The following is a 115,343-nucleotide window of genomic DNA, read 5'->3' on the forward strand; positions in this document are numbered from 1 at the left end:
GTAACTGCTCGTGAAAAATGTCTGGAAATTATAACACATAAATACTTGAATAAATATGAAATACCTTATGATGGTGTTTACGTTCTTGGTTCTACTCATAAAGTAGATACAGCTAAAAGTTTAAACTGTGACATATTTATAGAAGATAGTTATGAAAATGCCATTGAATTATCTAAAAGTAACTTTAAAGTACTACTAGTAGACACAAACTACAACCGCCTTCCTTTAAATCAAAACATCACCAGGATATTAAATTGGAATGAAATATATACTACTATAAAAAAAATGCTGTTACAAGAAAAAGCCATGTAACAGCATTTTCAATTCATCAATTATCCTCTTTTGTGATAGCTATAATCACTGCTATTACTATAAGTGTCCCACCTATAAAAAAGCCAAATGTAAGCTGCTCGTGGAGGTAGAGCCATCCAAAAATTGAACCCGTAACAGGCTGAAAAAATAAAAATAGTGATCCAATTCCTACATCCATAAGTCCAATACCTTTATTCCACAAAAAAAATGCTCCTGCTGTAGATACAACTCCAAGATAGATAATCCCAAGTATAAGATTTCTGTTATTTAATATTAAGGTAAAATTGTTATGCTGTGTGAGCATAAGTGGAGTGGTAAAGATTAAAGCAAATAGCATTGCATATGTAGTTATAATCAGTGAATTAAATCGTTTAGATACTATTTTTAAATAAACAGACGCTAGCGCCCAAGTCACAGCAGCTCCAACAAGAATTATATTTCCTAAAAGATGTTTCATAAACATGGAATCCAATCCAATAACTATGATGACACCAAAGGTAGCAAGTATAAGAGAAATCATTTTTTTCTTTGTAAATAACTCCTTAAGTATGAATCTAGCAAATATAATCACAAATACAGGTGTAGATGCTGTAATTAATGATCCCATATGAGCATCTGATAATTTTGTTCCCATAAACTGGAGACATATAGAAATAAAATACCCTATAAATCCTATCCATGCAATGAGAAGCCAATCCTTCTTCTTTATAACTACCTTACGTCCTTTTTTATAATTAAAAAACATAAGTATTAAAAATAAAACTACAAAAGCAATTGCATATCTAATCCACACAAGTGTAATTGGAGAAATAAATTCCAATATATATTTACTAACTACATACATTCCACCCCATATACAAGCTGCTAAGAATAAGCACATTGATCCAATCAATCTTTTTTTCATTCTTAAATACCTCCATCTTCTTATAATTATATAAGTTAACGCCTATGAGAAGGTATTTTAAACAAACACTCAACCTTCATCCTGGATTATAAAAATACAACTGGTTGGTCATTTTCAAATAAATCTGAAAAATACATATATATTTTTTCCACCTTTCATAACATCATGATGCAAATAAACTAAACATCCATAAGCTTCTCACTAGAACTTATTTGATGTATATTTATGTTTTAGTATATCACAGCAAAATGTGATATACTATTCTATTTAATCCTGATCTATATTTATACAAGCTCCTTAAAATTTTTAACTGACACTACATATTAATTCAAAAAAATTTAAGCATAGCAAAAGGCCCCCAAAATCAATCAGAGGTCTTATATACACTTGGATTATCGGATGGGCGGTGTATCCATCATCTCAGGTACTCTTTCGAGTGTGTCGGGAACCATTTCCGACCTCAATAATCCTATAATTATCATATTCACTTGTCACAATTATTATACATTCTTTACTTATTTTTGTCAATAATAAATTTCTTAACTCTTCCACTATGTAACCTTCGACGAAGCTTTGATTCTTGAATGTCATACATTGTAGATACATATAAATAATTTTCATCAACATCTAACTTTATTCCAACTAGGATATTTTTATCAAGTACTTTAATTAATTCTACAGTATCTCCTTTTTCATTTGGATTTATCCCGACATAATCAGGATTTTTTATGATATTTGATATATCATCTATATGTTTTAAACAATTAAAATGTTTTTCCTTTATTAAATGGGCTGGAAGTCCTTTGGAGCGATATATTTTTTGTAATGGTAAATTTGAACCAATTATATCATTTAATTTTTGATAAAACCTTCCAACTTGAATTAATTTATCATCCGTACCTTCCATTTTCCCATCTCCTCTACAAAATATCTGCTCCTATAATCTTATAACTTTTGGGACAAGTAGTAAATATTTTGTAGAAAATTAGTTATTTTTGTACCCCATAGCTTTTACATATCAACATCCTCTGCTACTTCAAAGTTCTATTATAAGACAAAAATACACCAGTCACTCAAATAATTCTTTAAGTTCTAGTGTATAAAATTTTTATATTAAAATTTAATTAATACTGTTAACCATTGACTTTGGTGCGGATAACAGGACTTGAACCTGCATGAAGTTTCCCTCACTAGAACCTGAATCTAGCGCGTCTGCCAGTTCCGCCATATCCGCACAAATTACTTATCTATTATAGCATACTTTTTTAATTAAGTTAATACGTAACTTCTATTTTGATACTGAAGAATTGGAATATAAATTAAATACTATGTTACCACCTGAAGTATAACCTTGTATGTATATAGGATATTTAAAATCATTTCTAAATTTATAATCTATGTTTCCGTAATCTACCGTAGCATCCATTCCTTCAGGGACATAATGAACAGGCATAGTATGATGAGTCCTTTCCGTAGATGTAAGTCCTGCTTTAGCAACTGCATTATAAAGCGTGGTAGATACCTGGCATATTCCACCGCCAAGTCCTGACTCCACTTTATCTCCAATAATAACAGGAGCTGCCTCATATCCTTTGGCTGCAGTTCTCTGACCTACAACATCATTGAAGCTAAAAGTATCTCCTGGCATTACTACATGTCCATTTATGCTGCTAGTAGCAAGTGATATATTATTTGCTCTTTCACCAGAAGATATGCCGCCATAGGCTGTACTAAAACTAGATATTAATGTGTCCACAGGTTTAAGATCATCTTCCTTTATTTTAGCTTTAGTAGTTTTGAGTACCGCTTTTACAGTTAAATCCTGATCTGAATTATTATCTATTTTAGATTCAATATCTTTTTTCAAAGCTTCTTTATCTAATTTAATCCCATCTTTCTGTGGTATTACTGAAAACTTCACTCCTCCCATCTCAAGAGATGCATTCACAGGTTCTGTATCAACTTCACTTGCAATTTTATCTACCATATTATCTATAACTTTGGTATTATAAGAAAATTTCAAATTATAGTTTACATTTTTAGGATTCTTTAATAATTCATATTTTTTAAATATATTGCTGCTTTTTCCATAAGAATAGGCCAACTTTATCGTATCATCCAAGTTGTACGTAAAACTTAAACTCGAATAAGGTAATTCATAACTTTTATTTCCTGCAGTTATAGTGATTTGTTTCTGTTGAAATTTGTTTAAATATTCGCTGCTCATTATACTTTTAGCCTGATCTTTAGTTTTTTCAGAAAGATCCGTATTATTTATAGAAACTCTAGGATAAATTAAGTTATCCCAGTATTTTACATCATTATAATGGTAAACTATAAATCCGCAGCTTATACTCAAAAAAATAGTTAAAGCAGCTAAACCTAGTATTTTTAATGTTCCGCCTGACTTTCTCTTTGACTTCCTAGTCTTTCTTTTTCCACTCATCATTATCACCTCTTCACTTTCACATAGTTATTATACTATAGAGTAATAGCTTTTATATATAAAAATTATTAATTTAATTATTACTAATTTGTAACAAACAAACATAACTTTTATGCTATCATGAAAGTATGTTTGTTTTTTAAATATACTTAAATATGGAGGAGTACATAAATGAAAGCTGAGATATTATGCGTTGGTACAGAGATTTTACTTGGAGATATAGTAAATACAAATGCACAATTTATTTCCAAAGGATTAGCTGATCTTGGTATAGAAGTGTATCACCAATCTGTTGTGGGAGATAATCCTCAGAGACTTTTAGATGAGTTTAGGAAATCTTTTGAAAGAACTGACATCATAATTACAACTGGAGGACTTGGACCTACACAAGATGATCTAACTAAAGAAACTGGTGCTGAATACTTTAACAGGGAAATGATTTTAGATAAAAATTCACTTACCCAATTAGAATCTTATTTTAAGAAGATGGGGAAATCAAATTTGGAAGGCAATAATATAAAGCAAGCTTACTTTCCTGAAGGTGCTTCTATATTTCCTAATCCACATGGTACGGCTCCTGGATGTTGTATGGAGCAAAATGGCAAAATTTTAATAATACTTCCCGGTCCTCCAAAAGAGGCAAAGCCTATGTTTGAAAATTATGTAGTACCATTTTTAAAAAAGTACAGTAATGGAGTAATAAAATCTAAAACACTGAGAGTTTGTGGTATAGGCGAAAGTTCTATGGCTGAGAGTGTCTCAGATCTTATAAACAATAGTGTAAATCCCACTGTAGCTCCTTATGCAAAAGAAAATGATACAATACTTAGAATTACTGCAAGGGCAAATACAGAAGAAGAAGCTGTAGAGCTTATAAAACCTATAGAATCTAAAATTAGAGAAAAACTAGGGATAAATATATATGGTGAAAATGATGACACTATGGAAGAGGTTATAGGGAAATTATTGATAAATAAAGAATTAACTATATCTTCTGCAGAATCATGTACTGGTGGGCTAATAGCAGCAAGACTTGTAAATTATCCTGGCATATCTGCTGTATTTAAAGAAGGTGCTGTCACTTATACCAACGAGGCCAAAATGAAAAGACTAGGAGTAAAAAAGGATACCCTGGACAAATTTACTGCTGTTAGTTCTGAAACTGCAAAAGAAATGGCAGAAGGTATAGCTAAAACAGCAAATACCGATATAGGCATAGCTACTACAGGCGTTGCAGGTCCTGGCGGCGGTACTTACGAAAATCCTGTAGGTCTAGTATATATAGGACTTTATATAAATGGAAAGACTTATGTTAAGAAGTGCCAATACTCTGGCAGCAGAGATGTAGTAAGACAAAGAGCAACTATGACTGCTCTCGATTTGATAAGAAGACACATTATAAACTCATAGAGTTTCTAAACGAAAAATCAACTTATGCTCCGAATATTTTTACAACCACAAGTACGTTAAATATTTTGATAAGTCTAAGCAGAAAATTTACAAAAATCTAAGACCTTTTGAAAACTCGTACCTCAAACAATTCAAAAGGTCTAAGTTTTTTTGTGAATTTTCCACTAAGACTTATATACAAAATATTTAAATGTACTTGCTTATTGTAAAGATATGCCTACACATAAGCTGATTTTTTAGTTAGAACCACTATAGATTGTAAATCTTGGTTGTATTTATAACTTTAGCATTTAAATCAAACTGGCAATTTGGATAAGTTTAATTGTAGAGTTAACTATCTATATGTACAAATTCTAACTAAAAGTTAAAATATACTTGACGATATTCTGACAAAATTGAAATCACACTTAAAAACTTTTCTTATAAGTCTTAGATTCGTATTTTTTGAAAATCTTAGAAGCTTAGATATGTCTGAGGTACGAGTTTATCTAAGCTTCTTTAGATTTTCAAAATACGAACTATAGACTTATCAAAAGTTTTTATGGTGATGAAATTTGTCAGCATATCCTCTGTATATTCAACTTTTACTTAGAAACTCTATGTAAATTCTAAACTTCAAGACTTAGTTTCCTCTGGATGATTGAAGTATTCACAATAAGGGGCTAGAGGGCAATGCTCACAATCAGGTTTTCTTGACTTACATATGCGCCTTCCATGCCATATTAAATAATGATGTGAATCACTCCACATACTTTTAGGTATATTTTTCATAAGTTCCATTTCTACTTTGTGAGGAGTAGTCCCTTTTGCAATTCCAAGTCTATTTGATACTCTAAATACATGAGTATCCACTGCAATTGCTGGAACTCCAAAGGCGTTTGATAAAACAACATCCGCAGTTTTTCTGCCTACTCCTGGAAGTTCTATCAATTGTTCCATAGTATGTGGTACCTCTCCATCATACTTTTCAACAAGTTCTCTGCTAGTTGCAAGTATATTCTTGCTTTTATTTCTAAAAAAGCCACAGCTTTTTATCTTTTCTCCTAATTCTTCCTCTGTTAGAGATATCATTTTTTCAGGGGTATTATATTGTTTATACAATTCTGATGTAACTTTATTCACTCTTACATCGGTGCATTGAGCTGAAAGCATAGTGGACACTAGCAATTCATAAGGAGATCCAAAATTCAATGCACATTTAGCTTCTGGATAGGTTTCTTTCAGTACTTTCAATATATTATCTATATTTTGTTTATCCAATTTTTATCACCTTCGTTAAGACTTGTATACTCCTCTATATTGTTCAGGCAAAAGTTCTGCTATTTTTTTCATAAATAAATCTGATATTCTGTCTTCATATACATGTTTGTTTTCACCTTTATCTTGGGGCGGTATATCTATCTGCTTTCCTATGTTTACATTTACCTCTGCATTATGAAAACTTTCTAGAGCCATATCCTTGTCACTTATAGGTAAAAGTTTTTCAGTACCAGAGATACCAATAGGAAGAATTGCAGCCTTAGTTAGTTTCTGTATTAAAACTACCCCTCTTTTTCCTTTTGCTAAGCTCGCTGTTCTACTTCTCGTTCCCTCAGGAAACATAAGTATATTATTACCACTTTTTACGGTCTTTATAACTTTAGATATAGCATCCTTGTCCGCACTATTTGGTTTTATATTGATGGTCTTTGTAATACACATACCAAGCTGAGTTAAAGAATTTTGATTCAATTTTTTACCTGCTACAAAAGTCAGGTTTTCCGATTTAAGTACTCTACTTAATACAAGAGCATCAGAATTACTTAAATGATTGCAGATAAATATTACAGGTCTTTCCACTTCATTTAGATTTTCAATGCCTTTTACTTTTATATCTGCACATCTATTTAAGTAACCACCTAATATTTTTTTTGAAATATACGCTAGAAGTCCTTTAGGGAGATGTCCCATTAGCTTGACCATCCATGGAGAAATCATAAATAAATCCACCTTTCCTTTTATATATGGTATACTTTTTTAAATGTACCTCTCTAATATAAATTATAATTTTAAAACCTGTAAAAGTCTATCATAATAATCTCTTACATAGGTAGATCTTATGTTTTTATATTCCAAATTAATACTTTTATTTAATGTAAGCATATTTATAAGCGCATTTCTCTGAATAATATTTTTACCTCTCCATCCACAGGATGTGTTTTTGTATTTCTCTGTAAATTCTTTTTTATCCATATCTACAATTTCATTTAAATCAACTCTATTCATAAAATCAAAAGGTTTAAAATCCTGTATATTAGAAAAAGCAACCTTACTATTATACGGACATACTTTTTGGCAAGTGTCGCATCCAAATAATCTTCCTTGAAATTGTAAAAACCATTTATTATCTATATGTTTTTTTTGAGTTATATATGACATACATATATTAGAATTTTTATCTCCAAGCAAAGCGCCTGTAGGACACGATGTTTGGCATAAACTACAGCTGCCACACTTACTATCTAGTGGGATATCAGCTTCTACTTTTATATCAGTTATTATTTCTCCTAAAAAAACATAAGATCCATATTTCTCTGTAATAATCATATTGTTTTTTCCTATAAACCCTATTCCACACTGAAAAGCTATATATCTCTCAGGCAAGGAATTGCTATCTACAAAGTATACGGCTTTTCCCCCTAAACCTTTTATAAAATTACACACTTTTTGTAAATAATAACGTGCTACTATATGGTAATCTTTTCCTCTAGTATATAGAGAAAAGCTTACATTTTCCTCATCTTGCTTTTCAAATAAATAGGGAAAGGCAATGGATACTATTGTCTTTCCCCCATCCATATACACATATGGATTAACTCTATTTTCAATATTCTTTTCTTCGAATTCATTTTCAAGCAAATTTTCTTTTCTATATTTGAAACTATCTTTTAATTCGGTGAATATTCTGCATTTTGTAAATCCTACAGTATTCAATCCAATCTTATTACAGTAACTCAATATATCTTCCTTATAGTTCAAACCTTTCACCTGCTTATTATAGAAATTATATTATCATTTCATTATATATCTTTTTTCTTCTTCCTGCATAGTCTTTTATTTCTATAACAGTATTACTCTCAGCCTTAACTACTTTAGCTGGTATACCTACTACAGTGCAATTTGCTGGTATATCTTTCAAAACTACTGAATTTGCACCTACTTTTACATTATCGCCTACAACTATTGGCCCTAAAAGTTTTGCTCCACTTCCTATAAATACGTTATTCCCTACTGTAGGATGCCTTTTTCCTGTATCCTTTCCTGTTCCTCCTAAAGTCACTCCATGGTAAAGCGTTACATTATCTCCAACCTCTGCAGTTTCACCTATAACAACACCCATGCCATGATCTATAAATAATCCCTTTCCTATTTTAGCCCCTGGGTGTATTTCTATTCCAGTTAAACCCCTAGCAATTTGTGATATTAACCTAGCAATAAAGAAACATTTCTTATTATAAAAAAAATGTGCTATTCTATACTGTATCAAAGCATGAATAAAAGGATATAATATAAAAACCTCTAACGGATTCCTAGCCGCTGGATCATTTTTCATAGCATTTTTAATATCATAAGCTAATAGCTTAAATGGGTTTCTCATTGTTTTCTCCTTTCAAATTTATTGCTCAAATTTTGACTTAACATAAAAATAATGCTAAGTAATCCATTCATAATGCACAATCCACAATTAAGATGATTTTTATGTTACCATAGAAAGTTTAAAAATTTAACGTCCATCCTACTTAGTTTTTAGATTCTTCATAACCCTAGCAAATAAAAATCCACCAAAATTGTGAACTGTGAATTTATTGAATTACATACTAATCATATAATCCCATGGATAGATATTTCTCTCCTCCATCTGGTGCTACAGTTACTACTTTTTTACCTTTTCCAAGTTTTTTTGCCACTTGAATTGCTGCAGCTATATTAGCTCCTGAGGATATACCAACTAGTATTCCCTCTTCTTTTCCCATAAGTTTAGCATATTTAAAAGCATCTTCATCTGTTACAGTTATGATCTCATCTACAATTTCTGATTTGTAGATATCAGGTACAAACCCTGCTCCTATACCTTGTATTTTGTGAGCACCAGTTTTACCTCCTGATAGAACTGGTGAACCTGCTGGCTCTACTGCAACTACCTTTACATCTTTATTGTGCTTTTTCAAGTTTTCTCCTACTCCTATTGCTGTTCCACCAGTACCAACACCAGCTACGAAAGCATCTACATCTTTTAAATCCTTTAAAATTTCCTCTGCTGTAGTTTCATAATGTTTTTTAGGATTAGCAGTATTTATAAATTGTTGTGGTATATAGTACCCCTCTTTATCTTTACCAATTTCATAGGATTTCTCTATAGCTCCTTTCATGCCTTTAGCTCCATCTGTCAAAACTAATTCTGCACCATAAGCCTTTATCATATTTCTTCTCTCTACACTCATAGTTTCTGGCATTACAATTGTAACTTTATATCCTTTTAATTTTCCTATCATTGCAAGAGCTATACCCATATTACCACTAGTTGGCTCCACTATTGTGTCACCCTTTTTTAAAAGTCCTTCTCTTTCAGCTCTTTCAACCATACCAAGGGCAGCTCTGTCTTTAATACTTCCACCAGGATTAAATTTTTCAAGTTTAACATATATATCAGCTGCGTCCTCATTTTTAAAATTATCAAGTTTAAACAAAGGTGTATTACCTATCATATCTATAGCATTAGTAAATATCATTTTAATACCTCCCAAAATTTTATATAAAAATTAATATTTTAAGCATGAAATTTTACTTTGAAATTAAAAAAACTTCATCTCTATATGTTATATAGAGACGAAGTTTATACTCCGTGGTTCCACTCTAATTAGATTTTTAAAAAAATCCAACTCTTAATCGAACACAGCGCTATGTTCTATCACTATAACGGGTGAATCCGATGTAATCTACTATTAATTCGACCACATAACTCCAAAGGGCACTTCACTTAAACTTAATTTAGAAACTTTCACCAACTGTTTCTTCTCTGCAAAATTTAATTTAAGTTACTTTTCTTTTTCAAAGTATTCTTGAGTGTTTTACTATGATTTATATTTATATTATACAACTACCTAAATTTTTGTCAATAATATTTTTAATTTTATATAAAACTTTTTTGTCCTATGGTTACCATTACTGACACCACCATCTTCTATAAGGTTCAGCTGGAGAAAGTCATAACTATAAGAACTCCATCTAAACCTAAGAATCACTTGATACAGCTTTAGAAAATTTATACAAGCAAGTGTGCTGATACACGAAAAACACAGCTAAAATCTATTTTTTTCTCTTTTAAATAATACTGAGTTAAATTCTCCTCCTAAAATAGTTATTGTAGATAGAATAAAAAGCCACGTTAAAAGGATTATTACAGCTCCTATACTTCCATAAATTTTAGAATAATTTCCAAAATTATTTACATAAAAGGCAAAACCCATAGAAGCTATTACGATACCTATAGTTGAAAAAACAGCACCAGGTAATACCTTTCTCCAAGTAAGCCTTACATTTGGGGTAAAAATATACACTGCTGCAAATATTAATATAGTTCCAAAAAATATAATCACATATCGTAATATATTCCATAAAAATCCAAATCCTTCGGAAAGCCCTAACCTAAAAGCTAAAAAACTTCCAATCATTTGACCAAATACTAAAAACAATAAAGTGCATAATATTATCAACGTTACTCCTAGTGTGCATAGTATAGATATAATATATATCTTAAATATGGATCTAGTTTCTCTTTGATCATATGCTTTATTCAATCCTTTTATAACAGCATGGAATCCTCCTGATAGCGCCCATAATGTAAGAATTAAACTTAAACATAAAAGTTCAATATTTTTGCTATTAGCAGTTTTAATTACCGTATTTTCTATTAATTCCAGTGCATTTTTAGGCAATACATTACTTAAAATTAGCAATATATCATTACTACTTATATCACTATACCCTATAAGGCTTATAAAAAATACCAAAAAAGGGAAAATAGAAAATAATAAGCTATATGCAAGTTGTGAAGCCAGCGCTAATACATCATCTTGTATAAATCTAAAAATAAATTCCTTTAATTTACTAACTGCTCTTTCCTTCAAAGAAAATTCTCCTCTTTTAGGCATTTAAAAGAAAATAGACTAGTATACTGACTGGATGGCTATTTCTTTAAAAATGCCTTAAATTTAATCGTCTATACGCCTTCAGAATATTGTATATTATCCGCTATATAGACTATATATTAATATTATGCTATACTCTTATTTGTTATTATAATTTTGCCCTTTTATATAAAAAATTATAAGCAAATATGCCTAAATCTATTGAACTTATCTAGAGACACAACTATTCTTTACCCCACCTTGAAAAAAGCAGAGAACTAAAGTCTATGATTTTGCATAAATTACTTTTACAAGGTTCGGTGGAGTAATAGGATAAAATTTAACTTAATAGATATGGCATATTTTTTACATAAATTAAAATTAAAATAGAAAGAAGCGATTAAAAAGTGAAGAAACTTATTAAAAACTTCGTATTATTTTGCGGAATTTATGCAATTGCTCAAGGCTCTCACTGTACAATTGCATTAGCTGCAAATAATATGGACAAGTCTTCTAACGTATCAACTGTTACCGCTTCAACTAGTTTAGATACTAATAAAGATATTTCTAATTCAAAAACTATTGATGGTAACACTAATAGCAGCAATGATAAAAGCGCCAGTGAAAACAATACTCCAGAAAAGGCTAATTCAAATGTCAATCAAAGCACAAATTACGATACCATTGTAAAAGTTAGTATTCCTGTAAGTAAAAAGTGGAAAATAAGCTTTAACCAACCAGTAGATGTAAATTCCTTAAGTGGTAAAATAAGACTAGTTGACAATAATAATACTGAAGTTCCACTAACTTTTTCTTCAACAGATTTCGGAATGTCCGTTATTGTATCACCTACGAATGTTTGTAATCCAGACACAGACTATACTTTAACTATAAGTGGAAATATAGTATCCAGATACAACAAAACACTTAAAAATCCTACTGTAGTAGAATTTAAAACCGCACCAGTTATATCTTCTATAGATAACATAAGCGTAACTATAAATCAGCAAGATGATTACACCTTACCTACACAGGTAACTGCTAAAATGTCAAATAATACTACTACTTCTGTAAATGTATCTTGGGACAAGTCCGTAGACACGACAAGCATACCAGGTGTATATGCTTATACAGGTACTGTTGATGGATATAGTAAACCAGTGACATTAAGTTTAACTATAAAGGCATTTGAACCCGTGCCATCTATTATGAACGACTATAGAATTCAATCTCAAATTGGGACAAACCTTTATAATTATCTTATGAATTATGATAATAGACAATCTGTACTAGACAGAGCTATCGAACTTCACGGCGGAGATACAAGTAATAACTGTGTATATTATGCAAGCGAAGCTCTTAGAAGAGCTGGAATGACTGATCTTCCAGAATCTGTAGCAAATACTAATCAACTTACATCTCAGCTTCAAAGCAGAGGATGGCAAACTTCTACAGATTTATCTAAGCTTTTACCAGGAGATATATGCTTTACCATTTCTTATGGGAATGGCCCTACTCATACATATACATTCATGAAGTGGGTAGATCCAAAAAGTTTTGATTATGCGTATATTTGTGATAATCAAGGTTATGACTACAACGGTGATGCTTACCATAAGAGAAATATAGATTTTCAAACTCCAACAAAAGATGCTATATCTTATTTTATGTATTTAGCATAGAGTACAAAAAGGGACTGATACACTAATTAATTAGTGTATCAGTCCCTTGCATTTATCCGAGACTACTGTTTATTTAAAGTATCTATTCAACAATCCCTGGAAAGCAGCTCCATGTCTTGCTTCATCTTTACACATTTCATGTACTGTATCATGAATTGCATCATAGTTTAATTTTTTAGCTAAAGTAGCTAAATCCTTTTTACCTTTACAAGCACCTGTCTCCGCATCTACTCTCATCTGCAAATTTTTCTTTGTATCAGGTAATACTACTTCTCCCAATAATTCTGCAAATTTAGCTGCATGCTCTGCTTCTTCAAAAGCTATTCTCTTATATGCTTCTGCAACTTCTGGATAACCTTCTCTATCAGCTTGACGACTCATAGCAAGATACATTCCTACTTCCGAACATTCTCCAGTAAAGTTAGCTCTCAATTCTTCTAATACTTTTTCATCTACACCTTTAGCGACGCCTACTTTATGTTCATCTGCCCAACTAATTTCGCCTTCTGCCTTTTCAACAAATTTATCTGATGGTGCACCACATACAGGACATTTTTCTGGTGGATTTTCACCTTCATAAACATATCCACAAACAGCACAAACAAATTTTTTCATTTAAAATTCCTCCTTAAAGTTATTTCATATAATTTTCATTTCCCTTGACATAAATTATTATATAATATTAATTATTGTTTTGCAATAGTTTTTATAAAATAATTTTCATTTTATATGAAATAAATACATCATAGGTACACTATAATGTATTTATTCTTACTTGATTAAAAGGTTAAATTTTAAAACCTTTAAACAAATACTTCATATATATTTTTATCCTAAATAACTCAAAAAATTTATCGGTTCTATTAATTTTTACTATCTATTTAAAAATTGTTCTAAATTAACTATTTGTTGTTCGTATATTCCAAAACCTACTTTACAATTTTTTTCATTGAAAGCTTCTACATTATAACGCAGTTTTTTACCTTCAATGGATATTAATGTTACTTTTACAACAACCTTCATATTTGCAGGTATTGGCTTTATATGTTCAACATCAATTTTAGTTCCAACAGGTCTATAATTTTTAGGTATAACATTGTCTACTATATGTAAAGTTGTATATTCCATATACTTTATCATAGCAGGCGTAGATAACATAACAACACCGTTATTTCCAATAAAATTAGCTGTATCTTCAGGTTTTACTATATACTCACTAACATATGTACTTCCAACTTTAAATAACTTGCTAAAATCCATTTGCTCAACAACTCCTTATGTAAAAATTTTATCATTTACTGCTATCTTTAGGCTGCTGCTTATTTTTCTTAAAGTAAATAGCTTTAAGCATCGGACAAAATTTTAGACTTCATCCGATGCTTATTAACAAATTTCTTAAATACTTTTCTATCCTTTAGATGAAATCATTATCAAAATAAATATTTCTAGGATAAACCTACTTTCTTTCAGCTATAGGTACAATAGGACGAACTGTACTTGTAAGTAATATAATAGCACCAAGTATAGATATTCCTGCACCTAAGTAAAGTGCACTTGTATATCCGTGAGCGTCAACCATAATTCCAGTAAGAAGTGGAGCTAATATACCTCCAATTGTAGCAAAAGTTGCATAAAGTCCAGTAATTTTACCTGCATTAGTTGAAGAGAAAATCATTGGCATTGAATAATATCCACCCATAGTAAGACATAATACTCCATTTGATATAGATATTAATGCTACTGCCGAAATAGCGCTAGAAGCCTTAGATCCTAGTATAAGCAGAACACCTGCTCCAACCATACCAAGAAGAGGAAATAACTTTCGTCCCATATTATCTCCAAACTTTTTAGCTGCTTTATCAGCTAACCATCCACCAAATGGATATGTAAAAGTTGCAACAATATAAGGCATCATTGTATAAATAGCACTTGTACCCATTGCAAATCCTCTGCCCTTAACAAAGTACGTAGGAAGCCATGTCATAAATAAGTAAAATAAATAGTTAGTACAGAAAAATGAAAGTGCACCCGTCCATACAGATGGAGTAGAAAATATATCTTTTGAACTTAAAATAGTTCTTTTTCCTGAATTTTCTGATATATTATCGTCTACTCTTATATATTGTAATTCCTCTTTACTTACACTAGGATGATCTTCTGGTTTATCTTTTCCAAACTTCCACCAAATAATTACCCAAATAGGTGCAAGAAAAGCGAAGGAGTGAAATACCATCTGCCAACTCCAAGTTTTTATAATCCATGCAGAGATAGGCATAGCAAGAGCAATTCCCATAGAAACACCCATTATACTTATTCCCCATGCTAGTCCTGATTCTTTCTTTGGTACCCATTTTGCAATAATTGTAGACATGGCCGGTAAAGAAACTCCTTCTCCCATTCCCATAACAATACGAATTACTATCATAAGACCTAAGGTTGCTCCAAATGGGGTTAAAAAAACAAATACTGACCACCATATCGCACCAAACATTACAACTTTGCCTCCACCAAATTTATCAGCTAACCATCCACCTAAAATTTGAGTACAAGCATAACCAATGAAGAAAGCTGTAGAAACCAATCCAAACTGACTTGCATTCCAATGAAAATAATTCATCATAGAGGGGCCTGCCATTGACATACATGATCTGTCCATATATAAAATCAAGTAGCATAGAGTTAAAAGTAAAACAATCTCCCACCTCTTCTTACCAACGCTTTTACCAACGCTTTCAACTTCTGAAATCATATTCATTTCTCCCTTCTATTTAATCTATTAATTAGTTTTATTTTTTCCTGTTAAACTATACCATAATTGTGGAATATTTTATCGAAATATGCTAAAATATTAACAAATACGAGTATAAATTTACAGGGAGGTACACTATGAACTTAAATCAATTATATTATTTTAAAAAATTATCTGAAATACAGCATTTTACTCAAGCTGCTAAAGAATTATATATAACCCAACCAAGTCTAAGTGAAGCCATTTCATCTTTAGAAGAAGAAATTGGTCTAGAATTATTTCATAGACAAGGTCGAAAAATCAAACTTACAAAATACGGAAAAGTTTTTTATCACTACGTGTGCAATTCTTTAAGTGAATTAGAAAAAGGGATTGAATGCTTAAAAGAATCATCTGGTATTGTTGGAGGAATTATTGATATAGGATGTATTCCTACCTTATGTGGAAATTTTTTGCCAAATATAATAAATAAGTATTTAAATACTGTAAATTCAAAAACCAAATTTAACATTTTCACTGGCATGACTTTAGATGTTATAGCTGGAATCAAGTCAGAAAAATACGATATCGGCTTCTGTTCCATTTTGGAAAATGAACCTAGCATTGAATTTATTCCAATTCTTGATCAAGAACTTGTCCTTGTTGTAAACGATAAACATCCATTGGCAAAAGAAAAAATCATTAATTTGCAAGATATTAGCGACTATCCATTGATCACATATCGACAAAGTTTGCCTATTGGTAAAACTATAATGGAACTCTTAAAACCTTATGACCTTCATGTAAGTTATGATTTTGACGATGAAATAACTATTGGTGGAATGGTATGTTCAACAAATGTGGCTGCTATTACTGCACGTACCTCTTTTTTACTCCAATTTCATAAGTTAAAAATTATAAAACTAAATACACCAAACAATACACGTACAGTATATATGGCCTATAATAAAAATAATTACCATTCTATAGCTGTGAAAATGTTTTCAGACTATATGATAAAAAAAAGCAAAAGCCATAAAATTAGGACTGCCAATTAGCATGCATTCTCTCTAAAGGGATTTTAACAATTGCTTTATCTTTTATATATGCATAAATTTCAAATCCCCTTTTACATCTAAAAGTGCATTCAAGGCATGGATCTTCATCACAGTAAACATACGCATCTTCATCTGCTAAAGCAAATACAAAAGATGTCTTTTTAGGATTTGTCACATACTTTAACTGTCCACCTGTAAATGTCCTAAGATAAATCCATTCAACACAAATAGCTTCATTCCTTATTTTCCAAAAGACCTCTACCACATTTTCATTGTACCCACCTGTAATTTTGTAATCAATAATTATATCATCTGAAACTTCTGAAGGATTTTTGGTAGAAAGTATCTCCATTTTTTCATCACAACACATTGGAGATATTCCCTTTCCCATGCTTGTTAACTGAAATACATTTCCACAATGTTTACAATGATAAAATATTAACTTGGGGCACACAACCCTTGGTTTTGTTGTTTCTCTTGATCTTCTTGGACCGAATTCTCGCCCTTCCAACTTGACTCCTCCTGTCTACTCATTCGAACTTTTAAATCCTTTGCCAATAAATTTTTTTTCACCTTTCCACTGTCAGTTCTGGGAATTTTATCTATAATCTCCAGGTGTTCCGGCCAATACCTTTTAGGGATTTTTTCCTTTTCCATGTACTCTAAAAGTTCTTCTAATTTCAGAGAATTAACTTCTTTTTTCAATACGACATAAGCACAAATTCGTTCACCAAGACGCTTATCAGGCATTCCAATAACTGCCTCATCTTTAATTAGTGGAAATTTTGAAATATACTGACTTATATGATTCGAGTTGAGATTTTCACCGCCTCTAACAATTATGTCTTTTTTTCTCCCAATGATATTAATATTGCCACTTATATCACTTACACATAAATCGCCACTATAAAACCATCCTTCATCATCCAGTACCTTATTTGTAGCTGATTTATCACCTATATATCCTACAAATACATTTGGACCTCTCGATACTTCTTCCCCTAGATTTCCAGGTAGTATCTCTTTTCTATTTTCATCTACAATTTTAACTTCTACGCCTTCCATAGCCCTTCCTGCAGTGCCAAATGTTAACTCAATATTTTCATCTGGTCTTACAAATACATGTGGAACACTTTCTGTAGATCCATAAACTTCACATAATTTTATTCCATATTCATAGGCTTGCCTTACCATTTCTTCTGGTACTACAGCTCCACCACAAAGATAAAATTTTAACGAACTAAGGTAAACTTCATCCTCTCTAATGTTTTTCAAAATATCATATATAAATGGTGTAGCTCCCATTGACCAGGTGCATTTTTCTCTATTCATAAGTTCTATTGCCTTTTTACTTTTAAACTTCTGCTGTAAAACCACTTTTGATCCAATAAGCATAGGTGCAATAATTCCATGATGAAAGCCAGTTGCATGATTTAAAGGTGCCGGCATAAACATAATATCATCTTTTGTAATGCCAAGTTCCTTATTAAAGTATTTTTCACTAAATATTATGTTATTATGAGTCAGCATGGCTCCCTTTGCACATCCAGTAGTACCGGATGTGCAAAGGATAGCTGCTACATCATTACTGTCAACCATTACCTCATCTTTTATGTTCAAGGAAAAGTATGATGATAATATATGTTTTAAAGTAATACTGTTACTTTCTTTTTCTTTAAGATTGTCAAGTAATACAATGTGTTTTAAACTTTTTACATCCTTTTTGACTGATAGAATCAATTTTTCATAATTTGTCTTATTGTACCATGTAGGGCAGAGAAAAACTTTACTTTTACATAAATTCAAAAGATATGAAACTTCCCGACCACTATAGCACATGCCAATTGGGTTAACAACAGCTCCCACCTTCATGCATGCAATACTAACAATTACAAATTCACTCCATATTGGTATTTGAAAAGAAATAACATCTAGAGGCTTTACTCCAATACTAAGAAAATAGGAAGCAACAATACCTGCTTTTTCATCCAATTGTCCATAGGTGTAACGATATCCTCTATCATCTACTACAAATTCCTTATCTCTATACTTTTTTACCGACGTATGCCAGTAATCTAAGAGTGTTTTTTTACCCCAATAGCCCATTTTTTCATACAATCTTTTTTGGCTATCATTTATTTTAATTTCATCCATCACGTCATATCTCCTTATAAAAAGAACACAATTAAAGATTTTTTACTGAACTAATTTCCTTTATAAGTGCTGGAACGACTTCAAATAGGTCTCCTACTATACAATAATCTGCTACTTCAAATATTGGTGCAGTTTCATCTCTATTAATTGCAATAATTGTATCTGAAGAGCTCATTCCAGCTAAATGCTGTACAGCACCTGAAATTCCACATGCAATATATACTTTTGGAGAAACTGTTTTACCTGTCTGCCCTACCTGCTTTGTCTGTGGAATCCATCCAGAATCTACAGCAGCTCTTGATGCTCCAATTGTTCCACCAAGTAAATCTGCAAGTTGTTGTAACATCTTAAAGTTTTCTCCATTTTTCATTCCTCTGCCGCCAGATACTATATACTCTGCCTCTTCAAGTTTGACTCCAGAATCTTCTTGGGCTTTAATAAAATCAACTACTTTTGTTAAAATAGAATCTTTGTCTATATTAATAGTCTCTTTAATAATTTCTGGACGGTTATTTTCATTTTCTTGTGGTTTCTTAAAGGCACCAGGCCTTACAGTTCCCATCTGTGGTCTAGTATCACTGCAAAGTATCTGTGCATAGAGATTGCCTCCAAAAGCAGGTCTTTCCCATACAACATTTCCAGTATCCTCTTCTACACTTAAAGCAGTACAGTCTGCAGTAAGACCTGTTCTTAAGCTAACTGCAATTTTAGAACCAAGTTCTCTGCCCCTTATAGTGGCACCTATTAAAATGGTATTTGGGTTATACTTGTGACAGAGTTTTAAAAATGCATCTCCATATACATCTGAAGAATAATTTTTATATTCTTCTCCCTGCACAACATAAACTTTATCTGCTCCATGACTGCCTGCACCCTTAACTGCATCTTCTACGTCACTGCCTATTACTACGGCACATAATTTCTGCTTTAGGCTATCTGCTAAAATTCTACCTTGTCCCAGCAGTTCAAAACCAACGTTCTTTGGTTGTCCCTGAAAGCATTCTATAAATACCCATACGTCTTTATATTCATCGAAATTCATAACCAAAGCCTCCCCTTAAACTAATTTTGCTTCTAATAGCTTGCCAACTAACTCTTTTGCTGTTTTTTCAGGATTTACAACTTTCATTACCTCACCACTTGCCTGACGTTTTGGTGTAAAAGTTGCTTTTACTCTTGTTGGTGAACCTTTAAGACCTATTTTGGTAGTATCTATATCCTTAATATCATCTAAGTGAATTTCTCCTATTTCTGCTTTTAAAGAGTCAATTTTTCCCTTAATAGTTGCATATCTTGGTTTATTGCTTTCTTTTGTCAAAGTACATAAAACAGGAAGTTTTGTTTCAACTATTTCAGCCCCTTCTTCTACTTGACGCTTTACTACACACTTTTGACCTTCCATTTTAATATCAAGCACATAACTTAATCTGGAAATCTTCAAATGTTCTGCAATACTTGAACCTGTCTGTCCTGTATCTCCATCAATTGCCTGTTTACCTACAAGTACAAAATCAAATGTCCCTAGTTTTTCAATTGCTTTTGATAAAATATAACTAGTTGCATAGGTATCAGATCCTCCAAAAGCTCTGTCTGTAACTAAGTACGCTTTATCTGCACCCATGGAAAGAGCTTCCCTTAAAACTTCTTTTGCGTTATCAGGTCCCATGGAAATTGCAGTTACAGTAGCTCCATATTGATCTTTTAAACGAAGTGCCTGCTCTAATGCATTTTTGTCAAATGGATTTAGAATACTTGGAACGCCTTTTCGAATTAATGTATTTTTAACTGGATCAATTTTAATTTCTGTTGTATCAGGAACCTGTTTTATACAAACAACGATGTTCATTTCTCTTCCCCCCTACTTATATTCCTTTTCTAATGCACCGGCTATTGTCATTCTTTGAATCTGATTAGCTCCTTCAAAAATCTGGAACACCTTGCAATCTCTCATAAGCTTCTCAACTGGATATTCTTTGCTGTATCCATATCCACCGAAAATTTGAACTGCATTTGACGTAACTTCCTGTGCACAATCAGATACGAATGCTTTAGTAATGGCACCTTCTTTACGAACAAGATTTCCATTATCCATTAACTTCATAGTATTGTTTACAAGTGCTCTGGAAGCTTCTATCTTTATTGCCATATCTGCAAGCATCTGTTGTACCATTTGAAATTTAATTATAGGCTTGCCAAACTGCTTTCTTTCTTTTGCATACTTTACAGATTCATCCAAAGCCCTCTGCATAATACCTACTGCTAACGTAGCAACAAAGGCTCTAGATAAGTTAAGAGAATTTAATGCAAGTTTAAATCCTGATCCTTCCTCTCCAAGCATATTAGAAGCTGGAACTCTTACATTTTCAAAAGTAACATCTGTAGTATTTGATAAACGAAGACCCATTTTGTCTTCATGTTTTCCAATAGTAATTCCTAGTGTATTTGCATCTACTATAAAAGCTGAAATACCTTTATTGCCTGCTTCAGGGTTTGTTTTAAAAATTCCTACAAACACAGAAGCAAGTGCACCATTAGTGATAAACGTTTTTGTTGCGTTCAATATATATTCATCACCATCTTTTACAGCTGTTCCTCTCATTCCTGCAGGATCAGAACCTGCATTTGGCTCTGTAAGAGCGAAACCCGCAAAATTTCCTTTTCCAATTATATCTGCAAAATATTTGCCCTGCTCTTTGGTACCAGAAAGAATTACATTTCTCAAAGCAACAAATGTAGTAACAAGTGTAATTGCATATCCTGCATCTATCTTTGCAAGCTCTTCAAAAATCATGGCTGTAGTTTCGTAGCTCAGTCCTGTTCCACCATATTCTTCTGGAATCTCAAGCATATGAAGTCCCATATCAAAAGCATACTTAAACAATTCTCTTGGACATTCGCCTTTTTCATCCAGCTCCTGAACATGTGGTTTGATTTCATTTTCTGCCATTTCTTTTACAAGAGCAATTAATTCTTTTTGTTCCTTTGTATATAATAAGCTCATTAATTTTAACCCTCCCCATTATTTTTTAAGCAGTTTCAATCCAGCTACAGCTCCTTCGTTTATGTATTCTTCAACCTCACTGCTGCTGTAACCTAATTCTTTCATGATTTGCTCTGTATGTGCACCTTGAGGTTTACAAGTTTTTATTATAGGTTCTGACATAGAACCAAATAAAATTGGATTAGTAGGAACCATTCTTTTTCCTGAAGGGTAATCTACTTTAGTTAAAATATTGTTTGCCCAAACCTGCTCATCTTTATAAACATCCAAAGGCTCATTTGCTGCTTCACACGGCAGTTCATTGTCTTCAAGTATTTTAAGCAAATCATCCCTATTAATCTTGGAAATAGCCTCATCAAGTATATCTACTACTTCATGATTTAGCTTATCTGAATTTATCTTTGCACAATTATTGTATTTTTTATTTCCTACCATATGTTTAACATCTAATAAATTCATAATTTTATCGTAATCTCTATCATATTCAGGACAGCACATTACAACCCACTTATTATCTTTAGTGCGATAACAATTATTAAATGGATTTGGAACTTCTTTTCGACTCTTTGGATATTCATTTCCATATTGTGCTGAAATCATAGCAACACTTAACATAAATGATGCAGCATGCTGAAGACTTACAGTTATCTTATCTCCTTTTCCTGTCCTTTCTCTGTTAAACAAAGCTCCGCATATACCAGATAAAAGACATATTGAAACCTGAAAATCTCCATATCCATTAGGTGGATTCATTGGCGAACCACCTTTATCTACTGTTGTACCTAGGACACCTCCCCTTGCCATATAGCAAGTAGCATCAAAACCCGGCCTATCCTTTGCAGGTCCTTTTTCTCCATATCCTAAAACCTGTGCAAAAATAAGTTTTGGGAATTTTTCTTTCAAGGTATCATAATCCATACCTAATTTTACAAGTGATTTTGTTCTTGTATTTGTAATAAATACATCTGCCTCTTCTAATAATTTATAAGCAACTTCCCGTCCATGTTCTGTCTTCAAATTTATAGTGATAAATCTCTTATCCATATTTGCTACATCAAACGGCAAATTTTCTTCATCACTAAAAGGCATATTAAATACTGAACCCTGTCCTCTTGCTGGATCTCCTTTGGGGGCTTCGATTTTAATTAAGTCAGCGCCCCATTCTCCCATAATCCTAGCAGTAGTAGGAGCTGCTAAATATGTGGTTAAATCTACCACCTTAATCCCTTTTAAAGGTTCCATTTTTATCCTCCTGTTTCTATATTTTATTTATAGCCTTTTGAAAACTTCAAAAGGCTATAATATAAAATAGTAAATATTTCAAGTAAAAAATTATTCTTCTTCAGTATTGCCTCCATTAGCAATAAGTTTTCTTGAAGCTGTTAATCTTTGAACAGTTCTAGGGCCTTCCTCTAACCACATTGCACGACAATCACGATATAATCTTTCAACTGGACCATATTCGCATTCTTCAAAGTATCCAATTCCTCCAAATATCTCTAACATATAATCAGATACTAACTTAACAGTATTGATACTATGAAGTTTACACATAGCTGCTTTCATCTCAATTTCCTTACCAGCTTCATAATCTTTTGCAAAATCGTAAACCATTAATCTAAGTGCATGTATTTCAGTTCCCATATCAGCAATTGTCTGTTGAATTGCTTGTCTCTTAACAAGTGGTTTTCCAAATGTTACTCTGTCTTTTGCTCTCTTAATTGTCATCTCTAACATTCTCTGAGACATACCAAGATTACTTACTGCAATATGAGCTCTAGATACGGATAAAGAATGCATTGCAATCTTTAAGCCTTCGCCTTCTTTACCAAGTAAGTATTTCTTGTCAAGCTTCATGTTAGTGAATTTTAATCCTGCATGTCCAGCTCCACGGCAACCCATCATATGAGGCATTGGAACGATTTCATAACCAGGTGTATTAACTGGTACAAAGAATGCAGATAATCTCTTATCCTTTGGAGCATCTGGGTCAGTGACAGCGATTACATATGCAAACTCACAGCAGTCAGTATGGGAAATTAATGTTTTTTCACCATTCATGATGTAATAGTCTCCATCTTTCACAGCTCTTGTATGTAAATCTGCTCCTGTACCACCTGTTTCTTCAGTTAATGCAAAGCATGTGAAGATTGTTTTATCCTGAAATTTATCCATATATTCATCTTTTAATTCTTTACTTCCAAAGTCATCAAGAATTCTCCAGTTTAAATCCATTGCATAATGAAGATGCATACGCATTCCGCCTGGTCCTCTACTGAACTCTTCTTGTACCTGTAAAATCTGTGTCTCACTTAATCCCCATCCACCATATTGTTCTGGCAATGCGCATCTGTATAAATTGTTTTCAATTGATAAGTCAAAAAACTTCTGAGGAAATTTATTAGTAACCTCAACTTCTTTTTGTATTTCTTCAAAAGGTCCTTCAGCTAAAGCCCTAATTTGTTTCAGATAATCCTGAAATTCTTTTTCATTTAATTTTGACATTTTATTTCCCCCTTGTGTATTTTATAACAATCTTTATGTTTTCATTATACTTAAATCTAAAATATATTACCAATAGTTACCACCAATGTTATCGTTATCTTTTATAGTTATTGCCTATACATAATACAGTAATTCTATAGATAAAATTTAAGGGAATTGTCTTATACAAAGGGTTGAGATACAATAATAAGGATTTGAATGAAATGCTTTACTAAAATATTTAGCTAGAAATTTAAAATTTTTTGAAAATAAGATATTTTCAATTTTTATGTATAAAAAAGAAGAAAGCTATTGTTAATAAAAAGATTTTTATTAACAATAGCTTAGTGAAAATTCTTAAAATTTTCTTATTTCATCTAATATACTATTTTCTACTTTATTACAATCTGGAACATAGCTTTTAAGCAACTTCATGTTACCTTTTAATCTATATTCTCCAAGAGAAGCTGGAATAAGCACACTGTCTCCTTTAAATATATCTTCAAAACCGCCGCTATAAACTATCTTGCCCTTGCCATCAACACAGGTAAATATATAAAACCTTTCTCTATCACTTTTTTCTACTGCTTCAATTTGAATATCATATAATTCCAGAGAAATTTCTGTTGATAAACAAAGATAAGTTTTTTTATAGCCATCCTTTTTTATACTAATACCTCTGCTCCTATTTCCTTTTAATTTTAGATTTACTACGTCTAAGGCTTTATTAATATGTAACTTCCTTCCCCTTCCATAGTCATATACTCTGTAAGTTATATCACTATTTTGTTGAATTTCTGCCAATATAACTCCTTCACATATTGCATGTACAAGACCGCTTTTTATAAAATACACATCACCTTTTTTAACAGGAATTCTGTTCATATACTTTTCCAAGTTTCCATTGTTTATAGCCTTTTTAAATTCGTCTATGCTGCATCCATCTTTAGTTCCAACTATCAAACTTGCCCCCTCAAATGCTTCAATAACATACCATACCTCTGTTTTTCCTGAATCATTTTCTACTTCTTTCGCATAGATATCATCTGGATGAACTTGTATTGAAAGTTTCTCCCTAGCATTTATTAGCTTTACAAGAAGGGGAAATCTATTACCTTTAATTTTTGTTCCCAATAGCTTATCTCCTTGAGCCTTAACAAGATCATCAAATCTAGTTCCTTTGAATTCCCCATTCTTTACTATGCCCATACCATTTTTATGACAGGCTATATCCCAGCTTTCTCCTATCTTACCTTCTGGAAGGTTACTCCTGAAAAGTTCTAAATCTCTACCTCCCCAAATTTTATCATAGTATAAGTTTTCAAATTTTATTGGATACACACCAAACATCTCCTTATATTCCAAACTTATACTTATATTATAAATCAATTTTAGATAAAATTTACATAAATGAAAAAAGTTTAATTCTAGATTAATAAATTACTTTTTTACAATATGGTAGTTTAATATATCAGTATATTGCATTAAAGTAACTTATTTATCCCCATTCACTTTTTATAACTTCTATCATAAAATACTACTATAATTTATATTTTGGAGAGTTGAAAATGAAACATTATATGTGTCCCTTTACTCGCTGTGGTATGAACTTTCCTAACAATGTTTCTCAGATGGACTTGAATTTAGATGAATACACTTATCCAGACAACTTCAATTCTGCACTAAAGTTAATAGAAGAAGCTATCTCTGGAGAAAGAGAAGATGAACTTTTTTACGACTATTTAATAAAAAATGCTCCTGAAAATGAATCTAAAAAAATTATATCTGGTATCAGGGACAATGAAAAAAAGCATAACAAAATGTTTAGATTTATTTACTATGAATTAACGGGAAATATGATTCCTTCTCCTGAAAATGTAGAGTTTAATACTCCCGATTCTTTCTGCAGCGGCATTAAACGTGCCTTAAATGGAGAACTAAATGCAGTTGTAAAATATAGAAAAATATTATTTGCACTTAATAACAGAAAACACATAAACATGCTTATTGAAATAATAACAGATGAATTAAGACATGCTAGTCTATATAACTTTATATATACATCAAACTGTTCTAAGGAACAATTCTAACTTAACTACTATGTATATGTAAATTTTTTTCATTGATTTGTAACTATATAACTCACAATAACATACTATTTAATTAAGAGTAAAAAATAGGAGTTGTATACATGTACGATTATGATTACTTCAGATTTGATGATGAAGCTAGAGAAGATGATGAACCCGAAGAATTAGATTATTTAGATGATGATTTCGTATGTCCTTACCTACGATTTTCCTCAAACCATACCCCTATGTGTATGAGCAGACAGCGAGATAACTTTCCACCAGGTCCTCCTCCATCCAATATTCCTCAAGCACCTCAAAACTTAGCACCTGGTTCAAGTACAAAATTTGTAGATCCAGGTTCTATAAGACGATGCTTATTTAAGTTCGTTTATATTTGGCCAAATAGAGGCAATGGATTCTGGGCATGGTTAACTCATGTAGGAAGAAGATCTATTTCAGGTTATAGATGGCATAGAAATAGATGGGTTTATTTTGGAATGGATTTACGTCAAATAAGAAGTTTTATGTGCCGTTAATATTTATCCTAAAAATATAACTGACATAGTTACCAATTAAAAATAAGCTTATACTCAGAATATTTTTTATAACCTTCAGCTCGTTAAATATTTAAAAGAGCTTCATTATTGTAAAAATATACCTGTGTATAAGCTGACTTTTAAGTTAAAGAAACTATATAGTGATTCTAATTGAAATTCTATATAAAATATAATAACAAAATTGAAATCACACTTAGAAATTCTATACCATAAGAAACTTTTTAAACATTATGTGAAATAGTATTAGGAATATGAGAAAAAACGCTAATATCCTATGATCCATAAGCCATTTTCCCTTCATATTCCTACTTTTAAGTCCATATATTCCTAAACATGCTGTTACAATCATAACTACAGCTGCAGCAAGTCCCGGTATAGAAATTCCCTTATATTTATACATAAAATAACCATGACACACTACAGCTATAACTCCTATAATTCCAACCAACTTGTGATATTTTACAATGTACTTCATAAAGACTTTATATACACGCTCATACTGTTTTTTATCTTTGGGTAACTTCTTCATATACTTCCTATTTATGTACTTTATAAAGAAATTAAGGAGTAATATAAAATACGCCCAAAATCCAACCCAACCTAAAAGTTTCCCAAATTCTTTCATAATCTTACCCTCCCAACTATAATGTATTTTTAAAGCAATAACTAGTCAGCACGCTAGCCTATTTTCTTTCAAATGCCTAAATAATTTAGTGTGTCATTTATATTAATTTCATATAATATATATTAGAGGTGTGAATAAAATGTCTTGTTTAAACACAATATCCCCTACACAGCTTGCAGTACTTAGTACTTTTATAGCTATTGTTATAACTAAAGATAAAAGTGCAGATGAAATAAATGTTCTTGGAAACGTAATTGCATCAACTGGAGCTACTGTGCTTTCTATCGCAGCCCAGATGCAGTACCTCGAGTCAATTCAGAGTAAAAAAGATCAAATTCATGACTTAAAAAAGCAACTTAATGACCTAAAATAGCTGCATCAAGACATAATTTCCTAGGTCAAATTATCTTAGTTAAAGTGCAGTTTAGCAATATACAGCTTGTACATAAAACATTTATGCATAAGCTGTATATTATTAATTTTAGCATCTCAAATTCAATTCTAACTCGCCTTTACTTACTTAACAATTTAGCTATAACATCTCCCATTTCCCTAGTTCCAACAAGTTTCATTCCATCAGTCATCATATCTCTAGTTCTATAACCATTTTCAAGTGTCTCTGATACAGCTTTCTCAATAGCAGAAGCTTCTTCATTTAAATTAAATGAGTATCTAAGCATCATGGCAGAAGACATTATTACAGCTATAGGATTTGCCGTGTTTTTCCCAGCAATATCCTGCACGGAAGAATGTATTTGATTTGGCTCAAACATTCCCAAGCTTTTCTCCCCAAGGCTTGCAGCTGGCAAGGTTCCAATAGATCCAACTATTTGGCTAGCTTCGTCTGCTATAATATCCCCAAATGCATTTGATGCCAATACTACATCAAATGCACCAGGATTTTTTAAGATTTTCATTGAGGCACTATCTACATATATCTGTTCTAACTCAACTTCAGGGTAATTTTTTGCTACTTCATTTACAGTATTTCTCCAAAGCATGGAACTTTCTAAAACATTAGCTTTATCAATACTAGTTACCTTTTTTCTTCTTTTAAGTGCAATTTCAAAAGCCTTTGAAGCTATTCTTCTAACTGTATTTTCACTATAGCACTCAACATCATAAGCTTCTTTTCCATCTTTGCCCTGCCTTACTCCTTTCTCACCAGAATACATTCCTCCAGTTAATTCTCTTATTATAATCATATCAATACCATCTTTTACAAGTTCAGACTTTAAAGGGCAATCATTTTTTAATGATCTTTGCAGTACTGCAGGACGCAAGTTTGCATAAAGTCCTAATTCTTTTCTCAAAGTCAAAAGTGCTTTTTCTGGTTTTTTATTTAAAGGAAGATTGCTCCACTTATCTCCTCCTATTGCCCCAAGTAAAACTGCATCGCTTTTTTTACAAATATCTAAAGTTTCTTCTGGAAGGGGCTTATCATATTTATCAACAGCTGATCCTCCTGCATAAACTTTTGTGTATTTAAACTCATGTGAAAATATTTCTCCAACTTTATCTAATACTTTAACAGCTTGTTCAATAGCTTCAGGTCCAATTCCGTCTCCTGGTATTAGTGCTACATTGAATTTCATCTCATTTTCCTCCAAATGTTTATTAAAAATTTATACATAATTCATTTATACTACTCATCTGCAAGCCTGTAGCCTACTCCAACTTCTGTGTATATATACTCAGGCTGTGCAGGATCTTTTTCTATCTTTCGTCTTAAATTTGCCATAAACACCCTTAATGATTTAGTTTCACTTCCCAAGGATGAACCCCATATTTCACGAATAATAAAATTATGAGTCAGCACTTTTCCTGAATACTTACATAAAAGTGCCATTATTTTATATTCTATAGGAGTTAAATGTATCTCTTTACCTTCTACAGTTACACGTCTTTTATCGAAATCTATAGATAGCCTTTTTACCTTAAAATTATTCAATATTTCATGTTGATCTTTGTTTACAATAAGATGCCTTAAAGACACACGAATTCTAGCAAGCAATTCACTTATACTAAAAGGTTTAGTTAAATAGTCATCTGCGCCCTTATCAAGTGCTTCAACTTTCTGTCTTTCATTTCCTCTTGCAGATACAACTATAATGGGAATATTGGACCATCCTCTTACTTTTTCTATAACTTCAATTCCATCAATATCTGGAAGACCCAAATCTAATATTATAAGATCAGGATTGTGTGACATTACAAGAGAAATGCCTTCATTTCCCTTATCTGTTTCAATATATTTATATCCCTGGGAAGATAAAGCTGCTGTAATAAAATTTCTTATTGGTCTGTCGTCTTCAATTACAAGAATATAAGGCTTACTATCCATCAATCTTCCTCCTTACATTAACTCATTACTAGTACTTTCCCCTTTAGGAATGTTAAACCTAAAAATAGCCCCTCCTTCTTTTTTGTTTTCAGCTTCAATTGTACCACAATGGGCCTCGACTATGGACTTACAAATGGTAAGTCCAAGTCCCACACCACGTCTTGAATCTGCTATACTGCTGCCATTGGTAAAAAATCTATCAAATATATGTGGCAATATTTTATCTGATATTCCTATTCCATCATCTATGACTTCAAAAAATACATCGTCTACACTTTCATAAACTTTTATTTGTATAAACGATTGTTTTTTAGAAAATTTTGCAGCATTCTGAATTAAATTTATAAGTACTTGCTCAATTAAATTTCCATCCATAGGAACCATTATAAGTTTCTTTGGAACTTCTACCTTTATTTTATGGTCTTTAAAATATTTAGAACTTCTTTGAACTGCCTCTGATACTACTTCCTCCACCAATTCTAGGTTTTTATTGATTTTCATATTCCCCTCATCAAATTTAGTCATACTAAGAAGATTCTCTACAAGGCTTATAAGCCATTCTGTATCGTCATAAATCCCATTCAGCAAGTCTTCCTTAGTCTTTTCTGGTATAAATTTACCATTTTCTATAATAGTACTTACTGCTCCCTTAATTCCTGCAAGTGGACTTCTTAAATCATGAGAAATGGATCTTAAAAGATTGCTTCTAAGTCTTTCACGTTCAATCTCCACCTTAGATTTCTCCTGCTGTCCTACAAGTATTTCTCTGTCAAGTGCAATAGCCATTTGGCCCGTTACAGTTTCTACAATAAATTTCTGATCATGGCTTAAAAAGTCTTTTTCACAGGAAACTCCAATAACTCCTAATATCTTATTTTGCACTTTTACTGGAATATAGTATCCCCTTGCCCCATAAAATGTATCTGTACCAGAACCAGCTTCCCTTCCTTTCAAAAAACTCCAGTAAGCCACAGCAGCCTCATCTTTATTTAAAATTAAGTCGTCCTTTTTTAATTCATCCAAATAATATACAAAAGGAGTTGAAAGTTTGTTATCTATAGACAGGTAACATACCACAGTTCTGTCCACAAGTCTTGATAGATATTTTATAGCTATGGAAACTACATCAGAATTTCCAACTGCACTTAAAAGTTTACTTGTGACCCTATACAATGTCTGTGTTCTTTTTTCCCTAGTATAGGACTCATCCGCATCCTGCTGAATCTTATTTGTCAAATTTCCTATTACAAATGCCTCAATAAGTATCATTATAAATGTAATCAAATAATTTTTATCATAAAAATGAAAAGACCTCTTGGGCGGAACAAATAAATAATTAAATATAGATACACCCACTAAGGAAGATATTATACCCATTAAGTAACCCGTAGTCTGCATGTATACAATTATAACACCTAAAATAAAAATCATAATAACATTGGCTTCTGAAAAACCCACATAGTCAAAAATTATAGCAGCACAAGTTACTATTGATAAAATTAAAGCAGCTTTAATAGCTTCCTTTAAGGATAAATTAAATTCTTTACTAAATTTCTTAGTAATCTTGTTACTTTTCCTATCATATAGTGAATTTGGTATTACATAAACGTCAATATAAGAATTGGAATCCATAAGTTTATCTACTACATCTTTTGCATAAAAGTGAAATACTTTACTTGTTTTTTTATTGTTCTTACCTATTATTATTTTAGTTATATTTCTAAATTTTGCATATTGTATAACCTGATCTGCTATGTCATCCCCATATATTGTAACTACTTCTCCACCTAATTGCTCTCCTAAATTAAAATATGAATTAAGTCTTTTTCTATCTTCTTTACTTAATTTCTGAGATTTAGTAGTTTCTACATATACTACTATCCATTTTGAATGATAAACTTCTGCCATTCTCGCAGCTGTTCGTATAACCCGAAGAGATGAAGGTGATGAACTTATACATGCAAGTATTTGATCGGAAGCAGGTACTACAGTAATCTGACCTTTTGAAAGCCTTGCAGTTTCAATTTCATAGTTTACCCTGTCAGCCGTTTTCCTAAGGGCAATTTCCCTTAAAGCATATAAATTGCTTTTAGTAAAGAAATTATGAAAGGCACTCTTTACTTGATCTCTCGCATATACTTTACCATCGCTAAACCGCTTTAAAAGTTCATCTGGTTCTATATCTATAATTTCAACTTTATCTGCATTATCAAATACTTTATCTGGAATAGTTTCTCTTACGGAAATATGAGTTATACTTTCAACTACATCATTTAAACTTTCAATGTGCTGAACATTTAACGTGGTATATACATCAATTCCAGCTTCAAGAAGCTCCTCTATATCCTGCCATCTTTTTCTATGTCTTTTTCCCTTGGCATTGGTGTGGGCAAGTTCATCTACAAGTATTATCTCAGGCTTTCTTAAAAGAGCTGCATCCAAATCAAATTCTTTTAAAATTACCCCCCTGTAGTCGATAACTTTAGTATTTATACTCTCAATCCCTTTAGTCAAATCCATAGTTTCTAATCTTTCATGGGATTCAATATAACCTATCACTATATCTTTTCCCAAGTTTTTAATGTCATGTGCTTCTCTAAGCATGGAATAGGTTTTTCCAACTCCTGCAGCATATCCAAAAAATATTTTTAGTTTTCCCCGTTCACTTTCACTATCTTCTTTTTCCACTTTGTTTAAAATACGATATGGATCAGGTCTTTCATTATAATCTATAATAATCACCTCCATATAGAACTTATATCACATATTTATTTTCTCATTTTTCTAGATAAAATGTAACATGTTTTTCATAAAATTTATTGAATTCAATTCTATCCCCCTTAATTTTTCCTTCAATATATTCTTTTGGATAGGAAACCGTCTCGCCTTTCTTTAACATTAATTTCATATTGTTATTTTCTATGCTATACTTGCCTTTAGTATAAACAGCTTCTCTGTATAAATTATTTATTATTGTATAATTATTATTTTTATCAAGTATTAAAATTGTATTATTCTGGGGACACTGATATTTACCTATATAGGGATATTTATTATTATCTTTCTTTACAAAAACCACTATAAATACAACAATAATTATACATAATATTATAACACCCATCTTTTTCATGATACTATCACCTACTTCTCCAATTAAAATAAAACTTATTTATTTAAAATCGAGGCTATTTCAAGATTAACTTTTAGTACATTTACTCTAGGCTCGCCTAAAATTCCAAAAGTTTTATCTTCTGTATATTTACGGACTATCTTACGAATATTTTCTTCACTTATTCCTGTTGCTTTAGATACATCAGGTATCTGTACCTCTGCAGCTTTAGGACTTATATCCGGATCAAGGCCAGATCCAGAACTTGTAAGAAGATCTGTAGGTACATCTTCTTTCTTTACCCCTGGATGGGTTTTTAAGAAACCATCTAAATCCTTTTTAACCCTATCCTGCAGCATCTTATTTGATGGTGCCAAATTTTGAGATCCAGATGATACACCAGTGTAAACTACTTTTCCACTCTTATCTGGCTTCAAATCTTCCTTTGTATAAGTGTTATAGTTCACAGCCGAAACCCTTCCTCTAAAAAACCTTGGATCTGTAAAATTCTGTCCTATTAGTTCAGAACCTACCTCTTTGCCATTTACCGTTATAATACTTCCATTTGCCTGTTTATGAAAAAATACCTGACCTACACCTGTTATAAAAAGCGGATATATAATACCGCAAATTATCATAAAAACAATAGTTAATCGAATAGATTTTTGGAGCATTTTCATATTAAAACCTTCCTTTCTCAAAATACCTAACCTAAATTAAGAATTCTAACTAATGGAGTTATTAGTAAATCTATAATTTTTATTCCTATAAATGGAGTAATAATTCCTCCAAATCCAAAAACAAGCATATTCCTCAAAAGCATTGTCTCTGATCTCATAGGTCTATATTTTACGCCTCTCATAGCAATAGGTATTAAAAGAGGTATTATTATGGCATTGAATATTAACGCAGATAGTATAGCACTATAAGGTGTTGCCAATTTCATAACATTCATCACCTGCATTCTAGGTATAGCTACTGCAAACATAGCAGGTATTACAGCAAAATATTTAGCTACATCATTAGCTATGCTAAAAGTAGTAAGTGCTCCTCTTGTTATTAAAAGCTGCTTTCCTATTTCAACTACTTCTAGTATCTTGGTTGGATCTGAATCTAAGTCCACCATGTTGGCAGCCTCTTTAGCTGAAGTGGTACCACTATTCATAGCAAGTCCCACATCTGCCTGCGCTAGTGCCGGAGCATCATTTGTTCCATCTCCTGTCATTGCTACAATTTTACCTTCTGATTGTTCTTTTTTTATAGCTTCTATTTTATCCTCTGGCTTGCATTCAGCAATAAAACTATCCACTCCTGCCTCTTTAGCAATAGTTGCTGCCGTAAGTGGGTTGTCTCCGGTACACATTATAGTTTTGATTCCAATTTCACGAAGCCTTTGAAATCTTTCCACAAGACCTGGCTTTACGGTATCTTTAAGATATATAACTCCATAAATTTTATTATCCACACATACTACAAGTGGTGTTCCTCCCAAGCTTGCTACTTTGTTTACAATATCATCTAGTCCATATGGAATAGCTCCTTTTAATTTCCCCACTCTATCTTTTATAGCATCATAGGCCCCTTTTCTTATAGAAGTACCATCCTTTAAATTAACCCCACTCATTCTAGTCTGTGCTGTAAATTCTTCAAATTCCATGTCCTCATATTTGGATTTTTCCACTTTTGAACCCAATTTATATCCAAGTTCTACTGTGGATTTGCCCTCTGGCGTATCATCCTTTAAAGAACATAAAACAGCATAATCTATAAGCTCTTCTTTAGATACATGTTCTACAGGAATAAAATCTGAAGCTAGCCTGTTTCCAAAAGTTATGGTACCAGTCTTGTCAAGTATCATGGTATCCACATCTCCACAGGATTCTACTGCTTTTCCAGACATAGCTATAACATTAAATCTTGTAACTCTATCCATTCCAGCTATACCTATTGCAGATAAAAGTCCTCCTATTGTTGTTGGTATAAGGCAAACTAAAAGAGCTATAAGAGTAGATATTGAAAGCTTTACCCCTGTATAAGAAGCCATAGGATAAAGTGCTGCAAGTACTATAAGAAAAATAAGTGTTAAACTTACAAGCACAGTATTAAGAGCAATTTCATTAGGTGTTTTCTGCCTTGAAGCCCCTTCTACCAGACTTATCATTTTATCTAAAAAAGATTCTCCTGGAGTTGCTGTTATTTTTACTTTCAACCAATCACTTACAACTTTAGTTCCTCCTGTAACTGAAGCAAAATCCCCTCCTGATTCTTTTACAACAGGTGCTGATTCACCAGTTATTGCAGATTCATCTACAGATGCTATACCGCAAACAACTTCTCCATCATTTGGAATTATATCTCCATTTTCCACTAAAACTATGTCACCTTTTTTTAATTCACTTGCATTTATAACAGTTATATTGCCATTTAAATCAAGTAATTTTGCAGAAGTATCCTTACGGGTTTTCTTAAGCGTTTCTGCTTGAGCTTTTCCTCTTCCTTCAGCTATTGCTTCTGCAAAGTTTGCAAACAATATTGTTATAAATAAAATTAGAGCTACTATAAAATCATAACTTCTTAAATTACTTCCTTTGTCCCCAAATATATTAGGGAAAATTGTGCTAAGCAAAGATATAAAGAATCCAATTTCAACTACAAACATAACAGGATTTTTAATCATATATTTAGGATTTAATTTTTTTAGAGCTTCTACAATTGCATCTTTCATTATGCTCTTTGTAATAAACTTAGATTTTTTAATTTTATTTTTCATAATCACACCATCCCCTTTTTATATTCATAATGTAAGCTGTTCTGCAATAGGTCCAAGAGACAATGCTGGAAAAAACGTAAGTGCGCCAATTATCAAGACAATAAATACTAAAGTTATAGTAAATACCCCATTGTCTGTTTTAAATGTGCCTGCAGTTACAGGTATTGCCTTCTTTGAAGCTAAAGATGTTGATACAGCAAGCAGTATTATCATAGACAAATATCTTCCGAAAAACATTACTATGCCTGCAGTTGTATTCCAAAACATGGTGTTATCTGAAAGTCCTTCAAATCCAGATCCATTGTTTGCAGCTGAACTTGAAAATTGATATAATATCTGTGTAAGTCCATGAAATCCTGGATTTGATATGCCTGCAATTCCCTGAGGTACAACAAGTGCTAAAGCTGAAACCATTAATATCAAAAATGGATGTATAATAATAGCAAGTGCTATTAATTTAATTTCTTTTCCCTCAATTTTTTTTGAAAGAAATTCAGGAGTTCTTCCTACCATAAGTCCACACAGAAAAACAGTAAGTATCGCATACATGATCATATTCATAAACCCTACACCTTTTCCACCAAATATTACATTGAGCATCATGTTTACAAGTGCCACAAGTCCACCTATAGGTGTCAGTGAATCATGCATGTTATTAACAGCACCACAGGATGTAGCCGTAGTAGCTGTAGTAAAAAGTGCAGACATAGGTATTCCAAATCTAACTTCCTTGCCTTCCATATTACCCATAATTTGATTAAGCCCTAAATGTCCAAGTATAGGATTACCTGCTTTTTCAGCTGCATAACATATTACAACGCCAATTATAAATAACACACTCATAGCTGAGAATATACATATAGCCTGTTTTTTCTTTTTAATCATATGTCCAAAACATACCACAGTTGCTCCTGCAAAAAGAAGAAATGAAATTATCTCAAAAGCATTTGTAAGTGGTGTTGGATTTTCAAATGGATGAGCTGAATTAGCCCCAAAGAATCCTCCTCCATTGGTTCCAAATAGTTTTACTGATTCTAAGCTTGCTACAGGCCCCATTGGAATGTCCTGGAGCTTTCCCTCTATAGTAGTAATTGTTTTATTAGCTGATAATGTCTGTGGGACACCCTGTTGAATATAAAATATAGATATTACAATACACACAGGAAGAAGTATTCTTGTTATAATCCTTACATAATCTACATAAAAATTTCCAAGTGTTTTTTTCTTTCCTGCAAGTCCCCTCATAAATGCCAGTGCTATAGAAAGCCCTGTTGATGCTGCAAGAAACATAAAAAATGTAATTACTATCATCTGGCTAAAGTAAGAAAGCCCTGATTCACCGCTGTAACCTTGAAGATTAGTATTTGTTAAAAAACTTATTACAGTGTTAAATGTAAGTCCTTGCTCCATGCCCCCTATATGGTTAGGATTGAAAACAGGCATAAACTGTATTCTCAAAATTATATATGCTAAAATAGCTGGAACAAGATTACATAAAAGTAAAGCTCCAATGTATTGTTTCCATGTCATTTCTTCCTTTGTTATTCCTGAAATTTTATAAATAAAATTATCAACTTTATCAAGTACAGGATCTAAAAATGTTTTTTCATGTTCTGCAACTTTATAAATGTATTTACCTGTTGGAATACAGAGTAGAACAAAAATAACAAGTATAATTCCAATTTGCAATATTTCCATATTATTAACCTCCACATCCTATAGTTAAAACTTCTCTGGATTAAATAATGCATAGCACAGATATCCAAACAATAAAATAATCACAATTACTAAAAAGATCATAAACATTCCTCCAACTTATTGTTTTTTACTTATTTGATTTTCACACCACTTTGTAAAATATTTTAGTAGAAAAAACCCTAATAAAATCAAAATTATAAATATAATATCCAGCATCTTTATCCCTCCTCCATATTTCTTAGCCATAATACTATCACCTAATGTATAAAATTAGAGTTAAGATAAACCCTACCTATGTAAAAATTCCATAAATGTTTTATTTCCAAAAAAAAAGAAATTCACAAAATGTGAATTTCTTTTTTTAACATTATTTAATTTTCATCTATTATATAAGGCACTGTAACTATTGCTATATTTCTTCTTTTAAGAAGAATAGTTTTAATCAACAATGCAGTTTGATTGTGCAAAATATTTCCCCACCATTTAGTAACTACAAATTGCGGAAGAACAACAGTTATTGTATCATTAGGCCCTGCAGCATACTCTTCAGAATCTATAAACTTTGCAAGAGGCTTTATAATGCTTCTATAAGGAGATTTTTTCACTATTATAGGTATACCTATATTATATTCATTCCATTTCTTTAAAAGTTTATTAGTGACCTCATCATCTACAGAAACATGAAATATTATTATATTCTCAGATATAGTTCTAGCATAATTTAAAGCTTTCAGAAAAGATTTATTTAAGGTATCTATAGGTACTATTACGTATCTCTTTTGCCCCTCAAAGCTTACCTTCTCATATTTTCTCAGTTCATCCATGGAAAGCCGCAGCTGCTGTGCAACTTTTAAATAATGTCTTTTTATCTTTTCCATGGTATATACAATTATAGGTATAAGTATGAGAACTACCCATGCACCACGAGTAAACCTGGTAACTCCTATAATAATAGTTGTAACAAAAGTTAATAATCCGCCTAATCCATTTATAAATGCCTTGTGTTTCCATCCGTTTATTTTAATTTTAGTCCACCTTTTGAACATACCGCACTGAGATAAAGTAAATGATATAAACACTCCTACAGCATAAAGTCCTAGCAAGTAGTGAGTATCTCCTTTAAATATTATAACTAATATGGCAGCCAGTAAACCAAGCATTATTATACCATTAGAATAATTAAGCCTTTTACCACGTTTTGCAAACTGTCTTGGGGCATATCCATCTTTAGCCATAAGAGCAAGCAGGAGCGGCAGTCCTGCAAAAGCAGTATTACATGCCATAACAAGTATAATGGCTGTAGCTGCCTGAATTATATAAAATAAAATTCCTCCATTAAATACCTGCCATGAAATCTGAGCGACTACAGTTACATTAGAATTTGGAACAGCATGATAAAGTGTAGCCAAATAGGAAATTCCTCCAAACATTAAAAGTACTATAAAAGCTAAAAGCATTAACACAATCTTAGCATTTTTCTGTGATGGTTCCCTAAAGTTTGGAACTCCATTACTTACAGCTTCCACACCTGTTAAAGCCGTACACCCTGCTGCAAAGGCCTTTAAAAATAGAAATATAGTTATGGTTCCAGAAACATCAGGTATCTTGTAATTAGATTTAGGTACATATCCCATAAAATTTATTTTTATTATTCCCCATATAAGCATAACTAATATTAAAAATATAAATACATAGGTTGGAACTCCAAATACCTTTGAAGATTCTCTTATTCCTTTTAAATTTCCAATTACTAAAATTGTTATAAGTACTAAAGTTATAGTAACTGTATGCGGAAGCAAGGATGGTATCGCTGAAGTTATAGCAGCAGTTCCTGCTGAAGCACTTACTGCTACAGTCAATATATAATCAATAATTAAAGAAGCACCTGCTACAAGACCAGCGGTTGTCCCTAAATTATCCGTTGCTACAATATAAGAACCTCCTCCACCTGGATAGGCATCTATAGTTTGTCTATATGAAAATATAAGCATAAACAGCAAAAATATAATGCATAGTGAAGCATAGAGCATATATCTATAGGATAAAAGACCCATAACCGGCATAAGTATCAATAATATTTCTTCTCCAGCATAAGCTACAGAGGAGATAGCATCACTTGACATTATTGGCAGTCCCCAAAATACATTGAACTTTTCACCTTTTAATTCCTCGGTTTTTAAACTTCTACCTATAAGAGCATTCGATACATTTCCTAAATTTAAATTCATTTTTAACACCTCTAAAAGTAATTTCATATGATTTCCAAAATACGGTATTTCCCCTCAGTGTTATTATTACTATATTAAACCCCATGCCAAGTTGATTTCCTAATTTTGATTTTACTATATTACCACCTTGAGCATAAATTTTGAGTTAAGATTGTACTTGCCTGTATAAAGATTCTATAAAGATTTTATTTTAAAATGTACCGTTACATTTTGCAAATACTCAATTATGAATATAATATATAAATAATAAAGCTTTATTTCATTCATTTATTATAGACTCCATTAATACTAGTTCATGGAGATTTTATAGCTTAATCAATAAGTCTTTAGATAATATAGGAGGATAATAATATGGGACAATATGAAATAAATAAAAACTTAGCCCAGATGTTAAAAGGTGGAGTAATAATGGACGTAGTAAATAAAGAACAAGCCATTATTGCTGAAAAAGCTGGAGCCTGTGCGGTTATGGCTTTAGAAAGAGTTCCCTCTGATATAAGAAAAGAGGGAGGGGTAGCCAGAATGTCTGATCCTAAAATAATAAAAGAAATACAAGAATCTGTATCCATACCTGTTATGGCAAAAGTTAGAATAGGTCATTTTGTTGAAGCTCAGGTGCTTCAGCAGTTGAATATAGACTTTATAGATGAAAGTGAAGTTTTAACTCCTGCAGATAACTCTTACCATATAAATAAATGGGACTTCAAAGTACCTTTTGTATGCGGAGCTACAAATTTAGGTGAAGCCCTAAGAAGAATCGGTGAAGGAGCTGCAATGATAAGAACAAAAGGTGAAGCTGGAACTGGAAATGTTATTGAAGCTGTAACTCATATGAGAACTATGGTAGATGGTATATCAAAAGTTAAAAGTGCAAAAAAAGAAGAGCTTATGACACTTGCAAAAGAATTTGAAGCACCTTATGATTTAATAAAATATGTATGGGAAAACGGAAAGCTACCAGTAGTAAACTTTGCAGCAGGTGGCATCGCAACCCCAGCAGATGCTGCACTTATGATGCAGCTTGGAGCTGAGGGGGTATTTGTAGGTTCTGGAATATTTAAATCTGAAAATCCGCAAAAAAGAGCCACTGCTATAGTACTTGCTACAACTTATTACAATGATCCTAAAAAAATTGAAGAAGTTTCAGAAGACCTAGGGGAAGCAATGCCTGGACTTGAAATTAATAATTTAGATCAAAAATATGCACAGCGAGGATGGTAAATCATGAAAATCGGAGTATTGTCATTTCAAGGTGGAGTAGCAGAACATATTCACCATGTTAAAATGCTTAAATCTGCTGCTGTAGAAATAAAAAACTCATATCAGCTGGATGACATTGATGGTATCATACTTCCCGGCGGAGAAAGTACCACAATAGGGAAACTTTTAATAGACACAAATATGATGGAGCCCTTGCGAGAAAAAATATTAAATGGATTGCCTACTTGGGGAACCTGTGCAGGGATGATATTGCTTGCAAATTCTATAGAAAATTCAAATGAAGGTTATCTAAAAGTTATGGATATTAAGGTGAAAAGAAATGCATATGGAAGTCAAATCAATAGTTTTAGTACAGAAGCTTTAATTCCCCAGGTATCTTCTTCTAAAATACCTTTAGTTTTTATAAGAGCTCCTTTTATTACTGCCATAGGCAGTACTGTTAAAAACTTATGTAGTATAGGTAAGCATGTAGTGGCAGCAAAATATAAGAACATTTTAGTAACCTCATTTCATCCCGAACTTACAGAAGACTTAAACTTCCACAAATATTTTCTATCGATGTGCAGATAAAATAGAAACTTAGGATTCCAATTTAAATCCTAAGTTTTTACCATTTTAAATAATTATCTTTCTTCTCTTGAATATGAAATACCCAAAGCTTTAGGCATAGCTGAAGGTCTACTTTTAGTTTCTCTAGTTGTAAAAATTAGAACTACAAAAGTAAACATATAAGGAAGCATTTGTAGTATATATGTAGGAATAACAAAACCAAAAGCCTGCAGGTGAAGACCCAGTGAACTTATAATTCCAAAAATATAAGCTCCTACTACAGCACGAATTGGATCCCACAACGCAAATATCACAAGAGCTATGGCAATCCATCCCCTCCCTGCTGTCATATTTTCACTCCATGAAGGAGAATAAGCAAGAGATATATAGGCACCCCCTGCCCCAGACAGCATACCACCTAAAATTACGCATGCATACCTTACTAAAAAAACATTTATTCCTGCAGCATCTGCAGCAGCAGGATTTTCTCCAACAGCTCTCAGTATAAGTCCAGATTTAGTTTTATAAAGTACAAACCAGATTACAAAAACCAGTATGAAGCTCAAATACACCAATAGATCATTTTTGAAAAGTATTGTCCCTATTACTGGTATTTTACTTAAGATCGGAATATCTATAGCTTTAAATGAAGCAGCTGGAAGAGCCCCTATGTAGGATTTTCCAAGGTAGGCACTAAGTCCCGTTCCAAATATAGTAAGTGCCACACCACTGGCCACCTGATTGGCTTTTAATTTTATAGTGAGGACAGCATGAAAAAATGCTAAGGCCGCACCAGCAGCAATTCCTGCTATAAATCCCAACCATTGATTCTTAGTATGAATGCTAACTATAAATCCTGTTACAGCACCTACAAGCATCATGCCTTCTACACCTAAATTCATTACTCCTGCTCTCTCTGTCAAAAGTTCTCCAAGACAAGCATATAATAAGGGCGTTCCTGCAACAACTCCCGCTGCAAACACTGAAATTATAAAAGTACTATTCATATTGTCAAGCTTCCTTTCTCACTAATTTATACTTGAGTAATATTTCGCTCCCCAGTACGAAAAGTAATATGGCACCTTGAAACATTAAAACCATACTTAATGAAAAGCCTGATGTTTGCAAATTATATCCACCTACAAAAAGGCCTCCCATAAAGAAAGAAACTATAACTATACCCAACGGACTAAGTCTTGCCAGAAGTGCAATTATAACTGCTGTATATCCATATCCAGGTGATATATTCTGTTGAAGTTTATGAATAGCTCCTGATACCTCTACCATTCCTGCAATCCCTGCAATTCCTCCACTTATAAACATAACAATTAAAATATTTCTGACATAATTCATACCTGCATAGATTGCTGTGCTTTTATTTCCACCGCTTACCCGTATCTCATATCCCCATCTAGAATACTTCAAAACAATAAACATAAGCACTGCTATCCCTATTCCAATAAATAGACCTATATTTATATCTGTATTACCAAAGGAAGTTAAAGTTGCACTTTTAGAAAATGCAGCACTTACTGGAAAATTTTTGCCCTTTGGATCTTTCCAAGGGCCAAATACCAGATATTGAACCCATAATATAGCTATATAATTGAGAAGTAATGTAGTTATAGTTTCATTTATATTTAAAAATGCCTTTGGAATCGCTGCAACCATTGACCATAATCCACCTGCTATAAAACCTGCTATCATCATAAGTGGCAGCAATTCATAAGCGGGCATATTTGGAAAAGATAGTGCAGCCCAAGAAGCCCCAAAAGCTCCCATGAAAAACTGACCTTCAGCACCTATATTCCAGAGCTGCATACGAAAAGCCAGTGATACTCCAAGAGAAGTAAGCATAAGTGGTATAGATTTCGCTACAGTTTCTGAAAGTCCATAGGTTGAACCAAAAGCACCAGAAAATATTTGGGAACATACATCTATAGGATCATTTCCAGTAATAGCAATGATAATAGCTGAAAATACAATTCCACCAATTACAGATATAATAGAAACCATTACCTTTTTCATCATAGAACAGGAGTCCGTTTTTTTTAGTTTCCACCCTTTAAACACGTCAATCACTGTAATTCTCCTTTCTACTTCCAGACATCATTAGTCCAATAGATTCCATAGTAACCTCAGATGAATCTACTATTCCCATAATAGAGCCTTCATGCAAAACACATATTCTATCTGAAAGCTGTATTAAATCTTCCAGTTCTTCAGAAATAAGAAGAATTGCTCTACCTTTATTTCTTTCATCTATTAAAAGTTTTTTTATATATTCTGAGGCACCTATATCAAGTCCTCTGAAAGGATATGCCAAAACAATAAGATTTGGATCTGACTGTATTTCTCTAGCTAAAAGAAGCTTTTGCATATTTCCCCCTGACATAGTTTTCACAGGGGTATTCAAAGAAGCTATCTTGATATGAAACTTTTCTATTATATTAACTGTGTTATCATACACTTTTCTCCAGTTAATATGATATCCTGGCATCCTTCGATAATTTTCAAGTATCATATTCTCGCAAGCATTCATATCGGCTACAAGACCTACCGTCATCCTGTCTTCGGGTACATAACTTATTCCCCTATCTATAAATTTTCTTCTACTTTCATTTATACAATTTGCTTCATTTAAAAATATATTTCCTTTTTTTATTGGTGTCAAACCTGAAATAACTTCTGCCAGTTCCTTCTGTCCATTGTCATCAATACCTGCAACTCCAAATATTTCTCCTTCATGTACGCTAAATGATATATTTCTTAATTTTACAGATCCACTTTTATCTTCTGAACACACATCTTTCAATTCTAAAATTTTCTTTCCATTTAATACTGCTTTTTTACTGGAAACATGTGCTATATTTCCGCCCACCATCATTTTCGCCATATCTTTTTCTTCAACGTCTTTTGTGTTAAAAGTACCCATGGATTTTCCATCACGCAGCACTGTAATTTTATTGGTATTTTTCATTACTTCTCTCATCTTATGTGATATTACTATAATGGATTTTCCCTTTTTAGCTAAAATGCCCAGTGTTTTATAAAGTGATTCCCCTTCCTTAGGTGTAAGTACTGCTGTAGGTTCATCCATTATAAGTATTTTTGCACCATGCATAAGTGCTTTTATAATTTCAACCTTTTGTTGTTCTCCTACTGTAAGCTGCCATATTTTAGCTTTAGGGTTTACATAAAGTCCATATTCTTGAGCACTTTTTTCAATTTCATCTTCAATATATTTCTTATTGTAAATTTCTTTTAAATTTCTAAGTCCTAACATTATGTTTTCCGCCACAGTAAAAGCTCTTACTAACTTAAAATGCTGATGCACCATACCTATGCCACAAGCTATGGCATCTTTAGGAGAGTTGAATTCAACATTTTTCCCATTTATCTTTATTTCACCGCTATCTGATTTATATAGACCTGTTAATATATTCATAAGTGTACTTTTACCTGCTCCATTCTCACCTAAAAGAGCATGGATTTCTCCAGCATTTAATGAGAATGAAATTTTATCATTAACTGCTATTCCTGAAAATTCTTTTGAAATATTAGTCATTTCAACTATAGGTTGTTTCTCCATATTATCACTCCCAACCTTTAAAGTTTACATACCGACCCATTTAGAAGCCGGTATGTAAAAATAATATATTCTATTTAGAGATTGTTCCTTCAACGCCTTTTACAAACCAATTAATAGAAAGCATTTGTTCATCCGTAAGTTTTTGTCCTTTAGCAACCTTTAAGTTACCAGCTTGATCATATATTGGCCCTTCAAATACATTTAACTTATTATCTATAATGTTCTGCCTCTGTTTTGAAATAAGTGTTTTTACATCATTTGTTACCATTGGACCAAAAGGACCTATATCAACTATTGAATCATCTTTAATTCCACCCCAGTATTGTCCAGATTTCCAGGTACCATTAGCTACAGCTTTAACAGTCTTGACATAATAAGGTCCCCAATTCCATATTGATCCTCCAAGCACTGCCTTTGGAGCTTTTGACCTCATATCAGAACTAAAACCAATTCCATATACCCCTCTTTCCTGGGCAGCCTGCATTACAGTAGTAGAATCAAGATGCATTGCAAGTACATCAGCCCCCGCATCTATTAAACTATTAGTTGCAGTTTTTTCAGTAGCAGGATCACTCCATGAATTAGTATAAACTACTTTAACTTTTACATTTGGATTTACTGATTGTGCTCCCAAAGTAAAGGCATCAATATTTCTTACAATTTCAGGTATTGAAAACGGAGCCACAAATCCAATTATATTACTCTTTGTATTCTTACCTGCCAAAATACCTGAAAGATATCTTCCTTCATAATCACGTCCAGCATATGTTCCTAGATTGTTTGACGTTTTGTATCCAGTACAATGCATGAAAATTACATTTGGAAATTTTTTTGCTACATTAACCATATAATCCATGTACCCATAAGTTGTTCCAAATATAACCTTATTGCCTTTTTGAGCAAGCTGTGTGAATACTTTCTCCGAGTCTGCTGTTTCAGGGACATTGTCCACATATGTTACTTCTGCATTTGGCATATTAGCAGCTAAATACTTTCGTCCTTGATCCTGGGCATAATTCCATCCCGTATCTCCTATAGGCCCCTCATAAACAAAAGCTACTTTGATTTTTTTATTGTCAGAAGTTGTTTTTTTCTGGTCCTGACATCCTACAATCAAGGTAGATAGTACAAGAATAGCACATAATAAAATTAAACTTCCCTTTCTTATTTTCTTCATAACACTTTCCCCCTATTTTAATTTGTTAGTGTAAATGTTTTTACACTATTTAACCTCTATATTTTTCATACCCTTAAAAATATAGATTATAACCTTTATTTAATATGAAAATAAGGCCAAGCTTTATTTAATTTAATAAAGATTGACCTTATTTTCATATACTCAGTCAATTAGTATCTTCTTTTTTATAAAAAGTGGATACATTTACATGACTTTATAATATTCTTTTTTAGCTTTTTCGTCAATATATAGACAGAAGGTCAACTTCAAAAGTTGAATTAATTAATAAAGTAGCTAAGAATTTTAGAAAGAAAATATGATCAATTTGTGGTAAAATAATTGTGTAAATCATAATTTTATATAAATATAATAGGAGGTAATAAGTATGAAATTATTTATAGATACCGCTAATGTAGAAGAAATAAGAAAAGCTAATGAAATGGGAGTAATTTGTGGAGTTACTACTAATCCTTCTTTAATCGCAAAAGAAGGCAGAGATTTTAAGGAAGTAGTAAAAGAAATAACTACTATTGTAGACGGGCCAATAAGCGCTGAAGTAATAAGCTTAGAATCTGAAGGAATGGTAAAAGAAGCCAAAGAACTTGCAAAAATACATAAAAATATAATAATAAAAATTCCTATGACTGTAGAAGGATTAAAAGCTGTAAAAATTCTTTCAAAAGAAAATATAAAAACCAATGTAACATTAATATTTTCTCCAGCACAAGCACTTTTAGCTGCAAGAGCTGGTGCAACTTATGTAAGTCCTTTCTTAGGAAGACTAGATGATATTGGAATGAACGGAATTGAATTAGTTGAACAAATATCTGATATTTTTAAAATTCATGACATAAAAACAGAAATTATAGCAGCCAGCATTAGAAATCCTCTTCACGTTATAAATGCTGCTAAAGCAGGATCAGACATTGCCACTGTTCCATATAAAATATTAATACAAATGACTAAACACCCACTAACAGATATAGGAATACAGAGATTTTTAGATGACTGGAAAACAGTACCTAATAAATAAGATAGATTATATAATTTGACATCAACAAAAATGTATATATTATAATTATTAATGTAATTTACAAATATTTAGAATTTATATAAAACAAGGGGTGAAAATTATGAATGATGCGTCACAATTTCATAAAGAGGGATTTAATTGTGCAGAATCTATAATTAAAGCTTTTAACAGAGACAACAATTTAAATATTCCTGTCTCAATTGCAAGTCCATTTGGTCTTGGTATGGCCGTACAAAGTACTTGCGGTGCTGTTACTGGAGCACTTATGGCTATGGGCTCCGTAAAAGGAAGAAACGAGGCTTCTGTACAAAATAAATCTAGAAAAATTGCAAAAGAAATAATGAACAAAGTAACAGAAAAGTATGGCACTTTTGAATGCTCTAAATTAAAACAAAAAGGTATATCTTGTGATGAGATAATAGATTATACTTATGAGATTCTTAAAGATTATGCAAAATAATAGTAATCGATAACCACTATAATATATTATGACCTATTAAAGCTTGTACTATCAGTAAAATGTACACTGATAGTACAAACTTTTAGTTATGCTTAATAACTGCTTTAACTCATATTAATAAATTTTCACTTTATTAATGAACGCTTTATATTCACAAAAAACCACTATATTTCTACTTTGATTTTGATCTTATTTTCTACTCTTATGTACAGGGTTCTCAGCAATATGTTATTTACTAACAATTCTTTACCATATCAGCAATGGAGTAACTTGGCGAGCTTGTGATTGCCTTCACATTTCTTTGAAATCGTTCATATCTAAAACAGCAATAATCAAGAAAATCATCTCCACTGTAATGTCTAATCATAGCCCATACCATCCAAAGTAAATCTTGTGCTACCATATAACTTTTTATCTTTACTATTTCTTCAGGTGTCGGAAGTTGTCCATAGTAGTCAACAAGAAGATATTGAATTGCTTCCTCGGTTAATTTAGATTCAAGAATATATGAAGCTACGTCCCAGCTTGGATCATTCATTCCGGAATATTCCCAATCTATAAGGTAGGTCTTTCCATTACTATCAACAATAAAATTTTCAGGAACCGTGTCATTATGGCACGGAACAGAAATTGTTTTTTTAATATTCTTTTCCATAAAATCAAGCAATTGTTTTTTTAATGTAGCGTAGTCAAAGAAAAAATCACCATTAAGCTTTTGAATTATATGTTCATATTTATTTAACTCCATCCGCCAATTAAATGAATTAGAAAAACACTTTTTGCTAGAGTGAGTTTTTTTCATGAGATCAGAAACAGATCTAAGAGTTATAGGAGAACATGGATCAACTTGAGCAATATTTTTGCTGTTTTCAATATATACGCTAATTTTTATTCCACTATCCTCATCAAAATAAATACACTCAGAATTCAAACCAAGCTCTGCTGCTATTTTATCATTAAAACTTTCAATTTTACGATCAATCATCAGATTGGTCATGGCACCCGGTTGTCGGACAACATACTGTTTTCCATTGATATTCATAATATAGTTATAATTGGTAAGTCCACCTGCAAAACGAGATTTATCAAACATTATACTGTCATCGTTAAAAGCAAGACACAGTTTTTTTTGTACTAATTCTTCCATTTTCATAAATAATCCACCACACATATTTCAATCTTTTGTTTTGTCAATAAAAAACACAAGTAACCACCTAACACCGGTTTGTAACTTTCTGATCATACCCATTATTAATTTAATTATAACAATAATAGTCCCAAAAATCAACATATCGCTTTCTATTAGAGCCTTTATTAAATATTTCATACCTTTTTTATAGATTATATATATTCTAATAGCAGTATTAATTGTAACTTCAAAAAAATGCAATAACAAATCATGTTTTGAAGTAGATATTGTTCAATAAAAGCAATATTGTACCATATAAATTTCTAACTAGATACAATAGTGCTAAAACTATATATTCTATTTACAATAAACTAGCCACTTTGTATGCTACCATGTAAAGTGATAATTGCGAAAGCATTTATTAAAAAAATAACAAAGTTTATTAAAAATCTGTAAAAAGTAACTGTAGAAAGAATAGGAGGGAAAATCATGGAAGACAAGTTTGAAAATTTTAATTTGAAATCCAAGATTTATTTTAATAGGGAATCTATTCAACTTTTAGAGCAAGTCACTGGTTCTCGAGCATTTATTGTTGCAGATGCTATTATGGGAAAACTTGGATATCTTCAAAAAGTAATAGATTACCTAAGCAAAGCTGGAATAAGTTCCGTTGTTTTTACGGGGGTACACCCTGATCCAGACGTCAATGTAATTGCAGATGCAATGAAATTGTACAAAAAAAGCGACGCAGATGTTCTCGTAGCACTAGGTGGAGGATCCAGTATTGATACCGCTAAGGGAATAATGTATTTTGCATGTAATTTAGGAAAAGCAATGGGCCAAGAAATGAAAAAACCTCTATTTATTGCAATTCCATCAACAAGTGGTACAGGCTCTGAAGTAACAAACTTTACTGTTATTACTTCTCAGAAAGAAAAGGTATGCATTATAGATGATTTTATTGCACCAGATGTTGCAATACTTGACTCAAGTTGTATTGATGGTCTGCCTCAGCGTATTGTAGCAGATACTGGTATAGATGTTCTAGTTCATTCTATTGAAGCCTATGTTTCCAAAAAAGCAACTGACTTTACAGACGCTCTTGCTGAAAAAGCAGTTAAATTAATTTTTGAGAATCTTCCAAAAATTTATAACGATAGTAAGGATTCCGAAGCTCGAGATCATGTTCAAAACGCTTCCTGTATAGCAGGAATAGCATTTACAAATGCTGGTCTTGGAATTAATCACAGCTTGGCTCATGCTATGGGTGGATCTTTCCACATTCCTCACGGCCGATCCAATGCACTTCTACTTAATGCAGTAATGGAATACAACGCTAGCTTGGTTGGAAATGCAAGCGAACATGCTATGGAAAAATACGCAAAACTAGCATCAATTCTACACCTTCCAGCTCGAACAACTCGCGAAGGCGCTGTAAGTTTTATTGAAGCTGTAGATAAATTAATAAAATCCCTAGGTGTTGAAGATAATATTCGATCTCTTGGGATTAAAGAAGATGAGTTTCAAAGTGCTCTAAATCATATGGCAGAAACAGCAATGCAAGATAGATGCACTCCAACTAATCCTAGAAAACCTTCTAAAGAAGAACTTATACATATTTATCAAAAATGTTATTAATAAGTATCTCAACTTTCTCAATTTAGTTGAAAGTTGATAATTGATAGTGGACAGTGAAGGTGGATTTTTTGTGATAACTAGAAATCATCCTTCACTATTAATTTTTCATTATTAATTCTTAACTTGCGAAGCTTTGCTTTGCATTATTTTTAAATTATGTCTTAGTGCTTATAGTAAAAATTAATTTATTACTTAAAACTAGGAAAAATTAGAATCTAAATGTTTTATATTTACCCTCTTTTTTTGACAATATATGACAAGAAACTGTGGGAAAGTATAAAATATTGTTTACTTTTATATTTTTATATAATATAATATAAAAAAAGAACGTACTAGAATCTAATTAATTTCTTTTTTTGAGTATAAACTATAGGTCAGGAGACGGGTGTTATAAGGATGAATAAAACTGATAATCCACTTAAAAAATTTATAACCTCAAAGTTATATAGCCGCTATAGTGGTATTTTATCCCTATCAGATGTACCTTTATTTTTGGTAGATACAAATGGGGATATTTTACTTGAATTTATTCCCTCCCCAGATTTTTGTACTCATGTATGTCAGGAAAGAGAGTCTCATGTATGTCCTGACTATCAATGTCGATTACAATCTGGCAAGGAAGGTAGATTTGTATGCCGATATGGTCTTGAAAATATGATTTTTCCGATCATAGTAGACAATAAAACTGTAGGTTATATGGCTGGTATACAAGTATATTTGAAAGATAACGAATACAAAAAGTATATGATTGATGTCCAATCTCACAAAGATACTAAGACTGAGGAGCTAGAGTTTATCGCTAAATCGATTTTCTCACTAAAATCCGTAGAATCAAATAAAATTAAAGTATACGAGCGATTATGTTGCGAAATTGCTAAAAATATTTCTCTTGATTTATCAGAAAGCACTAAGCTGTCCCATCAGGATGTGAAAAGGTTGTCAATTGAAAAGGAAATACTGGAAAAGAAGATCATTGATCTAGAATCAAAAAATATGTCTCTAGTCGTTAATCCTCATTTTTTGTTTAACACTTTAAATTGTATTGCCCGTGTGGCTTATTTTGAACATTCTCACGAAACAGAAGAGCTTATTTATTGCCTTTCTGATTTGCTGCGGTATAATTTAAAGCAGGGTAACCAGCTTCACACCATTGGTGCTGAAATTAACAATATTGAGAAGTATTTATATATTCAAAAAGTAAGATTTAAAACTCGTCTGGAATATGATATCAACATTTCGGAAGATCTTAAGTCTTATAGAATTCTCAATATGATTATCCAACCTATTGTTGAAAACTCTGTAATTCATGGAATAACCCCAAGGCGAGATGGAGGCAAAATAAGTATCTATGCAGAAAAATATAAAGATGAAATTGTTATTTCCATTATGGATAATGGAAATGGTTTCCCAAAGGATGTTTTGCTTGACATACAACAATGTAAAAATAAATCTGGCCTAGGTTTTCAAAGTACAGACAAACGTTTAAAACGATATTACGGAGAACAATATGGATTGAAAATTTTAAAATCTGATTACAGTGGAAGCACCGTTACCATCACAATTCCTGCAGAACCTATTGTGAGGTGATAATAATGAGTATAGTATTGATTGTAGAAGATGAAATACTTGAACAAGAATTTCTCAAATCAATTGTACTTGAAGAACTTTTTCCAGAAGATGTATTACTGACCTGTGAAAGTGGAGTTCAGGCTATTAAACTAGCCAAACAATACAAGCCAAATATTATCATGATGGATGTAATGATTCCCGAATTGGACGGTCTTAGTACTATTGAAGAAATCAGAAAATTTCTCCCCAACGTGCTTATTACAATTTTATCTGCTCACTCGGACTTTTCCTATGCACAGAAAGCAATTAGTCTCCGGGTTTTTGAATACCTATTAAAACCTGTAAAGCCTAACATTATCAAACAAGTTTTTCGGAAGATGTTAGACTCCGCAGCTGATTGTAATATAGTACTAGATAAGAGCTCTGAAGAAAAGAACCCCGAATCCAAAGAATCTCAGCAATACTTTATTGAAAAGTCTATAAAATATATTAAAGAGCATTTTAGGGAAAAAATAACTTTACAAATAGTTGCCTCTACAGTATTTTTGAATCCAAAATATTTTAGTCGTGTCTTTAAAAAGGAACTAGGTGTCTCATTTTCAAAGTATGTAATTAATCTGAGAATTCAATATGCCTGCAGATTATTAAAAACAACTAATTATCGTGCTTATCGAATTTCATCAGAATGTGGCTTTTCAGATCCATCTTATTTTAACAGGGTATTTTGTGCGGAGATGAATATGACTCCTCAAGCCTATAGAAAACATGCGCTTATGTCAATGGAAGATGACTAAATTGTGTGTAGTTAATTTCATAGGAAAGATTGATATTTGAACTGTTCCCTGTTAAATGCACAGTTATATATAATTAAAGCGCCAATTATACAATTGGCGCTTTAATTATATTTTCTGATAACATTTTTCTAAAGATCAAATAAGGAACGTATCTTGATTTAATTTACACAATCTAGATACGTTCCCTATACAAACTATTACTTTTAACTATCTACCATGTCACATCATATCTGACTTATTTCAAAGTCATCTCTGCATATGCATTTAAACGGTAAACTGTAATCTACTTTTCATCTTCCTTTAAATTAGTTTTAGGAAGGATAGTTTCAACTTCAACGTGTGGACGAGGAATAACATGAACAGAAACTAATTCTCCAACACGTTGTGCTGCTGCAGCACCAGCATCAGTAGCTGCCTTTACAGCTCCTACATCTCCTCTTACCATTACTGTTACAAGACCGCCACCAACATGTTCTTTTCCTATTAGATAAACATTAGCTGCCTTTACCATTGCATCTGCAGCTTCAATTGAACCTACTAAACCTTTTGTTTCAATCATTCCTAATGCATCATATTTCATTTTTATTTCCTCCTAGTTTATAATTTATTTTTTTTATTTTTTACTTTGTATCTTATATCCTATATCTTCTAATATTAGTCTTCCTTTAAACCAGTTTTAGGAAGGATAGTTTCAACTTCAACGTGTGGACGAGGAATAACATGAACAGAAACTAATTCTCCAACACGTTGTGCTGCTGCAGCACCAGCATCAGTAGCTGCCTTTACTGCTCCTACATCTCCTCTTACCATTACTGTTACAAGACCGCCGCCAACATGTTCTTTACCTATTAAGTTAACGTTAGCTGCCTTAACCATTGCATCTGCAGCCTCTATAGAACCTACTAACCCCTTTGTTTCAATCATTCCTAATGCATCAGATTTCATTTTTATTTCTCCTCTCCAAATACTGTTATTTTATAATTTATAATTTTACTATTTTACTATTGTAATTTTTGATGAGTTGCCAACACACATTGCATTTGCTTCCTCTGTGTCAATATGGCATTCTAAAGCTGAAGTATCATTTGCTCTAATTGCAACATTATTATAAATTCCACCACGTGGTCCATCAACTTTAATGCTTACTGTCTGTCCATCATGCACCCCAAAATGTTGTGCATCTGCAGGAGTCATGTGAATATGTCTTTGTGCAACAATCACACCTTCCTTTATTTGAACAGATCCCTTTGGTCCTATTATGGCAATTCCAGGTGTTCCGTGTAAATCACCGGACATCCTTACTTCTGGAGCTACTCCCAATTTGAAAGAATCTCCTCTTAGGATTTCTACCTGTGTCTTACTACGTAATGGTCCAAGAATTCTAATCTTCTCAATAGCTCCCTTTGGTCCACATACTGTTACTGTTTCTTTACAAGCATACTGTCCTGGTTGTGCTAAATCCTTTATCTTTGTTACCTGGTATCCTTCTCCAAATAATATGTTAAAATCTGCTTGTGAAAGATGAATGTGACGGTTTGAAACTCCAACCGGGATTTCATTTGTATCTTGCTTTGTCTCTGTAGAAGACTGACTACCTTGAACAGCTTCCAATAAAAGCTTTATAACAGCTTCGTACTTGTCCATTTTAGTTAGCTCCCTTCATTGCAGCTACTAATTCACTTACGAGTCTAGCAAGTTTATCATTATCAGTAGTATCTGCAGCAGTGCTATCACAATTGCTCTTTGCTGCAAATTCTGCAGGGCTTGTAGCACAGAATCCTAAGTCATTTTTGCTTCCGCAAAGTTCAGGATGATTGAAAGTTGTATCGTCTGCAGCTAATGTAGTACAATCTTTAAGACCATATGCTACTCTCTTTATATTGATTAAATGTAATGGAGTAACATTTTCAGAAACAGAGCTTCCTCCCCATGTACCACAACCTAATGTAAATGCAGGTGCTAATCCTGTGCTTGCACCAGTACCTCCCTGGCTTCCACCAGTATTAACTAAGATACGGGATGCTGGTTTTTTAGCAAACTTCATTACTAAGTCTCTATCATTTGTATGAATGTTCATTGTATGTCCAAGACCATTTTGAAGTAATCTTATACTAAGCTCACATGCTTCATGCCAATCTTTAACTGTATAGAAAGCAAGTACTGTTGTAAGTTTCTCATAAGATAGAGGGTAACCATTACCAACTCCGCCTTGTTCTCCTATTAATACTTTTGTTCCTTCTGGAACTGTGAAACCTGCAGCTTCTGCTATAACCTGAGGAGCTCTTCCTACAAACTTAGCACTCATGCTGTGTGTACCAGGTTTAAAAAGTACGCTGCAAACTTTTGCAGTTTCTTCAGCTGTCATGAAATATCCGCCTTGTTTCTTAAATTCAGCTACTATTTCATCATGGTTGCATTCTTCTGCAATTACAGACTGCTCGGATGCACAAATAGTACCATAGTCAAAACTCTTACTAGCTATTATATCTTTAACTGATTGATGAACATCAGCAGTTCTTTCAATATAGGATGGAGAGTTACCAGCACCAACGCCTATTGCAGGTGTTCCTGAACTATATGCAGCCTTTACCATTCCAGGGCCTCCAGTTGCAATTATCATAGCAACTTCTTTAGCTTTCATAAGTTCATTTGTAGCTTGTATAGATGGTGTAACAATACCACCAATTACATTTGCAGGAGCTCCTGCTGCTACTGCTGCATCACGCATAAGTTCTATTGCTTTTGTTGAACATTTTAATGCAGCTGGGTGTGGTGAGAATACAATTGCATTTCTTGATTTAATTGCAATGATTGATTTATAAATAACAGTAGATGTTGGATTTGTAGATGGTACAATACCCATTAATAAACCAACTGGTTCTGCAAATTCAATTACACCTTCACTTTTATCTTCTTTTATAACACCAATAGTCTTCATATCCTTGATGTAATTATATACTGTAGTAGCAGCCATATGGTTCTTATAAGCCTTATCTTCAGCTTTTCCAAAACCAGTTTCTTCTGCAGCCATTTTACCAAGGCAAACTGCATTTTCTTCTGCTACCCTAACCATATTACATAGGATTTTATCAATTTGTTCTTCAGTATAATCAGCAATTTGGTCTGCTGCAATTTTTCCTAAACGTGCAAGATCTCTTGCTTCTTGTATAGAACGTAAGTCTTTATCAAAATTTTCCAATTGTGTTCCCTCCATTGTTTATTATTTATATATTTTAATTTTTATAGCTGGCTAATTATGCCCATAATATTTTTTGAACTCTATAAGCAGTAACTTCTTGTCTGCTTTAGAAATGGATCTTCCTTTGATACCAAAGTTCTTATATTTACGAGCGAGATTTCGAAGCTCTATTACCTTAAACTTACTCAAAATCTCAATAGCTTTTTCTAAACCATAGTCAAGTACCATCTTATCTACGGCTTTCCTATTTAGTTTAGTTAAATCCATTTTCAAAGGATCAGTTATTTTTTCTGGCAAAAGCTCCTCATTCTCTGAATTTTCTACTGTTGAATTCTCTTCTTTAGAGTCTTCCACTGCTGGATCTTCCACTGTTGAATTCTCTTCTATTGAGTCCTCTACTATTGAATCTTCTATTTTAACAGGAACCTCTACAGTATCTTCTTCAATTACTTCAACTGTTGTTTCATCTTCTGGTTGGTTTTTCGCTGGAGCGACAGTTGGAATATTTCTATCTTTCAGTGGTACTGCTGATACAATTATATTATCTAATTCCTCATGTGGACGGGGAATCACATGTTGTGAAACAAGCAATGTGTCATTTATGTTTCTAACTGCCGCTCCACCAGCGTCTACAGCTGCCTTCACAGCACCCACATCACCAGTTACAGCAATCGAAACAAGTCCCCCTCCTACATATGTCTTTTCTAAGAGATTCACATCTGCTGCCTTGAGCATAGCATCTGCGCTCTCAATAGCTGCAATAAGTCCTATTGTTTCGATTAACCCAAGTGCCTGCATTGTTTAACCCTCCTAAACTTTGGTCAAGCATTCCAAATTCTAATATGTAGCATAGAATGCTTTCATCTTGTCAGGTGAACCAAATGCTATCTTAGCTCCCTTAGGGAAGAATACTGAATCACCAGGATGTGCAGTATAAACTTTATTATCCACTGTTACTGTCAATGTACCCTCTATAACATAGTAAAGTTCTTGACATTCTGTTTCCCAATCAAATTTGCAATCTTCAATTGTAATAAATCCCGCATTCATTGAGGAACCATCATCTGCATTGATTATTTCCTGATAAAATACTTTATCATCAGGATTTCCTGTATCTAGTGCTTCATACTTTACTGAACTACCACGAACGATCTTCAAACCGATAGCGTCAGTCTCAGCAAGATAAGGCTTCTTATTGGTAATCAAATCAATCACTCCATTCAAAAGTCCTTTCTCCATCATTACCTTGAATACTTTATAAATTACTTCACTATCAATTCCATTTTCAAAAACTTTTTCAAGTTCAGAAGCTTTTGTTTCACAAGAACCTTTTACTTCACAAGGAACTTCTACTTCACAAGATTTCTTTACTTCAGGAACTGGAGTTTCGGTAGAAAATTCTATTCCACTATTTCTAGCCGCATCTTTAGCTGAAGGAGTAACAATTGTATCGCAATTAATATACACTACTTTTTGACCCTGCTTTTCTGCAGTTTCAACATCTTTTACACAAATTAACTTTTTCATTCCTTCACATCCTTTCATTTATAAAAGTTCTTATATATTAGAACAATGATGCCAATAATCTTTCAGACGGTGAAGGTATAACCTCTGCATTTACTAATAACCCTTTTTCTTCTGCAATAGCTTTTCCTGTTTCAACACCAGTTTCAACAGCAGCTACATCTCCGGTAAAAGTAAAGAATGACTTACCTCCCAATCCATTTCCCAAACGAAGTTCAATTGGCTGCAATTCAGCAGATTTCAAAATTGCATCAGCAGCAATGACCATTGTTGACAGGGAGAAAGACTCCATAATTCCTAAAGCCTGAACTTCATCTGGCATCGTTGCACCTGTGATTGCAGGGAATACTGCCGGGTTGACATTTGGTATAACAATAGAATCAACTAAAAATTCTTCTGCAAATCTTACACCAACACTCACTGAATCTTCAACTGCTGCAACATCACCTTGAACAATGGCAATATACTTTCCTGGGCAAGAAGAACCTGCTGTAACTATTTCCACTTCAGAAGTCTTTACCATCTGGTCTGCTGCATATATACCACGAGCAATGCTTGTAAACTCAACCATTCCTATTGCTTGTGACATATTATCCCCTCCTTATCACAATAAAATCATTTCCACATTCCACAACTGTTCCCGAAATACTTGCATGAATAGCAGCACTTAAACTACCTTCAGGAATTTTTCCAATTTGTTGTCCAAGTTCTACATGATCACCAACATTAACAATTGGTACTGCAGGTGCTCCTACATGCTGTCTTGTTGCAATATGAACTTCTTCAGGATTTACCTGAACTTCAGTCATAGGAGCTGGCCTGTCAAAGTCATGCAAACCTAATCTGGCAATAAGACGCTTACTTGGAACTAACCTATATTCACGGCTTTTGCGGGTAGTAAATTCCGACTTCATTGGTTTATATTTTATGTTCTGTTCTGCTAATTTTCCTTTAAAATAGAGATTTGCAGATTTCGGATAAAGCCCTGCTGGACATGAGAACAATTCACATAAATTACATTGACAGCAAAGCTGTGCAATCTTCTGCTCTTCAACATTCTTCAATGCATAATTCAAAGCTCTCATCATCTTGTGGGGTTGTGTACTATGTCCAAGAAGATAACGAGGGCACATATCTGTACACATGCGGCACTGTTCACAGGAAGATCTATTTACTCTTTTCGCCTGTTCTATGCTAACAGATTTTTTACGAATCAGAGGATGATCTTTTTTCAAAATTACGAACCCTTTATTTTTCTTCGTAACATATCCATCTACATCACTCTTTACAGGTCCCATCATAGGGCCACCATCAATAACTGTATAATCATCAAAATTTTCTATGCCACTCAGCTTCAGTACATCTATAACAGGTGTACCCACTGGTACCTTTACAGTCAAACGTTTAGGGATATCTCCTGCAACTGTGATATATTTTTCTGTAACCGGCACTCCCATAGAAGCGTGATAAATATTTAATGCCGTTTCTGCATTAACTACTACACAACCAACGCTAATTGGAATACCCATTTCAGGAACAACTCTTCCAGTCAATTCATGAACTAGAACTTGCTCATCACCTGCAGGGTAAATATCAGGAATTTCTTTTACTTCAATAAAATCTCCTACTTGAAGTTCTTCAATTCTATTACGAAGTATAGAAATAACTTCCTTATGCTTTCCTTTAATGCCTATAAGTGCTTTATTTGCACCTACTAACTTTCCTGCTGATTCAAATCCTTTAATTATCTCATCTGGAAACATCCTCATCAGCTGCTGATCCACACGAAGCAGCGGCTCACATTCAGCTCCATTAAGAAGTATATATTCTGCCTTTGATGCTAGCTTTGCGTGGGTAGGAAATCCTGCCCCACCGGCACCAATAACACCAGCTTCTCGCACCATATCAAGAATACTCATTCCCGTACCTCCTGAGTTTATTCTACATTGCAGTCTTCATCAATAATTCCAACAACAACTGCGTCAACCGGGATATCTTCACATTCATCTAACATTTTTCGAGCTGACGACCCTGTTGAAACAAGAACTCTATCTCCAATTCCGGCACTGATTATATCTGCTACAACTAAATGCTGACCAGCACCAGTTCCACCAATTACTTCCGCTAACATAAACTTCAATCCATTAAGTGATTCTGCTTTTCTTGTTGCCCATACATTGTCAATTAATCTTGCTATTAACATATATCTTTCTCCTTTTTAACATTGCGCTTAATCTCCTGAATTGCTGATTCAACAGATGACGTATCGCCAAAAATCGCAATCATTATCATGTTCTGTGGACAACTTCCTTTAATATCTTCTACTGTGACACCAACTGCCTTTTCAGCAATATCTGCGGCATAAATCATGTCCAGCATTTTGCCTTGTACAAGACCAACCGCATCAACACAAATTGAATCTTTATTAACATTAGCACCCATACGCCTCATAAGCATATCTATAGTACCCTTTGAAGGTGATTTAATAGTTCGAAATTCCATATTGAATCATCTCCAACTATATACTTTCCTGCGTACAGCTAAGTGCTATGCCTAAAGGGGTTACAAACATCGGATTCTTTGGCTTATGAGTAAATATTCCTGTCTTTTTTTCTATAATTGTCTCAATACCTGTCAGACAGCAAGTTCCTCCTACCAGAGATATTTCCTGAACATCGTACCCTTTAATATGCTGGTTAATAATAGATGCAATTTTTTCAACTACTGGCTTTAGTACAGGTAAAAGATCCTTATGATTTTCTGGATTACGTTTATACAATTCTGCTTCTGCAAAAGGCATTTTATATGCACCAGAAACTACTAATGAAAATTGAGTACCTCCTGTTGGTTCATCTGCAATATAAACAACTTTTCCATCTTTTAAAATTGAAATTCCAGTTGTTCCACCACCGATATCTACAACTGCACCATTCTTAATTCTAAGAACTTTATTAGCAGCCGTTGGTTCATCAAGCACACTTGTAAGTTCAAATCCAGCTGCCTGAACTACATTTTTAACTGCCCCTGAATCCAAATCATCTGTTCCTGGTGGAATAGCTGCAGCTCCATAAATCAACTCTGTACCTAACTTTTCTTCAATTTCATGCTTCATCTCTCTAACAATATTGATTGCACCAATATAATCAACAACCATACCATCTCGAACTACATCTGCATATTTATAAGCACCTGCTACTGGTTTATAGTTTTCATCTACAACTGCTAGGACAACACATGCTGTACCTAAGTCAACTCCTGTATAATAAACAGATGACTTGCCAACAATCGGATGCTTTACTACATGTTCAAAATCTTTCACAAGTTGGTCGCAGAACTTAAAAGTCAAATTTTTCTCTGACATTTTGTACCTCCAAAAATAGAACAAATCATTTGGGACAAAGCATTAATAATTTGATTGATCTTTCCAATAGTATCACTGCACAATGCATCCTCATCTTCACTATCTTCATATGCTTCTAAAATGAATGGTTCGATTTCTCTAAGAGCACATCGCAGTCTATGCAAAATTATGATATCTCTTCCCTTTTTAAGCTGCATATGAAATTCTGTAATTTCAAAGCAATCATCTAAATCAAGTGAATAATTGCTAAAATTTATTGCTGTACATTCCTTAATACAAAGATTTTCAACGGACCCTTTACCCTGAATGGCGTTTTTAATTTTAGTAAACTGCTTACCTAAACTAATAACATTCTGTGCCCAAAGGATATCCTTATTCAAAAGTTCTTCTTCTGTAATAAGGAACAATGCTTCCGTTGATTTCATCTTACTGTAAAGTTTTTTCTTCTTCCAATTATTCTTCTTTTTGGGCTGTGCAGGTGTTTGATTTTCATTTATGCTCTGCACCTTTTCCACAGTTTCCTTTTTCTCTACAGCTTGTTTTTTCTCCACAGTCTGCTTTTTCTCTACAGTCTGCTTTTTATTTGCAGTATTTCTCTTTGTGTAAGGACCATCGTCAAACATATTTATACCTTTATCTGATAGAAATTGACGTGCTCCAGGCGTAAGTCTTGTTCCCGGTTCTAATTCATAATCTGTAAAAGGTTCTTTTCTATATAAATCCCGCAAATCAATTTCGGTAATAAATTTCATTTTGGCCCCCCTTTACTTTTATTTTAAAAATAAACATTTTTTAGGGCTCCGCCGGCTAATCCGCTAGGAACACTAATCTTATAATAAGGCTCTGAAGCTTTTACTTGCCTCAACTGTCGGAAACATAAACTCTAATGTTCCGCCATCAAATCAATTTTATTTACTACACCAATTACAGGTCATATAATAAATCTTTATAAAACCAGGGAAATTACACATTAACACATATTGACTAATTAACTACTTATTAATGCTTAATAACCGAAACCGGGAAATCATATTCTTTAATCCAGCCTTCAATTCTATCCAAATCATCACTGCTTAAGCTTGGATCTCCCTCTATTGGATACTCTATTCCTAGCTGTGTATATTTATTTACGCCTAATTTATGATAAGGAAGTAAATCTATACCTTTAAAGTTTTTGTAATCACGGAAAGGCATCAAAAAGTTAATTACACCATCAAACTCTTCTTTGCTATCATTCAGGCCTTTTAACAGGGGCATCCTAATCTTCACGTTATATCTGTGATTAAGAAGTTCCTTCAAGTTCTTCAAAATTTGTTCATTATGCACTCCTGTCAGTTGATAGTGTCGTTCAGGATCAATATGCTTTATATCAAAAAGGAACAAATCTGTGAACTCAGCAACCTTAAGTATTGCTTCTAATTTTGCATGACCACAAGTTTCAATGGCTGTATTGATTCCTTCCTGCTTACATACCATAAGCAAATTTGCTGCAAATTCCCACTGCATCAATACCTCGCCGCCACCTAGTGTGACACCACCACCTGAAATTTCATAAAACTGTCTGTCCTCTTCTATAATTTCCATAATTTCAGAAACAGTTTTTTCTTGTCCCATAATGGATATTGCTGACTCGGTACAAGCATTCTCACACTTACGGCAACCTAAACAATCAATACTATGATCTACCTCATGTTCCATTCCTTTTGACATTGTATGTATTCCAACCGGACAAACAGAGACACAAGCACCGCAATTAATGCATGAATTTTTTTTGAACATAACTTCATATTTTCGTAATTGTCCTTCAGGATTGGCACACCACTTGCAACGCAATGGGCATCCTTTAAAGAATACCAGTGTCCTTACTCCCGGTCCATCATACATATTGTATTTTTGCACATTAAAAATGACTGCTTTTCTTTCAATCATTGCTGCCTTCGCATTACTCATACTAACCAATCTCCTGTTTGATTCATTTTGGTGTTCAGATAAACTTTTAACCGAGCCTGTCCTCTTGCATACCTTGCAGTATGCAAGATACAGACATCAGATAAATTAATTTAAAATCAATGGAATGCTATGTTTAAAAATGTGTCAACATAGTTCTACTAATAATTTCATCCTGAACATCCTTACACAATTCAACAAAGAATGCACTGTAACCTGCTACACGAACAATAAGATCTCTGTACTGTTCTGGATGCTTCTGTGCTTCAATCAAAGTCTTGTTATCCAAGTAATTGAACTGCATTTGTCCATTACCAAATAAGCAAGCAGTACGTAACAATGTGATAATACCTTCTTCTCCTTCTGGAGTTTCAAGCAATCCTGCCATAAGTTTAAAGTTATGAACCATACCTATGTTCATATTGTCACAAGACATCTTGGAAACAGATTTAATAATAGCAGTAGGTCCTTTAAAATCTGCACCCTGAGTTGGACTAATACCATCAGATAATGGTGTCCAAGCTTTACGTCCGTTAGCAGACGCACCTGTCAACTGACCAAATGGAGTATTATTTGAGATGGATAAAGTACCATGACTCAAAACAGAGTACAGAGTCTTATATTTACGATGTTCCATCTCTGTAAAGTTGATTAAATCTGCAGCAATTAAATCTGCATAATCATCATCATTACCATACTTAGGAGCTTTTAAGCAATCATTTCTAAGTTCTTCATATCCAACAAAATCAGCTTTCAATGCTTGATTTAATTGCTCTAAAGTACATTTCTTGTCATCAAATACTACCTTCTTAATAGCAGCCATGGAATCTGCATATGTAGCCAATCCAGTCCATACAACACCAGGTCCGAAATTGTACATAGCACCACCGGCAGAAACATCTTTACCGTGTTCCATACAGCCTTCATACATGATGGACATCAAAGGTTTTGGAGCTAAATCTCTGTGAACACGCTGAGAAATAACTGTAGCAACGTCAGTCCATTTTGTAATATATTTGATTTCTTCCTTAACAGCAGCATCAAACTCTTCATAAGTCTTAAATCTATTTAAATCTCCCATATCAGGACAAACTTGTTTTCCATACCATAAAGGAACACCATGGTTTAGAACTAATTCTATACATATAGGCCATTGAGTATAAGCTGTAGAAGTCCACTGATATAAACGTCCAGCTTTCTGAGGCTCAACACAACCCATTATACAATAATCTCTAGCATCTTCTATGGAAACACCTTTTGCAAGCATCATCTTAATATGTGCATCATCAAAATGGCAAGCTGGGAATCCCATACCAGCACGAACAACATCAACAATCTTCTTCAAGTACTTCTTAGGTGATTTGTTGTGAATACGACAAGCTAAAGATGGCTGATAAATCTTAACGTGACGAACAGCATCCATCAAAAGATAAGTCAAGTCATTTGTTGCATCAAGACCGTCACGAGTAACACCACCAACACACATATTTACGAATGGTTGGTAACCTGCAAAGAACTTAGAAGCACCTTCGCTTGTAACCCACATCATTTCAGACATTTTGATTAACATACAACCAGCTAATTCAAATGCTTCATAATTATTCATACGTCCTGATTCTATATCTGCCTTATAGAATGGATACATATATTGGTCAACACGGCCGATTGACATACCAGTTTGGTTTTCTTCAACTACGAGTAATGACTCAATAGTCCAAACTGATTGAATTGCTTCCCAGAAATTGCTAGGCTTATGTGCAGGAACATGAGCATTAACTTCTGAAATCTTTTGTAATTCTGCCTTACGTTTAGGGTTTGTCTCCTTTGCAGCTAATTCAGCAGCATATTCAGACATACGTTTAGCGTAAATCATAACTCCTTCAGTAGTATCAATAACGGATTTATAGAAATAAATCTTTTCGATATCTTCAGGATTTTCATAATCTAATTTTGCTAAATGATCCTTTGCTTCCTGCTGAATATCTGCCATACCTTTTTTCATTAAGATAACATCATATCCAGGGTTTGAATCTCCACCACCATTAGTTGCATGGTAAGAGCAATCTGAAACAAATGATTCACCAGAAAGTTCCCAAACACCTGCTTCACGGTACTGGTCTTCACAGTATTCATCAACAGATTTTCCTTGCCAGAAAGGGAAAAGCTCTTCACGCATAACCTTTTTATCTTCTTCAGATACATAAAATGGATCTTGAGGACGTGTTCCAATTGTATCTATTTCATCTTGCATCCATCTCCATGCTATATCAGGAGAAAAAGCTCCAGCACGAGGTGCACCACAAGGAGCTCCTACAATTAGCTCATCATCTTGAATTACTAAAGGTGCAGTTTCACAGCAATAACGGAAACATTTAGCACGTAATAAAATCTTAGGCATACCAGGATTTTCTTTAGCAATCTTTGTAATAGCCTTAGCACGATATGTTGTTATTGAAGGCTTTTGCTTTAAATAATTTTCCTTTATTCTCTTTAAACGTTCTGTCATTCCATTTGGAACTTCTCCATTGTTAGTGCAAGGTTCTGCACTAACTGCAGGTGCTCCATTATCTTCTTTTGTAATCTCTTGGGAAACTCCTTGAAATATCTTCATTAAAGCTGCTTGTTCTTCTGCAGACATATTTTTAGTTGCCTCTGCAAACTTATTTGAAAATTCACGAATATCCAAAACACTTACCTCTTTTCTTTCATAATTATTTTAGATTTAAATATTTTACTTTTAACTTATTGTTTACCATGTTCTAAACACATCTGTACACTATTTAATTTTTTCCATAGCTTTTTTTAAAATATGCTGTAACATTTGTATATCCTCTGGATTATAGTCTGACTTTTTTGTCATTCCATTCAAATCACTTTTTTCTTCTGTAAACAATCCATTAGTATTGACAATCTCTTCTACATTCCGTACGCCATATCCGACTTTGCGGACGTAAATAAGATTCATTGGTGAAACATTATCGGAGGTAATACCTTTACCTGCCGATCCACTACCTAAAGTTAAAGCAGGAAATAAATTACTTGTAGCACCCATACTACCAAAGGAAGCAGGCGTATTAACAAGTATCCTACCTACAGGTTTTTTTAATGCAAACTGGCGAATTACATCTTCGTCTTTTGAATGTATAACAAGAGTGTGACCATGTCTCTCACTTAACAGCAGTTCAATACACTTTTCACATGCATGCATCCAATCATCTTCAATGTAGTAAGCTAGTACCGGACAAAGTTTCTCCTTGGAATAAGGATTATCTTGAGAAACATATTTCTGCTCTGAAATTAGCACTGTGCTACTTTCAGGAATGCTGAAACCTGCTTTTTTAGCCAATCTTTGTGCGGATTTGCCAACCATTTCTGAATCCATACTGCCATCAGAACGGAAAAAGAGAGAACCTAGTTTTTGTGCTTCCTCCTCTGTCATGAAATATGCACCATTATTTTGCAACTCACGTTTAACATCAGATGCAACACAGCTATCTACAACAATAGATTGTTCAGCTGATGGTACTATTCCGTTATCAAAGGTCTTACTAGCAATAATATCTTTTACCGCCTGTTTGATGTCAGCTGTACGTTCAATAAATGCTGGTCCATTACCAGTTCCTCCATATATAACAGGTTTCCCAGAATTATATGCTGCTTTAAGCATCCCGGGAACACCTGTATTCATAATCAAAGAAGTCGCAATATGGTTCATCAATTCGATTGTTCCACTAGGCGTCACAGTATGTAAGTATGCAAGAGCTCCTTCTGGAAGCCCATATCCTTCAGCTGCACGAATCATGATGTCAAGCGCCTTACAAATTGTCTCCTTTGCTCTAGGATGTGGAGAAAAGATAATTGCATTACCAGACTTAATTGCAATCAATGCCTTATATATGGTAGTAGAAACCGGACTAGTTGCAGGACATAATGCAATAATTACACCCATAGGTACACCTACATCCATGGTCTTATCCTGACCATTTTCATTAATAATACCTACACATCGCATTCCTCTAAGCTTAGCTGGCAAATACTCACAGGCAAATCGGTTTTTGATGCATTTATCCTGCCATTTTCCATAACCAGTTTCATCCTGTGACATTACAGCAAGCTCTCGGGTATGTTTTCCGATTTCTTCCGCCATACGTTCAACAATCTCATCTAGCTTTTCTTGTGGAAAGGTTGCTAACATTTTTTGTGCTCGTGCAGCATTTTCCACAAGGATTCGGGATTCTTGGATGGAGAGCAAATCATTATCAATAATATTCATTTCTAACTCTCCCTTTCATTTTTACTAACTAAGTACTCAATTTCTGTACTTTTCTATTTTATGTGGTAGATCATAACATCCACATATTAAGGAAGTAAATTTTCAATTGTATAACGTTTGGTGATTTTCTGAAGATCTGGATGTGGACTTGCAATAACAACTGAACTATAAACTTCAGTTCCCATATCTTTTACAGCTTTTACTCCAGCTTCTACAGCTGCTTTGCAAGCTCCTACATCCCCGGCAACCAATACAGAAATATAACCGGAAGCTACATTTTCATAGCCAATTAATTCAACATCTGCAGCTTTACACATTGCATCTGCAGCCTCTAAAACAAAAACCAAACCAAATGTTTCTACTAAACCTAAAGCTACATATTTGCTCATCTGTTTTCCCTTTCCTTTATCATATTTTTTACTATATTTTTATGCATCGATGTCATGTACTGAAACAATGTCCCCAACACCTTTAATTGGTCTTGGCATAACATTGTGTGCTGTCAATTTTCCTATTGCTGCAGCAGCAGCAGCTCCTGCTTCCACAGATGCTCTAACAGCAGCAACATCACCTTTTACCATAATTGTAACAAGAGTGGAACCTATATTTTCATATGATATAAGTTCAACGTCAGCAGCCTTCAGCATTTTGTCTGCTGCTTCAATTGCAGGAACCATCCCTAATGTTTCAATAAGGCCTAATGCCTCTTCGCCATAATACCTCATTTCATTACCCTCCTCCTCTATACGCAATTACGCAGTATGGATCTTTTTCAATTAAATGCAATTTTGATTCAATTACCTTTGCTTGAAAATGTTTATTTATTATTTGAACTAATAATTTGAACTTATGGAATCCAAGTTATTAGTCTTTAATATATTTATTAATTGTAGCTGCTCCTTCTTCATTTGCGTGATAATAAACTCTCAAATTACCTGATTTATCCTCATCAAATCTTGTTTCTTCAAGGAGACCATTAGCTTCAGCTGTCATTAAAGCTTCAATTACAGCATCTTTATTAAGTGCTCTAAAATTACCATAGTCACCTTTTAAAGCTTCAATAACGTCTTCTGCACAAGCTTCTTTAACTGTTGTAAAGTGTTTTAAAATAGCATAATTAAGTGGTTTCATACAATTAATCCTCCTTTTTTCTGAATAAATCCAGTGGATTCATGGAAATTACTAAAATACCTAATACCATGAGTACTGCAGCAATCCAACCAATAGCAGGTATTGACCAACCTGATTTGCCAAAGATTACACCAAGTACTATCCAGCAACAGAATGGACCCCAGAATGAATAAGTACCATTACAAGCCATACCAAGAGCTGCACCACACATACTATTACCCTTATACCAACTCATATATGAAACAAATGCACAAAGACCACTCATGGAAAACCAAATCATAGCAGATCCACTTGTAAATGCCTGAAATACAAGACCAGTTGAAAGCTTAACACTACCTGCAAGCATACCCATAATAGGTATTAATATAATTAAGTTTGAAATACCTGATGTTGCCTGACGAATAGTAATACCAATCTCAGAGTCAATCATAGATGTACCAAAACCAGCTACACAGCCTTCAAAACCCCAACCAAGAGCTGCTATGAAAGCAATAGCAATACCTAAAAGAGCACCTTTAGGAGCACTTCCTGTAATGCTTGTACTACCAATCATAAAACTAGCAGCAACACAAATAACTATACCTAACATCATACGTTTATTTAATTCTTGTTTGAATAATATTCTACCTAATATAGCACCAATAGCCGGACAAAGAGCTGTAATAGGAATAACTATTGAACCAGCCATTTGAAGACCGATAACATAAGCTGTACTGGAAATTGGTCCTCCTATAAGGGCTGCCAAAATCATTACACGGCCTGGGGTGGTATTAATACATCTCAAGAAATCTCCAAACTTACCTTTAATACCTGCATAAAGCATTGCCCATATAGCACTACAAGAATCATTTACTGCACTACCAAGGGCACCCAATACGTATGTAATAACAAAAGCGGATAATCCTGCTTTATTAGCTCCATACCAGTCACCCCAAACTCCCTTAGTCATACCTAATGACAAAAATGCTGAATAAAATCCATACATAATACCTGAAAATATAGCAATTGATATACCTTTTTTAAAAAATTGTGATGATAACTTTTTTTTAGCAGCAATTGCAGATGCACTAACCGCTCCTGTCATTTCACTCATAAACAAAATTCCTCCTCATATTAAAAAACTAGATTGATGAAAACGTTTTTTGCAATCTAATGATATATTAACTCATTAGAGCATTTTTTCATGGTACAAAATGCCATATTTTAATGCATAATATCTGCTAGTTTTTTGGAGTTCTTGTACTATAGTTATTTTCTTGCACTAATAGTATTGACTTTAATCAATGTATTTATTAATTGTAGCTGCTCCCTCTTCATTTGCATGATAGTAAACAACTAAATCACCTGACTTGTCCAATATAGATCTTGTTTCTTCAAGAAGTCCATTAGCTTCAGCTGTCATTAATGCTTCAATTACAGCACCTTTTTTAAGTCCTTTAAAATCGCCGTAGTCACCTTTTAAAGCTTCAATAACATCATCTGCACAGGCTTCTTTAGTTTTTGTAAAATGTTTTAAAATAGCATAATTTAGTGGTTTCATACAATTAATCCTCCTGTTTTCTAAATAAATCTATTGGATTTACAGCAATTACGAAAATACCAACTGCCATTAATATAGCAGAGAACCATACTATAGGAGCCATTGACCAACCTGATATTCCGAAAATTACGCCAAGTATAATCCAGCAGAAGAATGGTCCGAAAAATGAATATGTTCCATTAGTTGCCATACCAAGAGCTGTACCAGTCATACTATTACCTTTGTACCAAGTCATAAATGACAGATAAGCGCAAAGGCCACTTATAGCAAGCCAAATCATAGCAGGACCACTTGTAAATGCTTTAGCAGTAAGATGAAATGCAAGACCTGCATTATTACCTACAATTACAGATATAATAGGAATAAATATAATTAAATTTGAAAGACCTGATGTTGTCTGACGAATAGCAATACCAATTTCTGAATCTACCATACATGAACCATAACCAGCTATACAACCTTCTAGTCCCCATCCAAGTGCAGCAATAAGAGCGATAACCATACCTAATCCTGCTCCTGCAGGTGCATTTCCAGTAACACTTTGAAGACCAATCAAACCACTTGCACAAACACAGATAAGAATACCTACAATCATATGCTTGTTTAATTCTTGTTTATATAAAACTCTACCTAATATAGCACCAATAGCTGGGCAAAGAGCAGAAATTGGAACAGCAAGTGAACCTGCCATCTTTAGAGCTACAACATAAGCTGTAGTAGCAACTGGTCCTCCCATAAGAGCAGCTACCATAATCAATCGTCCTGGTTTACTATTGAGACATCTAAAGAAATCACCCAATTTACCTCTACCAGCTGCAGCAATTAATGCCCAAACTGCACTAGCAGTATCATTTATTCCACTACTAAGTGCACCAAGTACATATGCAATAGTAAGTGCTGTTAAACCTGCTGTATTTGCACCATACCAGTCACTCCAAACTCCCTTTGTTGTAGCTAATGTCAAAAATGCTGAATATAGTCCATATGAAATTCCTGAAAATAAACCAATTGCAATACCTTTTTTAAAGAAACTTGATTTTACCTTTTTTTTAGCAGCCGCCAAAGCTGCATCCATTGACAATTCCATAAATAAACCTCCAATTATTTTATTATATTGTTATTTGATGAGAGGCCTCATCTTAATGCGAATTTCAGATTAAGACGCTTTTGTAATATTAATATATTAATACATTACTTATTGTAAACGAATAGAAGATCTTTTCATGGCATAAAGCGACATATGTTATTTGGACAATATCCGCTTATTTTTTTATTTTTTTGTACTATCGTTACCTTATTGTATTAATAGTATTAATTTTTTTCAATAAAATATTAAAGGAATTATCTTACTTTGTGAATAATTTAGAATAAAGAGGTGCATTTTGCGATAAGACAGAAGATTATGCCTACCACTTCTAGAATTGTTAAAAATTATACAAAATGTTATGTAATCTGCTTGCAGTACATATCTAGACGCGCAGCAGTGCTTATACCCCACTTTCATAGTCGCTTTCACTATGTCCATGGGAGTGTTAGCAATAGCAGCTATCAGATAAACTTCTGATTATTTGCGAAAGCTTTTTGAGTCCTAGCTCCAAGTCATAAAGAGAAGCATAGGAATAGGATATCCTTATATTATAATTTTTAGTAAAATCGTATATATATCCTGGATTTATTAATATTCCATTTTTACAACATTTATAAAAAAGTTTTTTCATGTCTATTTTATTTTTAAGCTTTAACCATATATAAAATCCTCCTTTTGGCACATTCCAACTAGCCATGTTAAAAAAATATTTTTCAAGAACATTTAATGCAATTTCTCTCCTTATTTTAAGTTTCTCTCTCAGTTCTTTTAAATATATTTCATAAAATCCACTTTCTATCCATTCCGCAGTTACATACTGTGAAATGGAACTTGCACCATAATCCGTTTGCATTTTAACATCTCCAAGTCGCTCAACAACAGTTTCCGGCGCAACAACCCACCCTATTCTTATTCCTGCTGCCATTGATTTCGATGTAGTACCCATATAAAGTACTATTCCATTTTCATCTTTTGCTTTTATTGGATAAGGTGGTATTTCATCCAACCATAATTCCCTATAAGCATCATCTTCAATAATTGGAATTCTCTCTTTATTACATAAATCCAATAGCTTGTTTCTTCTATACTGCGGCATTAATATACCTGTAGGATTATGGAATGTTGGAATAGTATATAGAAGAGATGTATTTCTATCTATATTTTTTAAAATTTCATTTAACTTAATTCCATCTGCATCCATAGATATTCCACTAAAACTAACTCCGGAAAAGTCAAATACATGAAGTGATTTTATATATGATGGTTTTTCCACAAGTATCTTGGAACCAGGCTTTAGTATGCTCATTGAAATCAACTGAAGAGCTTGAAGTGAACCTGAAACAATTAGTATTGAATCCGGTGACACATTTATATGAAACTTTTTTAAATACTTACTTATAACCTTTCTCAATTTAAGTGAACCCTTAGCCATTTCATAGCTTAAAGAAGTTATATTATTGGACACAGTTTTAAATACCTTCTTCATCATATCTTTTGGAAATAATTCAGGAGAAAGTTCACCTGTACCAAGCCTTATTATATTATCCTTATACTCCATCTTATTTATAATTTGGATTGTATGGAGGTTAGGTTTGTGTATTCCACTTTTTATATAAGGTTCCCAACTACCTGGCAGCATAGAAGCCATCAAGGACCAAGTATTATTTATAATTCTGGTACCTTTTTTACTTTTTCCCTCAATTAAACCATCAGCTTTTAACTCGTCTAAGGCTTCTACAATAGTGCTTCTATTTACTTCAAATTTTTCTGCCAATTCTCTCTGTGATGGTAACTTTTCTCCTACAGTCCACTCTCCATTTCCTATTTTCTCCTTTATATAATTTACAATTTGCCTGTACATAGAAATACAAGATTTTTTATCCGGTTTCCAATCAATGTTTAACATACATATTCAAATCCTTTTATTTTGATAATATAAAATTAAAACCAAGTCTTACCCCGTAATAAATTATTATTATACCACATATTCTATTAATTACCTTAATTGATTTTTCATTAAAACTGTGCTTAAAAATTGACATAATAGCTGCAAGAGAAGTAAACCAAAAAATTGATGCCATGCATGATCCCAGTATAAAGTACCAGGAGCTTTGATAAGAAAGAGATGCCCTAAATCCTCCAAGGAGAAGTGAACCATCAATAATAGCCTGTGGATTCATCCAGGTCACAACAAAGCAAGATATAATTACTTTAACTAAGTTTTTTTCTATATTAGTTTTTTCATCAATATCTGGTTTACTTCTTATAAGGCTTATTCCAATGTATATAACAACTATGCATCCAACCAATAGCACAACCGATCTCAAAACCTTTGATTTTTGGATTATGGTTCCTACACCCCAAAAGCAGGTTAGTGCAAGGGAAATATCAAAAAATATAGTTATAAAAGCTGTCCTAAATGCCTCTGCTCTTTTACTAGCAGTTATAGCTGAATTAATTACATATAAGTTCTGCATACCAATTGGAGCCACATAAGAAATTCCAAGTAAAAATCCTTGTAAAAAATATCTAATCATTTTTCCACCTCTAAAAATTCATATTATAGAATTTCCAAGTAAAAAACAAAAACCCTATAAAATCAATTATATTTATTAAAATGCCAATGTCTTCAACCAAAATCTAAAATTTATACCAACCAAAAGATTTTATTTTCTTTGTATTGACAAATCAATACCCATATATTAATATTTAAGTCGGAAACCATATGTACCATATAAGTTTCCATAGTGTAAATCTTGATGAAAGGAAGCTATATTTTTATAACTTTTGTGGTGTAATTATGGAGAATATCAGTACAAAAAATAATGAAATGTTAAGCGTAATTATGTTAAGTTTGGTTCTAGCACTAAGGCAAATGGCAATGACTATTGTATCCCCTTTTATTTCCGTTTATAGTAAATCCCTTTTATACAATACTCCTCTTCTTGCGGGGTTAGCACTTGGCATATTTGGACTTACACAGGCAATTTTCCAAATACCATTTGGTGCTTTAAGTGATAAGTATGGAAATAAAATCATGATGCTTATCGGCATCTTACAGGTTGATATAGGACTTGTAGTTGCTTTTTTAGCAAAAAATATATATGTTTTTATCTTTGCAAGAGCACTTCAAGGAAGTGGTGCAATACTGGGTGTTGGATACTCTTGGGTTTCAAGTATGGTAACTAAAGACAAGGAAATAAAAGCCCTAAGTATTTTAGGTGCTTTTGTATCCTGTGCAGCTGCCCTTTCTTTTGCACTTGGCCCTATTATTCATAATTTTCTTCCCGTAAACAAAATGTTTTTAATTTGCGCCCTCCTTATATTTGTAAACTGGCTGTATATACTTTTATTCCTAGAAGATAGTAAAAACTATACTAATAAAATAAAAAATTCATTTAAAGAAAACTTCAAGATCCTTGTTAAAAATAAAACTTTTATAATATTAAATAAAGCTGCATTTTGTAATAATTTTATGATGATGGCAGTATTTTACGTACTTCCTATTTATCTTAGTAACGTAACAGGTATAAATGGTATGTGGAGAATATTTATTCCATCCATAATTATTGCTATAATATTTATGAAAAAGGCAATAAGGTACATGAAAAAATATGGCAGTAATATAATCCTTGCTGCAGCCTTCACAGTTTCATCCTTAAGTATATTTTTTTACTTTCAAAAAACATCTTATATATTTTTGCTTCTAGGTACTATTTTTTTCTTTTGTGGATATATGTGCCTAACAACAATACTTGCAACCAATGTAAACAATATAGTAAAAGATGATTTAAGAGGTACAGCAAATGGTATATTCAACTCATTTCAGTATATTGGTTCCTTTGCGGGATCTATTGCTGCAGGAGCTTTGTGGGGATTTTCACAAAGAATAACTTTGATTCTCACAATATTTATTGGACTAGGTGGAATTTTTACAATAATTTTTAGTAAATCAAATATAAAAGAGGAAGGTAAATTATGAAAGATAAAATATTAGACACGGCTGCTAATAAAATACAAATGCATGGTTTAAAAAAATTTACTATAGACGAAATAGCCAAAGATTTAAAAATTAGTAAAAAAACTATTTATAAATATTTTAATAGTAAAGATGCAATTGTAGAGGAGTTTTTTAAGACAGTAGTGGAAAGTGATAAAAAAAATATGGAAAACTCTTTAAGCCACCAAAATGACTTTATTTCAAAAATTCACTCTATTATATACTCAAACCATAAGTACAAGATTCCTATTAATTTAATAAATGAAGCGAAAATATATTATCCAAAAGAATGGGGTAAAATCCAGGAATTAAAACAATATAAACTTGGTGCTATTAAAAAATTATTAGAAGAAGGAGTTTCAAGCGGCGTAATAAGACAAGATATTAATTTACCAATACTCATCAAAATGCTTGAACAAACAGCTGATACATTTCTAGATTATAATTTTCTAATGGATAACAAAATGAAATTTTCGGAAGCTATCCAGGAAGTATTAAAAATTATCCTATATGGAATATCAATAAAATAATATTTATTAAAGCACCAGTTATCAATTGTATTAATAACTGGTGCTTCATAAAATTATATTAAGTTTATATTAGGGTTATATTGAGGTCATATTGGGTCATATTAAAAAGTTACCTTTTTTCCATCATATATACATTGAAGTATCTTTTTCATTTGATCAAAATCTATAGGCCTTGGATTAGCTCCTGTACATGCATCTAAGAGCGCATTCTTTGCTATAAAATCAACATTTGAATTGAAATCATCTTTGCTTATACCATAATCTTTTAAGGTCAAAGGTATATTCAATTCCTTATCCATATCTTGTACCATTTTAACTAGAGAATCTACCAATTCATCTTCAGTAGTTCCTTTAAGTCCTAATATTTTAGCTATATTAGCATATCTATCTGAGCAAGCTTTTTTATTAAAATCTAAAACATATGGAAGATATATTGCATTAGCGCATCCATGTGGTATGTGCCATACAGCTCCTGTTTTATGTGCTAAACTATGAGTTATACCAAGAAGTGCATTAGAAAATGCCATACCTGCTAAACATTGTGATATATGCATCTTATTTCTAGCATCTTTATCACCCTTATAGGATTTAAGTAAGTTATCCCTTGTCATAATTATGGAATGTATTGCAAGTGGATCTGAAATATCTGATCTAGCTGATGCTACATAAGCTTCTAGTGCATGAGTTAATGCATCCATACCAGTATGTGCAGTTAATTTAGGTGGCATTGTCTGGGCTAATGCTGGATCAACTATAGCTATATCCGGTGTCAAATTGAAGTCAGCTAAAGGATACTTTATTTTAGCTTTATAATCAGTTATTACTGAAAATGAAGTAACTTCAGTAGCTGTTCCACTAGTAGAAGCTATAGCTACAAATTTAGCTTTTTGTCTTAATTCTGGTAATCCAAACGGAACAATTGCTTGTTTAAAAGTAAAATCTGGATATTCATAAAATAGCCACATAGCCTTTGCAGCATCTATTGGTGAACCTCCTCCAATAGCAACTATCCAATCTGGCCCAAATTCTGTCATTATTTTGGCACCTTTCATAACGGTTTCCACAGACGGATCTGGTTCAACACCTTCTATTAGTTTAACTTCTATGTTTGCTTCTTTTAAGTATTCTTCTACCTTGTCAAGGAAACCGAATCTCTTCATGGATCCTCCTCCAACAACTACTACAGCTTTCTTACCTTTTAACGTTTTCAAAGCACCCAAAGCATCTTCTCCAAAGTAAATGTCTCTTGGCAACGTAAATCTCTCCATTATTATTCCCCCTAATTTTATTTCCATATATTTTTATTCCCATATATTTCATTAGCAAAATTCGTACCAATCAACTTACTTACTTTTCAAATTTTCTATATCATTAGATATTGTACCCAAAGCCATACCAGTTAAGGCTTCGAGGTACTTTTATAGCTTTTCCAACTTTATGCTTATCTTTAATAATACCGGTACCTCTGTTCAAAAAAAGAACAGGGTTTTGATCAAATAAAGAACACAATCTTCAGATAATTCTGTAATGTTATTATTTGGATAATAGCCGTATATTCCTTTGTATTTCATTAAAATTTTTATAATACTATATTTTATTGATTTCTATTTCATCTATTAAGTGCACCTTTTTTGTACACTATGAGTAGATAACTGATAGTTGAATTTTTTCTTGTTTTATTTTAGGCACTGTTCTGTAAATTTTCTATAAACAAATACCTTCTAACAAGTGATGATATTTTACCCAGTTAACTCCAAGGACACTTCCCAATGAAATAAAAGTAGTGGTCCATATAAGAGCTCCTATATATGCATTAACTGAAAATCTTTTATATGACATATCTGCAATGCCTGAAACATACCCCGTAACATGCCTTACACCTGGAATAAAGTAGGCTATAATTAGCAGCTTATTACCATATTTTTTAAGCCATAGAGATACCTTATCAAATTTATTTTTATTCATGTGAATATAATGTCCATGTTTTTCGAAAAAAGCTGATCCTAATATTCTTCCAATAAAATAGGATAGAGTTACACCTATACTTACTCCAAGTGAAGCAATTAATATACTTAAAATTAAACTCATTTTCCCCTTATAAATAACATATCCACAATAGGTCATAAGTGCCTCTCCAGGTAAGGGAAACGCTATAAGTTCCAGCATTAACGCTATTAATAATACAATGTATCCATAATGATTAAATAATCCTATTACATACTGCAAAATTTTCACCTCACATATACAAGTATAACCCTTATGTTATACTCATTGTCTCTACTGCATGGTCACAAAGGATTTCTTAATTTTTCCACACATATTTTAGATCACATTTTAAGTGTTGCATATATCAATCATATCTGACAAAGGAAATATTAATGTAACTTTAGTTCCTTTATTTATATCAGAGTTAATACTAATTTTCAACCCCAATTTTGAACAAAGCTTTTCACATAAATATAGTCCCATTCCTGTGCTTTTGCTAAACTTTCTTCCGTTCTCACCAGTAAATCCTTTTTCAAAAACTCTATTTATATCTCTATCTACTATACCCACTCCATTATCCTCTATAGTTAACATTACTAAATTAGCTTTCTTCGCTGAATATATAATTATCATTGGCTCCTTATTACTTAAGTACTTTATAGAATTTCCTATTATCTGATTTATAATAAATTCAACCCATTTTCCATCAGTATATACAATTTCATCAATATCTTTTATATCTAATTTTATTTTCTTATGAATAAAATCTCTATAATTCCTTTTGACTGCATTTCTTACTGCATTATCAAGGTTAATTTGTTTTATAATATAGTCTTTACTCACATTGTTACTTCGTGAATAATAAAGTACCTGTTCTACAAATCCCTCAATTCTATCCATCTGGAAATCTATTTTATTAGTTACTTCATTTTGATTATTTTCAAGTATAAGTTTTGTAGAAGCTATTGGCGTCTTAATTTCATGTACCCAGGTCTCTATGTATTCTCTATAATCTGCCTGCATATCTTTATAATATTTAACATTCTCATGCATATTTCTGCTTACCACTTTAAGTATAGAATTAAGCTTTTCACCTTCTATAAAGTTTGCTTCTTTTATTACCTCTGGAAGCAGATATTTCTTATCTAATTTTTCTAATATACTGTCAATTTCATCATAATAATTTTTATATTTTATAAATTCTAAGGCCATATATGAAATTAGTGGTAAAAACCAGATGCAAAAAAACAATACAATTATAATGAAGTTAACATTAATAGCAAGCATTATAACTGATAACACAATAAACATCAGCATATTGCATGATATTACTGCCATTTTATCTTTAATAAATTCACCTATACTCATGGCATTATATACCCTAACCCTCTTCTTGTCTCTATTGGATTTTTTATTCCTATCTCTTCAAGCTTCTTTCTTAATCTGTTAATATTAACAGTTAAAGCACTGTCATCTACAAAATAGTCTACTTTCCACAAGTATTCCATAAGTAAATCTCTTTTTACTATACTTCCTCTATTATTTATTAAATAGGAAAGTATCTTAACCTCATTTTTAGTTAGCTCTAAGGATTTGTCTTTATAAATAACCGTTGCATTTGAAAGATTTAAATTAAAGTCTTTGTAATTTAATATATTACTAGTTTTTAAGTTTCCATAGGTTCTTTTTAATATATTTGTTATCCTTGCAAGTAGTATTTCTGTATTATAAGGTTTTGTTATAAAATCATCTGCCCCCAAATTCATACTAATTAATTCATCTGCATCACTATCCCTGCTAGTAACTATTATAATGGGAACATCTGAGGTTTTACGTATTTCTCTACATATATAATAGCCATCAAACTGTGGTAGATTTATGTCTAGCAGTATAAGGTTTGCATTCTCATTTTCAACATATTGTATTATATTATTAAAATCTACAGGAGCTTTCACTTCGTATCCATATTTCATTAAAAAATTTTGTAATTCTTCTCTTATAACTTCATCATCTTCAATAATAATAATTTTTGTCATTATTTTCTTTACCTTTCTATATAGAAGACTATTAAACTTTGGCAAACAAAATTTAATAGTCCTAATAATTATTATAATATTAGATATTATTTTTTACTATATTTTTGTATCCTGTATATGTTGTATAGAAATATCCTACGTAAACTGCGATAAATAATAACGCTGTTGTTAAAGCTGAAAATCTAATATCTATTTGATTAAACTTACTCATCTCTCCATTAACTACTGAAATGGCAATGATAGAATGAATTATCGCAAGCGTAACTGGGAGACTAAAATACATAAAAGTTTGAATGAAGATTGTTTTATCTATCATTTTTTTGTTTGCACCAATTCTCTTTAATGCTTTATATCTTTCTATACTATCACTGGCTTCTGATAATTGTTGAAGAGCAAGTACTGCCATGCTGGTTATTAGAAATATTATCCCTAAATATATTCCTATAAATAATACTGCTGTTGTTCCACCCTTTTCACTGGAATAAATATCATCCTTTGAATAAGCATTCATATCTGAAATACTTAAGCCCTTATACTTGTGATTTAATAAATTCTCGTGTATTTCACTATATTTTTTATTATTTTGTTCCCTATTTTTATTTGAATACATCACATTAAGTATGGATCTGCAAATTTTATTGGACTTTGGTAGAATTTCATCATTTATAACTATCGTTAAATAAGTATCTTGCACTATATCATTTCCGAGATTTTCTTCTATAATTTTATCGTTTTTAACCAAGTACTCTTTTCCTTTAATATTAACTTTCTTATTACTTTTAAGCTTTCCATGAGCTAACTTAACCATCTCATTATAGTTAGACATAAGTAAAACCTCATCCTTGTTTAAGCTTATTTCTTTTTTTCCTCTCAGTTTCAACATTTTATTATAATCGGATATTTTAACAAAGGATACCTTATCATCCTTATGCTCTTCATCTGTAATTGATAATAAACCGCCTACTTTTACTCCTGAAAGATATTCATTGTAAGCTGCATACTTTTCATTTTTACTTGTTTTAAAATTAACCTTAGCTAATACATCTTCTAAATTGTTCTTTTTACTATTATTGTATACTGTTATACTAGCATCAAAAGGTGCCTCTTTTTCAAGCCCTGCTTCAAAATCCTTCTTAAGACTTATTCCTGTAGATAATACAAGTATTGTAATAAATAACATTAAGCATATTACTGACATTGATATAAAATTTGTATTAACTTTACTACTTATTTGTTTTACTACAAATATATTCAATCCTTTTAAATATACATTCTTATTTCTATTTACTATATATAGCATTACTCCAGATAAACTAAAGAAGAATAATACTGTACTTACTACCGAGAGGACTATTAATGGCTTAAACATAGGATTTCTTGTATCTAAACCTATCTTTAGTATAGATTTATACGTAAATCCAAGTAATACCACACATAGAATAAAAGCTAATAAATATGTAAATGAATTTTTAAATTTTATATTTTCATTTTTCCTGCCTGCTGTTAGTAAATCAATTATTTTATACTTAGAAATAACAAATACATTAAATATCATAACAAGCAAAAACATTATTCCAAAGTATAATATAGTCTTACCTATAGCACTTGTTGAAACAGCAAACCTGTATTCATTTATAGGAGTCTCAAATAATTTTAATGTAAAAATAGATAGAACCTGTGATGTTCCCATTCCTAATATAAGACCGACAATTAAAGATATAATTCCAACTATAAGTGTCTCTGCTACTAATATCCTGGATACTTTTCCTTTTCCCATACCTAAAGACATGTATATTCCTAATTCTTTTTTGCGTTTCTTTATTAAAAAATTATTTGCATATAATATTAAACTCCCTAATATCATTGATACAAATACTGATACGCCAGACATCATTTCCATTAACCTGGATATGTATTTTGCATTTGAAGATTTTACATCAATAAGTGCTTTTTGTGAATCTATAGAATTAAAGCTGTAAAATATACAAACAGCCAGTATTAGTGTTAAAAAGTATATCGTATAATCCTTATAACTTTTCTTAATATTGTTTATAGCTATCTTAGAATACATTGTTGTCATCACCTCCAAGAAGAGTTATAACTTCTATAATTTTATTAAAGAATTCTTTTCTAGTGTTATTACCTCTTACAAGCTCGCTGAAGATTCTTCCATCTTTAATAAAAAGTATTCTATGAGCATAGCTTGCTGTAAAAGAATCATGAGTAACCATAAGTATGGTAGTATTCAACTCCTTGTTTAAACTTTCAAATCTTTCAAGTACTAATCTGGCTGATTTTGAATCCAGTGCTCCTGTTGGTTCATCTGCAAGTACCAAAGATGGATTAGTTACTATTGCTCTTGCTGAAGCAACTCTTTGTTTTTGTCCTCCTGACATCTGATAAGGATATTTATTTAATACTTGTCCTATTTCTAAATATTTAGCTACTGATTTTATTTTTTCATCTATTTCTGAAATTTTCTCGCCTTTTATTGTTAATGCTAAAGCAATATTCTCATAAGCTGTAAGAGTATCTAATAAGTTAAAGTCTTGAAATATAAATCCTAACTCATTTTGCCTAAACTTGTCCAATGCTTTTGATTTTAACCTGGTAATGTCACTATCATTTATTATTATCTTTCCCACAGTAACATTATCAATAGTTGATATACAGTTAAGTAATGTAGTTTTACCACTTCCTGAAGGTCCCATTATTCCAACAAACTCCCCTTCATCTACCTTAAAGCTGATATTATCTATAGCCTTTGTTACATTATCTTTACTACCATAATACTTTTCAATTTTTTCTACACTTAATATATTTTGCATTTATAAATCTCCCTTTTTTCTTAGTACTATTCTAAACATTAATGATTTTGTTATCTGATGACATTACCATCAAGCGATTCAATTTTACATGTATATCACTTAATCCGTTGTTTGTCTCACCGGTAATTGATACATTAATATAAATACCCATGATATTATATAACCATACCTCGGTTGTTGCTCAGTAATTAAATAAAGCATCCCAAAACCACAAAATATTATATATAGCAAGTTTATTAGCTTATTATACAAATATTGTTTTACATGAAATAATCGTTTATATATACACATCATTAAAATAATATATAACATTTGAGAATAAAAGAATAATACTATGCTCAAAGTAAATCTTGAATTTAATATGCTAATCTCACCTGTAGACCAATATGCTCCTGAAAAATCACCACTTGACCATTGTCCTATAAATTTAACTATATAAAATCCAATTAATTCATACAACGGTGTACTCGTCAATCTCTCCTTAATAATAGACTTACAAGCTGATTCAACCTTATCATAATTAAAATTATATTTTTCTGCTACTTGACTGTCTTCATTATTCCACATACCTATAGCTTTAATATTTGTACCTTTTAAGGCAGAGGTCCATGCAGCTGGTTCTCTTCCATGCCACAGCGAATATTCTGTTATATTCAATCTTAACAATATGGTGTTAGTAGTGCCTAATGGAATTAAAAATGAAACTATTAATAATATACTTATAGTAATGCTTTTCCTATTTTGATAATAAATTATTAAATAAGAAATGTACGCTATAATAATAACAATACCTACCATTCTAAAAAGATTACCTATACTTAATAATAGTCCTGAAACAAGAATCCACAGTGAACCCTTTTTATTTTTTATTACTAAAATGAATATGTAGATACTTCCTAAAAAAAATGTCATAGCTAAATTTTCTGAACAAATTACAGAATTATAAAATATAAATGCTGGAAATACACATGCTATAAAAGAAATTATGATTGATTCCTTTTTATTTCCGTATAATTCTATACTTATCAAATAAATAATATATACATTTATTGTTGATAAAATTATGTTTATTAATTTAATTACCAATAAAGCATCTGGAAATACTTTAATTATCATTCCAAAATATAATGTTAATATTGTTAAATGGGGAAACCTGGCTATATAGCTTGTACCTTTAAAGACTGAGTAGTCTCCATATGCAAATTTTTGGCCACAATTATAAATTATTTCAAAATCTGAAAATGGTTTAACATCTATTAATAAAATGTATAATAGCCTTAATGAAAATGCTAATAACAAAATTATTAATAATATTACTTTATCAGAATAACCTTTTTTCAAAAGTTTACAAATAAAGTATCCTATTAATGAACAAATCAAAAATAAAATTAAACTACTTACTATTAAGTATATTATATTTTTGAATGATAACTTTATAAGGCTTAAAAATGACATTCCTATACTTCCTAATATAATCATTAAAAAAAGAATTTTTAAAGATATATTCATGAAATTTGTAAGCTTTTTTTTGATATAATTCATACCGCACTCCTTTGCAATATTATTGATAATTTATATAATGCTTTCATTTTGAGATATTAACTGGCTCTATTAACGTCATTTCATGTAACTTATTTTATAAGATTCTATTTATATCATCAATTGAACTATATTTCATTAACATTACATTTTTGTTATATTATTTTCTTTAACATAAACAGAGTTCTAAGCATCAGATGGAGTTTTGACTCCACCTGATGCTTAGAACTCGTTATCCAGGGACGTAGCTGCTCTTTACTCCAACTTAAAGAAGTTGGAGTATTAGAGAAGGTAGTCATCGGATAAATATAGGTCTGCGGCACTAATTTCTTAATGCCGCAGACCTATGTTATAGATGTTCAACCTTAATATAAAATTCTTAATTCCTCATGTGTATGAGAAAAAATCTTATATTTTTATTTCCCCAACCTAAATCCCAGGGTACATGATACCTATCTGTGGTATGGGAGTTAACCAAAGGGTAATTGTGAGAATCAAATCCCGTTACTATTGCAAAATGATCTATATTACCTCTGCCTTTCTCATAAGCTATCAAATCACCTATCTTTAACTTACTAAATACTCCATTAGATGTATTTGATATATTAGCAGTTAACTGATCAAAAGTTCCAATCTTTATAACACTTCCCCTTCCACTGCGTAACAAATAATTTTTTAATCCATCTGCATTTGACCAAGCTCTTGTACCTGGATGCCATTCACCGTTGGTACGCATGGCACCTCCTTCTTTATCTCCCAATACTTGAGATATAAAATTAGTACAGTCTCCCCCTGCTCCATTATAATCATCATATTTCCTATTATACTTAAAGTTATTGCTATTTCCCCAAGCTATACCACAATACTTGTCAGCATAAGCCACTGCGTTTTTCCTGTCATAAACCATTCTCCTTTTACCGCTGAAATTATTGGAATATTTTCTTGAAGAACTTATGTTATTATTTAATGCTGCTGTATAAAGTTGAAGAGAATCTTCAAAGCAATCAGTGTACCAGTCACTAAGTACAAGCCATTTTCCATCTTTTTTTACTACACTTGCCGTATGGCGTATACCTACTCCAAATGAATTTAATGGACTAGCTTCATCATTTTTATATTTATAATCAAACTTATAACTTTCTGCAATAACTAATCTTACTGCGCTACCGTGAGGTATAGCTTTTCTTAAATTTATAGTAGATTTAATATCTTTAAATTCTATATTTCTTTTGCTGCACCAATCCTTCAAGTATTTAGCTCTTTTTACTTCATGCTCTAATGCATATTTACCGCTTGGTCTAGATGTATCATAGTAATTATTCAATGTTGAATAATCACCGGTTTTAAGAGCATCACACCGAAAATTATATATTTTTTGAATTTCTGCACTTATCTCTTCCTTATTTATACTTTCCCTAGACTTACATATTGAACATTTAAGTATAGGGATCGTTAAGAATATAAATATTAAAGTTATGTATTTTAACAATGACATAACTTTAATTTTCTTCATCACATGATTTAATCTCACGAGTAGTCTCCTCCTAAAAGATGGCTTAACAATTTGCCCATTATTTTAATAAACAGAGTTCTTGGCATCAGATGGAGTTTTGACTCCACCTGATGCTTAGAACTCGTTATCCAGGGACGTAGCTGATCTTTACTCCAACTTAAAGAAGTTGGAGTATTAGATCAGGTAGTCATCGGATAAAAACCTTCATATATATGATTAGGAATTTATCATAAAATCATGTGATAAATATATTTCCAAATTTGTGTAAAATTTTGTATTTCATCCTACTTAATACCAAGTATAGCGCTATTTAATGATGTCTATCTTTGTTATTTAAGTATTTAATTATATTAATCATAATTTTTATAAAAGCAAATGTTATACCTTCCAATACAATTAATCCACTTGCAATAATTAAAACTATTCCTACGCTTTGTGACAATCAATATCACTCCTTCTAATTTAAACATATCTATTATTATAACCATTTATAAAAAATATTTTTTCTTTGCGTCTTAAGTTTTAAAAGTGGTATACCACATTGAAAATGGACAGATTGAAATTGCTCAATATAAGATATGCTATGAAAAATAAGAATTTTTAGTAACTTAAAGAAGACTGGGCATGGAGAATACCTAGTCTTCTTTTTTATAATATTGAACCTTCTACAAAACTATGCATATGTAGCTTTGTAAGGTGTACAAAAAGTATATTTAACATTTTTTGCTTTTCATATAATTATTAATTTTATCCAGATAGTATTTATGCTCTCTAATCATATGGTCTGGAAGGAGAGGATTTAATGTACCTATTGCCATAACCTCACAACTGGATCTCAATTTTAATATTTCTTGTAAATATAGGATAAATTTTTTCATTACTTTTTCTATTTCTTCAATCAAGAGCATTAGAGCCTCATTGCCTGATTCACTTTGCATCATCATCATTTGTAATTCATTACCTTTCACTGACAACATATCAAATTTCATCTTAAATTCAAGTGCTTCAGCGCTAAGAATTGATTCAGTAGGATCTAAAAATGAAGCATAAGCCGAGGCATGACCTGAACTATCAGATATCCACTTATTTAATAACTCTATAAAATGTATAGGATCTTGAATACTTTTTAAATAATCTTCTGGATACATAAGTTGAAGTCTAAATTCCATAGCTTCATTTATTTGATGACTAATAAGAGTTGGCGGCAAATTCATCTCTAATTTACAGGTCAAAAGACCTTTAAGTATACTTACTTTAAAATTTATGAAGTCATTAACAGCTTCAATTAAACCAGGTGTATTTTCATTAAAATTGTCTTTGCTTTCAATTTTGTCCATAGTTTTCTGAAAAAAGTTTCTAAAAATTATTGTTTTCTGAATATATGGCACTTCTTTAGATGTTAATGCACTATTTTGAAATATAGCATGGTCTCTCATTATACCTGTCCAAAATAATAAATCTTGTTTTTCATTAGGCAAAAAGCTCCCTCCATACAATTTTCATAATCTACATTTAGTTTATGTATGTTCTTCAATATTGTTACCATAAAACTTATCCATTCTAATATGACCCATTTTTTTCATTCACATATTTCGTAATATTAATCATAATTTTTATAAATACAGCCATTATTGTTCCAATTGTAATTAATCCACCTATAGTAATTAAAAATATCTGTAAACCTCGCGACATCTAATCTCACTCCTCTTCCTAAAATTCAATATTATTTTTATTATTATCACATATTAACTAATATATACACTTACCTCTGTTAGTAAAGGAGTAATACTATTATGGCAATAATTAAAATTATAGCTATGCCGACAAAATCCAATTCATCATTTATTCCAATAATTTATTTGCTATATCATTTGAATAAGGCATCAATATTCTCCTATGGTATAAAAGGCGAGAAAAAAGTTGGCCAAAAAGGAGGAGTTTACTATAAAAACTTTTACAATCCATGTAAACAATCCCGGAGACATGTATACACTTTGAGTTGTTATTTAAAAGAGAATCAACTTGGACATTTGTGGATTCAACCTATAGTAGTATTCACAATAAGATGGAGTTCAAGACTAAAAGTACCTACAAATTCTACTCCTGTTATGAAAGTAAATGAATTACTTTCATTTATAGATAATTTTAAAAGTAAAAATAGAACTATTTCACATGAAGAAATCAAAAAATTAGAGACAATTATTGATACCAAGATAGATTTATAATTGTTTACATAATATGGATAAACTACAGAAAAAAGCCGGTTATTTTAACCGGCTCTAATACTCACGCTTTCCAGTCTTCACAATTCCATACATTCGCTACAATGTCTTCATAAAACTCTGGTTCATGGCACACTAAAATTATGCTGCCGTCATATTCCTTTAAAGCACGCTTAAGCTCATCTTTAGCATAGATATCTAAGTGATTAGTTGGTTCATCCAAAACTAATATATTGGTTGGTTTATTGATGATCTTGCACAATCTAACTTTGGCCTGTTCTCCTCCACTCAATATATTAATAGGACTGTCTATGTGCTGTCTTGTGAGTCCGCATTTAGCAAGGTCACTTCTAACCTCAGTTTGGGTCAAATCAGAAAAAGTCTTCCAAACATCATATAAAACCGTATGGGTATTACTTTCTGCAACTTCCTGCTCAAAGTAGCCTATTTTTTTATAGTCACTTAAAACTACTTTACCATTTACAGGTTTTAATAATCCAAGCAAACTTTTTAATAGAGTTGTTTTTCCTAAGCCATTGGCTCCAGTTATTGCAATTTTTTCTCCTCTTTTCATTTTTAGATTTAGAGGTCTGCTTAAAGGCTTATCATATCCAATAACTAAATTGCTGGCTCTAAAAATTACACTTTCCGGCATTTTTACACTTTTAAAATTAAAGCGAGGTTTTATAAGGTTCTTTTTAATTTCTATTCTTTCAATTTTACTTAGCTTTTTTTCTCTTGCCTTTGCTTGTTTTGCCGTTGCAGCTCTCGCTTTATTTTTTCTCACATAATCTTCAAGCTTTGCAATTTCATTTTGCTGCTCTTTGTATTCAATCTGCAGCTGCTGTTTTCTTATTTCATAAAGCCTGAGAAAATAATCATAATTTCCGTGATATCTAGTTAAGATTTTGTGTTCAAGGTGATATATTACATTGACAACGCTGTTTAAAAAGCTGTTATCATGGGATATCAATATAAAGGCATTCTCATAATTTATTAAATAGCTTTTTAACCATTCTATATGTTCTTCATCCAGGTGGTTAGTAGGCTCATCTAATAACAAAATGTCTGGTGCTTCAAGTAAAAGCTTAGCAAGTAAAACCTTTGTTCTTTGTCCACCGCTTAAATCTGAAACGTCTTTATCTAAAAGTTCTCTAATCCCAAGACCTGCTGCTGTAGATTGTATTTTTGAATTAATACTGTAAAAGTTGTTTTTGTCTAAAGTTTCTTGCATATTTGATAACTTATTGAGAGCTTTGGATAATTCCTTTTCATCCATAGTACCAAGCTTGTTGCATAAGTCACTTATTTTTTTCTCTATATCAAATAACTTTGAAAATGCGCCCTTTAAAGTGTCTAGTGTAGTATTTCCTTTTTTTAGATCAACATGCTGATCCATATAGCCTATGCTAAATTTAGGATTCCATTGAATTGTACCATCATCTGGCAGAAGCTCTCCCGTAATAATTTTCATAAAGGTTGACTTACCTTCCCCATTAGCACCAATAAGACCAATATGCTCTCCTCTTAATAGTTTAAAAGATGTATTTTTAAATAATACTCTTTCACCAAATGAATGGCTCATATTTTCAACTGTTAAAATACTCATTATTTATTTACTTCCTTTATCTATGTATTTCCAATCTAATATATTATGCGCTTTTAAAGCATATCATTTCATGCTATAAATACTCAAGCTCATAAATATTTCTGTATTATATGTGACTATATAGCTAAACAGCCTCAACTATATTCAATTGTTTAGCTATAGTAAAATAAAACAACGGTATATTAGCATACTTTTTTATGCTAATATACCGTTTTACGTTAACCATGTTTTTTTTGTTTTCTGATTATTCTTCTAATACTATTTTCTGTTAAATAATATTGTTTAGATAAGCTTTTAACAGATATTCCTGTACAATACTTATTAAAAATTTCTTTATTCCTTATATAAAGATACTTTTTGGTTTCAGTATTTTCTCCCCAGGATTTTTTATTTTCATTTTTCCTAGGAATATAAATATATCCACCATCAGTATATTTTTGAATTTCTTGAATTATACATTCTGGTAATACACTCTGTGCCTTTTCATATTTCATAAGTCATCTGCTCCAATCTACATTTACTTTGTAAATAATGAAGCAAAGACTGAACAAAACATGTAAAAACTAAATTGATAAATTTATAGGGTCGCTAATTAACTTATACACTACTCATAATGATTTGAAAATGTCATTTTGAAACATACATAAATTAAGTTTAACATTATTTTCCCTGCAGCTCCAAACAAAATTTTTCCATGTTTTTACAATCTTTGCATGGAGCTAACTCTTATAACTAAAATCATTATAAATTCCCCCTTTTTTCCTTAATCTACTAATTGTATATTTACAATAATTATTCTATGAACTCATACATCATGAAAACTATTGAAGATTTCAAATACAATCAAATTAAGTATAATATAAACTCCAACATTTTCAAAGCTTTAATTTAAGATGACTTCAATAAGAAATATTAAATTTTATCCGATGGCTACCAGCCGTAATACCCCCATCTTCTTATAAAGTGGGGGATAACGGCTGCTACGCCCCTGGATAACGATTTCTAAGCTTCAGATGGAGAAAAGAACTCCACCTGAAACCAAGAACTCTGTTTATTATTCTAATAATTTACTTAATATTTCTTCTAAATAAATAGTTTCAATCTTACAAAATAGAGACATTTTTAAAATTTATCTATAAACATCTAAAGAATGTCCATACAAAGTTTTAAGTTTAACACTTGATGAAATAACTCTTTTATAATCTTTATCAAATAAAGTTTTAAGGTTATTAGCCTCATAATCAATTGTATAATCTAAAGCGTCATTTTTTCCCATATTCTTAATACCTGCTTCCTCTAATACAGGTTTTATTAGAACTTTATATTCTTCTATAGCTTTATCAAAACTTTTTGCATTTGAATAATCTACATTTGCAAAAGTATCCATAATTTTTTGTGCATATTCCTTATTAGTGGCACGTTCTAAACTTTTTACGGCATAGTATTTACTATTTTTATCTGTAACCATGTCAATTTTGATATTTACACGTTTCAGGTCTTCAATTACAGTTGATATTTCTGGCTCTGAATCTATAACCTTTTGTATTCTTGCAGACATAGTTGAATTAAGTAACTTCTGCTGCTCTACATTTAGATTTTTTTCTGCATAAGAACTTACCTTACCTTTAGCTATTCCCATTTCTGCATAATCACTATAATCCATACCACCTAAAGTATTTACAATAGAACATGCATAATCCATAACCTTTGAAGAATCCACTAATTCTTTTAAAGTAAAATCAACTCCATTTACCTTAAACTTAGTATTTAAGTTTTCTATATTATTAGAAATACCTTTTGAAATATTTCTTTTCATCTCTCCAATAAGATCAGTTATTCCTTTTTTTATTGACTTTTCATCCTCTTTTAAACTACTACTATCACTAAAATTTTGAGCTATTTTTGCCACAAAATTATTTACATAATAATCATAATAACTTACATCTTTTCCTTGAGCTTTAGAAGCAAATACATCTAAATAATCTTTATTTAAAGTTTCACCTTTAATCTTACAATAACTAGTTACAGTAAATTCCTTTCCATCTTTGCCTGTGCACTTTTCGTAGTCTATATCTTCTGATGGTATATATAATATTTCTGATGGAGTTCTGTTTGTTTCATTAACATTTGCATTTTCAATCTTTAAGGCTTTACTTGTATCAAACTTGGCTTTTGTAATATTGCCATTTTTATCCCATAAATTTTCATTTGTATAAAGTCTGTTTTCTGTTGAATTTGATATACTACTAACATTCATAATTCAAAACCCCTTATATAATAAATAAAAATACGTTAACAATATTCTCGTAGTAAATTTTCAAAGCTTTACCAATATTGTTAGCTACCTCCTGATGTTGTTGAAAAGTATCGTTTTAAATTTAAGAGTTAGGGTACTTGTTTTATATATTTGTTATGATAGAAAGACGGTCCAGGAAATTTTAAGCAAGGCTTTTATTTTAAATGTTTTAGGGGATATAATGAAAAATGAAACTAAATTTATAGATGAGCCACTGGTAGGGTGAGATATTATGGAGAAAAAGAAAAAAATATATAAAGTTATTGATTTAGCTAGAATGTATGGTATTCATTCCAATACTATAAGGCTTTATGAAAAGCTAGGCTTTATATCTAAAGCAAAAAGAAATATAAATAACTACCGCATATTTGGAGAATTACATGTACTACAAATAAAGGTTTGTCGGTGTATTTTTGGTTATCCTTTTACAAACAAACATATAAGGAATGCCGGTAATGAAATCATGTGGTCAATAACAAAAAAACAGTGGGATGAAGCAGGACAAAATACAGATTTATATATAGGAATAATTGAACAGGAAATTAAGAAGGCTCAAAAAGCCTGTGAAATGCTAGATAATTGGACAAACTCAACTAAGAATAATGAAATTTTTTTAGAAAAGAAAATGTTGTCACGTAAAGATATTGCTGATTATCTTGGAGTCACTACTGAAACCATACGAAACTGGGAAAGGAATGGGTTAATTCTTCCAGAAAAAGTAGGTGCAAAAGGTGAAAAACTTTATTCAAGTACTGATTTAGGAAGAATGCACATTATATATATGTTATTACAGTCCGGATATAGTATGGCCTCGATCCATCGTAGTATTTCAATGTATGATAAAGGACATGCCGAGTTAGTGGCATCATCACTGGACTGTCAAGAGTATGATGAGTTTATTTCAGTTGGAGATCGCTGGCTTTATGAATTAAATAAACTACTAAAAGCAGCTCAAAAAATACCTTCAATTATTGAAGAGATGAAAAACTTATAAAAAACCTTACACTTGCACACCACCCTATATTTTCTATGTTATTTTTTTATAGAAGGATGGTGTGTTGTTTTTTCATCCTTAACTATAAAAACTGGAGGTAAAACAATGATAAGTAAGGTTTTTGAAATAATTACGAAAGAACGTGCAGTAGGAACAGCTGCAAATGATGAAATAGTAAATTTTTTAGAAAATAAGTTTAAATATATGAACTATTCAATAAAGTCGCTGCCATTTGAATGTACTGTTTGGGAAAAAGCAAAATCAACTCTTATAAGCCGCAATCACTTGTTCCAGGTTGAGCCAAGTCCTTTTTCCGAGCCTTTTAAAGGAAGTGGAAAGTTGATTATGGTTAAAACTGTGAAGGAATTAGAAGATATTGATTGTAATGATGTTATTTTAGTATTGTCAGGAAAGCTTACAGAAAGTCCTTTGCAGCCAAAAGACTATCCCTTTTATTATCCGAAAGAGCATAAATATCTTATTTCTCTACTTGAAAGAAAGAAGCCAAAGGCAATTATTGCTGTAACCGGTAAAAATCCATTAAGTGGGCAAAATCCATTTCCGCTTTTTGAAGATGGAAACTTTTTAATACCATCAACAAATATCAATGATCAAACCTTATCAAAAATTGAGGCCGCGGGGCTTTTAGGTGAGGTTGTGAATTTAACAATAGATTCCCATAAAAGGTTGTCCAAAAGTCGACAGATTGTAGCATTAAAGAAAGCTACAAAATCAATGGGAAAAATTGTTATAGGTGCTCATATGGACACAAAATATAATACACCTGGAGCTTTGGATAACGCATCAGGAGTAGCAGTGTTGCTGCAGATGGCTGAAGTATTGAAATCTACAGCATACGATATAGAGATCGTACCATTTAATAGTGAAGAATTCTATGGTGCCTGTGGTGAAATGGAATATTTAAAATTAATTGATAATGAAAAAGATAGAATTAAGCTCATGATTAATATAGATTCACCATGCCATAAGGGAGCTCAAACTGCCATTTCCTTTCACAATCTAAGTAATAATATAAGTGAAATTATAAACTGCACTATAGGTAAGAGTGAAGAAATTGTTAAAGGCAGAAAATGGTATGCCGGAGATCATGCTCCTTTTATATTTCGTGGTATACCTTGTTTAGTAGTAACATCATCAGATCTTTTTAGTGGTGGCTTAGAATACACCCATACCTCAAAAGATACGTTGGATACCATTGATTTTGACATGATTGGTCATATAGTCAGGTATATAATTGAAATTATCGCAAATCTTTCTGTTTAAGTATTTCTAAAATGAATAAATTTGAACTGCATAAATAAGCATCTTAATCTTAGAATTTTTTTGGCATATATGTTATGGTAAAATATAGTTAACTGTGTTTATATGAGGAGTTGATTAATACAATGGATGAAAGTAAAGAACTTTATCAAATAGGAAAAGTATCTAAAATATGCAATATTCCAATAAAAACACTCAGATACTATGATGAAATAAAATTGTTGATACCAAGAAAGATTGATCCAGACAGTAATTATAGATATTATTCAAATGACCAATTGGCTTTAGTGCTTGTGATCAAGCATTTTAAAGAAGCAGGTTTTTCATTAAAAGAAATAAAAGTACTTTTGGGCAGAGAAAATTTAGAATATAACACAAGAAAAATTAATGAAAAATGTATAGAGATTGATAACAAAATTAACGATTTAAAGATGCTAAAACAAAAATTGCAGTTTTTTATAAAAGAAAGCAAAAAGGAAAAGAAAAAAAATAAGGATTTTAAAATTGAGATAAAAGAAATACCAGTCTCTTATGTTGCCTATCTCAGGAGCAAAGGGCCCTGTACTATTGAAGAATTTACAGTTAGGTACTGTAAACTGATTTCATTAGTTGAAAAAAACAATTTTCATATTATAAAGAATGCTATGGCAGTGTATTATGATAACTGTATTGATTTTGAAGAAAAAGAAAAGGAAGATTATGATATAGAAGTTTGTATAGCTGTGTCTGAGGAAAGAGAAATAGATGGTCTAGTTAGAAAGTTTGGAGGTTTTAAAGCTGTTACTGCTGTCCATTATGGAAGTTATGATAGTATGATAGATACTTATAGAAAGTTGTACAAATACATTTATGAAAATAAATATGAAATTTGCGGTGAACCTGTAGATAATTATCTTGTGGACATAATGAACACAGTAGATGAAGAAAATTATGTGACTGAACTTATAGTTCCAATAAAATAATTAAAATAAGTGTTGACTCTCCCGTTACTGTATGCATTATTCTTTCAATTGTAGATATTCACACCAGAAATATATATCTTAGATAAGTCTGTTAACTTCAGTGGATGTCTATATGAAGTTTGAAAGAGGTGTATGTAAGTTGAGCGAAAAGAGTACAAAAATTAATGAAAGCTATATTGAAAATGAAAAGCTTGGCAAGCTTATTATGAAGTTTTCAATTCCCTGCGTACTTGCAATGGTGGTCAATGCTCTTTACAGTATTGTGGACCAGATTTTCATTGGTCAGGGAGTAGGCTATATTGGTAATGCAGCTACAAATATAACCTTTCCACTTGTAGTTTTAGCCTTAGGTTTTTCACTACTTTTGGGAGATGGAGCAGCTGCTTTTTACAGTATAAAATTAGGAGAAAAGAACAAAGAAGAGGGCGCTAAGGCAATAGGTAATGCAATTGTTTTGATGGTGATTTTAGGTTTGATATTTTTAGCAGTTGGATATATTTTTATGAAAAAGCTGCTGTGGAGCTTTGGGGCTACAAGCACTAACATTTCTGTAGCACTGGATTATATGAGAATAATCTTAATAGGACTTCCTTTCATGATTTTGGCAGCAGGTCTAAATTCAATAATACGTGCAGATGGCAGCCCGGAATATTCAATGCTTGCGATGATAGTAGGAGCAGTTATAAATATTGTTTTGAATCCTATACTTATATTTCATTTCAGTATGGGGGTTAAAGGTTCTGCTATAGCAACAATAATAGGACAAATTTTATCCTGCACAATTTCTCTAAGTTACCTTAAAAAGTTTAAAAACATAAAGTTTAAAAGAGAATATTTGAAGCTTGATGTAAAGGTGAGCAAGACAGTAATGCTTTTAGGAATCTCCAGTTTAATTACGCAGGCAGCAGTAACAATAATAATAATAGTAAGCAATAATATGCTTAAAATTTATGGAGCACAATCAATTTATGGCAGTGATATTCCCATATCAGCAATAGGTATTGTAATGAAAGTAAATGATCTTTTATTAGGAGTAGTAATAGGTATAGCCATAGGAGGCCAGCCAATACTTGGATACAATTACGGTGCTAAAAATTTTAAACGTGTTAAAGATACCTATTTTATGCTTATAAAAATAGCAACTGTTGTATCAATAATAGGCTTTATTATATTTCAGTTTTTTACACAGAGTATAGTAAATCTATTTGGTCAAAATAGTGCATTATATAATGAATTTGCATTAAAATCTTTTAAGATATTTTTGATGCTCTGTATGTTTATAGGTTTTGAACTTACAAGTTGTATTTTCTTCCAGGCTGTAGGTAAACCTGGAAAAGCAATGCTTCTTACACTATGTAAACAGACCTTCTTTATAGTTCCCCTTATGATAATTTTACCTAAATTTCTTGGAGTTTTAGGAGTTTTATATGCAGGACCCTGTGCAGAAATATTATCAGTTATAGTGACTATTATTCTTATTACCTCAGAACTTAAGAAATATTCGAAGTTAACTGTAAGTTGATTTTGTAAACTAAAATCAACTTTTAATCCATTGTTATCATATATTAAAACCGTATAATTACATTATGGGGTGATAATTATGAAAGAAATTAATATTGCAAAAACACTTGTTGCAAAGCGTAAGGAAAAAGCCATTACTCAAGATAAATTGGCTGAATATATAGGTGTATCCAAAGCGTCAGTTTCTAAATGGGAAACAGGTCAAAGTTACCCTGATATTACTTTTCTTCCACAGCTTGCAGCATATTTTAATATCAGTATAGATGAGCTTATAGGATATGAGCCGCAGATGACAAAGGATGATATAAAAAAACTCTATAATAAATTAGCTAGTGAATTTAGCAGCAAACCTTTTGAAGAGGTTCTAGATAAGTGTCATGAGATTATAAAAAAATACTATTCTTGTTTTCCTCTTTTAGTGCAGATGGCTGTACTTCTTACGAACCATTATATGCTGGCAAAGGGCAAGGAAGCACAGGAGTCCGTTCTTCATGAAGTAATTGATTTATGCCAGAGGATTAGAACAGAAGAGGATGATGTGTATGTAACAAATGAGGCAAACTCACTTGAAGCTGCCTGCTCTCTCATGCTACAGCATCCAGAAGAAGTTCAGGAATTACTGAATGGAACAATGAAACCTAAACCATCAGATGAAGTACTACTGGCAAGTGCATATCAGATGACAGGAAATATACAAAAGGCAAAAGAAGTTTTACAGATTGGTATATATCATCATTTAATTAACATGATGGATATATTGCCAAGTTATTTTATATTGAATCAGGATACTCCAAAGCAGTTTGAAAATATACTCCAGCGCACAATCTCCACAGCCGAGCTTTTCAATTTAAACAAACTTCATCCCGGAGTTATGCTAAAGATATATTTAACAGCAGCACAGTGCTATGCAATGCAAAATAATCAGGATAAAGCAATTGATATGATAAAAAAATATGCAGATATATGCACATCAGAGTCACTCTCATTTAAACTACACGGCGATGAGTTCTTTGACAGTATTGATAATTGGTTTGCAGAATTTGATTTAGGTAACCAGGCACCGAGAGATGAAAAGGTCATTAAAAAAATCATACTCCAAGCAATAACAGAAAATCCCGCATTTGCAGCATTTAAGGATCAGCCCAAATTTAAGAGTAGCCTTGAAGCAATAAAATCAAAATTAGGAAACCTATAAAGGGCTTATGACACTGTCATAGCTTCTAAAGTTCCTGCTTCACAGATGGGTCAATTTAATCAAATAAATATTCTTATTTAAGACAAAGAAAATCTTTGCTTCAGCTAAAATGGAACTATATTAAGTTATAGCTCCATTTTGGTTAAAATAATTTTTAACCAATTACTTCTTCAACTGTTTTAATAATAGCCTCTATGCTTGGAAATAGACTTGGAAATTTTGCCTCTTTATTTTCAACAAATATTACCCCATCTTCTTTAAGTGTTTTCACATTTCTTTGTACACTTGGTTTGCTGTACATTTTAGGATTAATATGAGTTGCAAAAATAATAGGTGCACTTGTTGACAATAGATTTGTAGTAAGAAGATTATCTGCTATTCCATTTGCTGCTTTTCCAACAGTATTGGCAGAAATTGGTGCAACAAGCATTAAGTCAGATTTAAATGACAGCGACTGATGATTCATATCATAAGCCTTTGGAAGTTCAAATTGCTCAATCTGGATAGGTGTTCCTGCCTCTCTCTGTACCATAAGCGGTGTAACAAAATTGGCTGCATTTGTCGTCATAATTACATGCACCTGTGCTCCACGCTTTTTCAATTCCTTAATTAACGTAAGCGACTGGTTTGCTGGGCTGCATGCTGTGATCCCTAAAGTTATTATTTTTCCTGATAACATATTTACTCCCCCATTTTCTTATAATTTTATTATTTCATCAATTACTTACACAATAATATAAATTCTACAAATTAACCCAAACTCCTCTACAAATGACCAAATTTATAATACTTTACTTTGTACGCAGCAAATTATTTTCTTTTAATTTATTTACATTCTTAGTATGATAATCACAAAGTCTTGAATTACATGCTACATCAATAGCAATTTTTCTTAAATTTTCATCACTCTCTATTACTTTGCTCAATGCCACATCTTTTTCATCTTTAAATGGTCTTCCTCCTTTACGATCTCGTGCTCTTGCACTTACTAATCCTTCTTTGGTTCTTTGAATTATTAAATCTCTTTCAAATTGCGATATATCAGCAAATATTGTAAAGAGAATTTTTATATTCTTTTAGAATTTCAAGTAGCTTCTAAACTGATTTTTTATCTTTATTTACTTTTTTGTATATTATCTGTGTAATATTCCATAGAATATACAAAAGAAAAAAGGATACATTAAATATGTAGTATAAGTTAATTACAACCTTAAGATAAAATTTATATTTTAAAATCAAAGAAGGTGTTTTTCTTATGAAAAGATTTTCTATTTTCAACTATAACGCTTTTATGCTTACATTATTACTTGTATGTTTGAATTGTAGCAGTATTACATATGCGAATAAATTAAATATAACTAATAACAAATTTAAAGATGAAACCGTTCAAGAATTGCCTAAAGAAGTATTTTTGACTTTTGATGATGGTCCATCTGTAAATAACACACAAAAAATATTAAAGATATTAAATGATAACAATATAAAAGCTACTTTTTTTGTAGTTGGAATAAAAGCAGAAGAAAATCCTACAGCACTTAAAGAATTAAGTAATAGTGGCATGTGCATAGGAGTTCATACCTATTCTCATAATTATAAAAAAATATATAAAAATTTAGATGCTTATGCTAATGACTATGAAATGTGTAGAAATATAATAAAAAAAATAACAAGTAAAGATCCCGTAAACTATACCCGATTACCAGGTGGTTCGACTAACCTAATAATTAGTAAAACAAACTTATCCTTAATAAAAAAAGCCTTAAATAATAAAGGAATAAAATATGTAGATTGGAATGTTTGTTCAGGTGATGCAGATAGTCATGAAGTACCTGTTGGGAAAATAAAAAGAAACGTTGAAAATCAATGTAAAAATAAAAAAATTGCAGTAATACTTATGCATGATACTTACTACAAACATTTTACAGTAGAATCACTACCTGAAATAATAAAATACTTAAAAGACCAAGGGTTTAATTTTAGAACGTTTGAAAATTTAACGGAAGCAGAGGAAAAAGAACTGATGAAACTTGAAATAATAAATAAGAAGTAATATCTAAAACATAACTACCATAAATACTATTTATAACTTATCTTAATACTTTGATTAGTGGAACGATTTTGGAATTAAGATACAATTATAAAAATGATTTTAAGTTTACATTTCTTATATTATGATTAGATTTAAAATCATTTTTACATTTGTATATTAATTAGTATCCTTTTTCTTAAACAATTCCTTAAAATCTTCCGTTGCATATCTAAAAATATCAAGCAACCATTTCCCAAAAGTATTAATAGGCTGTTTTTTTCTAAGATAAATTTTCATTATTAATAAGATAATTAGTAACGAAAATCCTAAAATTATAAAAGCAACCGCAAGTGGATTCTCTTCATACATTGAATTTGCAAAAAGTTGTGTAGCTGCAAGATACCTTGTAATATAAGTGTTAGCTGGTGATGGAAGTTCAACCCTAGTAGCACTCTTACTATTATCGATTTTTTCTATTATATAATGATAATAGTTATTTTTTGTTAATAACTCTGCTCCTGCGCCACCAGTAATTATATAACGTACACCTTTTCTAGTATAATCAAAATAACTATGTATGTGTAATTACAAAAATACGCTTACCTTGTGCTTTTTTCAAATCCTTTTGAAGCCATACATATTGCTCATCTGAAATTGCTCTTTTTTGAGCCCATCCTGGAACTGAATTTAAAAATGTAAAATGGCTGTCTGCAAAATCAAAGGAATAATAAGACGGACCATACAGCATAGTATAAGTATTATATCCATTACCGCGAATGTCATGATTACCTAGTGTCATACATAGGGTAGTTGATATTTTTGATGCCATCTTGTCAAAAAGTCGATATTGATTAGGTTTTCCACTAAATACAAGGTCACCATTATCTATTACAAATACAGGTTCTTCTCCATTAACTTGCTGAATAATTTTCTGAAAAGTATCATATCCATTACGATTATCACCTAAAATAATATATTGATATTTATTCACATTATTGGGCGTGTTTTTTTTAACTGGTTCAATTTTTATAGTTTTACCATGACTAACAGGAATATTAAGCTGCAAAGTATTAACGGTAACCTTTGACATATGTAGCTTACTATCTTCAATACTCTTCGCATAAAAATCGGGATTAACATTTTCAATAAAGATTGAAACATTAGCTGATTTTGTTCCTTGTATTTTTAATGTTGGAAGTGGAGATAATGCTCTAATAACAAGACTTTTTACATTGTTTTCCCCATTTTTAATCCCTTTAACAAATCCACCATAAACAGTAACTTGTGTATTTTGTATACTATATGTCGAAGAAGAATCATCATAATTGAACTTAAGCGGTATACTAACAAAGTCGCTGCTAATTTTGTAAGCATCTTTAGCATTATAAATAAATGCACCAGCACCTACTATAAGACATACACACAAGATAATTAGTATTAAATTAATAAATTTTTTTATTTTCATAGAGATACCTCTTAATTTTATAAACTATGTATTAATAAAATTGTATTAGAATATGCTCATGTACTTAGATTTCCTAACACTCATAGAAATTATACTTATAAGTCAAAACAAATAAATTTGTAAATCATAATAATATTAAGTTTTAGAAATTATAAAAATACTAATATAATTAGAGTTACAACACTTCCATATTGTTTTAAAATTACAAGCATAAAAATACCATAGAATTTGAAATTGAATAATATGGTATTTCAATAGATTATTTGATTTCTACAGTTTAGTTATAAAACAAGACTACCAAGGGTAGTACCTGTAACAATTAGATAAATAACAGCAGTTATTAGACTTTAACCAATAATTGAGAAAGGAATTGACTTTTGTGGATTCTTTATTGTATTGGACATGATTGCCATACGCTGAAAGTCATCAAAGCACCGGAAGAAAAGCCTTGCGTCAGTCACAATACCAGTTATTCCCGAACCGAAAACATGTGAAAGGTTAGTTACATCAACATTTGACACAGAAATACCTACATATAATACTAGTAAAACTAAATTTATAAAAAATATTTCGATTATTACTTTTGGAGTTGATGTTATCCCGAAGAAATTCACTGCAGCAACAATGAGCAGGATAATACTTGCCACTACTTTGTTTACTATCATTCTTAGGCACAGTTTTATAGTATAAAATAAGAAGGTCTCAGCAAATAAAATTTGCTGAGACCTTTTATAATTCAATATACTATGCCAACCTGAACTGTATACCAAACCCTCCCCTTGGGAAGTTCCAATCAATATTATCATGAGAACAAGCTATACGACATGCCCCACATTCAAGACAACCTTCATAACCAACAGTAACATGTCCATCCTTACATTCATAAACACGAGCAGGGCAAATGAAAGTACAGGTCTTTTCATTACATGTCTCACATATCTTTTGATTCTTTATAGCTAAGTGGGAAAGAGTGTCTACATTATAAGTATTTAAATACAGCTTATCATCAATATTTACTTTTAATTTTGTATCTTCCATTATTTCATCGCCCTCCATATTTTAAATCCATCCATACCCATACTTAATATAGATTTTCCACCAGCCATATGTTTAATAGCTAACTTTTGCTTGTCTCTCTTTGATACTCCATCTACAGTAAACATTTCACTCATCACCTTGTTAGCTGCTGGTATATAATGATTAAAGAACTTCGGATTTTCTTCCATAGTTGTAGATGCATTCTTATATTTTTTTAGATCTTTCATAACATAACTTTCTTTAAGCAGCTCCTGATAATGTGAAAGTGTTTGTTCATTGAATTTGCCTAGTTTCTTAGCCTGTATAATAGTCTCAGCAGCAAAACGTCCAGAGGTCATTCCTAGATTTGATCCTTCTCTATGAATACCATTAACAAGCTGTGCTGCATCCCCAATTACAAGTACTCCATCCCCTACTAATTTAGGTATACTATTATACCCTCCTTCTGGAATTAAGTGTGCATAATATTCACTTGCTTCACCTCCTGCAATTAAAGGCTTAATAACAGGATGCTGCTTGATATACTCTAATAATTCATAAGGTTTAACATTTCTTTCACTCATCTGTGAAAGCAAAGCTCCGCAGCCAATAGATATATGTTCGTTATTAGTATAGATAAAGGCTGTACCTACCATACCTAAGGTTCCATCACCAAACATTTCTACAGTTGCTCCCATACCTTTGTCTAAGTTAAATCTATCTTCGATTTTATCTGAAGGCAGTTTTAATTCCTCCATAACTGCAAGGGCTACCTGATCCTTACGCCATTCTTTATGGAAGCCAAGGTTTTTAGCTAGCAATGAATTAACTCCATCTGCAAGAACAACCACATCAGCATAAATATCTCCATCTGGTCTATCTGTTCTAACTCCAACAACTTTATTGTTTTCTACAATACATTCCTTTACAACAGTCTCGTTGACAATCAATGCACCAGCTTCTATACACTTTTTTGAAAGCCACTGATCAAACTTACCTCTAAAAACTGTAAAGTTGTTATAAGGGGGCTTTGACCACTCCATTCCTCTATAACCGGTTTTAGCTGCGGATTCTTTACCTAGTAACCAAAAGTTTTGTTCTACAATAGGACGTTCAAGAGGTGCTTCCTTCCAAAACTCTGGTATAATCTCGTCCATCATGTGGCGGTATAATACACCACCCATAACATTTTTTGAGCCAGGGTATTTACCTTTTTCAATAACAATAACTTTAAGACCTTCTTTTGCCATTACATATGTTGCTGCAAGCCCGGAAACCCCAGCCCCTACAACAATAACATCAAATTTTTCAGCCACTCTTTAAACCTCCTTCGCAATCGTACACAAACCTTTATTATTTATCTTCGAAACTTCTGTAATTTCTTCTTTAAAACTACTAATTAATTTAGGTAATACTTCAAAAACATCTCCCTCTATTCCATAAGTAGCCAACTTCATCATTTCACATTCAGAATCTGTATTTATACAAACTATTGTTTCAGCTCCTTGCATTCCAACGGTATGCTGTATTGCACCAGAAATTCCTATAGCAAAGTATAGTTTTGGGGATACTGTTTGTCCTGTCTGACCAACTTGACGTTTATGATCTACTAAACCTTTCTCAACAGCGCCGCGACTTCCTGCAACTACACCTCCAACAACCTTTGCTAACTCCTCTAGCAACTTAAATCCTTCCTGATTCTGCACACCACGTCCACCACAAACTATAATTTTAGCATCTTCAAGTTTTGCATTTTCTGCCTGTTCCTTAATAATCTCAAGTACCCAAGTCTTAAGACATTTTTCTTCAATTTTAAAATTCTCTCTAATTATAGCGCCTGTTTTATTTACTTCAGGTTCTGGCATCATCATAACTCTTGGACGCACAGTAGCCATTTGAGGACGGTGTTTCTCACATACTATTGTTGCCATTATATTTCCTCCAAAGGCTGGACGGCTAGCAAGCAATACTCTTTTTTCTAAGTCAATATCTAGTCCGGTACAGTCTGCTGTAAGTCCAGTTTTCAATGCAGTTGCAACGGCACCAGCTAAATCTCTTCCCGTAGTTGTTGCTCCCATTAATAATATTTCTGGTTTATACTTATTTATTAAATAGCAGAAAGCTCTATTATAAGTCTCTGCTCTATAAAAATGAAATACTTCATCATCTATAACATATATGGTATCTGCACCATATCCAAAAAGCTCAGGTATTATAGATTCAACTTTATCACCTAATAAAACTGTACATACCTTTACCTCTAATTTTGAAGCAAGCTTTCTTGCAGCACCAATAAGTTCAAGAGTAACAGAAGATAGCTTACCTTCTAATTGTTCTGCAAAGACCCATACATCTCCAGTAGGTTTTTCTGACTTTGAAGCTTTGCTACCTTCCTTAGTCTCATTCTTCGAGATATCATTGGCTTTCTTGTTGACACCTGAAATATTTAACGCAGAAACTGGACACACCGATACACACTTTCCACATTCAGTACATTTTTCTTTACTAGCCACTAATTTACCTTCTCCATTAATCCCCAATGCATCGAAGGGGCAAATTGGGATACATGATTCACATCCAATACAAGAATCTGTAATTATAACTGCCATCTAACTATTCCTCCTTTCAAGCTATCTGTAAGTTGTTTTACCACCTCATCAATGTTGCCTTTTAGTAACTCCCCACCGGACCTTTGAGGTGGTGGAAATATACGTCGAACTGAAGTTGGAGATCCTTTAAGCCCTAATTGACTCATATCTGCTTCAAAATCATTAATTCCCCAAACTGTTGCTTTATAACGTGCTGCTCTAATAATATTTGATAGTGGAGAAAAACTTAAATCATTTATATCTTTTTCTACTGTGATTAAGCATGGAAGTTTTGATTCAACAACTTCATAGCCATTATCAATTTTTCTGTGTATTATCACAGTATTATTTTTTAAATTTAAAGACTTTATTTTTTCCACATAGGTTAATTGCGGTATTCCAAGTCTAGATGCAATACCTGGTCCAACCTGAGCTGTATCTCCATCTATAGCTTGCTTTCCACAAAACACTAAATCAATAGCCTCTTTCTCCATTATTTTTTTTATTCCCATTGAAAGTATATAACTTGTAGCTAGAGTATCAGAACCAGCAAATGCTCTATCTGAGAGAAGATACCCTTCATCAGCTCCCATTTCAATACACTTTTTAATAACTTCCTCTGCTTGTGGCGGCCCCATTGATATAATAGAAACCTTACCTCCAAACTTATTTTTAATTTTCACAGCTTCTTCTACTGCATGTGCATCATAAGGATTAATAATTGTAGGTGCGCTTGATCTATCTAAAGTATTTGTTTTTGGATCCATTTTAATTTCTGTAGTATCCGGTACTTGTTTCACACAAACTAAAATATGCAACTAAACAACAACTCCTTCAATTTTTATTTAAAATTATTATTTACAATCATTTTTCATTATTTGTGCTCTATTATATAAGTCTCATATGAAGAAAAAATGAAGATTAAATAATTTAAAAAATTTATTTAAAACAAGTTTGGTTATGCAAATATTTTTTATATAAATCTTTATAATTTCTACACAACTATTCTGTATATTATAGCTATTAAATGTATTTATAATGTGAGGACTATACCAATGTACTCAGCTTATAGAATAAAAATAATAATATACTGGTGAGGTAAATTTATGAGTATAAAAAATATAAGACTAAAAGTATATAATATGACTTGTACATCTTGTGAAAAAACTATAGAAAGAACATTAAAAAAGTTAGTAGGGGTTTTTAATGCCAAGGCTAACTACAGTGGTCAATTTATAGACATAGAATATGATTCTAAACTTTGCAATCTAAAGGATATAAAGGATTGTATAAATAGTACTGGATATAGCACTGAGAATTCCTATAATCTTGGATTTGCTGGAATACTTATGGTAGCAGTTTCCATTATTCTTATAGGTAATTCTACTGGTGGTTTCGATATGAATAATATGCTTAAAGGAGCAACCTATTTTGTACTTTTTGTAGTTGGAGTGCTCACCTCTATACACTGTGTGGGAATGTGCGGTGGAATAATGCTTTCTCAAAGCTTAACTAATGAAAGCACCAATAAATTTCAGGCAATTAAACCTGCAATACTTTATAATATAGGGAGAGTAATATCATATACAATTCTAGGTGGAATTATTGGTACCTTGGGCTCCGTACTTTCACTATCTATAAAAACTCAAGCTGCTCTTCAACTGTTTGCTGGTTTATTTATGATCATCATGGGATTTAATATGGCTGGTTTTTCTTTATTTAGAAAGCTGCAAATAAAACTACCTTGGTCCTTTTGTTCAGTAAAGAATAAGCCTAAAACTCCATTTATGGTAGGTATCTTAAATGGTTTAATGCCATGCGGGCCTCTTCAAACTATGCAGCTATATGCTCTTGGTACAGGCAGCTCTTTTAAAGGTGCTCTTTCTATGTTCATCTTTGCCTTAGGTACAGTGCCTTTAATGTTAACTTTCGGTGCAGTTTCTGGCCTATTAAGTAAAGGATACACAAAAAAGATTTTAAAATTTAGTGGAGTCCTTGTAATTGTCCTAGGGTTAATTATGGGTAATAGAGGACTATCTTTAGCTGGAATAAATGTTGTTTCGTCTATAGGTTCTCTTTTACCTGGAACTAACCAATCCCTTGCTGCTTCTGCGGCAAATAGCACTAAAGCTGTTTTAAAGGATGGAGTTCAGGTAGTAAATATGACTGCAGATGGAAATGGGTATACGCCTAATGTACTGTATGTAAAAAAAGGCATTCCTGTTAAGTGGATAATAGATGGGAAACAAATAACTTCTTGTAACAATGCAATTGTAGTAGCATCGCTAAATATAAAGAAGCAGTTGGATAATGGTGAAAATATAATAGAGTTTACACCAAATGACAAAGACATAAACTTTAGCTGCTGGATGGGAATGATAAATGGGGTAATTCGAGTAGTAGATAATCTAGATTCTGTTGATACATCTAAGCCCACCGATCCTTCCGCTCCTCCTGTTGGTACTCCTAATTGCTGTAGTGGTGGTGCAGTAGCACCTAGTGCTAATTCGTCAACTAAATAACAAACTCAAAACATATATGAAAGTTATCTAAATAGTATTCAAGAGTAATTTTGTAGATGCTCTAATTACCATAATAAAAAAAGTGATTGAATAAAAGTAATCTACACATTTTTACTTTATCAATCACTTTTAGTTTAATAATTACTTCTCTATTGTAATCTTTGCCTTTTCTAGTTTAACAACATTTCCTATTGTATCTCCTACTGGGCATCTTTTTTCAATGAGTTCAATAAACTTCCTAATTTTTTCTTCTGAAGCATCACTCTTTATATGCATATTATATCTTACACTCTGGTATCCCGGTCTCACATCCGATAATCCCATAAATCCATCTGGATCCAATTCTCCTTCTAACTCTATCCAAAAATCCTCAAGATTTATTTTCATTTTTTCAGCAAAAGATGATGCAAGAATTGTTTGACATCCACCTAAAGCACAAAGAACTAATTCAACCGGATTCATTCCAGTATTACTTCCACCTAAGCTTTCTGGTTCGTCAATATCTACATTAAACCCCCTTGCTTCTGCTGTAACTGCAAGACCTTTCTTTCGTCTTGTTGTTGCCTTAAATGTTGTTATCGCCATAATACCACTCCTTTATAAATTTAGTTAGCATTACAACTTCAGTATATCCCAATCAATTAATACTAAACATTATTTCTAAATCGTATAGTAAATATGGATCCTTTGCCTACTTCACTTTGAGCTTCAATAGAAGCTGAATGTAGAGTTAAAATATCCTTTACTATGGTTAATCCGATTCCGCTTCCTTCAATTTTATTTCTGCTTTTATCTCCCCTATACAGCCTTTCAAATATAAAAGGTAAATCTTCTTTGCTAATTCCAATTCCATTGTCTCTTATACTAACAACAATACTTTCTTTATCTCTAGTTAAATTAACCCAAACTTTTCCTCCATAATCTGAAAATTTTACTGCGTTAGATAAAAGATTAATAAATACCTGTTTTAATTTGTCTGCATCACCTACTATACTATAGTCCTTATCCGGTCTTATATTATACACTAACTCTATACTTTTCTCTTTTAATGCAATTGAAAAGCCATCACATACTGCAGATAACAATTCATCTAATAAGATCTTCTCTTTATTAACAGAAATTGTCTCTGATTCAAATTCTTTTAGGGTATTTAGGTTATTTAAAAGCTTTCCAAACCTGATAACTTCATCATTTAAACCTATTAACTGTTCTGTATTTACCGGAAAAATTCCGTCAATCATGGCTTCTAAGTTATTTTGAAGAACATTAAGTGGAGTTCTTATTTCATGTGATATATCAGAAACTAGCCTTTTTCTTAATAAATCTTGATGATTAAGTTTTTCTCCTAACGTATTTATACTGCTTTTAAGCTTTTCAATCTCTAATATGTCTGTATCTACATTAGTTTTAGAATTATAATCTCCATTAGATAGCTTTACTGATACATTTGATACTTCTCTAATTGGTACTGAAAACTGCTTTGAAATATACAGGCTGATAATTATTACAATAAGAAGACTTAAAAAAATACTAGCAATAATTCCTTTGTTAATGGATAATTTAAAATTTACATCATCAGCGGATAATAATACTGAAGAATATTGACCTATCTGTACATATCCAACAACATCACCATTATATTTAATTGGGAAACTATTTGTAGTAAAAACTCCACTTTTACCATCTAAGGATTTAAAATGTTCTTTTTCTTTAATATCATTTGGATCCATCATCCAAACCAACTTTTTATTTGAATCTAAAAGAGTTATGCAGTAATTGCTCATATATGCCTCATGCTTCATTTCACTTCCTGAAGCTGCTGTCCATTTTTTATCTCTTTTATAAACCTCTTGGAAATACTGTACTATTCTATCATTTCTTTTATTCTGGTTGTTCACCATATATTCACTAAATTTATTATTTATTGTGATATTTACAAAGATAGCAGTTAATACTACAGCTAATATAGAACAAGCTAAAATTATAATGCTTAGCTTTCGCCTAATACTATACATCAATTGTCACCACCAAACTTATATCCTAGTCTAGTAACTGTCAAAATATACTTAGGACTTTTACTGTCTTCTTCTATTTTTTTCCTTATGTTTTTTATATGAACATCTACAGTCCTGTCAAACCCCTCAAAATCCATACCAAAAACCCTATCTATTAATTGTTCTCTAGTAAGAACTTTTCCTTTATTTATTGCAAGAACATATAAAATATCAAATTCATTAGGAGTAAGGGATATTTCTTGTCCTTTAACTTTTATAATTCTACTATCTTTATAAATTTGGATATTTCCATTATCTAAAGATAAAACTGAAATGTTATTTGCCCCTAACCTTCTGAATAAAGAATTAACTCTGGCAACCAGTTCTCTTGGACTAAAAGGTTTAACTAAATACTCATCTGCACCTGTATTAAGCCCCTCTATTCTGTCTTCTAATGCAGATTTAGCAGTAACCATAAATATATGCACATCAGACTTATCTCTTATAATTTTACATATTTCCTCTCCTTGAATATCCGGCAGCATTAGATCAAGTATTATTAAGCTAAATTCAATTGAATCAAAGAGTTCTAAAGCTTTTAGTCCAGTTGTTGATGTATATACTTCATAACCTTCCTTTTCTAAATATGCCTTTTGAATATTAGATACCTTTTCCTCATCTTCTACTATCAAAACTTTATTCATGTTACTCACCTCAATTTTGTATTGTAAAAAACTAATTCTATTATTAATTCTCATAATAGCTGAATTTTATAAAGATTATATGTAGATTGTAGAATTATATAAAATCTATAGTAATCTCTTATTTAGCTGCACTCCAAAATTGCCCCTAGGAATCTTTATAAAATCTTCACATCGTTAATTTATAGTATGTATAAAGCAAAAATTTAAATCGACTGCTTTTTAAAAGTACTATAAAATTAATAGTTACAAATATATTTAGGGGGATACGTGATGAAACAAAAATTTAAAATATGGTTAATGGCTGCAAGGCCTTTTTCATTAACTGCTTCTATAATTCCAGTTACAATAGGTGCTATATTTGCTGCAAAGGAATCAAAATTTCAGTTTATATACTACCTGATTTCCTTATTAGCTGCTGTACTTTTGCAAGCCTCATCAAATATGATTAATGACTATGATGATTTTATTAACAAAGTTGATACCAAGGAATCTGGATCTTCTAGTGGTATTATTTTTGAAAATTTATTGACTTCTGAAGAACTCCTTAAAGGAGGACGCTTAGTTTTAGCTTTAGGATGTATACTCGGACTATTTTTAGCTTTTCAAAAAGGGGGTTTTATTCTAATTCTAGGTACTATAGGAGCTTTAAGTGGTTATTTTTATACCGGAAAGCCACTTATTCTAAAATACAGAGGCTTAGGTGCCCCTTTAATATTTATGATCTTTGGGCCCCTAATGACACTCGGTGGATACTTTGTTCAAGTTCAGAGAATTAATATAAACGTACTTCTGTTATCTATACCAATTGGGCTTTTAACTACAGCTATTTTACACGCAAATGATATTAGGGATATTTATCATGATAAAAAAGCTGGAATAAAAACTCTATCTATAATGACTGGAAAAACTAATGCCTGCTATATTTATTATGGCTTAGTTTATTTATCCTATATTTCTGTTTTAGCTATGACTTATTACAGAGTTACCCCTATTTGGAGTTTACTTTGTCTAATTACATTGCCAACAGCATTGAAAAATATCAATAAATTGCGTATTTCTAATAGATCTAATTCTAAACTCGCTACCCTTGATCAGGAAACAGCAAAACTACAGGGACAATTTGGAGTTATCCTTATTATTTCAATACTATTTTCTTATATAAGATAAACGGAGGTATTACTCTTGAACAATAAAAACTATAAATATTTAACTTTTACATTGTTTGCAGCAGCAATCTTATGGTATCTAATGTTTGTTATAAAGCCCTTTAACTTTTGGATAGAAATGAGTGGATCGATATTACTATTAATATTAATGGCATTCTTTGGTGATAGAGATATATTCCACTTTGGGAAAATAGAACCGAGGCATATTTTAATTGGAATACTCTCAGCAATAGCCTTGTACGGAATATTTTATGTAGGAAATATTATATCAGGATACTTATTCCCATTTAAGGATACTCAAATTTCATCAGTTTATAGTAATAAATCAAATGCTAACTTAGCACTAATAGGATTGCTACTATTTTTTATAATTGGTCCAGGTGAAGAACTATACTGGAGAGGCTTTATACAAAATACTTTAGGTAAAGAATTTGGAGAAAACAAAGGATATTTATTTTCAGTTTTATTATATGCAGCTGTGCATATTGTTACAGGCAACTTTATGCTAATTATAGCAGCTTTGGTATGTGGATTATTCTGGGGATGGCTTTATAAAAAAGAGAAGAGTTTGATACCAGTAATTATCTCCCACGCTATTTGGGATTTAACAATATTCGTTTTGCTTCCACTAATGTAATTTTTTTAGCTATATATAGGACAATATCCCAATAATCAATTTTTATAGTTTTTTAATTTCTTCACAACTTCTTTATATGTAGGCTATATAATTCAAATAAAATAAAAATTATTTTATAAATTTAGAAAAAGTAATTTGGAGGTATATATTATGAATTGTCATGAAGATAACAAAGAAAAACAAGGAACTCATAAACATATTAAAAAGTTCTCTTCTTAAAAAATAATTGTAGAATATAATAAATTTAATTAAGAAAGAAGGTATACTGGACATGGTGAACAATTCCTTAGAAGTACAAAACATTTTCTCATCTATCGCAAAAAAGTATGATAGATTGAATTCAATTCTAACCTTTAATATAGATAAACTCTGGAGAAAAAAAGCTATAAAAGTGTGTGATCTAAAAGTGGATAGCAAAGTTTTAGATTTATGCTGTGGTACAGGACAGATGATTAATTATGCTTGCAGGGAAGTAGGGAAAAATACTGAAGTTATAGGACTTGATTTCAATCAAGAAATGATTGATGTTGGATATAAAAGACTTAACCAAAACATAAAGGCTTATAATTTTAAATTAATAAAAGGTAACGTTTTAGAATTACCTTTTGAAGATAACAGTTTTCACTGTGTAACAATCGCCTTTGGTCTTAGAAATATTAAGGATAAAAATAGAGCTCTATCAGAAATGTATAGAGTCTTGAAGCCTGGAGGAAAATTAGTTTGCCTTGAGCTATCCTGTCCAGAACTTTCTATTCTTAAAGAGCTTCATTCAGCATATTTGACTTTTGTTCTACCTACTATTGGTTACATAGGTACAAAAGACAAAGGAGCATATACCTATCTTATGGATTCTGTAAAAAACTTTATTTCTAAAAAGAAATTAAAGCTTTTATTTGATACTGCTGGTTTTATAAGTACTGGATATACATCTTTAACTGGTGGAATTGCTTCAGTTCATTACGGAGTCAAAAAATAGATTCTATAGAAATATTACATTAAATTGATTTGTAGTTAGATTAAAAACCCGAATTTAGTTATAACATTCATGACTAAATTCGGGTTTTAACTTATTTAATAGTTTTTTTAATTTTAAAGTATATCTTCATATTTTCTTCACAGCAAATTTCTATAATAACAATTGTAAATAAGATATAAAAAAATTAATTATCCATTAACTTACTTAATTAAAATATACAGGAGGTGAAAGAATGAACTTCGATGGAATTTCAATTCCAATAATAAAAGAACTTAATCAACTTGAGTTAGAGTTAAAAAATATTGCATCAAAATTAGATTCTACTGTTACACAAGATATTTTTACCTACTTTTTTTCAATTCCAGGTAAAAGACTAAGACCTACATTAACATTTTTATCTGCAGGTGCTATTAGTAGCGAGCTTACTTCATCTGCAAAACACAACTTAATTCAGTTGTCAATAAGCTTAGAGCTTATTCACAGCGCTAGTCTAATTCATGATGATATCATAGATGGTGACTTACTAAGACGTGGTCAGAAAACCTTAAATAAGACCTTTGGAAATAAAATAGCAGTACTTGCCGGTGATGCTTTGTACTCAAGGGCCTTTACTATTTTCTCAGATACTCTGCCAAGAGAATTTGCGCAGGTAATGGGCAGAGTTACTGAATCAATGTCTGTAGCTGAAATATTAAATGCTAACAATCCCTCTCCCGATCGTGAAACCTATTTTAAAATCATCTTAGGAAAAACAGCATCTTTCATGAGCGCTTGTTGTAGGCTTGGTGGCAGCATAGCTTATGCCCCTTACGAAGAGTCTAATATGCTTTCTAAATACGGTGAAAACCTTGGTATGGCATATCAAATACTGGATGATTATATCGATGAGGATCCCGTTGCAATGAAAAATGTAACTATTGAAGAGGGATTTGAATTTGCATATAATGCCAAAGCTTCTATTGAAAATTTAAAAGACTCAGCATACAAACAAAGCTTAATAATGTTAGTAGACTATGTTTTAGATTTTTATAGTCCTAAGGTAGAGAATACATTATAGTGACTATTCTACTTATGGCTGCTGGAGCAAATGCCTATATATTTGGCCTTGATAGATTTATTTTACCTAAGTTAGTCAAGCTTTTTAATAAAAATTCTAATATAAAAACGGTGACATAATTTTGTTAATGTTAGCAGCCCTAAAAGACAAAAACATTAAACTAATTGTAAAGGAAGGTATTTAAAATGAAAAACAAACTAATTAAAAAACTATCAATTATTTCAGCTCTAGTTCTAACTTTATCTACATCGGTATTAGCTGATGGCAGCGGAAAAATGATAGAAAAAAACATTGATGGAGTTAAAGCAACTCTTATGCTAACAGGAGATAAAGCTAAAACCGGTGATAATGAGTTAACATTAAAACTATCTGATGATAAAGATAGGCCAATAAATAACGCTGATGTAAAAGTATCTGCAGAAATGGATAAAGGCAGTATGGGTGATATGAATATGGGTGACTCTAAAGCTGAAACTATCCAATTCCAAAAAGGCCATGAAGATGGTGAATATGTTGGAACTGTAAAACTTAGTGATAAAGGTACATGGAAAGTTAAAACAAGCTTTATGACAAATGCTGGAGAGAAGATGGCTGATTTTGATGTTGATGTAGCAAGTTCTGGACCTAACTTACTTGTCGTTGGAGGCTTTTTAGTAGTAGCTGCCTTAATTATAATAACTGCCGGGATATCAAAGAAAAGTAAGAAGGCCGTAAAATCATAGAAAGTGAGGTAATATTTTGTGTCAGAAAAAAAGAAAACTAAAATTGATGAAGAAAAAGCATACTCATCAGATGATAAAAACCTTTTAGACAACAAAAAATTTGCAAGCTTTATGAAGAGTAAATGGTATCCTGGTGTTTTTCAATGGCCAGTAGCAATAGTATTTGCATTTATAGTTTATCAACTTTTATTCAGTTCTACAAGTGCCCATGATAACTTTGGTACCGCTGCAACTTGGGTATTATGGTGGCCTCTACTTCCAATTATAATATTATTGTTAGGTAGATTTTGGTGTACAATCTGCCCTTTTGGGACACTTAATGATCTAGTTCAAAAATTTGTTGGTAATAATCATCCTGTACCTAAATTTCTAAAAAAATATGGAATTTGGATTATCGATGCAATATTCATCTTAATTACGTGGAGCGACCATATTTTCGGTGTTGTTGAATCACCAAGGGGCTCCGGTAACCTTCTATTACTAATTACTCTAGGTGTAATTGCTTCCGGTGCTATATTTGAACGTAGAACTTGGTGTAGATACGTTTGTTTTTTAGGAGGATTGTCTGCTAACTATACTAGAGCAGGTATGATGGAACTTAGAGCTACTCCTGAAAAATGTGCTAAATGTAATGTTGCCGCTTGTTACAAAGGAAGTAATAAAGCAGCAGGATGTCCTATGTTTGAATTTCCGAGAATTATGGATACTAACGCAGAATGTAATTTCTGCGGAAACTGTGTGAAAAGTTGTCCAAATAACTCTATTAAAATATCAAGGCGTGTACCTACTAGAGAATTATGGTTTATCCGTAAACCTAAACTTGAAGAGTCCTTTCTTGCTATTGTAATTATGGGTATAGTATTTGTGCAGAACATCACTATGCTTAATATATGGGAACCTATATTAAATTGGCTTGAAAAAGCTGCTGGTACAGATAGCTACTATGTAACCTTCACTATAACCTTTGCTATAGCAATGCTA

At 32.0% G+C, this 115,343-nt stretch carries 113 protein-coding genes, 1 tRNA gene, 2 pseudogenes and 1 other annotated feature (2 of these 117 only partly in view); of the genes and pseudogenes, 30 read left to right on the forward strand and 86 right to left on the reverse strand.

Annotated features, from left to right (window positions below; genetic code table 11):
* Positions 1–312 carry the 3' portion of a 5' nucleotidase, NT5C type gene (locus CLAU_RS08495; RefSeq protein ID WP_029170070.1) on the forward strand. The gene continues 267 nt to the left of window position 1, outside the view, so only the last 312 of its 579 coding nucleotides appear in the window; its start codon lies beyond the left edge, outside the window; the stop codon is at positions 310–312.
* 16 nt (positions 313–328) lie between these two features.
* Here CLAU_RS08495 and CLAU_RS08500 read toward each other — a convergent pair whose 3' ends face one another.
* The 4 genes from CLAU_RS08500 to CLAU_RS08515 form a co-directional block, all read right to left on the reverse strand.
* The gene (locus CLAU_RS08500; RefSeq protein ID WP_013240520.1) at positions 329–1,216 is read right to left on the reverse strand and encodes a DMT family transporter; all 888 of its coding nucleotides are present in this window, start codon (positions 1,214–1,216) and stop codon (positions 329–331) included.
* A 511-nt stretch (positions 1,217–1,727) separates the two neighbouring features.
* A complete protein-coding gene (locus CLAU_RS08505; protein ID WP_013240521.1) occupies positions 1,728–2,123 on the reverse strand; it encodes a PBECR3 domain-containing polyvalent protein in 396 nt (131 codons plus the stop codon).
* Positions 2,124–2,363: 240 nt separating this feature from the next.
* Positions 2,364–2,450: transfer RNA gene (locus CLAU_RS08510), tRNA-Leu, on the reverse strand.
* Between the two features lie 54 nt (positions 2,451–2,504).
* Entirely contained in the window at positions 2,505–3,662 is a 1,158-nt protein-coding gene (locus tag CLAU_RS08515) for a VanW family protein (protein WP_029170071.1), read from the reverse strand.
* A gap of 171 nt (positions 3,663–3,833) precedes the next feature.
* Here CLAU_RS08515 and CLAU_RS08520 point away from each other — a divergent pair, with 171 nt between their 5' ends.
* On the forward strand, positions 3,834–5,072 hold the full coding sequence (locus tag CLAU_RS08520) for a competence/damage-inducible protein A (protein ID WP_013240523.1): 1,239 nt from the start codon (positions 3,834–3,836) through the stop codon (positions 5,070–5,072).
* Between the two features lie 615 nt (positions 5,073–5,687).
* On the opposite strand, the gene nth is transcribed toward CLAU_RS08520, so the two are convergent.
* The 6 genes from nth to CLAU_RS08550 form a co-directional block, all read right to left on the reverse strand.
* Positions 5,688–6,332, reverse strand: coding sequence for an endonuclease III (gene nth / locus CLAU_RS08525; protein WP_013240524.1), 645 nt, complete (start codon positions 6,330–6,332; stop codon positions 5,688–5,690).
* Positions 6,333–6,347: 15 nt separating this feature from the next.
* Complete coding sequence (locus CLAU_RS08530) at positions 6,348–7,049, reverse strand: lysophospholipid acyltransferase family protein (protein ID WP_013240525.1); 702 nt, start codon at positions 7,047–7,049, stop codon at positions 6,348–6,350.
* Positions 7,050–7,112: 63 nt separating this feature from the next.
* Entirely contained in the window at positions 7,113–8,090 is a 978-nt protein-coding gene (gene queG, locus CLAU_RS08535; RefSeq protein ID WP_013240526.1) for a tRNA epoxyqueuosine(34) reductase QueG, read from the reverse strand.
* A 25-nt stretch (positions 8,091–8,115) separates the two neighbouring features.
* The gene (gene epsC / locus CLAU_RS08540) at positions 8,116–8,709 is read right to left on the reverse strand and encodes a serine O-acetyltransferase EpsC (RefSeq protein WP_013240527.1); all 594 of its coding nucleotides are present in this window, start codon (positions 8,707–8,709) and stop codon (positions 8,116–8,118) included.
* Between the two features lie 220 nt (positions 8,710–8,929).
* Positions 8,930–9,841 (reverse strand): cysteine synthase A, encoded by a 912-nt coding sequence (gene cysK, locus CLAU_RS08545; protein ID WP_013240528.1) that lies wholly within the window; start codon positions 9,839–9,841, stop codon positions 8,930–8,932.
* Positions 9,842–9,931: 90 nt separating this feature from the next.
* Positions 9,932–10,173: a binding site (T-box leader), on the reverse strand.
* A gap of 238 nt (positions 10,174–10,411) precedes the next feature.
* Positions 10,412–11,263: a YihY/virulence factor BrkB family protein gene (locus tag CLAU_RS08550; RefSeq protein ID WP_029702413.1), complete on the reverse strand. Its 852-nt coding sequence runs from the start codon at positions 11,261–11,263 to the stop codon at positions 10,412–10,414.
* Between the two features lie 383 nt (positions 11,264–11,646).
* Between CLAU_RS08550 and CLAU_RS08555 the strand changes: the two genes are divergently transcribed.
* Complete coding sequence (locus tag CLAU_RS08555) at positions 11,647–12,921, forward strand: Ig-like domain-containing protein (protein WP_013240530.1); 1,275 nt, start codon at positions 11,647–11,649, stop codon at positions 12,919–12,921.
* Positions 12,922–12,990: 69 nt separating this feature from the next.
* On the opposite strand, the gene CLAU_RS08560 is transcribed toward CLAU_RS08555, so the two are convergent.
* The 3 genes from CLAU_RS08560 to CLAU_RS08570 all read right to left on the reverse strand — a co-directional run bounded on the left by CLAU_RS08560 (position 12,991) and on the right by CLAU_RS08570 (position 15,670).
* Complete coding sequence (locus tag CLAU_RS08560) at positions 12,991–13,536, reverse strand: NADH peroxidase (protein WP_023162461.1); 546 nt, start codon at positions 13,534–13,536, stop codon at positions 12,991–12,993.
* Positions 13,537–13,794: 258 nt separating this feature from the next.
* Entirely contained in the window at positions 13,795–14,181 is a 387-nt protein-coding gene (locus tag CLAU_RS08565; RefSeq protein WP_013240532.1) for a thioesterase family protein, read from the reverse strand.
* 196 nt (positions 14,182–14,377) lie between these two features.
* On the reverse strand, positions 14,378–15,670 hold the full coding sequence (locus CLAU_RS08570; RefSeq protein WP_013240533.1) for an MFS transporter: 1,293 nt from the start codon (positions 15,668–15,670) through the stop codon (positions 14,378–14,380).
* Positions 15,671–15,807: 137 nt separating this feature from the next.
* Here CLAU_RS08570 and CLAU_RS08575 point away from each other — a divergent pair, with 137 nt between their 5' ends.
* Complete coding sequence (locus CLAU_RS08575; protein ID WP_013240534.1) at positions 15,808–16,707, forward strand: LysR family transcriptional regulator; 900 nt, start codon at positions 15,808–15,810, stop codon at positions 16,705–16,707.
* On the opposite strand, the gene CLAU_RS08580 is transcribed toward CLAU_RS08575, so the two are convergent.
* The 8 genes from CLAU_RS08580 to CLAU_RS08615 all read right to left on the reverse strand — a co-directional run bounded on the left by CLAU_RS08580 (position 16,691) and on the right by CLAU_RS08615 (position 25,687).
* Positions 16,691–17,218 carry a hypothetical protein gene (locus CLAU_RS08580; RefSeq protein WP_013240535.1) on the reverse strand — a complete coding sequence of 176 codons (528 nt, stop codon included), beginning with the start codon at positions 17,216–17,218 and terminating at the stop codon, positions 16,691–16,693. The genes CLAU_RS08575 and CLAU_RS08580 overlap by 17 nt on opposite strands.
* Complete coding sequence (gene fadK / locus CLAU_RS08585) at positions 17,146–18,861, reverse strand: medium-chain fatty-acid--CoA ligase (RefSeq protein WP_013240536.1); 1,716 nt, start codon at positions 18,859–18,861, stop codon at positions 17,146–17,148. Before fadK ends, CLAU_RS08580 begins: the two co-directional genes overlap by 73 nt.
* A gap of 31 nt (positions 18,862–18,892) precedes the next feature.
* Positions 18,893–19,903, reverse strand: coding sequence for an electron transfer flavoprotein subunit alpha/FixB family protein (locus CLAU_RS08590; protein ID WP_013240537.1), 1,011 nt, complete (start codon positions 19,901–19,903; stop codon positions 18,893–18,895).
* A 15-nt stretch (positions 19,904–19,918) separates the two neighbouring features.
* Positions 19,919–20,707 (reverse strand): electron transfer flavoprotein subunit beta/FixA family protein, encoded by a 789-nt coding sequence (locus tag CLAU_RS08595; RefSeq protein WP_023162464.1) that lies wholly within the window; start codon positions 20,705–20,707, stop codon positions 19,919–19,921.
* A gap of 12 nt (positions 20,708–20,719) precedes the next feature.
* Positions 20,720–21,862, reverse strand: a complete 1,143-nt coding sequence (locus CLAU_RS08600) for an acyl-CoA dehydrogenase family protein (protein ID WP_013240539.1) — start codon at positions 21,860–21,862, stop codon at positions 20,720–20,722.
* Between the two features lie 18 nt (positions 21,863–21,880).
* Complete coding sequence (locus tag CLAU_RS08605; RefSeq protein ID WP_013240540.1) at positions 21,881–23,104, reverse strand: CaiB/BaiF CoA transferase family protein; 1,224 nt, start codon at positions 23,102–23,104, stop codon at positions 21,881–21,883.
* A 90-nt stretch (positions 23,105–23,194) separates the two neighbouring features.
* Positions 23,195–24,367: an acyl-CoA dehydrogenase family protein gene (locus CLAU_RS08610; RefSeq protein WP_013240541.1), complete on the reverse strand. Its 1,173-nt coding sequence runs from the start codon at positions 24,365–24,367 to the stop codon at positions 23,195–23,197.
* 336 nt (positions 24,368–24,703) lie between these two features.
* On the reverse strand, positions 24,704–25,687 hold the full coding sequence (locus CLAU_RS08615) for a type I phosphomannose isomerase catalytic subunit (RefSeq protein WP_013240542.1): 984 nt from the start codon (positions 25,685–25,687) through the stop codon (positions 24,704–24,706).
* A gap of 227 nt (positions 25,688–25,914) precedes the next feature.
* Between CLAU_RS08615 and CLAU_RS08620 the strand changes: the two genes are divergently transcribed.
* Entirely contained in the window at positions 25,915–26,436 is a 522-nt protein-coding gene (locus tag CLAU_RS08620) for a ferritin family protein (RefSeq protein WP_013240543.1), read from the forward strand.
* Between the two features lie 101 nt (positions 26,437–26,537).
* Positions 26,538–26,954 (forward strand): hypothetical protein, encoded by a 417-nt coding sequence (locus CLAU_RS08625; RefSeq protein WP_013240544.1) that lies wholly within the window; start codon positions 26,538–26,540, stop codon positions 26,952–26,954.
* A 223-nt stretch (positions 26,955–27,177) separates the two neighbouring features.
* On the opposite strand, the gene CLAU_RS08630 is transcribed toward CLAU_RS08625, so the two are convergent.
* The gene (locus tag CLAU_RS08630) at positions 27,178–27,600 is read right to left on the reverse strand and encodes a hypothetical protein (protein WP_013240545.1); all 423 of its coding nucleotides are present in this window, start codon (positions 27,598–27,600) and stop codon (positions 27,178–27,180) included.
* Positions 27,601–27,739: 139 nt separating this feature from the next.
* Here CLAU_RS08630 and CLAU_RS08635 point away from each other — a divergent pair, with 139 nt between their 5' ends.
* Positions 27,740–27,973: a hypothetical protein gene (locus tag CLAU_RS08635; protein WP_013240546.1), complete on the forward strand. Its 234-nt coding sequence runs from the start codon at positions 27,740–27,742 to the stop codon at positions 27,971–27,973.
* A 139-nt stretch (positions 27,974–28,112) separates the two neighbouring features.
* Here CLAU_RS08635 and leuB read toward each other — a convergent pair whose 3' ends face one another.
* The 10 genes from leuB to CLAU_RS08675 all read right to left on the reverse strand — a co-directional run bounded on the left by leuB (position 28,113) and on the right by CLAU_RS08675 (position 39,749).
* Positions 28,113–29,195, reverse strand: coding sequence for a 3-isopropylmalate dehydrogenase (gene leuB / locus CLAU_RS08640; protein WP_013240547.1), 1,083 nt, complete (start codon positions 29,193–29,195; stop codon positions 28,113–28,115).
* A gap of 50 nt (positions 29,196–29,245) precedes the next feature.
* Entirely contained in the window at positions 29,246–29,944 is a 699-nt protein-coding gene (locus CLAU_RS08645) for a response regulator (protein WP_013240548.1), read from the reverse strand.
* Positions 29,945–29,956: 12 nt separating this feature from the next.
* Complete coding sequence (locus CLAU_RS08650) at positions 29,957–32,677, reverse strand: sensor histidine kinase (RefSeq protein ID WP_029170073.1); 2,721 nt, start codon at positions 32,675–32,677, stop codon at positions 29,957–29,959.
* Positions 32,678–32,720: 43 nt separating this feature from the next.
* The gene (locus tag CLAU_RS08655; protein ID WP_013240550.1) at positions 32,721–33,074 is read right to left on the reverse strand and encodes a hypothetical protein; all 354 of its coding nucleotides are present in this window, start codon (positions 33,072–33,074) and stop codon (positions 32,721–32,723) included.
* Positions 33,075–33,109: 35 nt separating this feature from the next.
* Complete coding sequence (locus tag CLAU_RS08660; RefSeq protein ID WP_013240551.1) at positions 33,110–33,733, reverse strand: K(+)-transporting ATPase subunit C; 624 nt, start codon at positions 33,731–33,733, stop codon at positions 33,110–33,112.
* 26 nt (positions 33,734–33,759) lie between these two features.
* Positions 33,760–35,823 (reverse strand): potassium-transporting ATPase subunit KdpB, encoded by a 2,064-nt coding sequence (kdpB, locus tag CLAU_RS08665; RefSeq protein WP_013240552.1) that lies wholly within the window; start codon positions 35,821–35,823, stop codon positions 33,760–33,762.
* Positions 35,824–35,847: 24 nt separating this feature from the next.
* A complete protein-coding gene (gene kdpA / locus CLAU_RS08670; RefSeq protein ID WP_013240553.1) occupies positions 35,848–37,521 on the reverse strand; it encodes a potassium-transporting ATPase subunit KdpA in 1,674 nt (557 codons plus the stop codon).
* A gap of 24 nt (positions 37,522–37,545) precedes the next feature.
* Positions 37,546–37,629, reverse strand: a complete 84-nt coding sequence (gene kdpF, locus CLAU_RS21500) for a K(+)-transporting ATPase subunit F (protein ID WP_081442095.1) — start codon at positions 37,627–37,629, stop codon at positions 37,546–37,548.
* Positions 37,630–37,638: 9 nt separating this feature from the next.
* A complete protein-coding gene (locus CLAU_RS21355; RefSeq protein ID WP_275935558.1) occupies positions 37,639–37,767 on the reverse strand; it encodes a hypothetical protein in 129 nt (42 codons plus the stop codon).
* A 125-nt stretch (positions 37,768–37,892) separates the two neighbouring features.
* Positions 37,893–39,749: an APC family permease gene (locus CLAU_RS08675; RefSeq protein ID WP_013240554.1), complete on the reverse strand. Its 1,857-nt coding sequence runs from the start codon at positions 39,747–39,749 to the stop codon at positions 37,893–37,895.
* A 351-nt stretch (positions 39,750–40,100) separates the two neighbouring features.
* On the opposite strand from CLAU_RS08675, the gene pdxS reads away from it, so the two are divergent.
* Complete coding sequence (gene pdxS, locus CLAU_RS08680) at positions 40,101–40,970, forward strand: pyridoxal 5'-phosphate synthase lyase subunit PdxS (protein ID WP_013240555.1); 870 nt, start codon at positions 40,101–40,103, stop codon at positions 40,968–40,970.
* 3 nt (positions 40,971–40,973) lie between these two features.
* Positions 40,974–41,540 (forward strand): pyridoxal 5'-phosphate synthase glutaminase subunit PdxT, encoded by a 567-nt coding sequence (pdxT, locus tag CLAU_RS08685; RefSeq protein ID WP_013240556.1) that lies wholly within the window; start codon positions 40,974–40,976, stop codon positions 41,538–41,540.
* A 53-nt stretch (positions 41,541–41,593) separates the two neighbouring features.
* Here pdxT and CLAU_RS08690 read toward each other — a convergent pair whose 3' ends face one another.
* From CLAU_RS08690 to CLAU_RS08705, 4 genes are all read right to left on the reverse strand, one after another.
* A complete protein-coding gene (locus tag CLAU_RS08690; RefSeq protein ID WP_013240557.1) occupies positions 41,594–42,526 on the reverse strand; it encodes an ABC transporter permease in 933 nt (310 codons plus the stop codon).
* A 4-nt stretch (positions 42,527–42,530) separates the two neighbouring features.
* Entirely contained in the window at positions 42,531–43,601 is a 1,071-nt protein-coding gene (locus tag CLAU_RS08695; RefSeq protein ID WP_013240558.1) for an ABC transporter permease, read from the reverse strand.
* Positions 43,594–45,111: an ABC transporter ATP-binding protein gene (locus tag CLAU_RS08700; RefSeq protein ID WP_013240559.1), complete on the reverse strand. Its 1,518-nt coding sequence runs from the start codon at positions 45,109–45,111 to the stop codon at positions 43,594–43,596. Before CLAU_RS08700 ends, CLAU_RS08695 begins: the two co-directional genes overlap by 8 nt.
* Positions 45,112–45,181: 70 nt before the next feature.
* A complete protein-coding gene (locus CLAU_RS08705; RefSeq protein WP_013240560.1) occupies positions 45,182–46,288 on the reverse strand; it encodes a BMP family ABC transporter substrate-binding protein in 1,107 nt (368 codons plus the stop codon).
* Positions 46,289–46,673: 385 nt separating this feature from the next.
* On the opposite strand from CLAU_RS08705, the gene fsa reads away from it, so the two are divergent.
* Complete coding sequence (gene fsa, locus CLAU_RS08710; protein ID WP_013240561.1) at positions 46,674–47,321, forward strand: fructose-6-phosphate aldolase; 648 nt, start codon at positions 46,674–46,676, stop codon at positions 47,319–47,321.
* 100 nt (positions 47,322–47,421) lie between these two features.
* A complete protein-coding gene (locus CLAU_RS08715; protein WP_013240562.1) occupies positions 47,422–47,781 on the forward strand; it encodes a C-GCAxxG-C-C family (seleno)protein in 360 nt (119 codons plus the stop codon).
* A 235-nt stretch (positions 47,782–48,016) separates the two neighbouring features.
* Here CLAU_RS08715 and CLAU_RS08720 read toward each other — a convergent pair whose 3' ends face one another.
* Positions 48,017–48,952, reverse strand: coding sequence for a choline kinase family protein (locus CLAU_RS08720; RefSeq protein WP_013240563.1), 936 nt, complete (start codon positions 48,950–48,952; stop codon positions 48,017–48,019).
* A 447-nt stretch (positions 48,953–49,399) separates the two neighbouring features.
* On the opposite strand from CLAU_RS08720, the gene CLAU_RS08730 reads away from it, so the two are divergent.
* The 3 genes from CLAU_RS08730 to CLAU_RS08740 all read left to right on the forward strand — a co-directional run bounded on the left by CLAU_RS08730 (position 49,400) and on the right by CLAU_RS08740 (position 52,911).
* A complete protein-coding gene (locus tag CLAU_RS08730) occupies positions 49,400–50,548 on the forward strand; it encodes a 1-propanol dehydrogenase PduQ (RefSeq protein ID WP_013240564.1) in 1,149 nt (382 codons plus the stop codon).
* A gap of 396 nt (positions 50,549–50,944) precedes the next feature.
* Complete coding sequence (locus CLAU_RS08735; protein WP_013240565.1) at positions 50,945–52,135, forward strand: histidine kinase; 1,191 nt, start codon at positions 50,945–50,947, stop codon at positions 52,133–52,135.
* A gap of 5 nt (positions 52,136–52,140) precedes the next feature.
* Positions 52,141–52,911: a response regulator transcription factor gene (locus CLAU_RS08740; protein ID WP_023162467.1), complete on the forward strand. Its 771-nt coding sequence runs from the start codon at positions 52,141–52,143 to the stop codon at positions 52,909–52,911.
* Between the two features lie 283 nt (positions 52,912–53,194).
* On the opposite strand, the gene eutM (CLAU_RS08745) is transcribed toward CLAU_RS08740, so the two are convergent.
* From eutM (CLAU_RS08745) to CLAU_RS08855, 23 genes are all read right to left on the reverse strand, one after another.
* Positions 53,195–53,491, reverse strand: coding sequence for an ethanolamine utilization microcompartment protein EutM (gene eutM, locus CLAU_RS08745; RefSeq protein ID WP_013237864.1), 297 nt, complete (start codon positions 53,489–53,491; stop codon positions 53,195–53,197).
* 74 nt (positions 53,492–53,565) lie between these two features.
* Positions 53,566–53,856, reverse strand: a complete 291-nt coding sequence (gene eutM, locus CLAU_RS08750) for an ethanolamine utilization microcompartment protein EutM (protein ID WP_013237863.1) — start codon at positions 53,854–53,856, stop codon at positions 53,566–53,568.
* A 48-nt stretch (positions 53,857–53,904) separates the two neighbouring features.
* Complete coding sequence (locus CLAU_RS08755; RefSeq protein WP_013237862.1) at positions 53,905–54,555, reverse strand: phosphate propanoyltransferase; 651 nt, start codon at positions 54,553–54,555, stop codon at positions 53,905–53,907.
* Between the two features lies 1 nt (position 54,556).
* Entirely contained in the window at positions 54,557–56,110 is a 1,554-nt protein-coding gene (locus tag CLAU_RS08760) for an acetaldehyde dehydrogenase (acetylating) (RefSeq protein ID WP_013237861.1), read from the reverse strand.
* Positions 56,111–56,161: 51 nt separating this feature from the next.
* On the reverse strand, positions 56,162–56,908 hold the full coding sequence (locus CLAU_RS08765) for a BMC domain-containing protein (RefSeq protein WP_013237860.1): 747 nt from the start codon (positions 56,906–56,908) through the stop codon (positions 56,162–56,164).
* A gap of 39 nt (positions 56,909–56,947) precedes the next feature.
* A complete protein-coding gene (locus CLAU_RS08770) occupies positions 56,948–57,637 on the reverse strand; it encodes a cupin domain-containing protein (RefSeq protein ID WP_013240567.1) in 690 nt (229 codons plus the stop codon).
* A gap of 37 nt (positions 57,638–57,674) precedes the next feature.
* Positions 57,675–58,223 carry a BMC domain-containing protein gene (locus tag CLAU_RS08775; protein ID WP_013240568.1) on the reverse strand — a complete coding sequence of 183 codons (549 nt, stop codon included), beginning with the start codon at positions 58,221–58,223 and terminating at the stop codon, positions 57,675–57,677.
* Position 58,224: 1 nt separating this feature from the next.
* Complete coding sequence (locus tag CLAU_RS08780; RefSeq protein WP_013240569.1) at positions 58,225–59,553, reverse strand: 4Fe-4S dicluster domain-containing protein; 1,329 nt, start codon at positions 59,551–59,553, stop codon at positions 58,225–58,227.
* Positions 59,554–59,570: 17 nt separating this feature from the next.
* A complete protein-coding gene (locus CLAU_RS08785; protein WP_013237858.1) occupies positions 59,571–59,837 on the reverse strand; it encodes a EutN/CcmL family microcompartment protein in 267 nt (88 codons plus the stop codon).
* On the reverse strand, positions 59,831–60,136 hold the full coding sequence (locus CLAU_RS08790) for a BMC domain-containing protein (RefSeq protein WP_013237857.1): 306 nt from the start codon (positions 60,134–60,136) through the stop codon (positions 59,831–59,833). The genes CLAU_RS08785 and CLAU_RS08790 overlap by 7 nt, the downstream gene beginning before the upstream one ends.
* A 16-nt stretch (positions 60,137–60,152) precedes the next feature.
* The gene (gene eutJ, locus CLAU_RS08795) at positions 60,153–60,995 is read right to left on the reverse strand and encodes an ethanolamine utilization protein EutJ (protein WP_013237856.1); all 843 of its coding nucleotides are present in this window, start codon (positions 60,993–60,995) and stop codon (positions 60,153–60,155) included.
* Entirely contained in the window at positions 60,977–61,747 is a 771-nt protein-coding gene (locus CLAU_RS08800; protein ID WP_023162468.1) for a hypothetical protein, read from the reverse strand. The genes eutJ and CLAU_RS08800 overlap by 19 nt, the downstream gene beginning before the upstream one ends.
* A 247-nt stretch (positions 61,748–61,994) precedes the next feature.
* Positions 61,995–62,945 (reverse strand): choline TMA-lyase-activating enzyme, encoded by a 951-nt coding sequence (gene cutD, locus CLAU_RS08805; protein WP_013240571.1) that lies wholly within the window; start codon positions 62,943–62,945, stop codon positions 61,995–61,997.
* Positions 62,946–63,078: 133 nt separating this feature from the next.
* Positions 63,079–65,628, reverse strand: coding sequence for a choline trimethylamine-lyase (cutC, locus tag CLAU_RS08810; protein ID WP_013240572.1), 2,550 nt, complete (start codon positions 65,626–65,628; stop codon positions 63,079–63,081).
* Between the two features lie 90 nt (positions 65,629–65,718).
* A complete protein-coding gene (locus CLAU_RS08815) occupies positions 65,719–67,215 on the reverse strand; it encodes an aldehyde dehydrogenase family protein (protein ID WP_013240573.1) in 1,497 nt (498 codons plus the stop codon).
* Positions 67,216–67,301: 86 nt separating this feature from the next.
* Entirely contained in the window at positions 67,302–67,604 is a 303-nt protein-coding gene (locus CLAU_RS08820; RefSeq protein ID WP_013240574.1) for a BMC domain-containing protein, read from the reverse strand.
* A gap of 39 nt (positions 67,605–67,643) precedes the next feature.
* On the reverse strand, positions 67,644–67,940 hold the full coding sequence (locus CLAU_RS08825) for a BMC domain-containing protein (protein WP_013240575.1): 297 nt from the start codon (positions 67,938–67,940) through the stop codon (positions 67,644–67,646).
* 139 nt (positions 67,941–68,079) lie between these two features.
* Positions 68,080–68,346 carry a helix-turn-helix domain-containing protein gene (locus CLAU_RS08830; RefSeq protein ID WP_013240576.1) on the reverse strand — a complete coding sequence of 89 codons (267 nt, stop codon included), beginning with the start codon at positions 68,344–68,346 and terminating at the stop codon, positions 68,080–68,082.
* Positions 68,347–68,350: 4 nt separating this feature from the next.
* Positions 68,351–69,439, reverse strand: a complete 1,089-nt coding sequence (locus tag CLAU_RS08835) for a membrane protein (RefSeq protein ID WP_013240577.1) — start codon at positions 69,437–69,439, stop codon at positions 68,351–68,353.
* 183 nt (positions 69,440–69,622) lie between these two features.
* Positions 69,623–69,886, reverse strand: a complete 264-nt coding sequence (locus tag CLAU_RS08840; protein WP_013240578.1) for a hypothetical protein — start codon at positions 69,884–69,886, stop codon at positions 69,623–69,625.
* 4 nt (positions 69,887–69,890) lie between these two features.
* Positions 69,891–70,973, reverse strand: a complete 1,083-nt coding sequence (locus CLAU_RS08845) for a membrane protein (protein WP_013240579.1) — start codon at positions 70,971–70,973, stop codon at positions 69,891–69,893.
* A 445-nt stretch (positions 70,974–71,418) separates the two neighbouring features.
* Positions 71,419–72,879: an aminotransferase-like domain-containing protein gene (locus tag CLAU_RS08850; protein WP_013240580.1), complete on the reverse strand. Its 1,461-nt coding sequence runs from the start codon at positions 72,877–72,879 to the stop codon at positions 71,419–71,421.
* A gap of 16 nt (positions 72,880–72,895) precedes the next feature.
* On the reverse strand, positions 72,896–73,510 hold the full coding sequence (locus tag CLAU_RS08855) for a LysE/ArgO family amino acid transporter (protein ID WP_013240581.1): 615 nt from the start codon (positions 73,508–73,510) through the stop codon (positions 72,896–72,898).
* Positions 73,511–73,770: 260 nt separating this feature from the next.
* On the opposite strand from CLAU_RS08855, the gene CLAU_RS08860 reads away from it, so the two are divergent.
* Positions 73,771–74,955, forward strand: a complete 1,185-nt coding sequence (locus CLAU_RS08860) for an MFS transporter (protein ID WP_029170056.1) — start codon at positions 73,771–73,773, stop codon at positions 74,953–74,955.
* The gene (locus CLAU_RS08865) at positions 74,952–75,503 is read left to right on the forward strand and encodes a TetR/AcrR family transcriptional regulator (protein WP_013240583.1); all 552 of its coding nucleotides are present in this window, start codon (positions 74,952–74,954) and stop codon (positions 75,501–75,503) included. The genes CLAU_RS08860 and CLAU_RS08865 overlap by 4 nt, the downstream gene beginning before the upstream one ends.
* A gap of 101 nt (positions 75,504–75,604) precedes the next feature.
* Here CLAU_RS08865 and CLAU_RS08870 read toward each other — a convergent pair whose 3' ends face one another.
* The 11 genes from CLAU_RS08870 to CLAU_RS21365 all read right to left on the reverse strand — a co-directional run bounded on the left by CLAU_RS08870 (position 75,605) and on the right by CLAU_RS21365 (position 87,097).
* A complete protein-coding gene (locus CLAU_RS08870) occupies positions 75,605–76,771 on the reverse strand; it encodes an iron-containing alcohol dehydrogenase (protein ID WP_013240584.1) in 1,167 nt (388 codons plus the stop codon).
* A gap of 436 nt (positions 76,772–77,207) precedes the next feature.
* Entirely contained in the window at positions 77,208–77,729 is a 522-nt protein-coding gene (locus CLAU_RS08875) for a DedA family protein (RefSeq protein WP_013240585.1), read from the reverse strand.
* Positions 77,730–77,837: 108 nt separating this feature from the next.
* Positions 77,838–78,857, reverse strand: coding sequence for a sensor histidine kinase (locus CLAU_RS08880; protein ID WP_013240586.1), 1,020 nt, complete (start codon positions 78,855–78,857; stop codon positions 77,838–77,840).
* Complete coding sequence (locus CLAU_RS08885; protein ID WP_029170057.1) at positions 78,854–79,525, reverse strand: response regulator transcription factor; 672 nt, start codon at positions 79,523–79,525, stop codon at positions 78,854–78,856. The genes CLAU_RS08880 and CLAU_RS08885 overlap by 4 nt, the downstream gene beginning before the upstream one ends.
* A gap of 79 nt (positions 79,526–79,604) precedes the next feature.
* Positions 79,605–81,596: an FtsX-like permease family protein gene (locus tag CLAU_RS08890; RefSeq protein ID WP_013240588.1), complete on the reverse strand. Its 1,992-nt coding sequence runs from the start codon at positions 81,594–81,596 to the stop codon at positions 79,605–79,607.
* Positions 81,586–82,353 (reverse strand): ABC transporter ATP-binding protein, encoded by a 768-nt coding sequence (locus CLAU_RS08895; RefSeq protein ID WP_013240589.1) that lies wholly within the window; start codon positions 82,351–82,353, stop codon positions 81,586–81,588. The genes CLAU_RS08890 and CLAU_RS08895 overlap by 11 nt, the downstream gene beginning before the upstream one ends.
* Before the next feature lie 99 nt (positions 82,354–82,452).
* On the reverse strand, positions 82,453–83,895 hold the full coding sequence (locus CLAU_RS08900) for a glycosyltransferase family 39 protein (protein WP_023162473.1): 1,443 nt from the start codon (positions 83,893–83,895) through the stop codon (positions 82,453–82,455).
* Positions 83,896–84,271: 376 nt separating this feature from the next.
* Positions 84,272–85,423: an amidase domain-containing protein gene (locus CLAU_RS08905; protein WP_023162474.1), complete on the reverse strand. Its 1,152-nt coding sequence runs from the start codon at positions 85,421–85,423 to the stop codon at positions 84,272–84,274.
* Positions 85,424–85,715: 292 nt separating this feature from the next.
* A complete protein-coding gene (locus CLAU_RS21360; protein ID WP_013240592.1) occupies positions 85,716–85,847 on the reverse strand; it encodes a hypothetical protein in 132 nt (43 codons plus the stop codon).
* 271 nt (positions 85,848–86,118) lie between these two features.
* Positions 86,119–86,883: a DUF2935 domain-containing protein gene (locus CLAU_RS08910; RefSeq protein WP_023162475.1), complete on the reverse strand. Its 765-nt coding sequence runs from the start codon at positions 86,881–86,883 to the stop codon at positions 86,119–86,121.
* Between the two features lie 82 nt (positions 86,884–86,965).
* Positions 86,966–87,097 (reverse strand): hypothetical protein, encoded by a 132-nt coding sequence (locus tag CLAU_RS21365; protein ID WP_023162477.1) that lies wholly within the window; start codon positions 87,095–87,097, stop codon positions 86,966–86,968.
* 101 nt (positions 87,098–87,198) lie between these two features.
* On the opposite strand from CLAU_RS21365, the gene CLAU_RS08915 reads away from it, so the two are divergent.
* A complete protein-coding gene (locus CLAU_RS08915; RefSeq protein ID WP_013240594.1) occupies positions 87,199–87,630 on the forward strand; it encodes a nuclease-related domain-containing protein in 432 nt (143 codons plus the stop codon).
* Positions 87,631–87,691: 61 nt separating this feature from the next.
* Here CLAU_RS08915 and CLAU_RS08920 read toward each other — a convergent pair whose 3' ends face one another.
* The 3 genes from CLAU_RS08920 to CLAU_RS08930 all read right to left on the reverse strand — a co-directional run bounded on the left by CLAU_RS08920 (position 87,692) and on the right by CLAU_RS08930 (position 91,493).
* Positions 87,692–89,236 carry an ABC-F family ATP-binding cassette domain-containing protein gene (locus CLAU_RS08920; protein WP_023162478.1) on the reverse strand — a complete coding sequence of 515 codons (1,545 nt, stop codon included), beginning with the start codon at positions 89,234–89,236 and terminating at the stop codon, positions 87,692–87,694.
* A 218-nt stretch (positions 89,237–89,454) separates the two neighbouring features.
* Positions 89,455–89,730, reverse strand: coding sequence for a CD3324 family protein (locus CLAU_RS08925; RefSeq protein ID WP_013240596.1), 276 nt, complete (start codon positions 89,728–89,730; stop codon positions 89,455–89,457).
* Positions 89,731–90,365: 635 nt separating this feature from the next.
* On the reverse strand, positions 90,366–91,493 hold the full coding sequence (locus CLAU_RS08930; protein WP_013240597.1) for a hypothetical protein: 1,128 nt from the start codon (positions 91,491–91,493) through the stop codon (positions 90,366–90,368).
* A 271-nt stretch (positions 91,494–91,764) separates the two neighbouring features.
* Between CLAU_RS08930 and CLAU_RS08935 the strand changes: the two genes are divergently transcribed.
* The 5 genes from CLAU_RS08935 (at position 91,765) to CLAU_RS08955 (ending at position 97,485) form a co-directional block, all read left to right on the forward strand.
* Positions 91,765–92,526 carry a MerR family transcriptional regulator gene (locus tag CLAU_RS08935; protein WP_013240598.1) on the forward strand — a complete coding sequence of 254 codons (762 nt, stop codon included), beginning with the start codon at positions 91,765–91,767 and terminating at the stop codon, positions 92,524–92,526.
* Positions 92,527–92,631: 105 nt separating this feature from the next.
* Complete coding sequence (locus CLAU_RS08940) at positions 92,632–93,810, forward strand: M28 family metallopeptidase (protein WP_013240599.1); 1,179 nt, start codon at positions 92,632–92,634, stop codon at positions 93,808–93,810.
* 122 nt (positions 93,811–93,932) lie between these two features.
* Entirely contained in the window at positions 93,933–94,769 is an 837-nt protein-coding gene (locus CLAU_RS08945; protein WP_013240600.1) for a MerR family transcriptional regulator, read from the forward strand.
* A gap of 112 nt (positions 94,770–94,881) precedes the next feature.
* A complete protein-coding gene (locus tag CLAU_RS08950) occupies positions 94,882–96,291 on the forward strand; it encodes an MATE family efflux transporter (protein WP_013240601.1) in 1,410 nt (469 codons plus the stop codon).
* A gap of 78 nt (positions 96,292–96,369) precedes the next feature.
* Positions 96,370–97,485, forward strand: coding sequence for a helix-turn-helix domain-containing protein (locus CLAU_RS08955; RefSeq protein WP_013240602.1), 1,116 nt, complete (start codon positions 96,370–96,372; stop codon positions 97,483–97,485).
* Positions 97,486–97,639: 154 nt separating this feature from the next.
* On the opposite strand, the gene CLAU_RS08960 is transcribed toward CLAU_RS08955, so the two are convergent.
* The 3 genes and pseudogenes from CLAU_RS08960 to CLAU_RS21155 all read right to left on the reverse strand — a co-directional run.
* Positions 97,640–98,164 carry a flavoprotein gene (locus tag CLAU_RS08960; RefSeq protein ID WP_013240603.1) on the reverse strand — a complete coding sequence of 175 codons (525 nt, stop codon included), beginning with the start codon at positions 98,162–98,164 and terminating at the stop codon, positions 97,640–97,642.
* A 112-nt stretch (positions 98,165–98,276) separates the two neighbouring features.
* Positions 98,277–98,417 carry a hypothetical protein gene (locus CLAU_RS21150; RefSeq protein WP_013240604.1) on the reverse strand — a complete coding sequence of 47 codons (141 nt, stop codon included), beginning with the start codon at positions 98,415–98,417 and terminating at the stop codon, positions 98,277–98,279.
* Positions 98,418–98,428: 11 nt separating this feature from the next.
* A pseudogene (locus tag CLAU_RS21155) lies at positions 98,429–98,552 on the reverse strand (recombinase family protein); the annotation flags it as partial.
* 188 nt (positions 98,553–98,740) lie between these two features.
* Here CLAU_RS21155 and CLAU_RS08965 point away from each other — a divergent pair.
* A complete protein-coding gene (locus CLAU_RS08965; RefSeq protein ID WP_013240605.1) occupies positions 98,741–99,535 on the forward strand; it encodes a polysaccharide deacetylase family protein in 795 nt (264 codons plus the stop codon).
* Between the two features lie 550 nt (positions 99,536–100,085).
* On the opposite strand, the gene CLAU_RS08975 is transcribed toward CLAU_RS08965, so the two are convergent.
* From CLAU_RS08975 to CLAU_RS09000, 6 genes are all read right to left on the reverse strand, one after another.
* Complete coding sequence (locus CLAU_RS08975; RefSeq protein WP_013240607.1) at positions 100,086–100,979, reverse strand: metallophosphoesterase family protein; 894 nt, start codon at positions 100,977–100,979, stop codon at positions 100,086–100,088.
* A gap of 347 nt (positions 100,980–101,326) precedes the next feature.
* A complete protein-coding gene (locus CLAU_RS08980) occupies positions 101,327–101,719 on the reverse strand; it encodes an APC family permease (RefSeq protein ID WP_029170060.1) in 393 nt (130 codons plus the stop codon).
* Positions 101,720–101,723: 4 nt separating this feature from the next.
* Entirely contained in the window at positions 101,724–102,017 is a 294-nt protein-coding gene (locus CLAU_RS08985) for a ferredoxin family protein (RefSeq protein ID WP_013240609.1), read from the reverse strand.
* On the reverse strand, positions 102,017–103,312 hold the full coding sequence (locus tag CLAU_RS08990; protein WP_013240610.1) for an FAD-dependent oxidoreductase: 1,296 nt from the start codon (positions 103,310–103,312) through the stop codon (positions 102,017–102,019). Before CLAU_RS08990 ends, CLAU_RS08985 begins: the two co-directional genes overlap by 1 nt.
* A 3-nt stretch (positions 103,313–103,315) precedes the next feature.
* A complete protein-coding gene (locus tag CLAU_RS08995; protein ID WP_013240611.1) occupies positions 103,316–104,605 on the reverse strand; it encodes an FAD-binding protein in 1,290 nt (429 codons plus the stop codon).
* On the reverse strand, positions 104,593–105,402 hold the full coding sequence (locus tag CLAU_RS09000) for an electron transfer flavoprotein subunit beta/FixA family protein (RefSeq protein WP_013240612.1): 810 nt from the start codon (positions 105,400–105,402) through the stop codon (positions 104,593–104,595). Before CLAU_RS09000 ends, CLAU_RS08995 begins: the two co-directional genes overlap by 13 nt.
* A 288-nt stretch (positions 105,403–105,690) precedes the next feature.
* Here CLAU_RS09000 and CLAU_RS09005 point away from each other — a divergent pair.
* A pseudogene (locus tag CLAU_RS09005) lies at positions 105,691–107,064 on the forward strand (urease accessory protein UreH domain-containing protein); the annotation flags it as partial.
* A 183-nt stretch (positions 107,065–107,247) separates the two neighbouring features.
* Here the strand turns inward: CLAU_RS09005 and CLAU_RS09010 are convergent.
* From CLAU_RS09010 to CLAU_RS09020, 3 genes are all read right to left on the reverse strand, one after another.
* A complete protein-coding gene (locus CLAU_RS09010; protein ID WP_013240614.1) occupies positions 107,248–107,691 on the reverse strand; it encodes an OsmC family protein in 444 nt (147 codons plus the stop codon).
* Positions 107,692–107,753: 62 nt separating this feature from the next.
* The gene (locus CLAU_RS09015) at positions 107,754–109,121 is read right to left on the reverse strand and encodes a sensor histidine kinase (protein WP_013240615.1); all 1,368 of its coding nucleotides are present in this window, start codon (positions 109,119–109,121) and stop codon (positions 107,754–107,756) included.
* Positions 109,121–109,804, reverse strand: coding sequence for a response regulator transcription factor (locus CLAU_RS09020; protein ID WP_013240616.1), 684 nt, complete (start codon positions 109,802–109,804; stop codon positions 109,121–109,123). Before CLAU_RS09020 ends, CLAU_RS09015 begins: the two co-directional genes overlap by 1 nt.
* A gap of 270 nt (positions 109,805–110,074) precedes the next feature.
* On the opposite strand from CLAU_RS09020, the gene menA reads away from it, so the two are divergent.
* The 6 genes from menA to CLAU_RS09050 form a co-directional block, all read left to right on the forward strand.
* On the forward strand, positions 110,075–110,971 hold the full coding sequence (gene menA / locus CLAU_RS09025; RefSeq protein WP_013240617.1) for a 1,4-dihydroxy-2-naphthoate octaprenyltransferase: 897 nt from the start codon (positions 110,075–110,077) through the stop codon (positions 110,969–110,971).
* A gap of 15 nt (positions 110,972–110,986) precedes the next feature.
* Positions 110,987–111,607, forward strand: coding sequence for a CPBP family intramembrane glutamic endopeptidase (locus tag CLAU_RS09030; protein WP_013240618.1), 621 nt, complete (start codon positions 110,987–110,989; stop codon positions 111,605–111,607).
* Between the two features lie 271 nt (positions 111,608–111,878).
* Positions 111,879–112,583, forward strand: coding sequence for a bifunctional demethylmenaquinone methyltransferase/2-methoxy-6-polyprenyl-1,4-benzoquinol methylase UbiE (gene ubiE, locus CLAU_RS09035; protein ID WP_013240619.1), 705 nt, complete (start codon positions 111,879–111,881; stop codon positions 112,581–112,583).
* Positions 112,584–112,815: 232 nt separating this feature from the next.
* Complete coding sequence (locus CLAU_RS09040) at positions 112,816–113,640, forward strand: polyprenyl synthetase family protein (RefSeq protein ID WP_013240620.1); 825 nt, start codon at positions 112,816–112,818, stop codon at positions 113,638–113,640.
* Positions 113,641–113,825: 185 nt separating this feature from the next.
* Positions 113,826–114,362, forward strand: coding sequence for a FixH family protein (locus CLAU_RS09045; RefSeq protein ID WP_013240621.1), 537 nt, complete (start codon positions 113,826–113,828; stop codon positions 114,360–114,362).
* An 18-nt stretch (positions 114,363–114,380) separates the two neighbouring features.
* A protein-coding gene (locus CLAU_RS09050; protein WP_023162480.1) for a 4Fe-4S binding protein crosses the window boundary here: on the forward strand, positions 114,381–115,343 show its 5' portion. 432 nt of this gene lie beyond the right edge of the window; 963 of the gene's 1,395 nt are visible here — the first part of the coding sequence; its start codon is at positions 114,381–114,383; its stop codon lies beyond the right edge, outside the window.

It is taken from the genome of Clostridium autoethanogenum DSM 10061, from assembly GCF_001484725.1.
GTDB lineage: Bacteria > Bacillota > Clostridia > Clostridiales > Clostridiaceae > Clostridium_B > Clostridium_B ljungdahlii.

Excerpts from the sequence above, each read along its gene's own strand:
- CLAU_RS08500 (WP_013240520.1), bottom strand. The coding sequence starts at position 1,216 with ATGAAAAAAAGATTGATTGGATCAATGTGCTTATTCTTAGCAGCTTGT.
- CLAU_RS08505 (WP_013240521.1), bottom strand. The coding sequence starts at position 2,123 with ATGGAAGGTACGGATGATAAATTAATTCAAGTTGGAAGGTTTTATCAA.
- CLAU_RS08515 (WP_029170071.1), bottom strand. The coding sequence starts at position 3,662 with ATGAGTGGAAAAAGAAAGACTAGGAAGTCAAAGAGAAAGTCAGGCGGA.
- CLAU_RS08520 (WP_013240523.1), top strand. The coding sequence starts at position 3,834 with ATGAAAGCTGAGATATTATGCGTTGGTACAGAGATTTTACTTGGAGAT.
- CLAU_RS08530 (WP_013240525.1), bottom strand. The coding sequence starts at position 7,049 with ATGATTTCTCCATGGATGGTCAAGCTAATGGGACATCTCCCTAAAGGA.
- epsC (WP_013240527.1), bottom strand. The coding sequence starts at position 8,709 with ATGAGAAACCCATTTAAGCTATTAGCTTATGATATTAAAAATGCTATG.
- cysK (WP_013240528.1), bottom strand. The coding sequence starts at position 9,841 with ATGATATTTACTAATGCTATAGATATGATAGGTAATACACCTTTGTTT.
- CLAU_RS08550 (WP_029702413.1), bottom strand. The coding sequence starts at position 11,263 with ATGCCTAAAAGAGGAGAATTTTCTTTGAAGGAAAGAGCAGTTAGTAAA.
- CLAU_RS08560 (WP_023162461.1), bottom strand. The coding sequence starts at position 13,536 with ATGAAAAAATTTGTTTGTGCTGTTTGTGGATATGTTTATGAAGGTGAA.
- CLAU_RS08565 (WP_013240532.1), bottom strand. The coding sequence starts at position 14,181 with ATGGATTTTAGCAAGTTATTTAAAGTTGGAAGTACATATGTTAGTGAG.
- CLAU_RS08570 (WP_013240533.1), bottom strand. The coding sequence starts at position 15,670 with ATGATTTCAGAAGTTGAAAGCGTTGGTAAAAGCGTTGGTAAGAAGAGG.
- CLAU_RS08575 (WP_013240534.1), top strand. The coding sequence starts at position 15,808 with ATGAACTTAAATCAATTATATTATTTTAAAAAATTATCTGAAATACAG.
- fadK (WP_013240536.1), bottom strand. The coding sequence starts at position 18,861 with ATGGATGAAATTAAAATAAATGATAGCCAAAAAAGATTGTATGAAAAA.
- CLAU_RS08590 (WP_013240537.1), bottom strand. The coding sequence starts at position 19,903 with ATGAATTTCGATGAATATAAAGACGTATGGGTATTTATAGAATGCTTT.
- CLAU_RS08595 (WP_023162464.1), bottom strand. The coding sequence starts at position 20,707 with ATGAACATCGTTGTTTGTATAAAACAGGTTCCTGATACAACAGAAATT.
- CLAU_RS08600 (WP_013240539.1), bottom strand. The coding sequence starts at position 21,862 with ATGAGCTTATTATATACAAAGGAACAAAAAGAATTAATTGCTCTTGTA.
- CLAU_RS08605 (WP_013240540.1), bottom strand. The coding sequence starts at position 23,104 with ATGGAACCTTTAAAAGGGATTAAGGTGGTAGATTTAACCACATATTTA.
- CLAU_RS08610 (WP_013240541.1), bottom strand. The coding sequence starts at position 24,367 with ATGTCAAAATTAAATGAAAAAGAATTTCAGGATTATCTGAAACAAATT.
- CLAU_RS08620 (WP_013240543.1), top strand. The coding sequence starts at position 25,915 with ATGAAACATTATATGTGTCCCTTTACTCGCTGTGGTATGAACTTTCCT.
- CLAU_RS08625 (WP_013240544.1), top strand. The coding sequence starts at position 26,538 with ATGTACGATTATGATTACTTCAGATTTGATGATGAAGCTAGAGAAGAT.
- CLAU_RS08630 (WP_013240545.1), bottom strand. The coding sequence starts at position 27,600 with ATGAAAGAATTTGGGAAACTTTTAGGTTGGGTTGGATTTTGGGCGTAT.
- CLAU_RS08635 (WP_013240546.1), top strand. The coding sequence starts at position 27,740 with ATGTCTTGTTTAAACACAATATCCCCTACACAGCTTGCAGTACTTAGT.
- leuB (WP_013240547.1), bottom strand. The coding sequence starts at position 29,195 with ATGAAATTCAATGTAGCACTAATACCAGGAGACGGAATTGGACCTGAA.
- CLAU_RS08645 (WP_013240548.1), bottom strand. The coding sequence starts at position 29,944 with ATGGATAGTAAGCCTTATATTCTTGTAATTGAAGACGACAGACCAATA.
- CLAU_RS08655 (WP_013240550.1), bottom strand. The coding sequence starts at position 33,074 with ATGAAAAAGATGGGTGTTATAATATTATGTATAATTATTGTTGTATTT.
- CLAU_RS08660 (WP_013240551.1), bottom strand. The coding sequence starts at position 33,733 with ATGAAAATGCTCCAAAAATCTATTCGATTAACTATTGTTTTTATGATA.
- kdpB (WP_013240552.1), bottom strand. The coding sequence starts at position 35,823 with ATGAAAAATAAAATTAAAAAATCTAAGTTTATTACAAAGAGCATAATG.
- kdpA (WP_013240553.1), bottom strand. The coding sequence starts at position 37,521 with ATGGAAATATTGCAAATTGGAATTATACTTGTTATTTTTGTTCTACTC.
- kdpF (WP_081442095.1), bottom strand. The coding sequence starts at position 37,629 with ATGTTTATGATCTTTTTAGTAATTGTGATTATTTTATTGTTTGGATAT.
- CLAU_RS21355 (WP_275935558.1), bottom strand. The coding sequence starts at position 37,767 with ATGGCTAAGAAATATGGAGGAGGGATAAAGATGCTGGATATTATATTT.
- CLAU_RS08675 (WP_013240554.1), bottom strand. The coding sequence starts at position 39,749 with ATGAATTTAAATTTAGGAAATGTATCGAATGCTCTTATAGGTAGAAGT.
- pdxS (WP_013240555.1), top strand. The coding sequence starts at position 40,101 with ATGGGACAATATGAAATAAATAAAAACTTAGCCCAGATGTTAAAAGGT.
- pdxT (WP_013240556.1), top strand. The coding sequence starts at position 40,974 with ATGAAAATCGGAGTATTGTCATTTCAAGGTGGAGTAGCAGAACATATT.
- CLAU_RS08690 (WP_013240557.1), bottom strand. The coding sequence starts at position 42,526 with ATGAATAGTACTTTTATAATTTCAGTGTTTGCAGCGGGAGTTGTTGCA.
- CLAU_RS08700 (WP_013240559.1), bottom strand. The coding sequence starts at position 45,111 with ATGGAGAAACAACCTATAGTTGAAATGACTAATATTTCAAAAGAATTT.
- CLAU_RS08705 (WP_013240560.1), bottom strand. The coding sequence starts at position 46,288 with ATGAAGAAAATAAGAAAGGGAAGTTTAATTTTATTATGTGCTATTCTT.
- fsa (WP_013240561.1), top strand. The coding sequence starts at position 46,674 with ATGAAATTATTTATAGATACCGCTAATGTAGAAGAAATAAGAAAAGCT.
- CLAU_RS08715 (WP_013240562.1), top strand. The coding sequence starts at position 47,422 with ATGAATGATGCGTCACAATTTCATAAAGAGGGATTTAATTGTGCAGAA.
- CLAU_RS08720 (WP_013240563.1), bottom strand. The coding sequence starts at position 48,952 with ATGTGTGGTGGATTATTTATGAAAATGGAAGAATTAGTACAAAAAAAA.
- CLAU_RS08730 (WP_013240564.1), top strand. The coding sequence starts at position 49,400 with ATGGAAGACAAGTTTGAAAATTTTAATTTGAAATCCAAGATTTATTTT.
- CLAU_RS08735 (WP_013240565.1), top strand. The coding sequence starts at position 50,945 with ATGAATAAAACTGATAATCCACTTAAAAAATTTATAACCTCAAAGTTA.
- CLAU_RS08740 (WP_023162467.1), top strand. The coding sequence starts at position 52,141 with ATGAGTATAGTATTGATTGTAGAAGATGAAATACTTGAACAAGAATTT.
- eutM (WP_013237864.1), bottom strand. The coding sequence starts at position 53,491 with ATGAAATATGATGCATTAGGAATGATTGAAACAAAAGGTTTAGTAGGT.
- eutM (WP_013237863.1), bottom strand. The coding sequence starts at position 53,856 with ATGAAATCTGATGCATTAGGAATGATTGAAACAAAGGGGTTAGTAGGT.
- CLAU_RS08755 (WP_013237862.1), bottom strand. The coding sequence starts at position 54,555 with ATGGACAAGTACGAAGCTGTTATAAAGCTTTTATTGGAAGCTGTTCAA.
- CLAU_RS08765 (WP_013237860.1), bottom strand. The coding sequence starts at position 56,908 with ATGCAGGCACTTGGGTTAATCGAAACAATAGGACTTATTGCAGCTATT.
- CLAU_RS08770 (WP_013240567.1), bottom strand. The coding sequence starts at position 57,637 with ATGAAAAAGTTAATTTGTGTAAAAGATGTTGAAACTGCAGAAAAGCAG.
- CLAU_RS08775 (WP_013240568.1), bottom strand. The coding sequence starts at position 58,223 with ATGTCACAAGCAATAGGAATGGTTGAGTTTACAAGCATTGCTCGTGGT.
- CLAU_RS08780 (WP_013240569.1), bottom strand. The coding sequence starts at position 59,553 with ATGAGTATTCTTGATATGGTGCGAGAAGCTGGTGTTATTGGTGCCGGT.
- CLAU_RS08785 (WP_013237858.1), bottom strand. The coding sequence starts at position 59,837 with ATGTTAATAGCAAGATTAATTGACAATGTATGGGCAACAAGAAAAGCA.
- CLAU_RS08790 (WP_013237857.1), bottom strand. The coding sequence starts at position 60,136 with ATGGAATTTCGAACTATTAAATCACCTTCAAAGGGTACTATAGATATG.
- eutJ (WP_013237856.1), bottom strand. The coding sequence starts at position 60,995 with ATGTCAGAGAAAAATTTGACTTTTAAGTTCTGCGACCAACTTGTGAAA.
- CLAU_RS08800 (WP_023162468.1), bottom strand. The coding sequence starts at position 61,747 with ATGAAATTTATTACCGAAATTGATTTGCGGGATTTATATAGAAAAGAA.
- cutD (WP_013240571.1), bottom strand. The coding sequence starts at position 62,945 with ATGAGTAATGCGAAGGCAGCAATGATTGAAAGAAAAGCAGTCATTTTT.
- CLAU_RS08815 (WP_013240573.1), bottom strand. The coding sequence starts at position 67,215 with ATGAATATTATTGATAATGATTTGCTCTCCATCCAAGAATCCCGAATC.
- CLAU_RS08820 (WP_013240574.1), bottom strand. The coding sequence starts at position 67,604 with ATGAGCAAATATGTAGCTTTAGGTTTAGTAGAAACATTTGGTTTGGTT.
- CLAU_RS08825 (WP_013240575.1), bottom strand. The coding sequence starts at position 67,940 with ATGAGGTATTATGGCGAAGAGGCATTAGGCCTTATTGAAACATTAGGG.
- CLAU_RS08830 (WP_013240576.1), bottom strand. The coding sequence starts at position 68,346 with ATGAAACCACTTAATTATGCTATTTTAAAACACTTTACAACAGTTAAA.
- CLAU_RS08835 (WP_013240577.1), bottom strand. The coding sequence starts at position 69,439 with ATGAGTGAAATGACAGGAGCGGTTAGTGCATCTGCAATTGCTGCTAAA.
- CLAU_RS08840 (WP_013240578.1), bottom strand. The coding sequence starts at position 69,886 with ATGAAACCACTAAATTATGCTATTTTAAAACATTTTACAAAAACTAAA.
- CLAU_RS08845 (WP_013240579.1), bottom strand. The coding sequence starts at position 70,973 with ATGGAATTGTCAATGGATGCAGCTTTGGCGGCTGCTAAAAAAAAGGTA.
- CLAU_RS08850 (WP_013240580.1), bottom strand. The coding sequence starts at position 72,879 with ATGTTAAACATTGATTGGAAACCGGATAAAAAATCTTGTATTTCTATG.
- CLAU_RS08855 (WP_013240581.1), bottom strand. The coding sequence starts at position 73,510 with ATGATTAGATATTTTTTACAAGGATTTTTACTTGGAATTTCTTATGTG.
- CLAU_RS08865 (WP_013240583.1), top strand. The coding sequence starts at position 74,952 with ATGAAAGATAAAATATTAGACACGGCTGCTAATAAAATACAAATGCAT.
- CLAU_RS08870 (WP_013240584.1), bottom strand. The coding sequence starts at position 76,771 with ATGGAGAGATTTACGTTGCCAAGAGACATTTACTTTGGAGAAGATGCT.
- CLAU_RS08880 (WP_013240586.1), bottom strand. The coding sequence starts at position 78,857 with ATGAGTATAGGTGAATTTATTAAAGATAAAATGGCAGTAATATCATGC.
- CLAU_RS08885 (WP_029170057.1), bottom strand. The coding sequence starts at position 79,525 with ATGACAAAAATTATTATTATTGAAGATGATGAAGTTATAAGAGAAGAA.
- CLAU_RS08890 (WP_013240588.1), bottom strand. The coding sequence starts at position 81,596 with ATGTATTCTAAGATAGCTATAAACAATATTAAGAAAAGTTATAAGGAT.
- CLAU_RS08895 (WP_013240589.1), bottom strand. The coding sequence starts at position 82,353 with ATGCAAAATATATTAAGTGTAGAAAAAATTGAAAAGTATTATGGTAGT.
- CLAU_RS08900 (WP_023162473.1), bottom strand. The coding sequence starts at position 83,895 with ATGAATTATATCAAAAAAAAGCTTACAAATTTCATGAATATATCTTTA.
- CLAU_RS21365 (WP_023162477.1), bottom strand. The coding sequence starts at position 87,097 with ATGTCGCGAGGTTTACAGATATTTTTAATTACTATAGGTGGATTAATT.
- CLAU_RS08915 (WP_013240594.1), top strand. The coding sequence starts at position 87,199 with ATGGCAATAATTAAAATTATAGCTATGCCGACAAAATCCAATTCATCA.
- CLAU_RS08920 (WP_023162478.1), bottom strand. The coding sequence starts at position 89,236 with ATGAGTATTTTAACAGTTGAAAATATGAGCCATTCATTTGGTGAAAGA.
- CLAU_RS08925 (WP_013240596.1), bottom strand. The coding sequence starts at position 89,730 with ATGAAATATGAAAAGGCACAGAGTGTATTACCAGAATGTATAATTCAA.
- CLAU_RS08930 (WP_013240597.1), bottom strand. The coding sequence starts at position 91,493 with ATGAATGTTAGTAGTATATCAAATTCAACAGAAAACAGACTTTATACA.
- CLAU_RS08935 (WP_013240598.1), top strand. The coding sequence starts at position 91,765 with ATGGAGAAAAAGAAAAAAATATATAAAGTTATTGATTTAGCTAGAATG.
- CLAU_RS08940 (WP_013240599.1), top strand. The coding sequence starts at position 92,632 with ATGATAAGTAAGGTTTTTGAAATAATTACGAAAGAACGTGCAGTAGGA.
- CLAU_RS08945 (WP_013240600.1), top strand. The coding sequence starts at position 93,933 with ATGGATGAAAGTAAAGAACTTTATCAAATAGGAAAAGTATCTAAAATA.
- CLAU_RS08950 (WP_013240601.1), top strand. The coding sequence starts at position 94,882 with ATGAAGTTTGAAAGAGGTGTATGTAAGTTGAGCGAAAAGAGTACAAAA.
- CLAU_RS08955 (WP_013240602.1), top strand. The coding sequence starts at position 96,370 with ATGAAAGAAATTAATATTGCAAAAACACTTGTTGCAAAGCGTAAGGAA.
- CLAU_RS08960 (WP_013240603.1), bottom strand. The coding sequence starts at position 98,164 with ATGTTATCAGGAAAAATAATAACTTTAGGGATCACAGCATGCAGCCCA.
- CLAU_RS08965 (WP_013240605.1), top strand. The coding sequence starts at position 98,741 with ATGAAAAGATTTTCTATTTTCAACTATAACGCTTTTATGCTTACATTA.
- CLAU_RS08975 (WP_013240607.1), bottom strand. The coding sequence starts at position 100,979 with ATGAAAATAAAAAAATTTATTAATTTAATACTAATTATCTTGTGTGTA.
- CLAU_RS08985 (WP_013240609.1), bottom strand. The coding sequence starts at position 102,017 with ATGGAAGATACAAAATTAAAAGTAAATATTGATGATAAGCTGTATTTA.
- CLAU_RS08995 (WP_013240611.1), bottom strand. The coding sequence starts at position 104,605 with ATGGCAGTTATAATTACAGATTCTTGTATTGGATGTGAATCATGTATC.
- CLAU_RS09010 (WP_013240614.1), bottom strand. The coding sequence starts at position 107,691 with ATGGCGATAACAACATTTAAGGCAACAACAAGACGAAAGAAAGGTCTT.
- CLAU_RS09015 (WP_013240615.1), bottom strand. The coding sequence starts at position 109,121 with ATGTATAGTATTAGGCGAAAGCTAAGCATTATAATTTTAGCTTGTTCT.
- CLAU_RS09020 (WP_013240616.1), bottom strand. The coding sequence starts at position 109,804 with ATGAATAAAGTTTTGATAGTAGAAGATGAGGAAAAGGTATCTAATATT.
- menA (WP_013240617.1), top strand. The coding sequence starts at position 110,075 with ATGAAACAAAAATTTAAAATATGGTTAATGGCTGCAAGGCCTTTTTCA.
- ubiE (WP_013240619.1), top strand. The coding sequence starts at position 111,879 with ATGGTGAACAATTCCTTAGAAGTACAAAACATTTTCTCATCTATCGCA.
- CLAU_RS09040 (WP_013240620.1), top strand. The coding sequence starts at position 112,816 with ATGAACTTCGATGGAATTTCAATTCCAATAATAAAAGAACTTAATCAA.
- CLAU_RS09045 (WP_013240621.1), top strand. The coding sequence starts at position 113,826 with ATGAAAAACAAACTAATTAAAAAACTATCAATTATTTCAGCTCTAGTT.